Below are 115,343 nucleotides of genomic sequence, written 5' to 3' on the forward strand. Positions count from 1 at the left end.
GCGTCCAGGGCCTGCTCCAGGGCGGCACGCGCGTCGAGGAGCCGGCCCTCGCCCGCCGCGAGGCCGATGGCCGTGCACAGCAGCGGCAGGGAGTGCTGGGGCATCGGGTCATGGGTGCCGAAGTGGCTTTGGGCGGAGGCCAGTTGGCGTCCCGCCTCGATGAGGTCGCCGCGGGCGAGGGCGACGGGCGCGAGGCGGGCCGCGCCCACGCCGGAGGCCTTGCCGCTGAGTCCGATGCCCAGGGCGTTGCGCGCGGCCTCGGCGGCTTCGTCCCACCGGCCGAGCGCGAACAGCGATTCGGAGAGGTTCCCCCAGATCCAGGCCTGAGTGTCCAACAGCCCGTTCCTACAGGCGAGTTCGATGCCTTCGCGGAGGATCGTGACGGCCTCGCGGGAGCGGCCGACCGATTCCAGATGGGAGGGCAGGTTGATGTGCAGACGGCCCACGACATAGGCGGCGCCCTGCCGGTTCGCCCGTTCCCTGACCCGGTACATCTCCGCGAGCCCCGCCTCGACGTCCCCCGCGTCGACCATCAGGCCGCCGAGGGTGAGCCGGGCGTTCAGTTCCGTGTCCCGGGCGCCCACCATGTGCGCGTACTCCACGGCCCGTTCGGCCGCCGAGAGGGCGCCGTGGCCCGGTTCGTGGAGCATGCACCAGGCGGCGACCATGGACAGCACCTCGGCGTGCACCTCGGACGGCGGGAGACCGCGCACCAGGTCCTGGGCGGTGGCGAGTTCCTTCCAGCCGTCGCCGCGGACCTGCGCCTGGACGAGCCGGGAGCGCTGGATCCAGAACCACGCGGAGCGCAGCGGGTCGCCCTCGCCCTCCAGGAGGTGCAGCGCCCGCTTGGTCGTCTTCAGGGCACGCTCGCGCTCACCGCACAGCCGGCCGGCGACCGCGGCCTCGGCCATCAGGTCGAGGTAGCGCAGGGGTGTGGTCGCGGGGTCGCAGCCGCAGGGAGGGTAGGCCTCCACGTAGTCGATGGGGCGCAGTTCGGCCCGTACGGCGTCGGGGGCCACCTCCCACAGCTCCATCGCCCGCTCCAGGAGCCGCAGTTGCTCGGAATGGGCGTGCCTTCGGCGGGCCTCCACGGAGGCGTCGAGGACGGCGGGCAGGGCCTTGGCGGCGTCATGGGCCTGGTACCAGTAGCTGGCCAGGCGGGTGACGCGCTCGTCGGCCGGTACGAGTGCCGGGTCGGCCTCCAGGGCTTCGGCGTAGCGGCGGTTGAAGCGGGAGCGTTCGCCGGGCAGCAGGTCGTCGCTGACGGCCTCGCGCACGAGGGAGTGGCGGAAGCGGTAGCCGTCGCCGCCGGGCGAGGCGATCAGGATGTTGGCGCCGACGCAGGCGCGCAGGGCCTCGATGAGGTCGTCCTCGGCGAGCCGTGCCACGGCGGCCAGCAGGGGGTACTCGACGACGCAGCCGCCCTCGGCGACGATCCGGGCGATCCGCTGGGAGCTCTCCGGCAGTCCTTCGACCCGGACGAGGAGCAGATCGCGCAGGGAGTCCGTGAGCCGCGTACGGCAGCCCTCGTGGGCGGCGACGGTGAGTTCCTCGACGAAGAACGCGTTGCCGTCGGAACGGGCGAAGATCTCGTCGATCTGGGCGGGGTCGGGTTCGCGGGCCAGGATTCCGGCGATCTGGCGGCCGGCCTCGGCGCGGCTGAAGCGGCCCAGTTCGATGCGGCGGACCGTGCGGAGCCGGTCGAGTTCGGCGAGCAGGGGGCGCAGCGGGTGGCGGCGGTGGATGTCGTCGGCGCGGTAGGTGGCGATCACGACGAGGCGGCCGTTGCGCAGCGTGCGGAAGAGGTAGGCGAGCAGATGGCGGGTGGAGGCGTCGGCCCAGTGCAGGTCTTCGAGGACGAGAACGACCGTGCGGTCCGCGGCGACGCGTTCCAGGAGGCGGGCGGTGAGCTCGAAGAGGCGGGCCGTGCCGTCCTCCTCGTACTGCCGTCCGCGGGTCGCCCGGGCGAGCTCGGGGAGCAGCCGGGCGAGTTCGTCCTCCTGTCCGGCGGCCGCGGCGGCGAGCTCGTCGGGCAGGGCGCGGCGCAGGGCCCGCAGGGCGCTGGAGAACGGGGCGAAGGGGAGGCCGTCGGCGCCGATCTCGACGCAGCCGCCACCGGCCACGACGGCGCCCTCGCGGGCGGCGGCGGCGCCGAACTCCTCCAGGAGACGGGTCTTGCCGACACCCGCCTCGCCGCCGAGCAGCAACGCCTGCGGCTCTCCCGCGGCGGCGCGGGAGAGCGCGTCGTTCAACACACCCAGTTCGTCGGCGCGTCCGACGAACACCGGGCTGACGGACCTGGTCTCCACGGGCCCGAGCATGGCACAGGCATCCGGCGCGGCGGCACCGGTTATCCGCAGGGCGATCAGTGCCCCGCCGGCCGGCCCGCCGCCGCCCGGCGGGAGGCGGCCGACCCCTGTACGGCCGCCGTCCCGCGCACCCCCCGGACGGCCGGACGGCGTGCGGCCGTCCACGGGTGCCCCGGCGCTCACGCGGCGCGGGCGAAACGGTGCCGGCGGGGACGGTCGCCGGGGGACCGCCCCTCCGCGTCACCCTGTGCGGTCCGGCGGGCCGCGGCGCGGCGGGCGGCCCGGCGGCCGCTCAGGGCCTCCTTGGCGAGCCGGTAGCTCCGGGCCTCGCGGATCAGTTCCGCGGACCGGATCTGCTGGAGTTCGTACTCGAACATGTCGTACCCCTGGTGATGAGTCGGTTTCGGTCTCGCTTGTTCGCGATGCCTCAACCCTCGTCTCCCAGGGGGGTGCGCCACATCGGGAGAGTTCCGCATCTTGGACGCACGAAGGGCCTTAGGGCGGCGGCCGATTGCTCGCGCCGGCCCTAAGGCCCCTCAGAGTGGTCGGGATGTCAGCTGGTGGAGGGCAGTCCGAGGAGGACGTCGGAGTACTTGGCGACCGCGAGCACCAGCCCGACGACGCCGAGCGAGACGCCCGCCCAGGCGACGGACTTGATCCAGGCGGCCTGCGGCTTGCCGGGGGCGCCGAACGCGGGCCGGACGAGCACGACGACGCCGACGATCAGCGCGGCCAGCGCGAAGAGGCCGCCGATGAGCGCGGTGGTCGCCCAGGCATCGCCGTAGACCTCCTTGACCTGCGTGGCGACGCTGGCGGTCGACGAGGTCCGGAGCTGGCCGACCAGGGTCTCGCGGGCGGCGGCCACGGTGGCGACCCAGCTACCGGTCAGCGACACGACGCCGAGTCCGGCGGAGACCACGGCCGCGGCACCCTGGCCGACACCGGTGTCCCGCGCCGTACCGGCGGAGTCGTCGCCGTTCCCCAGGACGTCATCGGCCTCGTCGGCCTCGTCCTGCTCCGCGGTCTCGTCCTCGGCCGCGGTCCCGTCGTCCGCGGCCGCCTCGGCGGCCTGGTCGGACTTGGTGACGTCCACGGTCTGCTCGTCGCGCTGTGCCTCGGTACCGGTCTCGGCCCCGGTCTCGTCAACTGTCTTGGTTCCCATGAAGCGCACCGTACGGACGCTGTCTGAGAAGTTCCTTAATGATCCCTGTGAGAGGCGTTCTCTCGTGCGGCACGCCACTCGGGCGCCAGGAGGGACCACACCTCCAGGTCGTGCCGGACACCGCGATGGGCGCGCTTCTCCCGCAGGACGCCGTCCCGGCTCATGCCGAGCCGCCGGGCCACGTTCAGGCTCGGGACGTTGCCCGCCGCGGCGACCCACTCGACCCGGTGGATTCCCCGCTCCTCGACCGCCCAGTCGATGAGGATCCGCATCGCGCGGGTGACCAGACCCCGCCCGGAGGCGGCGGGTTCCAGCCAGCAGCCGACCTCGCAGGTGCCGCCGTCGGCGTCGAAGTTCAGGAAGAGCACCCCACCCACGAGCTTCCCGTCCAGCCACAGCCCGTGCAGGGAGCGGGTGCCGGCGGCGCGCAGGTCGGCCCACTTCTGGAGCTCCGCCCGCGCGGACGGTACGTCCGTGGACTCGGACCCGAAGGGGATGAACCGGCCGATGAACTCGCGCCCCCGGTCCAGGTGGGCGAGGAACTCCTCGGCATGCCAGGGCTCCAGGGGCCGCAGTTCCGCGCCGTCGTCACCCAGGGATATCGCGTACATCCCGCGACCGCTCCTTCGTCAGTACGTCCGTCACCGCGGCGTCCGCCGCCGCGCGGCCCAGTACGTCCGCCGCCTCGGCGTCCGTCGCCTCGGCCAGCCTCTCATGCGCGGCACGGCACTCCGGAGGCTCGATGCTGATGCGCGGCAGCCACCGGTCGAGGCGGCGGGGCAGCCACCAGTTGGCGTCGCCGAGCAGGTGCATGAGGGCGGGCACGAGGAGCGTCCGCAGGATGAAGGCGTCCAGGGCGACGGCGGCGGCCAGGGCGATGCCGAACATCGCGATGACGCGGTCGCCGCTGAGCACGAAGGCGAGGAAGACCGAGATCATGATGACGGCGGCGGAGTTGATCACCCGGCTGGTCTCGGCGAGGCCGACCCGGACGGCGCGCCGGTTGTCCCCGGTCTCCAGCCACTCCTCGTACATCCGGCTGACCAGGAAGACCTGGTAGTCCATGGAGAGCCCGAAGAGCACCGACACCATGATCACCGGCAGGAACGGCTCGATGGGACCGGCGGCGCCGAGGCCGAGCAGTTCGCTCCCCCAGCCCCACTGGAAGATCGCGACGACGACGCCGAAGGAGGAGGCGACGGCGGCGATGTTCATCACCGCGGCCTTGAGGGGGATGCCGATCGAACGGAACGCGAGCAGCAGCAGGACACAGCCGAGGCTGATCACGACGCCGACGAAGAGCGGGAGCTTGCCGACGATGACGTCCGCGAAGTCGTCGTAGCTCGCCGTCACACCGCCGACCTGGACATCGAGGGTGGTGCCCGACTCGGCGCGCGGCAGGACGTCGTCGCGCAGCCGGTCGACGAGGTCGCTGGTCTTCTGGGACTGCGGCGCGGAGGCCGGGACGACGGTGAGGAAGGCGGTGTCGCCGGTGCCGTTGTACGTCACCGGGGTCGCCGAGGCGACACCCTCGGTGGCGCGCAGCGTGGCGTCCAGGTTGTCCAGGGCGAGCCTGTCCTCGGCGCCGCCGACCTTGGTGACGAGGGTCAGGGGGCCGTTCACGCCGGGGCCGAAGCCGTGCCCGATGAGGTCGTACGCCTGCCGGGTGGTCGCCGTCCTCGGGTCGTTGCCCTGGTCGGAGGTGCCCAGGTGGAGCGAGAACGTGGGCAGGGCGAGCAGGGCCATCACGACGACGGCCACGGCACCGAGCAGCTTGGGGTGGCGTTCCACGAAGGCGGACCAGCGGGCGGCGAACCCGGTGGCCATCTCCGGCTCGGGCCCGTGCTCCTCCAGTCGCCGTCGCTCGCGGCGGCTGAGCGCCCGCGGGCCGATGAAGGAGAGCAGCGCGGGCAGCAGGGTCACGGAGGCCGCGACGGTGAGGACGACGGTCAGGGAGGCGGCGATCGCGACGCCGTTGAGGAAGCCGAGCCGCAGGATGAGCATGCCGAGCAGGGCGATGCAGACGGTGGCGCCGGCGAAGACGACCGCGCGTCCGGTGGTGGCGACGGCGTTCTGGGCCGCCTCGGCCACCGTCAGGCCGCGTTTGAGGCCTCGCCGGTGTCTGGTCACGATGAACAGCGCGTAGTCGATCCCGACGCCGAGGCCCACGAGCATGCCGAGCATGGGGGCGAAGTCGGCGACGGTCATGGCGTGCCCGAGGAGCACGATGCCGAAGTACGCCGTGCCGACGCCCACCAGGGCGGTGGCGATGGGCAGCATCGAGGCGGCGAGCGAGCCGAAGGCGAGGAAGAGGACCACGGCGGCGACGGCCACGCCGACGATCTCGGCCAGGTGCCCGCCGGACGGTTTGGTGAGGGCGATCGCGGTGCCGCCCAGCTCCACGTCGAGCCCCTTGGACTCGGCGGCCTTGGCGGTGCTCACGACGGCCTGGACCTCGCCCTTGTCCAGGTTCTCGGCCCGGTCGGCGAAGGTGACGGTCGCGTACGCCGTCCGGCCGTCCGCGCTGATCCGGCCGGCCGAGTCGCTCCGGCCCGGTCCCTGGTGCGTGTACGGGCTGCCGACGGAGGCCACTCCGGGGAGTTTCTCGATCTTGTCCAGCGCTCGGGTCATCGACTGTTCGACGCCGGCGGAACGCACGGTGCCGGAGTCGGTGTGCCAGACGACCGTGTCGCTGTCACCGCCGAGGCCCGGGAATCCCTTGTTCAGGAGCTGTGTGGCGTGGCCCGATTCGGTGCCGGGGGCCTCGTAGTCGTTCGAGTAGGCGGAGCCCGTCACGGCGGCGGCGGCAGTCACACCGCCGAAGGCCGCGAGCCAGAGCAGAACGGCGACGAGACGATGCTGGACACACCACCGTGCGAGGGCTGCCACGAACGAGCTCCCTGGGGGATTTGTGGATCTTTATCGGGAACTGCCCGCAAAGAACGCATGACTAATGCGTCATCACTCTTACAGCCTGAAATGATCCTTTGTCGCGTTCGTGGGCTTACTCACAGGACTGCGCCTACGTCACAGGACATTCCCGTGGGCTCTGTCACCCCACCCGTCGCCCCTCAGTCGAACTGGTCACCCACAGCCATGACCATCACGCCGACGATCATCAGCCACAGCGCCCGCCGTGTGCGGCCCCTGGCCCCCAGTACCGACGCCCCTGCGCAGAGGGCGGCCCCCGAGGCATAGGAAAGGGGTATGAGGGCGGCCTCGGAACCGGTGGATCGCATGGCCGACGCGGCGAGCCCGGCGACGGTCAGCAGCGCCCCCGTCCCGACGGCCGTCCAACGGGCCCGACGCGCCTCCGGGTACGGACCGTCGTCGTCCTGGTCTTTGTCGCCCTTGTCCTCGGGGTCGCGCGCGTCGCGGTCCAGATCCTCGCGGTCCTGACCCTCACGGGCCCGGTCCCCGGGGTCACGCGTCTCTTGGCCCTGATCATCACGGGGCTGATCCCCGTGGTCACGCGTCTCGCGGTCGAGCGTCGTACGGGCGTGCGTCTCGGAGTCGGTGCTTCCACTCATGGCGCGGGAGCGTAGCGCGTTGACCTGAGCACGCCGACACAGACCCCAGGGGGTGCGCCGGTCTCGACGCACCCCCTGGGATGTGGGAAAACCCGGATCTCAGCCTTCGCTGACGCCCAGCTTCTCCAGGATGAGCTCCTTGACGCGCGCCGCGTCGGCCTGCCCGCGGGTGGCCTTCATGACCGCGCCGACGAGCGCGCCGACGGCCTGCAGCTTGCCGCCGCGGATCTTGTCGGCGATGCCCGGGTTCCCGGCGATGGCCTCGTCGACGGCGGCGGTCAGCGCGCCCTCGTCCGAGACGACCTTCAGGCCGCGCTTGTCGACGACCTCGTCCGGGGTGCCCTCGCCGGCGAGGACGCCTTCGATGACCTGACGGGCGAGCTTGTCGTTCAGATCACCGGAGGTGACCAGCTCGGCCACCCGGGCGACCTGCGCCGGGGTGATCGGCAGGTCCTCAAGCGCCTTGCCCGACTCGTTGGCGCTGCGCGCCAGCTCGCCCATCCACCACTTGCGGGCGGAGGCGGAGTCGGCACCGGCCTCGATCGTCGCGACGATCGAGTCGATCGCGCCGGCGTTGAGCATCGACTGCATGTCGTGGGCGTTCACGCCCCACTCCTCGCGCAGCCGGTTGCGGCGGGCCAGCGGCTGCTCGGGCAGTCCGGCGCGCAGCTCCTCGACCCAGTCACGGGACGGGGCGACGGGGACGAGGTCGGGCTCCGGGAAGTACCGGTAGTCCTCGGCCTCCTCCTTCACGCGGCCCGAGGTCGTGGACCCGGTGTCCTCGTGGAAGTGGCGGGTCTCCTGGATGATCGTGCCGCCGGAGTTCAGCACCGCGGCGTGGCGCTGGATCTCGAAGCGGGCGGCACGCTCGACGGAACGCAGGGAGTTGACGTTCTTCGTCTCGGAGCGCGTGCCGAACTTCTCGCGGCCGTGCGGGCGCAGCGACAGGTTCACGTCGCAGCGCATCTGGCCCTGCTCCATACGGGCCTCGGAGACACCGAGCGCCTTGATGAGCTCGCGCAGCTCGGCGACGTACGCCTTGGCGACCTCGGGGGCCCGCTCGCCCGCGCCCTCGATCGGCTTGGTGACGATCTCGATGAGCGGGATGCCTGCCCGGTTGTAGTCGAGCAGCGAGTGGGACGCGCCGTGGATACGGCCGGTGGCGCCGCCGACGTGCAGCGACTTGCCGGTGTCCTCCTCCATGTGGGCGCGCTCGATCTGCACGCGGAAGATCTCGCCGTCCTCCAGCTGGACGTCCAGATAGCCGTTGAAGGCGATCGGCTCGTCGTACTGGGAGGTCTGGAAGTTCTTCGGCATGTCCGGATAGAAGTAGTTCTTCCGGGCGAAGCGGCACCACTCGGCGATCTCGCAGTGCAGCGCGAGGCCGATCTTGATGGCGGACTCGACACCGGTCGCGTTGACGACCGGAAGGGCGCCGGGCATGCCGAGGCAGGTCGGGCAGGTCTGCGAGTTGGGCTCCGCGCCCAGCTCGGTCGAACAGCCGCAGAACATCTTCGTCTTGGTGCCGAGTTCGACATGGACTTCGAGGCCCATGACGGGGTCGTACGTAGCGAGTGCGTCCTCGTACGACACCAGGTCGGTCGTGGTGGTCACGGTGAAAACTTCCCTCTCAGCCGAGCAGGACGTCGTCGTCGCCCAGGCGCTTGAGCTCCCGGTAGAGGATGGCGAGGCCGGTGACGATGGCGGCGGCGGACACGGCCGCGTCGATGAGGCGCAGCGTGTCGTGTTCGTTGCGGGCCTTCTTGACCTGCTTCGCGACACCGAAGGCACCGAACGCCGTGCCGGCGATGGACAGATACGTGCCGGACTTGGACTTCTTGAAACCCTTGGCCTTGGACATTGCCTTGCTCACAGCGACGGAGCCTCCTCAAGCAGCGGGTGCCCCCACTTTTCCACGAAGGCGGCCTCGACGGCGGCGCCGACCTTGTAAAGGCGGTCGTCCTTCAGCGCCGGGGCGATGATCTGCAGACCGACCGGGAGGTTGTCCTCGGGCGCGAGACCGCAGGGCAGCGACATGGCGGAGTTGCCGGCCAGGTTGGTCGGGATGGTGCACAGGTCCGCGAGGTACATCGCCATCGGGTCGTCGGCGCGCTCGCCGATCGGGAAGGCGGTGGTGGGCGTGGTCGGGGAGACGATCACGTCGACCTGCTCGAACGCCTTCTCGAAGTCGCGCGTGATGAGCGTACGGACCTTCTGGGCGCTGCCGTAGTACGCGTCGTAGTAGCCGGAGCTGAGCGCGTACGTGCCGAGCATGATGCGGCGCTTGACCTCGGGGCCGAAGCCGGCCTCACGGGTGAGGGCGGTGACCTCCTCGGCGGAGTGCGTGCCGTCGTCGCCGACGCGCGCGCCGTAGCGCAGGCCGTCGAAGCGGGCGAGGTTGCTCGAACACTCGGACGGGGCGATCAGGTAGTACGCGGAGAGCGCCAGGTCGAAGGACGGGCAGTCCAGCTCGACGATCTCGGCGCCCAGCTCCTTGAGCATCGCGACGGCCTCGTCGAAGCGCTGCACGACACCGGCCTGGTAGCCCTCGCCGCGGAACTGCTTGACGACACCGACGCGCATGCCCGTCACGCTGCCGTTGCGGGCGGCCTCGACGACCGGCGGGACCGGGGCGTCGATGGAGGTCGAGTCGAGCGGGTCGTGCCCGGCGATGACCTCGTGGAGCAGGGCCGCGTCCAGGACCGTACGGGCGCAGGGGCCGCCCTGGTCGAGGGAGCTGGAGAACGCCACCATGCCGAAGCGGGAGACCGCGCCGTACGTCGGCTTGACGCCGACCGTGCCGGTGACGGCGGCCGGCTGGCGGATGGAGCCGCCGGTGTCGGTGCCGATCGCGAGGGGCGCCTGGTAGGAGGCGAGGGCCGCGGAGGAGCCGCCGCCGGAGCCGCCGGGGATCCGGGTGAGGTCCCAGGGGTTGCCGGTCGGCCCGTACGCGCTGTTCTCGGTGGAGGACCCCATGGCGAACTCGTCCATGTTGGTCTTGCCGAGGATGACGACGTCGGCGGCCTTCAGCTTCTTGGTGAGGGTCGCGTCGTACGGCGGGATCCAGCCTTCGAGGATCTTGGAGCCGACGGTGGTCGGGATCCCCTCGGTGGTGAAGATGTCCTTGAGCGCGAGCGGCACACCGGCGAGCGGGCCGAGCTTCTCGCCGGCCGCGCGCTTGGCGTCCACGGCACGGGCCTGGGCGAGGGCGCCCTCGCGGTCGACGTGCAGGAAGGCGTGCACCTTCTCGTCGACGGCCTCGATCCGGGCGAGGTGGGCCTCGGTGACCTCGACGGCGGTGAGCTCGCCGGCCGCGATCTTCCCGGCGATCTCGGCCGCGGTGAGCTTGATGATGTTGACGTTGGTGTCCGTCATGGTGATTAGTCCTCCCCCAGGATCTGCGGCACCTTGAAACGCCGCTGCTCCTGGGCCGGGGCGCCGGAGAGCGCCTGCTCGGGGGTGAGCGACGGACGGACCTCGTCCGCGCGCATGACGTTCGTCAGCGGCAGCGGATGAGAGGTCGGCGGTACGTCTTGGTCGGCGACCTCGCTGACGCGGGCGACCGCGCCGATGATGTCGTCGAGCTGGCCTGCGAAGTGGTCGAGCTCTTCGCCCTTCAGCTCCAGACGCGCCAGCCGTGCGAGGTGGGCGACCTCCTCGCGCGTGATGCCAGGCATGCAGCGATCCTCTGGGGTGAGTGCGGTGTGTTTTGGCCCAATCCTATGGGGCTCGGGCCGATGCCCGCGCCCGGGTTTGCCGCGGCACGCCCGCGCTCCGGCCGGAGGCCGGAACGGCACCCCCGGAAAGGGGGACTACTCCGCCGCGGGCAACGCGGCGCGGGGCCGCTGCCAGCCGCGGGAACCGCGGGCCAGCAGCCACGCCGTGGCCTCCTCCGGAGGCATCGCCGCGGCGACCAGCCAGCCCTGCACGGCGTCGCAGCCGAGGTCCCGCAGCCGCTCCCACGTCTCGTCGTCCTCGACGCCCTCCGCCACGACGAGGAGACCCAGTGAATGCGCGAGGTCGACGGTGCAGCGCACGATCTCGGCGTCCTCGGTGTCCACGGCGAGCCGTGCGACGAACGAGCGGTCGATCTTCAGCTCGCTGACCGGGAGCCGGCGCAGGTGGACCAGGGAGGAGTAACCGGTACCGAAGTCGTCCAGCGACATCTTCACGCCGTGCCCGGTGAGGGCCGCCAGGGTGTCGGCGGCCCGCTGCGGATCCTCCAGGAGCACGTGCTCCGTTATCTCCAGTTGGAGCGCTCCCGGGGGGACTCCGTGCCGGGCGAGTCGCGCGGCGACGGCTCCGGCGAAGCCCGGCGTGTGGACGTCGCGCGGCGACACGTTCACCGCGACCGGAACGTACAGGCCCTGGGCCCGCCAGCGCGCGACCTGCCCGAGCGCCGTCTCCAGGACGTACTCGGTGAGGTGGGGCATCAGCCCGGACGACTCGGCGATGGCGATGAACTCGTCCGGCGGTACCTTCCCGCGCTCGGGATGCACCCAGCGGACCAGTGCCTCCAGTCCGGCCACCTGCCCGTCGAAGCGGACCTTGGGCTGGTAGTGCAGTTCGACGTCACCGGTGTCCAGGGCCCGGCGCAGATCGCCCAGCAGGCCCAGCCGGTCGGGGGTGTTGGAGTCCCGCTTGGACTCGTACACCTCCACGCCCGTACGGTCCCGCTTCGCCTGGTACATCGCGATGTCCGCGCGGCGCAGCAGGCCCTCCGCGTCGAGCGCGTGGTCGGGGAAGACGGCGAGCCCGGCGCTGGCCTCCAGGACGAGGGTGAGTCCGTCGAGGTCGAGCGGCGAGCCGAGGGCGGCGACCAGACCGCGGGCGACCCGCGTGGCCGACGTGGTGGAGTCCGCGACCGGCAGTAAGACGGCGAACTCGTCACCGCCGAGCCGCGCGGCCTCCGCCCCGCGCGGCAGTGCGAGCCGCAGTCTGTCGGCTATCTGGAGGAGCAGCCGGTCGCCGGCGAGGTGCCCCAGCGTGTCGTTCACCGAACGGAACCGGTCCAGGTCGATCAGCATGAGGGCGGAGCGTGCGCCGATGCGCTCGGCGTCGTCCAGCGCCGTCCAGGTGCGCTCCAGCAGCCACTGACGGTTGGGCAGCCCGGTGAGCGGGTCGCGCAGTTGCTCCTCGGCCCGCGCGCGGGCTATCCACAGGGTGGAGTCGAGGGCTATCAGCGGGATCGAGAACAGCGGCAGCAGCATCGGCTGGGCCACCGCGACGACCCAGATCAGCGGCGCGATGCCGAGCAGGGCCACGGCGACGAGTCCCTGTCTCACCAGGGCCGTACGGGCGACGGTGGGCAGGCCGCCGCCGCGCGGGGCGTTCAGGTACCAGAGCAGGGCGCGGGTGACGGCGAGGTAGGCGCCGGCGACCAGCACCACCTGGGGTACGGCGTACAACGTCCAGGTCCCCGGGTCCCAGGGCGTCTCGACGCTGGGGAACCGCCCGAACGAGGCGAGGACCAGGGCTCCGGCGCCGATGCCGAGGATGTCGACCGCGCCGTGCAGCACACCCTGGCGCCAGCGGTTGCGCCGGGCCGTGCCGACCAGGACGACGACGGTCAGGCTGACCATGCCGGCGGGGACCCAGCCGTAGAGCAGCAGGACCGCGAGGGTGAGGGCCGCGCCGGAGCCGGTGCCTCCCCACCAGCGGGCCCGGCCGAGGGCGACCAGGTGGCCGACGATGACGCCGGTCAGCAGGGCCAGCGACCAGCCGACGGCGCCGCACGGGAAGAGCGCGTGGTGGCCGCTGAACGCCCGGTAGAAACCGGCGCCCAGGACGATCGCGGCGGTGGCCACGACCGCGGACGGCAGCGCGGGCCAGGACATGGGGCGTTCGGGATCGTGGCCGTGCGGACCGGTGCCGTGCTCGGCGGTGAGGTGGCCGAGGGCGGCGGGAGCGGCGAGCGGTGCGGCGCCGAGCCCGCTCGGGGCGGGGTGCTCCGAAGGCCGTCCCGTCCGCAGGCCGGCCAGCCACGCGCCGGTCATCCTGCGCAGGCGCAGCCGTGAGTCGGGAGCGGCGCTCTCGGTCGGTTCCATTCCCGTCCCTCTCACTGCCGGCGGTGCCCACGCCACGCGGTCCGTTGCCGGCGACAACGGCCAACGGTGCCGCGTCCGAAAACCCTTCCCCCGGCTCGTGCGGAGCAGGGGATGCGCCAACCGCAGCCGGGCACGGCAGGCGCACACCTCAACAGTAGGCCGCGGAAGGCTTCCACGGGCAGCGGTCGTCGACGGTTGCCCGAATGCGACCCAGCCACCCGTATGCAACTGATATGCGCCGAACAGGTGGTCTTCAACCGCTATTCCTCGGCCGGAAGCGCGACGTCCGCCGCCGCGTCCGGTCCTTGTCCGAGCAGGACGGCGAAGCCCTCCTCGTTCAGGACCGGAACCTTCAGCTGCATCGCCTTGTCGTACTTCGAGCCAGGATTGTCACCCACCACGACGAAGGATGTCTTCTTCGAGACAGAACCGGTCACTTTTGCTCCACGGCTCTGGAGTTCCTCCTTCGCCCCGTCCCGCGTGTGGTGTTCGAGCGTGCCCGTGACCACGACGATCAGGCCTTCGAGCGGGCGGGGTCCTTCGTCCTCGCCCGCGCCCTCGTCCTCCATCCGGACGCCGGCGGCCCTCCACTTGCGGATGATCTCGCGGTGCCACTCCTCCGCGAACCACTCCTTGAGCGAGGCGGCGATGATCGGCCCGACACCGGCGGTGGTGGCGAGCTCCTCCTCGGTCGCCCCCTCGATGCGGTCCAGGGAGCGGAACTCCCGGGCCAGCGCCTCGGCGGCGACCGGTCCGACATGACGGATCGACAGCCCGGTGAGGAAGCGCGCGAGCGGCCGCTCCTTGGCCGCCGCGATGTTCTCCAGCATGGCAAGCGCGTTCTTCTTGGGCTCGCCCTGCTGGTTGGCGAAGACCGTGGCGATCTTCTCCTCGCCGGTCTTCGGGTCGCGCTTGGGCAGCCCGCTGTCCTGGTCGAGGACGTACGCCTTGATGGGCAGCAACTGCTCGATGGTGAGGTCGAAGAGGTCGCTCTCGTCGCTCAGCGGCGGCTCGGACGGCTCCAGCGGCTTGGTGAGGGCCGCCGCGGCGACGTACCCGAAGTGCTCGATGTCCAAAGCCTGGCGCCCCGCGAGGTAGTTGACCCGCTCGCGCAGCTGCGCCGGGCAGGCCCGCGCGTTCGGGCAGCGCAGGTCGACGTCGCCCTCCTTCCTGGGCCGTAGCGCCGTCCCGCACTCGGGGCACTCGGCCGGCATCACGAACTCCCGCTCGGTGCCGTCCCGCAGGTCGACGACCGGGCCGAGGATCTCCGGGATGACGTCACCGGCCTTGCGCAGCACCACCGTGTCCCCGATGAGGACACCCTTGGCCTTCACCACGTCCTGGTTGTGCAGGGTGGCGAACTCGACCTCGGAGCCGGCGACCGTGACCGGCTCGACCTGCGCGTACGGGGTGACCCGGCCCGTACGGCCCACGCCGACGCGGATGTTGACGAGCTTGGTGTTGACCTCCTCGGGCGCGTACTTCCAGGCGATCGCCCAGCGCGGTGCGCGCGCGGTGGAACCGAGCCGGCCCTGGAGGGGGATCTCGTCGAGCTTGACGACCACGCCGTCGATCTCGTGCTCCACGGCGTGGCGGTTCTCGCCGTAGTACGCGATGAACTCCCTTACGCCGTCGAGGTCGTCGACCACCTTGGCGTACCGCGTGGTCGGCAGTCCCCAGGAGTGCAGCAGGCCGTAGGCCTCGGAGAGCCGGCCCAGGCCCTCGAACCCCTCCAGGGCGCCGATGCCGTGGACCACCATGTGGAGCGGCAGCGTCGCCGTGACCTTGGGGTCCTTCTGGCGCAGTGAACCCGCGGCGGAGTTCCGGGGGTTGGCGTACGGCTTCTCACCGGCCGCCACACGACGTGCGTTGAGGCCCTCGAACGCGTCCATCGGGAAGTAGACCTCGCCGCGGATCTCGACGAGCCCGGGGACGTGGTCGCCCTTCAGACGGTGCGGGATCTCCGCGATCGTCATGACGTTGGGTGTGATGTCCTCGCCGGTCCGGCCTGTGCCCCGGGTGGCCGCGCGGGTGAGTCTGCCGTCCTCGTACGTCAGGTTCACGGCGAGGCCGTCGACCTTGAGCTCGCACAGGAAGTGGTAGCCGGTCGAGCCCACGTCCTTGGCCACCCGGGCGGCCCAGGCGGCGAGCCCCGGGTCGTCGAAGACGTTGTCGAGGGAGAGCATGCGCTCGCGGTGCTCGACCTCGTCGAGGTCGGTCTCGTACTCGACGGCGACCTTCTGGGTCGGTGAGTCCGGTGTGCGCAGCTCGGGGTACTCGTCCTCCAGCGCCTCCAGGGAGCGCAGGAGCGTGTCGAACTCCGCGTCGCTGACGACGGGAGCGTCCTTCACGTAGTACCGGAAGCGGTGCTCCTCGATCTGCTCGGCGAGCTGCGCGTGCCTCTCCCGTGCCTCGGCGGGTACCGATGTGGGCTCTGCGTGCTTTTCGCCGGCCACCGTTGTGTCCTCCCGTTACTCTGGGTTGTCCGCGAGGGATCTCGCCGCCCGGACGCAGTGGGCCAGCGCCCTGCGCGCGAAGTCGGGGGAGGCCCCCGCGAGCCCGCACGACGGAGTGAGCGTGACCGCCTCCGCGAGAAGACCCGGCCGCAGCCCCAGCCTGCGCCACAGCGTCCTGACACCCATGACGCTACCGGCCGGGTCCGACAATGGGACGTCCACGCCGGGGATGACACCGGCGAGGAGTCGGGTACCGCCCTCGACCGCTTCCCCGATCGCGTCGTCGTCACGCTCGGTGAGGAGCGAGAAGTCGAAGGAGATCCCCGCCACGCCCGCCCGGCGCAGCAGGGCGAAGGGGACGTCCGGCGCGCAGGTGTGGACCACGACGGGGCCGCCGCCGTTCACCCCGACGACGTCCCGGAGGGTGGCCTCGGCGATCTGGCGGTCGACGGCACGGTGGGTGCGGTAGCCGCTGGCGGTCGGCACCTGGCCGCGGAGCACGGCGACGAGGGAGGGTTCGTCGAGCTGGAGAACGATCTGCGCCCCGGGAATCCGCCGTCGTACGTCGTCGAGGTGGACGCGCAGTCCCTCGGCGAGCGATCCCGCCAGGTCGCGGCGGGCGCCCTGGTCGGAGAGGACGGACTCGCCGTTCCTCAGCTCCAGTGCGGCGGCGAGGGTCCAGGGACCGACGGCCTGCACCTTCAGCGGGCCCTCGTATCCCTGGGTGAACTCCTCCAGGGCGTCGAGGTCCTCCCCCAGCCACGACGTCGCCCGCCTGGTGTCCCGGCCGGGCCGGTCGCCCAACCGCCAGCCGCTGGGCTCCACGCGCGCGTACAGCTCGACGAGCATCCCGGCCGTCCGGCCGATCATGTCGGCCCCGGGCCCCCGCGCGGGCAGTTCGGCGAGGAACGGGAAGTCGTCGAGGGAACCGACGACGGTCTTCGCGGCCTCCCGCGCGTCACCGCCCGGCATGGACCCGACCCCGGTGGCGGAACCGAACCTGAACTCGCTGTTTTCGCTCACCCCGGAAGCGTACGTAATCCCCGGGGGCGGATCAGCCGCCCGGTGTCCCCGGGAACGGTCAGCCGCCCGGCCGCACCGTCAGGTCGTTGACCTCGGCGTCCCGGGGCAGGTCGAGAGCCATCAGGATCGTGGTGGCCACCGACTCGGGGTCGATCCACTTCGCCGCGTCGTACTCCTTGCCCTCCTGCTGGTGGACCTTGGCCTGCATGGGGCTGGCGGTGCGACCGGGGTAGACGGAGGTCACCCGGACGCCGGCCGCGTGCTCCTCGTGGCGCAGGGAGTCGGCCAGTGCCTTCAGTCCGTGCTTGGAGGCGGCGTAGGCGGACCAGTCGGCGTGGGCGTTCAGGCCGGCGCCGGAGTTCACGAAGAGCACGTGTCCCTGGGCGAGGCGGAGCTGGGGCAGGAAGTGGCGGGTCAGCTCGGCGGGGGCGATCAGGTTGACGTTGAGCTGGTGGCGCCAGGACTTCGGGGTCAGTTCACCGACCGGGCCGAGGTCGACCACGCCCGCGATGTGCATTAGGGAGTCGACCTGGCCGGGGAGCGTCTGGTGCGAGAACGCCCAGGAGAGCTTGTCGGGGTCCGCCAGATCGCCGACCAGGGTCTTCGCCCCGGGGAAGGCGGCGGCCAGTTCCTTGGCGCGGCCGGCGTCGCGCGCGTGGAGCACGAGTTCGTCCCCGCGCGCGTGCAGACGGCGGGCGACGGCCGCGCCGATGCCGGAACCGGCCCCGGTGATCACATGTGTAGCCATGGACGCCATGCTCGCATCACCGGGAACCGGCCTCGAACCGGGTTCCGGGCCGCCACCGATTCCGGGCCGTCACCGGGTGCCGGACGGTCACCGGGTGCCGACGCTCTCCTCCAGGTAGGCCAGCGCCCCCACCGGCTCCTCGGCGAAGAACACCAGGTCGGTGAGCGGGCGCGGCAGGAAGCCCTCGGCGTCCATGCGGCGGAACTGTTCCTTGAGGCCGTCGTAGAAGCCGGCCGTGTTGAGCAGGACCACCGGCTTCTCGGTCTTCCCGTGCTTCTTCAGTTCGAGGATCTCGGTCGCCTCGTCGAGGGTCCCCGTGCCGCCGACCATGACGACGACCGCGTCGGCCTTCGCCAGCAGCAGTGCCTTGCGCTCGGCCAGATCCCGGGCGACGACCATCTCGTCGGCGCCCGCGCGGGCCTTGGCGGCCAGGAAGTCCACGGAGACGCCCACCAGCCGCCCGCCGGCCTGCTGCACCCCGTCCGCGACCACCTTCATGAGCCCGACGTCGGAGCCTCCCCACACCAGGGTGTGGCCGCCCTTGCCGAGGAGTTCGGCGAACTCCCGTGCGGGGCGTGTGTAGCGGTCGTCGAGGTCGGCGGCGGAGAGGAAGACGCAGATGTTCATGATTTCACCGTACGCGGGAACGATTCGGGGCTCGCGAGCGCTTTCCCGGTATGGCTGAAGGACACACGATCACCATCGAACAGGGCGCACAGCACGTCCGCGTCGTGCACGGCGGCCAGGTCCTGGCGGAGAGCGACCGCCCCCTGGTGCTGCGCGAGACCGGCTGTCCGGTGCGCTACTACCTCCCGCCCGAGGACGTCCGCCTGGATCTGCTGACGCCCTCCGACACCCGCACGCACTGCCCCTTCAAGGGCGACGCGTCCTACTGGTCGCGCCCTGACGCGGCCGACCTCGTCTGGAGCTACCCCGACCCCAAGCCCGACGTCTCCGAGATCAAGGACCACCTCTGCTTCTACGAGGCGGACGTGTCCTGAGTTCCGGCCGGACGCGGGCGTGGTGCACGATGAGTTCCCGCTCGCCCGGCAGTCTCTACAGGTATGGACAAGAAGACCATCTCGCGCGACGGGACCCCCATCGCGTACGAACGCCACGGTGACGGCCCGACGGTCGTCCTGGTCGGTGGCGCCATGTGCACGGGTGCCACGCTGGCGCCCCTCGCCGAGGCCCTCTCGGACCGCTTCGGTGCCATCACCTACGACCGGCGGGGCCGCGGCGGCAGCGGCGACACCGCGCCCTTCGCGGTGGCCCGGGAGGTCGAGGACATCGCGGCGCTGATCGAGGCCTCCGGGGGCAGCGCGGCGCTCTACGGCATCTCGTCGGGCGGCGCGCTGGCCCTGGAGGCGGCTTCGAGCGGGCTGCCCGTCCGCGAAGTCGCCGTCTACGAGACGCCGTTCGCCGTCGACGAGGGCGCGGCCGGGCAGCGCGCCGCGTACACCGAGCGGCTGACCGAGCTGCTCGGCGAGGACCGGCGGGGGGACGCGGTCGAACTGTTCCTGTCCCTGGTCGGCACACCGCCGGAGATGATCGCCGGGGTGCGCATGTCCCACGCCTGGCCCGGCATGGAGGCCATCGCACCGACCCTGGCGTACGACAACGCCGCGATGGGCGAGAGCGGGGTGCCCCGTGAGCGGCTGGCCGCCCTCTCCCTGCCGCTGCTGTCGATCGCGGGCGACGCGAGCCCGGCCTGGATGCGCGAGGCGGCACGGAGCGTCGCGGAGGCGGCACCGAACGGGTCGTACCGCACCCTGGAGGGGCAGACCCACATGGTGGATCCGCAGGTGCTCGCGCCGGTGCTGGCGCAGTTCTTCAGGGCGAACGGTTAGACGCGGGACGGCGCGGGGACGGGCCGGTCGAGGGCAGACGGCTCCGGACGTCCGCCGCCGCGGGGGAACCGGACGTCCGCGGACGTCCGCCGTCGCGCCGGAACTAGACGTCCGCCGTCGCGCGCGTGGTTGTCGCGATCGTCGCCGAGCCCACCACCCGCGTGCCCTCGTACAGCACGACCGCCTGGCCGGGGGCCACACCGCGGACCGGCTCGGTGAAGCGGACCTCCAGGGTGCCGTCGACCAGTTCCGCGCTCACCTCGGTCTCGCCGCCGTGGGCGCGGAGCTGGGCGGTGTAGGTGCCGGGACCGACCGGGGCGGCGCCGCACCAGCGGGGCTTGATCGCGGTCAGCGCGGACACGTCCAGGGAGGCGGCCGGGCCGACCGTGACCGTGTTGTCCACCGGCGAGATGTCGAGGACGTAGCGCGGCTTGCCGTCGGCGGCCGGGGTGCCGATGCGCAGCCCCTTGCGCTGGCCGATCGTGAAGCCGAACGCGCCCTCGTGGGTGCCGACCTTGGCGCCGGACTCGTCGACGATGTCGCCCTCGGCCTTGCCGAGCCGGCCCGCGAGGAAGCCCTGGGTGTCTCCGTCGGCGATGAAGCAGATGTCGTGCGAGTCCGGCTTCTTGGCGACGGCCAGACCCCGGCGCTCGGCCTCGGCACGGATCTCGTCCTTGGTGGTGACCGTGTCGCCGAGGGGGAACACCGCGTGGGCGAGCTGGCGGTCGTCGAGGACACCGAGGACGTACGACTGGTCCTTGGCCATGTCGGAGGCGCGGTGCAGCTCGCGCGTGCCGTCCTCCCGGACGATCACCTGCGCGTAGTGGCCGGTGCAGACGGCGTCGAAGCCGAGCGCGAGCGCCTTGTCGAGCAGGGCGGCGAACTTGATCTTCTCGTTGCACCGCAGGCACGGGTTCGGGGTGCGGCCCGCCTCGTACTCGGCGACGAAGTCCTCGACCACGTCCTCGCGGAAGCGCTCGGCGAGGTCCCAGACGTAGAACGGGATGCCGATGACGTCGGCCGCCCGGCGGGCGTCACGCGAGTCCTCGATGGTGCAACAGCCGCGCGCGCCGGTCCGGAACGATTGCGGGTTCGCGGAGAGGGCGAGGTGCACGCCCGTCACATCGTGCCCGGCCTCGGCGGCACGGGCGGCGGCTACGGCGGAGTCCACTCCGCCCGACATGGCGGCGAGGACGCGGAGGGGGCGCTGCGAGGTGTCAGTCATAACCCCTCCAGGGTACGGGGCCGCGGGAACCGGAGCCCGCGAGTATCCGTTGAAGATCGCATGGGGGCGAAAAAGGGGAAGCCGGGGACGTCGCGGAGCAGCAGAACCGGGGCGGCGGGCAAGGACGCGGACCAGCCGGTCGGGCGCCGGGTGGTGCTCATCGGCGGTGTGCTGGCCGCCATGAGCGCGGCCGGGATCGCGCGGGAGAAGCTGTCGCGGCTGTGGTGGCGGATGCCGGGCGTGGAGAAGGCGAGGGTCGCGGGGGCGGTGGACTTCCGGGGCGCGCAGTGGGTGGCGGCCTCGACGGCGAACTGGCGCCGGGCCGACCGTCCGGACGACTACGCGATCGACCGGGTGGTCATTCATGTCACCCAGGGCAGCTTCGCGAGCGCGGTGGAGGTCTTCCAGGACCCGAGGCACCGGGCGGCCGCGCACTACGTCGTCCGCAAGGACGGTCACGTCACGCAGATGATCCGCGAACTGGACGTGGCGTTCCACGCGGGCAACCGCGCGTACAACGAACGCAGCGTCGGCATCGAGCACGAGGGTTTCGTCGCCCACGCCTCCTCGTTCACGGACGCGATGTACGAGGCCTCGGCACGGCTGACCGCCGGGATATGCGGGCGGTACGGCATACCCGTCGACCGCGAGCACATCATCGGGCACGCCGAGGTACCGGGCACCGACCACACGGATCCCGGACCGTACTGGGACTGGACCCGGTACATGCGGCTCGTGCGGCGGGCGCGCACAACGCACGCCTAGGCGCGGCAGGCCGCACGCGCAGCACGGGCACAGGCGGTGGCGCGGCGGGGCCGGAGCACCGGACCGAAATGCTGTGAGGAACGTCCGGGAGCCGCGTGTCCGTTGCGTCCCACCCGGCCGCCCTGACCAGTGAGGCACCAACTCCCCTTTCCCTCATGGGAGTTGATCATGAACTTCACATCACCGGCTTTCACAGCGGAGAAGGCGTTCTCCTAAGTCGGCCTCATTCCCCGCACAGTCCTCGGGTCGAGAGTCCACGGCCATGACGCACTCCACGCAGCCCGCTTCCGGCGCGGGCAACGACAAGGGCCGGTCCAAGGCCAAGGGCAAGGGCATGCACCGCCGCACGTTCCTCGGCAGGATGGCGGGGGCCGGTCTCGCGGCGGCGACCGCCGGCGGGACCGCCGTCGCCGTGCTGACGAACGCGACGCAGAACAAGGCGCACGCGGCGGGCACCACGCTGACCATCCCCGACCTTCTGGAGGGGACCGCCTCGGGCGGCACCACGACGTACACCCTGGAGGCGAAGACGGGCACCAGCGAGGTGCTCAGCGGAGTGACCAGCACGACCGCGGGCTACAACCAGTCCTTCCTCGGCCCCACCATGAAGTGGACCTCCGGCGACACCGTCCTGCTGAACATCACCAACAGCCTCACCGAGGACACCACGGTCCACTTCCACGGCGCGCACGTTCCGCCGAGCATGGACGGCGGCCCGCAGAACGCCTTCGCCGCCGGGAAGACCTGGTCCCCCACCTTCACGGTCAAGGACGAGGCCAAGACGCTCTGGTACCACCCGCACGCCCTGGGCACCACGGCCGAGCAGGCCACCCACGGGCTGGCCGGCATGATCATCGTCGAGGACGACTCCGCCGCGTCCGCGGCCCTGCCCAGCACCTACGGGACCGACGACATCCCGATCATCCTGCAGTGTCTGGCCGCCGACAGTGCCGGGGAGATCAAGTACAACCTGACCGGCTACCTCGCCAACGGCCTGAGCTTCCCGCTCCTGTGCAACGGCACGAACGTCGACGCCACCACGCTCTCCTTCACCGCCACCAAGAAGCGCACCCGCTTCCGGCTGCTCAACGCCTCGCCGTCGGACATCATCACCGTCCAGCGCGGCGACGGCGGGACCCTCACCCAGATCGCCACCGACCAGGGGTATCTGACCGAGGCCACCGAGGTGAAGTCGATCCGGCTGGTGGCGGGCGCGCGCGCCGAGTTCGTGATGAAGCTCAGCGACGCGGTCACCCTGGAGGCCGTGGTGACCACGGGCTGGGTGCGCGGCGGCAGCGGCACCTACGAGTTCCTGACCGTCACCCCGGACGCCTCGGACACTCCGGCGGACCTGCCGGCCCTCAACACCATCACCCGGTACGACACCACGGACTTCACCGCCCGGACGATCACGCTCGGCCAGAGCGGCACCTCGATGACGATCAACGGCTCCGTGGGGACGAGCATGTCCTCGATGGCGATGATCAGCACCACGCTGGGCGCCGAGGAGGTCTGGACCGTCAAGAACGGCACGCAACTGGAGCACTCGTTCCATCTGCACGATGTGCCGTTCCAGTTGATCTCCGTCAACGGGGCGGATCCGACGGGCGTCCAGTTGGGCTGGTACGACACGTTCGAGGTGGTCGGCGGCGGCACCATCAAGATCGCCATGAAGTTCACCGACTTCACGGACGACACCTACATGTACATGCTCCATTGCCATCTGCTGCAGCACGAGGACGAGGGCATGATGGCCGGCCTCATGGTGACGGACGGCTAGCCCCTCCCCCGTAAGGCGAGGGGCGGCTCGGTGGTGTCAGGTGAGGCCGGCCATCCGGGCCCGCTCCACCGCCGGGCCGATCGCCCGCGACACGGCCGCGACGTCCGCCGCCGTGGAGGTGTGGCCGAGCGAGAAGCGCAGGGTGCCCCGGGCGAGGTCCGGGTCGGTGCCGGTGGCCAGGAGGACATGGCTCGGCTGGGCCACGCCCGCCGTGCACGCCGAGCCCGTGGAGCACTCGATGCCCTGCGCGTCGAGCAGCAGGAGCAGCGAGTCGCCCTCGCAGCCCGGGAACGTGAAGTGCGCGTTGGCGGGCAGTCTGCCGCCGGGTGCCGGGTCGCCGCCGAGGATCGCGTCGGGTACGGCCTTGAGGACGGCGTCGACCAGGTCGTCGCGCAGGGCGCCGATCTCGCGGGCGAACCACTCCGTCCGCTCGGCGGCCAGCCGCCCGGCGACCGCGAAGGAGGCGATCGCGGGCACGTCGAGCGTGCCGGAGCGGACATGGCGTTCCTGGCCGCCGCCGTGCAGCACGGGTACGGGGCTGTACTGGCGGCCGAGCAGCAGCGCGCCGATCCCGTAGGGGCCGCCGATCTTGTGGCCGGACACCGTCATCGCGGCGAGGCCCGAGGCGGCGAAGTCGACGGGGATCTGCCCGAAGGCCTGGACTGCGTCGGCGTGCACCGGGATTCCGAACTCGGCGGCGACGTCGACCAGTTCACGGACCGGCATGACGGTGCCGATCTCGTTGTTGGCCCACATGACCGTGACGAGGGCGACGTCGTCGGGGTTGCGGAGGACGGCCTCGCGCAGGGAGCCGGGGTGGACACGGCCGTACGCGTCGACGGGCAGGTACTCGACCGTGGCGCCTTCGTGCTCGCCCAGCCAGTGGACCGCGTCGAGGACGGCGTGGTGCTCGACGGGGCTCGCGAGAACGCGGGTACGGGCCGGGTCGGCGTCTCTGCGGGACCAGTACAGGCCCTTCACCGCGAGGTTGTCGGCCTCGGTGCCGCCGGAGGTGAAGACCACCTCGCTGGGGCGCGCGCCGAGGGCGTCCGCCAGGGTCTCGCGGGCTTCCTCGACGGTCCGCCGGGCAGCGCGGCCGGCGGCGTGGAGGGAGGAGGCGTTGCCCGTGACGCCCAGTCGGTCGGTCAGGGCCTCTACTGCCTCGGGGAGCATGGGGGTGGTCGCGGCGTGGTCGAGGTAAGCCATGGTGGGCTCGATTCTACGGGCCCGTTCCCTCCCCGCCTCGGCCCCCACCGGTGTGGCCGCCCGCCCCGGCCCGCGCACGGGGTGGTGGCGCGCTCCCCGGCGCCGCACCCGAGCCTCGCGCGGCACGCCGGCGCCCGCCGCGGGCGCACTGGAGCCCCGGCCGGCGCGACCGGCTCAGAAGCTCCAGGACACGGTGTTGTCGAACTGCATGAAGGCGGCCAGGACGACCAGGTCGGCGATGCCCAGACCGAGGCCGAGGAACGCGCGGCCCCGGCGGGCCGTGCCGCGCCAGAGGGCGACGGAGGCGAGGGCGATGGCGATGGGGCCCAGGAAGACGTTCAGCACCAGGAGGCCGAGGAGGCCGAGGATGAAGGAGGCCACGGCCATGCCGTCCGCGTCCTGGACGCCGGTCCGGCGCGTGGCACCGGCGGTCTCGGCGGTACGGGTGGCGCGGGCGGCGTCGGTGGTGCGATCGGTTCCGGAGGTGCGGGTCGTGCCGGTGGCGTGCGTGGTGAGTTCCATGACGTGAGTCAGCTCCCAACGGTCAGTCGGTGAAGGGGTGGGACCAACGGCCGGTCGGCAAAGACGCCCAGCCGAAGGTCAGTTGGTGGAGGGGTGGCGTCGGCGGGCGCCGCGCTCACGCAGCGCGAAGACGACCAGCCAGACGCCGATGACGGCCGCGGCGACGAGGGTCACGGGCAGCGGCGCGTGCGCCACGGAGCCCATGACGACGCCGAGCAGCAGGAGTGCGGCCACGAGGAACAGCATGGGATGCCTCTCGAAGAAGTCTCGAAGTCCGGTCCCGGACCGTCCGGGACCTCAACGGTGAGGCCCCGATGTTTCCGGGACTTGACGACTCGGTGAACGGTTGTAGTAACACTTGTTCACTGACTCTTGAGTCTAGCGTGCCCCACCGCTTTAAAATTCCGGAGAACAGTTGTTAACTGCATGGCATGAGTCACACTCTCGGCATCCGCCAGGCGCAGAAGCAGAAGACCCGGCAGGCGCTGCTGGACGCGGCGTTGGGGCTTCTGGAGGACCAGAGCCTGAGCAGCCTGGGGCTGCGCGAGGTCACCCGCGCCGTCGGGGTCGCCCCGACGGCCTTCTACCGGCATTTCCGCTCGACGGCGGATCTCGGCGTGGCGCTGGTCGAGGAGGCGCTCGGCAGCCTGCACCCGATGATCGAGGACACGGTGTCCGCGGCGGGTGACACCGACGAACGCATCGCCCGTGCCGTGGAACTGATCGCCCACCACGTCGGGACGCACCCGGCGCACGTCCGTTTCATCGCGCGCGAGCGGCACGGCGGGGTCCAGCCGGTGCGGGACGCGATCCGCGAGCAACTGGCCCGGTTCGCCGAGGAGGTGAAGGACGCGCTGGCCGAGCATCCCGAGTCACGGGGGTGGAGCGACGACGATCTGCTGATGCTCGCGGGTCTGTACGTCGACCACATGCTGATGGCGGCCTCGGCGTTCCTGGAGGCGCTGGAGGGTTCCGAGGCGGAGCGCGAGCGGGTCGCCCGGGTGGCGAGCCGTCAGATGCGGCTGATCAGTATCGGCCGCCACCACTGGCTCGGCTGACCGCCCCGGCGGGCCGACGGACGGCCGCGCGCCGCACGCGGCACCGCCGTACGCCGTACGAGGGCGGGCCCTCCGGTCCGTCAGCCCTGGGCGGCGGCCGACCGGCCCTGCCCCTGACCCATCCGCCCACCGCCGGGGCCGCCTCCGCAGCCGCCCTGGCCGCCTCCCATGCCGCCGCCGGGAGCGCCGCTCGGCCTGCCCGAGGGGTTGCCGGAGGGAGCCTTCCCGGTGGGCATGCCCGAGGGGAAGGCGGACCCGGACGGCATGCCGGAGGGCGCGCCGCCGGGGCGTCCGGAGGCGCCGGTCGGCATCCCGGAGGGGCGCGCGCACTTCTGCCCCCCGGAGGTCTTGCCGTCCGAGGACGAGGCGTCACCGGAGCCGCACGCCGCCAGCAGGGGCGAGAGCGCGAGGAGGGCGACGACGGGAACGAGTCGTGCACGACGGTTCATGGGGTAACTCCCAGTCAAGTCACGTGGGCCGGGCGGCGAGAGCCGGACGAGCGGGAGCCAGCGGACCAGATCCACGTAGGGCCGCGCTGTGCCGAAGCTGTGCCTTGCTGTGCGCCGGGTGCCCGGCGCCGGGCTCAACCCCCCTCGTACACCGCGCTGATGGCGGCGGCCGTCGCGGCCAGCTCGTCCCGCGCCTCGGCCGGCGCAAGGACCTCCAGCGCGTCTCCGAAGGCCAGCAGCGTGCGGGTTTCCCGCACCGAGCCGAGGGTGAGACGCGCGGTCACCCACTCGCCCTCGACGTCGTCCTCGGGCAGTTCCGCGAGGGAGGCCGCGTTGAGGCGTACGAACATGTCGAGGCGGGAACGCCGTACCCGAACCGTGACATCGACACCCCCCGGCCGCTCCTCGACCTGGCGGCGCAACACCTCCCAGACGTCGGCGAGTTCGACGCCCGGACGGCGCCGCACCGGGTCCGGCAGCAGGGTGGCCACGCGGACCCGGTCGGCACGGAACAGCCGTGGACCGCCGCGCCGGTCGGCGACCAGGTACCAGACACCGGCCTTGGACACGAGTCCGTACGGGTCGACGGTGTAGGTGCGCGGTTCGGTGTCCCCGCCGTGCTTGTAGCGCAGCCGCAGCCGGCGGTCGGTGAAGACCGCGTCCTGCAGCACGTCCAGATCCACGGCCCGTCGGGGACCGCCCTTCCAGCGGGTGGCGTCGACGAGGACCCGTCGGCTGGTGACCTCGGCGGCCGGCCGGAAGGGTGCGGGCAGTGCGGCCATCACCTTGCGCAGCGCCGAACCGAGCGCCGCGTCGAGGCCGAGCGCGGCGTGCGCGCCCTGCGCCGCGAGGATGAACAGCGAGCGGGACTCGTCGGCGGTCAGTCCCGTGACGTCCGTACGGAATCCGGCGAGCAGCTCGATGCCGCCGTGCCGCCCGCGTTCGGCGTAGACCGGGACGCCCGAGGCGGACAGCGCCTCGACGTCCCGGTAGATGGTGCGTACCGACACCTCCAGCCGGTCGGCGAGTTCGTGCGCCGGGACGCGGCCGCGGGTCTGGAGCAGCAGCAGGATCGAGAGCAGGCGGTCGGACTTCACGCGCCCAGGATCGCGCCCGCCGGAGGCCGTCCGCAAATGTTGCCGGAAACTGTCAGGTTATGCGGCGAGGGTGAGGGCACACCGACACACGGAAGAGGTAGTCATGAACGCCATGGACCCACGCCCCCTGTACACCCGCGCCGCCGAGCAGATCGCCTCGCTGGTCGCGACCGTCCGGCCGGAGCAGTTGGACGGCGCCACGCCGTGCACCGGGTTCGACGTACGTCTGCTGCTGTCGCACATGGTCGGCGGCACCCGCCGGATCGCCGTGATCGGGGCGGGCGGGGACGGGCTCGCGGTGCGGCCGTTCGCCGACGGCGTGCCGGACGACGGCTGGAGCGCCGCCTACGACGAGGCCAGGGCGGAGGTGCGCGCGGGATGGGCGGACGACGCCCGGCTGGACGCGCTGGTGCGGGTCCCGTGGGGCGAGGCCCCCGGGCGCATCGCCCTCGCCGGGTACGTCATGGAGGCGGTCACGCACACCTGGGACCTGTCCGAGGCGTTGGGCCGGCCGCTCGGACTCGATCCGGAACTCGGCGAGTTCGCGCTGACGATCGCCGGCCGCGTGCTGCCCGACGAGGGGCGCGAGGACCCCGAGCTGCCCTTCGGCCCGGTGGTGCCGGCCCCCGAGGGCGCCGACGCCTACGAGCGTTTGGCGGCCTGGACGGGCCGCCGCCCCCTGGTGGCCTCCTGACGGCACGAGCACCCGCCGAGGAGGCCCGAACGGGGGCACCCCTCGCCGGGTGCCCCGAGGTCGCGCCGGCGGCTCAGGCGGCCGGTGGCGCCGCGCACCGGACCGGTGCACGGGCGGTCGTCCGGGGTGTCAGCGGTGTCCGGGATGGGCCGGGAAGTCCGCGGCTGTCAGCGGAGGCGGGCGCGGGCGAGTTGCCGGGACTGGGCGACCAGCCGGTCCGCGCTGTCCCAGACCTCCGCGTCCTCCTCAAGGAAGCCCCCGGCGAGGTTGCGGGTGGTGATCGACACCCGCAACGGGCCGGGCGCCGGACGGCACCGCACGTGCACGGTCAGCTCGACGGTCGGCACCCAGCCGGACAGGCCGATCTCGAAGGCCGTCGGCGGCAGCGCGTCGACCGCGAGGAGCAGCGAGAGCGGGTCCGCGTCGCGGCCGTCGGCGAGTCCGAACCAGGCCCGCATCTCGCCCTTCCCGGAGGGCGCGCCCAGCGCCCAGCCCAGGGTGGCGGGGTCGAGCTTGAGGAACAGCCGGTCGGTGATCGCCGAGCTGCCGGGGATGGGGGCGGGCGCGTCCTGCGGGCCGAAGCACTGGTCCACGGGCGGGATCGCGGGCGGCGTCGCGGTCGTGCGGACGTCGTCCGGCAGGGCGTCGAGATCGCCGTACGAGGCGAGCACACGGATGCGCTCGGTCTCGCGGCCCTCGTCGTCGTACTGGAAGAGGGACGCCTGTCCGGTCGACAGCGTCCGGCCGGTGCGTACGACGTCCGTGCGGATGACCGCGGGGCCCGGCTGGGACGCGGTCAGATAGTGCGCGGAGATCGTGAACGGGTCGGAGTGCGGGAGGGCGTCGGCGAGCGCGCGGCCGAGGACGGCCAGCAGGTAGCCGCCGTTGACGGCGGTGATGATCGTCCACCCGGCGGAGAGGTCCGCGTCGTAGACGCCGGCCTCACGTCGTGTGACGGCGGTGTCCCGGTCGAACTCACTGTCGCCGATCGTGGCCCGTACGGCCTGTACCGAAGCTGCTTCTGGCATACGTGAACGGTACAACAGGTAATTACTAAGCGGTAGCTTTCACTCTTCGCGGAGTAAGAGCACCCCCGCCGTCCCGCCATTCAGGTGAGGATTCGGCATTTTCTTGTCAAGTGTCCGCAATCACCCGTGACCAATCGGTGCGGCATCTCCTCTGAAGGGGCATGAGCCTCACCGGGACACCCTTCCTCATGACCTCGTTCGCGCTGTGCGCCGTCGCCCTCCTGCTGCCGCTGGTCCTGTGGTCGCGCACGCCCGGACCGGCGCCGGTGCGCGGTGCGGCCCGGCTCCTGATGCTGCTCTTCGCCCAGGGAACGGCGATCAGCCTGGTGTTCGTCCTCGTGAACAACGCCAACAACCTGTACGACAACTGGGCGGACCTCCTCGGCACCGGCAACCACGTCCAGCGGGCCGCCGACCTCGGCGTGGACGGCACCGGAGGTATCTCGCTGAAGAGCCTGCCCCGGATGCGGCAGACCTTCCGGCCGGCCGACGGGCCGCGGATGCGCGAGGCCGGAGGGGTGCGCGTCACCGACCTGAGGGGGCGGGTGTCGGGGGTGAACGCGGAGGTCTACGTCTGGCTGCCGCCGCAGTACCGCGAACCCGCCTACCGGCACCGGAAGTTCCCCGTCGTGGAACTGCTGCCGGGCTATCCGGGCTCAGCGAAGGCGTGGTTCGGGTCGCTCCGGGTGCACCAGCAACTGCTCCCGATGATGCTCGACGGACGGGTCGCGCCGTTCATCCTGGTGGCGCCCCGCACCAACCTGCTGGCCCGGGCCGACACGGGCTGCGCGAACATCCCGGGCACGGTGAACGCGGAGAGCTGGCTCAGCATCGACGTACCGAGGATGGTCATGGACAACTTCCGCGCCGAGTCCGCCCCGAGCGGCTGGGCCGCGGCCGGATACTCGGCCGGAGCGCACTGCGCCACCAAGCTGGCCGTCGCCCACCCCGACCGCTACCGGGCGGCGGTGAGCATGTCCGGCTACAACGACCCCAAGGGCGAACGCGGTTCACTCGCCGGACGGAACCCGGAACTGCGCCGGCGGAACAATCCCTATCTGCTGCTGCGCGCCGACCGCGTCCCGCCCCGGATCGCGCTCTACTTCTCCGGCGAGTCCGGTGACGGCTACCAGGCGGGCGCGGCGATCCAGGCGCTCGCGAAGCCGCCGACGAGCGTGGACGTGGTACTGCTGCCGCGCAGCGCGGGCGGCCACGACATGGGACTGTGGCGGCCTCAACTGCCGGAGGTGTTCCGCTGGCTGACCGAGCAGTTCGACAGAGGCACGCCGGGCACTCCGGGTACGGCGGGCACGGTGGCAGGAACGGCGGGCACCGGCGGCACGGCCGGCACCGGCGGCACTCCCGGGACGGGTGGTACGGGCGGTACGGGCAGCCCCGGTGGCGCGGCAGGCGGCGCGGTCGGCGCCGACCGGGTCAGGGAGTCCCTTCCTCCCGCACCGTCGAGCGGCGGTTCCACGCGCGCGGAGCTCGCCAGTGGTACCGCATCGCGAACAGGCGCAGCACGAAGGCCGTGACGATGGCGAGGCCGCTGGTGAACGGGGTGAGCGCGTCGTAGCGGATGCAGAGCACCACCATCGTGGCGCCGACGATCGCCGGGACCGCGTAGAGGTCACGGTCCCAGCGCAGCAGGGAGGGGACCTCGTTGGCGAGGACGTCCCGCAGCACACCGCCGCCCACGGCGGTCGCGAGGCCGAGGGCGGCGGAGGCGGTCAGGCCGAGCCCGTAGTCGTACGCCTTCACGGTGCCGGTGACACAGAACAGGCCCAGCCCGGCCGCGTCGAAGACGTTCACGCCGACCTGGATGCGCTCCACCTGCGGATGCAGGAAGAACACGAGCAGGGCGGCGACGAGCGGTGTGGTGAAGTACCCCAGGTCGGTGAAGGCCGCCGGGGGTACCGCACCGATGATCACATCGCGCAGCAGCCCTCCGCCCAGCGCGGTGATCTCCGCGAGGACGGCGATACCGAAGACGTCGAAGTTCTTGCGGACGGCCAGCAGAGCGCCGGAGATCGCGAAGACGAAGATGCCGATCAGGTCGAGCGTGTGCTGGACGGAGGGGTTGAACAGATGCTGGAACACCCCCACATTCTGCCCTGTCGCGGGGTGTGCGCCTTACAATGGAAGGTCTAGACGGCAGGCTTGCCTGTGGTGAACAGCCAGGTCTGGAAGAGATCGTCGAGCTGCTGCCCGGAGACCTTCTCGGCCAGGGCGATGAAGTCGGCGGTGCTCGCGTTGCCGTACCTGTGCAGCTTCGTCCAGGCGGGGAGCAGTTTGAAGAAGGCGGTGTCGCCGATGCGCTCGCGCAGCATCTGCAGTGTCATCGCACCCCGCTGGTAGACCGCCGAGGCGAACATCGTGTCCCGCTGCGGATCGGCGACCTCGGTCTGCCAGAACGAGGAGTCGGCCGGCCGCTGGTCGTACCCGGCGACGAACGAGTCGTGCGCGGAGCGGATGCCCTTGTGCTCGGCCCACAGCCACTGGGCGTAGGTCGCGAAGCCCTCGTTCAGCCAGACGTCCTTCCAGTGCGCGACCGAGACGGAGTCGCCGAACCACTGGTGGGCCAGTTCGTGCACGATCGTGGTCTCCGAGCGCACGGCCGAGTACGCGGGCTTCGACTGCACCTCCAGCGAGAAGCCCGCCTCGGGCATGTCGTCGACGATCGCGCCGGTCTCCTCGAACGGGTACGGACCGAAGACCTGCGACCAGTAGTCGGTCGCCTCGGCGGTGACGGCGTACACGTCGACGCTGTTGCTGTTGGCGAGCACCGGGTCGATGGCGACGTAGATCGGTGTCCCGGCCGGGGTCTTCCCGGTCCGCACGTCGAACTTCCCGATGGTCGCCGTCGCGAGGTAGGTGGCCATGGGCCGGCTCTCGCGCCAGTGGGTGACCGTCTCGGCGCCCTTGTCGTGGGTCGATATCAGGCGCCCGTTGGAGACCCCCGTCAGGCCCTTGGGCGCCGTGATGCGGATGTCGTAGGTCGCCTTGTCGGACGGGTGGTCGCTGGAGGGGAACCAGGTGGAGGCGGCGTTGGGCTCGCAGGCGACGAAGACGCCGTCGGCGGTCTTCATCCACCCGTAGTCGGAGCCGAAGACGATCGGGCCGTTGAGGGCTTCGGGGATTCCGCCGTACGTGACGGTCACCGTGAACGTCTTGCCCTTGGCCAGCGGGCCGCGCGGGGTGATGTGGATCTCGTCGCCGTCCCGCGTGAAGTGGGCCGCTCTGCCGTTCACTTCGATCCTCGTGACGTCCAGCTTCTGGAGGTCGAGGTCGAAGGCGGAGAGGTTCTGGGTGGCGCGGGCGGTGAGGGTCGTACGACCGTCGAGGCGGTCGGTGTCGGGGTTGTACGCCACGTCCAGGGCGTAGTGGCGGGCGTCGAACCCGCCGTTGCCGAGCTGGGGGAAGTAGGAGTCACCGATGCCGTCGGCGCCCGGGGTGGGGGCGGAGGAGGCGGCGACAAGAAGGAAAGAGGCCGTCGCGGTCGCGAGAGCCCCTAAACGTGCCGAACGGGAGAGTGCCATCAGCGTCCCTTTCGTACGTGTTCCGATCATTTCTGATCAGACGGACACGCAGGACTCTGCACTCTCCCGTTCGAGCATGTTCATGACTTTGCCAAGTCGTCACGGCCTACTCGCCGGTTGACTACTGACGATCGCCTTCCGCGGCCTGGACGTCCGACGCGGAGCCGGCCGCCTCGGCGGGGGCGGCGACCTCGGCCGGAGCCGTACCGGACACCTCGGCGGAGTCCACCGCGGAGACCAACTGCACCGCTTCGCGAGCAGCCGACAGCAGGACGACGTCCTGCGGCGCCTGGTCCGCGGCGTTCTCCGGGTGGTGGCAGGCGACCTGCTGGCCGGGCTTCAGCTCGATGAGCGGCGGCTCGGTCGTCTTGCAGACCTGCGTGGCCTTCCAGCACCGGGTGTGGAAGCGGCAGCCGCTCGGCGGGGCGATCGGCGAGGGCACGTCACCCTTGAGCAGGATGCGCTCGCTCTTGGCGCCCCGGCGCTTGGGGTCCGGCACCGGCACGGCCGACATCAGGGCCTTGGTGTACGGGTGCATCGGCGCCTCGTACAGCGAGGAGCGGTCGGCGAGCTCGACGATCTTGCCGAGGTACATCACCGCGATGCGGTCCGAGACATGGCGCACGACGGAGAGGTCGTGGGCGATGATCACGTACGTCAGACCGAGCTCGGACTGCAGGTCGTCCATCAGGTTCACGACCTGCGCCTGGATCGACACGTCGAGGGCCGAGACCGGCTCGTCCGCCACGACGAGCTTCGGCTTCAGGGCGAGCGCGCGGGCGATGCCGATGCGCTGGCGCTGACCGCCGGAGAACTCGTGCGGGTAGCGGTTGTAGTGCTCGGGGCTCAGACCCACCAGCTCCAGGAGCCGCTGGACCTCCTTCTTCACACCGCCCTGGGGCTCCACGCCCTGGAGCCGGAACGGCGCCGAGACGATCGAGCCGATGGTGTGACGGGGGTTCAGCGACCCGTACGGGTCCTGGAAGATCATCTGGATGTCGCGGCGCAGCGGACGCATCTTCGAGGCGCTGAGCCGGGTGATGTCCTGGCCCTCGAACTCGATGCTGCCGCCGGTCGGGTCCTGGAGACGGGTGATGACCCGGCCCATGGTCGACTTGCCGCAGCCGGACTCGCCGACGACGCCGAGCGTCTCGCCCTTGCGGACCTCGAAGTCGATGCCGTCGACCGCCTTGACCGCGCCGACCTGACGCTGGAGAACGCCCTTCCTGATGGGGAAGTGCTTCTGCAGCCCCTGGACCCGGAGCAGGACCTCACGGTTCTCCGTGGACTTCGCGCGGTGCTCGGGAGCCGCAGCCTGCTGCGGGATCACCGCGCCTCCGCCGTCCGTCTTGTTCGTCTCACTCACAGCTTCGGCGCAATCTCTTCGGTCCAGATCCGCGTGCGGTCCTCCTGCGAGAGGTGGCAGGCCGTGTAGTGGCCGGTGCCGACGAGCTGCAGTTCGGGCCGCACGGTGCGGGTGACATCGCCCTTGGGCAGGTCCGCGTACGGGCAGCGCGGGTGGAAGGCGCAGCCCGAGGGGACGTTGATGAGGCTCGGCGGCTGGCCCTTGACCGGGATGAGCCGGTCGGACGTCTCGCGGTCGATGCGGGGCATCGAGCCGAGCAGACCCCAGGTGTAGGGGTGCTGCGGCTGCTCGAAGACCCGCTCGACGGAGCCGCGCTCGACGCAGCGGCCGCCGTACATCACCAGTACCTCGTCGGCGATCTCGGCCACCACACCCAGGTCGTGGGTGATGAGGACGACGGCGGAGCCGAACTCCTTCTGCAGATCGCGGATGAGGTCGAGGATCTGCGCCTGGACGGTGACGTCGAGGGCGGTCGTCGGCTCGTCGGCGATGAGCAGCTCGGGGTTGTTGACGAGCGCCATGGCGATCATCGCGCGCTGCCGCATACCGCCCGAGAACTCGTGCGGGTAGCTGTCGGCGCGCTTGGCCGGCTCCGGGATACCGACGCGGTCGAGCATCTCGATCGCCCGCTTGCGGGCGGTCTTCTTGTCGACCTTGTGGTGCGTGCGGTACGCCTCCACGATCTGGTTGCCGATCGTGTAGTACGGGTGCATCGCGGACAGCGGGTCCTGGAAGATCATCGCCATCTCGCGGCCGCGGAGCTTGCGCACCTCGTCCGGGTCGGCGCCGACCAGTTCCTTGCCGTCGAGCCAGATCTCGCCCGACATCTGGACGTTCTTGCCGCGCGCGCCGAGCCGGTGCAGGCCCATGACCGCCAGCGAGGTGACGGACTTGCCGGAGCCCGACTCACCCACGATGCAGAGGGTCTTGCCCTTCTCCACCGAGAAGGTGAGCCCGTCGACGGACTTGACCAGACCGTCGTCGGTCGGGAAGTGCACCTTGAGGTCGCGCACTTCGAGGAAGGAGCGCGGAGCGTTCGAGGGCGAGGAGACGGGCTCGCCGACCGCGGCGCCGGTCTTGGACAGTTCGGTCATGAGAGCCTCACCCGCGGGTCGGCGGCCGCGTACAGCATGTCCACCAGAAGATTTGCGATGACGACGAAGAACGCGGCGAGGAGGGTCACGCCGAGAATCTGCGGCAGGTCGTTGTCGGTGATGCCGTCCACCGCGTACTCGCCGACGCCGTGCAGAGAGAACACGCTCTCGGTGATCACGGCACCGCCGAGCAGCAGACCGAGGTCCATGCCGAAGACGGTGATGATCGGGGTGAGAGCGGCGCGCAGTCCGTGCCGGACCACGACCTTGCTCTCGCGCAGGCCCTTGGCGCGGGCCGTGCGGATGAAGTCCTCGTTCATCGTCTCCAGCATGCCCGAGCGGGTGAGCCGCGCGTAGATGGCGGAGTACAGGAGCGCGAGGGAGCACCACGCGGGGAAGAGCGTGTTGGCCCACTGCGCGGGGTTCTCGGTGAACGGGACGTAGGTGCGGCCGAAGATCGGCCAGGTGTAGGTGAAGAGCAGCAGCGCCAGGTTGCCCGTGAAGAACATGGGCAGCGAGACACCGGCGAGCGCGACGCCCATGAAGGTGCGGTCGAAGAACGAGCGCGGCTTGAGCGCGGAGATCACGCCGACGGCCACACCGGACACCAGCCACATCACCGCGGCACCCGCGGCGAGCGAAAGGGTCACCGGGAGGCGGGAGGTGAGCTGCGGCCAGACGGCCTGGTGGGTCTTGAAGGAGTACCCGAAGCACGGCGCGTCGCAGTGCGCCGTGGTGGGACCCAGGTCATAGGTCGCGCCGCTGACGATCCCCTTGATGAAGTGCCAGTACTGGACGTAGACGGGCTGGTCCAGACCGAGGTTGTGCTTGACCGCGATGATGTCGGCCTTCGTCGGGCTCTTCCCGATGTACTGCTGCGCGAGCTGGTCGGCGGTCTGGCCGGCCAGTCTGGGCAGCAGGAAGAAGATGGCGAAGGTGACCGCGGAGACGACCAGGAGCAGGATCGCTGCCGCTGCCGTCCGACGGAGGATGTACGAGATCACGGGGATCGGCGCTGGTGCCCGCGGGCCGCTAAGCCCGCGGGCACCAATGCCTTCACCTGCCTTCCGGGGCTGCTACTTCTTCGTGGTGCCGATGTTGAGGTAGTCGTACTGACCGCTGAAGGCCGCCGTGGAGACCAGGTTGGTCGCGTACTGCGGGCGGGCCAGCAGAACCTTGAAGTAGGTCAGCGGCACGAGGACGGCGTCGTCCATGGTCTTCTTGTCGATCTCGGTGTACAGGGCGTTGCGCGCGGCGTCGTCCTGCGTACCGATGGCCTTCTCAAGAAGGGAGTTGACGTCCTTGTTGTCGTACTGCGACAGGTTGGTGTTACCCGACGCGCCGATCGCGGAGCCGTTCAGGATCTGCTGCAGGAAGCCGTAGCCGGAGGGCCAGTCGGCACCCCACTGCATCATGATCAGGCCGATGTTCTGCTTCTCGGTGAACTTCGGGACACCCGCGTAGTCGGTGAAGTACTTGCCCGACGGGTACTGCTTCAGGGTGGCGTTGATGCCAGCCTTCTTCAGCGAGGCGATGATCGCGGTGGCCGCGTCGATCTCCTGCGGGCGGTCGCTGCGCGCGGTGATGTTGGTGCTGATGGTCGACTTGCCACAGGCCTTGAGCTGGTCCTTGGCCTTGGCCGCGTCACCCTTGCTGCCGGCGGACGCGTAGACGTCCGACTTGGCGTAGCCCGGGATGTCCGGCGGGAGGACCGTGGAGGCGATGTCGCCGCGGATCGGGCCGCCCTCGGCGGTCTGCACCGAGACCTTGTCGATCGCGAACTGCACGGCCTTGCGGCACGCGACGTTGTCGAACGGCTTCACCTTGGTGTTGATCGCCATGTAGACCAGACGGCCACCGTAGGTGTTGTCCGTGTTGGCCTTCTTGGCGGCGTCGGTGAGCACCTGCGCCTGGGTCGCGGCCTGGACACCGCCACCACCGAGGTCGATCGCGTCGCCCGCGAGGACGTCCTTGTCGATCGTCTCGGCGTTGACCTTCAGGTTGACGACGATCTTGTCCGGGTACTGCTTGCGCAGCGGGTCGGTCTTCGCGTCCCAGTTCTCGTTGCGCACGAGGACGGCCTGCTTGCCGTCGGAGTAGCTCTGGAACTTGTACGAGCCCGAGGACACGATGTTCTTGACGTAGTCGACGCCGTTGTCCTTGGCCTGCGGGACCGGCGCCGTCTGCGGCGAGGCGACCAGGTAGTCGAACTCCTGGAAGGCGGTCTTCAGGTGGAACACGACGGTCGAGTCGTCGGGGGTCGCGATCGAGTCGAGGCCCTTGCCGCTCTTGTCCTTGTAGGGACCCTTGTACTTGTCGCCGCCCACGAGGAACTGCTGGAAGTAGTTCGGACCGAGGGAGAGCACGTCACGCGCGAAGTTGGAGCGCTCGACCGCGTACTTGACGTCCTTGGACGTGATCGCGGTGCCGTCCTGGTACTTCAGACCCGTACGCAGCTTGTACGTCCAGGTCTTGCCGCCGTCGCTCGGGACACCCTTGCCGGCCGCGAGGTCCGGGACGAGGGTGTTGCCCTTCTGGCCGGCGCCGGGCGCGAACGTCATCAGCGGGCGGGCGTACAACCGGCTGAGGTTGTACATGTACGCGTAGTACGTGTTGCCCGGGTCGAAGGAGTCCGGGACATCGGAGTACTCGTACGTAACCGTGCCCCCCTTCTTCGCGGAGACGTTGACGAAGTCCTGTGTAGCTGCGTTGGCCCCAGCTGATTTGGCGGTGCCGTCGTTCTTGTTGTCATCGGCCTTGCTGCAGCCTGCAACGAGCAGACTCGCGGAGCCGATGGCCGCTATAGCGGCCAGCGCTGACCTTCGCATGATGGGCGGGTTCCCCTCCATTGTCGGAAACTTGATGTTCTCTCGGTATGCGGCAGGCATCAGCGGCTGCGCGGGTCGAGAGCGTCGCGGAGACCGTCGCCGAGCAGGTTGAAGGCGAGGACGGTCACGAAGATGGCGAGGCCGGGCACGATCATGAACTGCGGGTCGACCTGGTAGTAGGTGACCGCTTCCCTGAGCATGCCGCCCCAGGATGCCTGCGGGGGCTGGATGCCGACCCCGAGGAAGCTCAGGGACGCCTCGAAGAGGATGTTGGTCGGGATGAGCAGCGTCGAGTAGACGATGATCGGGCCGACCAGGTTGGGCAGCAGCTCCCGGAAGACGATGTACGGGCCCCTGGCGCCCATGCCCCGGGAGGCGTCCACGAATTCCCGCTCACGCAGGGCGAGCGTCTGGCCTCGGACGATCCGGCCCAGGTAGGGCCAGTTGAAGAAGCCGATCACGAAGATCAGGACGCTCAGGTGGAGCGGGAGCCCTTCGAGGCCGAACGCGCCGCCCTGCAGGGTGGCGGAGATGGCGATCGCGAAGAGCAGGAGGGGGAAAGCGAGGAAGGTGTCCATCAGGCGGCTGATGATCGAGTCGACCCGCCCGCCGTAGAAGCCCGCGACGACGCCCAGGATCGCGCCGATCACGTTCGACAGGATGGTGGCTCCGAAGGCGACCACCAGCGACACCCAGGAGCCCTCCAGGACCCGGGTGGCCAGGTCACGCCCGAACTTCGGGTCGACACCGAGCGGGTGATCCGCGCTCATGCCACCCGAACCGCCCTTGGGGAGCGAGGTGTTGGCGTCGATCAGGTCCTGGTGGAAGGCGTTCGGGTCCAGCCCCAGCATCGACTGGATGGGCCGGGCGAGGATAGCCATCAGGATGAGCAGCACGACGATGGCGCCGCCGGCGACCGCCACCTTGTCGCGCTTGAAGCGCGTCCAGGCGATCTGTCCCAGGGAACGGCCCTCGATCTGCCCCTTGCCGACTCCGGCAAGCACAGCCTCTGGCTGCGCTTCCGTTGCCGCCGCGGTGGTCTCGATCGGTGCGGTCACAGTGACCCGACCCCTCTCGCCGGTGGTGACCGGCCTACGCCTGCCGCTGTCTGCGGCTTGGTTCACTTGCTCGCCGGGATGTTGACCGCAGATGGTGCGGTCCGGTGACCCGGCTGATGATTCGATGTTTCGACTTGCACTCGCTCACAGGATCGATGACCCCGTGTCTGATGGGCGAGTCTTCAGTGCCGCCACGATCAGGTGCCAGGCCCCATGGAGAAACTATGCGCAACCGTGATGCTTGTTGGGGGATTCCGTTATCCGAACAGTGGGTAACGGCAGTCGGACGTCTGATATTTGACCGCGAAAGGTCCATCAGCGCCCTTTAGGTCGGAAGTTGCACCAAATTAGGACAACTGGTGCATACGTCCGCTTCCCCGCAGGTCAGCAGCACGACACGCACGACACCGGAGGCTCGTGCGCAGCTTCATGATGCCAGCCGAACTCGCACTGACTTACGACAGGTCCGCGATTCGGGACGCTCTCAGTAGCCGCCGCGGGCCGGCGGATAGCCGTAGCCGCCCGCCATCGGAGCCTGCGCGGGGGCCGCGTGCGCCTCACGGTCGTAGAACGGCCGGGCATGGGCGCGCAGCCACATCGCCACGGGGTCGAACTCGTCCGACATCGCGACGGTCGAGACGGGCAGGCCGTCCGGGACCGCGCCGATGGACTGCTGCATCATCGCCCGCACCGAGTCCACGGCGGGCGGCGAAGTGTCGTACACATCAAGGCCGATGGCGAGATACGGCGACCCGAGCGCGGGCTGGACCCAGGCGCGGCGCAACGAGCGCACGGCCGGGGTCAGATGCGCGTTCTGCGTCAACAGGGCGTAGAACTGCGGGATTTCGATGCCGGGCTCGGAGAGCCGGAGCGGACCGGCGGGCTGCCGTTCCAGGCCGGTGGCGATCCGGCGCAGATCCAGCCAGGGGATTCCGAGGCCGCCGCCGGGGGCGTGCGGGTTGAGCCAGAGGCCGAACTGGTCGGGGTACAGGGTGCGGGCGACGTCCAGCCCGTCCACGACCTCGTACGAGCGGTTCCAGCCGCTGGCCGAGAGTTCCTGGGCCGAGGTCACGCAGGGCGCGTACCCGAAGCCTTCCACCTGCATGTTTCCGTACTGGGCGTCCGGTGAGCCGGCCTGGCCGTGCCAGAGCAGCATCCAGACCTGGCCGGACGACGGGGTCGCGAGCGCGCGAAGGAGCGCCTCGTAGGCGTCATAACGCCCGGGTGTGACCTGGCGCAGCATGTGCTCGACCTGCCCGGCCGCGGCCGTGCCCGACGCGCTCACCCTCAACCGCCCCTTCGCGAACAATTCACGACGACTCATCCCTTGTGCCCGAGGCCCCGGCCGCGAACATGCGTCAACACCTCGACCAGGCCATGAAACCAGCTTATGCGGCGATCGCGCTCCGCCGGGGGAAGCAGTCGAGAGCCGGGGCCCACCGCGCGAGGTCGTCCGAAAGGCCGTGCGGGGCCGGGCGCACGGCCTTTCGGACGCTCTCGGGGCGGGCGCCGTTCAGTGACCGTGCTGGTAGAAGGGGCGCACCTGGGCCCGCATCCAGTCGGCGACCGGGTCCTGCGTCACGTCGAGGAGGACCAGGTTCACCGGAATGTTCATCGGGACGCGGCCGAGGGCGCGGCCCAGGGCGTCCAGCGGCAGGGTGCGGGCCTCGCCCTCCCACAGCGAGAGTTCGACGCCGATGAACATGACCGGATCGTCGCCCTCGATGCTGGCCAGGCAGCGGCGGGCGCTCAGCACCACGCCGGTCCCGGCGAACTCGGCCGAGGCCGCGGCCAGGAAGTCCATCGGGTCGTCCTGCCAGTCGGGCTCGAAGAGCCGCACCCGGCCACCGCTGGCCGAGCCGTCCAGCGGGGTCCGGCCGGACCGGCACAGCTCGGCGACGGCGGGCGGCGGCAGCGGTACGCCGACCACGCCGTCCGGGTTGACCAGGATGCCGACCTGCGGCGGAAGTCCTCGGGCGAACTCGACGGCAGGCGCGATCGTGTACGACATGTGGCCACCGGTGACCTGCCGGAACTGCTCCTCGGAGCTGAACACGGGGACGTACACCTGCCCCCCGACGTCGATCGTGGGCAGATCGAGCGGGCCGCTCTGCGGGCCGCCGCCGTTGGGCAGCGGCACCCAGAGGAAACTGCGGCCGAGCACCTCGACGATACGAGCGCCCCCCGAAGGCCCCGAGGGCATGCCGAAGGAGGCGGACAACACCTCCTCCAGCTCGTTGCCGGGCCAACCGCCGTGCGGATGGGGGTGCGCCTGTGCAGGAAAGTCCATCTGTCTACCGCCCGCTTCGAACCACTGTTCCGGCTGGAAAGATTAATGCGCCACCGTGACCGGTCAGTGGCCGAAGTCGATCCTGCCCAGCACGTCCGCCGCGTCCCGGTCGATGAGCACCGCCGAACCGCACCCCGCGGGCAGGTCGCCCCGCTCGACGGAACGCAGCAGCCGGGCGGCCGCGCCGCGATGGCGGGCGAAGGCGTAGCGCGAGACGCCGCGGCCGCGCTCGCGCTGGCCGTCCAGCGCGGTGCCCGGCGGGACGTCGAGCAGCAGCAGGTGCAGCGCGCCGCCCCGGCGCCGGGCCTCGCGGGCGAGCCAGCGGCGCACCCAGGCCTGCGTGCCGCAGTCGTGCACGACGAGTGGGCCGCCCCCGCGCAGCGCGCGGCGCAGCCCGGCGTAGTGCGCGAGGCGGACGAGCGGGCGGTAGACCACGTACGGCAGCAGGCGGGCCGCCCGGCCCTCCCAGCGGTCGCGGGTGTCCTGCGAGTCGACCCGCGTGCCCCGCACGGCCCGCCGCATCAGCGTCGACTTGCCGCTGCCGGGCAGCCCGGTGACCACGACGAGGTCGCGCGCCCCGAAGCGCAGACCGTGCGGGCTGCGTCCGGCCCGGTCGCGGAGGTCCCGGACGACGGCCGCCGGAAGCGGGCCGCGCACCTCCCGGGCCGGTGCGCCGGGCTGCTCGGGCAGCGCGAGACCCGAGGCCGTCGCGTACGCCGTGGTCCTGTTCACCGTGACCGTCCTCCCCTTGGGTGTGGAGTCCCATCCCCGTCGACTGTAAAGAGAAGGTAATGCCCGGCGCCTCCCCTTTTCATGCGCGGACTGCCACAGCCCGGTTACAGATGCCGGGCTGCCGGGATCGGACGGCGCGTGCGATGATGGCCGCGCCAACTGCATACCGGCCGCTTGAATCCGCGCGGGAGAGTCCTGGGTACGTGTACCCGGGCGCCGAAGGAGCAAGTCCCTCCCTTGAATCTCTCAGGCCCCGTTACCGCGCGGGCGAGGCACATCTGAAAAGCGGGCCGCTCACCGGTGGCTCCACCCAAGGTGCAAGTCAGGACCACCATTTCGTGGGGTCTTGATGAACCTCTCAGGTTCCGATGACAGATGGGGAGGAACGACCTCGCCGTCATGCCTTGGGAGCCAGACCGATGAGCAGCACCGCACCCCGTCACACCGCGCTCGATGCCCTGCATCGCTCACTCGGCGCGACGATGACCGACTTCGCAGGCTGGGACATGCCCCTGCGCTACGGCTCCGAGCGCGACGAGCACCTCGCCGTCCGCACGAAGGCCGGCCTCTTCGACCTCTCCCACATGGGCGAGATCACCGTCACCGGCCCCCAGGCCGCGGCGCTCCTGAACCACGCGCTGGTCGGCAACATCGCCACCGTCGGCGTCGGCCGCGCCCGCTACACCATGATCTGCCAGGAGGACGGCGGCATCCTGGACGACCTGATCGTCTACCGGCTCGCCGACGACGAGTACATGGTGGTCGCGAACGCCTCCAACGCCCAGGTGGTGCTGGACGCGCTGACCGGGCGCGCAACCGGTTTCGACGCCGTGGTGCGCGACGACCGTGACGCGTACGCGCTGATCGCCGTGCAGGGACCCGAGTCCCCCGGCATCCTCAAGTCGGTCACCGACGCGGACCTGGACGGCCTGAAGTACTACGCGGGCCTGCCGGGCACGGTGGCCGGGGTTCCGGCCCTGATCGCCCGCACCGGCTACACCGGCGAGGACGGCTTCGAGCTGTTCGTCGCTCCCGCCGACGCCGAGAAGGTGTGGCAGGCGCTGACCGACGCGGGCACCCCGGCCGGGCTGGTCCCCTGCGGTCTGTCGTGCCGCGACACGCTGCGCCTGGAGGCCGGCATGCCGCTGTACGGGCACGAGCTGACCACCGCGCTGACCCCCTTCGACGCCGGTCTCGGCCGGGTCGTGAAGTTCGAGAAGGAGGGGGACTTTGTGGGGCGCCAGGCCCTGACCGAAGCCGCCGAGCGCGCCGCTTCCGAGCCGCCGCGCGTCCTCGTCGGCCTGATCGCCGAGGGCCGTCGCGTGCCGCGCGCCGGGTTCCCGGTCGTCTCCGACGGCCAGGTGATCGGCGAGGTCACCTCCGGCGCCCCGTCCCCGACCCTGGGCAAGCCGATCGCCATGGCGTACGTCGACGCCGCGCACGCCGCGCCGGGCACCGCCGGTGTCGGTGTGGACATCCGGGGCAGCCACGAGCCGTACGAGGTCGTGGCGCTGCCGTTCTACAAGCGCCAGAAGTGACACCGGTCCGGCCGGGCCGGACATGACACGGCGGTCCGCCGGGCGCCTGCGCCGACGTGCGGCCCCGTCGGACGTCGCACGTGATGCCGGGCACATCCGCCCGGATCACCCATGCTTCCCTCCATCAGCACTCCCACGCGTACAGGAGAATTCAGGCCATGAGCAACCCCCAGCAGCTGCGCTACAGCAAGGAGCACGAGTGGCTGTCCGTCGCCGAGGACGGCGTCGCGACGGTCGGCATCACCGAGTTCGCGGCCAACGCGCTCGGCGATGTCGTCTACGCCCAGCTCCCGGAGGTCGGTGACACGGTGACCGCGGGCGAGTCCTGCGGCGAGCTGGAGTCGACCAAGTCGGTCAGCGACCTGTACTCCCCGGTCGGCGGCGAGGTCGTCGAGGCCAACCAGGACGTCGTGGACGACCCGTCGCTCGTGAACTCCGCTCCCTTCGAGGGCGGTTGGCTGTTCAAGGTGCGCGTCGCGGACCAGCCCGAGGACCTGATGTCCGCCGACGAGTACACCGCATCCACCGCCGGCTGAGGAGTCACCGCATGTCGCTTCTGAACACCCCCCTTCACGAGCTGGACCCGGACGTCGCGGCCGCCGTCGACGCCGAACTGCACCGCCAGCAGTCCACCCTGGAGATGATCGCCTCGGAGAACTTCGCTCCGGTCGCGGTCATGGAGGCCCAGGGCTCGGTCCTGACCAACAAGTACGCCGAGGGCTACCCCGGCCGCCGCTACTACGGCGGCTGCGAGCACGTCGACGTGGTCGAGCAGATCGCCATCGACCGTGTGAAGGCGCTCTTCGGCGCCGAGCACGCGAACGTGCAGCCGCACTCGGGCGCCCAGGCCAACGCGGCCGCGATGTTCGCGCTGCTCAAGCCCGGCGACACGATCATGGGTCTGAACCTCGCGCACGGCGGGCACCTCACCCACGGCATGAAGATCAACTTCTCCGGCAAGCTCTACAACGTGGTCCCGTACCACGTGAGCGACGAGACCGGCCAGGTCGACATGGCCGAGGTCGAGCGCCTCGCCAAGGAATCCCGGCCGAAGCTGATCGTGGCCGGCTGGTCGGCCTACCCGCGGCAGCTCGACTTCGCCGAGTTCCGCCGCATCGCCGACGAGGTCGGCGCGTACCTCATGGTCGACATGGCGCACTTCGCCGGCCTGGTGGCCGCGGGTCTGCACCCGAACCCGGTGCCGCACGCCCACGTCGTCACGACGACCACCCACAAGACCCTCGGCGGCCCGCGCGGCGGCGTGATCCTCTCGACGGCCGAGCTGGCCAAGAAGATCAACTCCGCGGTCTTCCCCGGTCAGCAGGGCGGTCCGCTGGAGCACGTGATCGCCGCCAAGGCCGTCTCCTTCAAGGTCGCCGCCACCGACGACTTCAAGGAGCGCCAGCAGCGCACGCTGGACGGCGCGCGCATCCTGGCCGAGCGTCTGGTCCAGGACGACGTGAAGGCCGTCGGCGTGGACGTCCTGTCCGGGGGCACGGACGTGCACCTGGTCCTGGTCGACCTGCGTAACTCCGAGCTGGACGGGCAGCAGGCCGAGGACCGACTCCACGAGGTCGGCATCACGGTCAACCGCAACGCCATCCCGAACGACCCCCGCCCGCCGATGGTCACCTCGGGCCTGCGCATCGGCACGCCCGCCCTCGCCACCCGCGGCTTCACGGCCGAGGACTTCACCGAGGTCGCGGACATCATCGCCGAGGCGCTGAAGCCGTCCTACGACGCGGACGGCCTGAAGGTCCGCGTGTCCGCTCTGGCCGACAAGCACCCGTTGTACCCCGGCCTGAAGTAGTTCCGTAGGCTTTCCGTCATACGTTGTATTCACCCGTACGGTTCATTTCGTACGGATATCCGGGGCACCGCGCACACTGGAAGCAGAGCGCGGTGCCCCGTTCCATGCGGTCCCGCACCACCTCCGCCGGACAACGGCGTCCGGCGAAACCACCAAGGAGTTCCCGTGGCCATCTCGGTCTTCGACCTGTTCTCGATCGGCATCGGCCCGTCCAGCTCCCACACGGTGGGCCCGATGCGCGCCGCGCGCATGTTCGCGCGGCGGCTGCGCAACGAAGAGCTGCTCGCCCCCGTCACCGCGATACGCGCCGAGCTCTACGGCTCCCTGGGCGCGACCGGCCACGGCCACGGCACCCCCAAGGCGGTGCTGCTCGGTCTGGAGGGCGCCTCGCCCCGGACGGTGGACGTCGAGGGCGCCGACGAGCGGGTCGAGCAGATCAAGACCTCGGGCCGGCTCAACCTGCTCGGCGAGCACGAGATCGGCTTCTCCTTCGACGACGACCTGGTCCTGCACCGCCGCAAGGCCCTGCCGTACCACGCGAACGGCATGACGATCTTCGCGTACGACGCCTCGGGCGAGCTCGTCCTGGAGAAGACGTACTACTCGGTCGGCGGCGGATTCGTGGTCGACGAGGACGCGGTCGGCGAGGACCGCATCAAGCTCGACGACACGATCCTGAAGTACCCGTTCCGCACGGGCGACGAACTGCTGCGGCTCACGAAGGAGACCGGGCTGTCGATCTCCGCCCTGATGCTGGAGAACGAGCGGGCCTGGCGCACCGAGGAGGAGATCCGCGAGGGACTCCTCGCCATCTGGCGCGTGATGCAGGCGTGCGTCTCGCGCGGCATGGCCCGCGAGGGCATCCTGCCGGGCGGCCTCAGGGTCCGCCGCCGCGCCGCGCACTCGGCCCGCCAGTTGCGCGCCGAGGGCGATCCGCTGGCCCACGCGATGGAGTGGATCACCCTCTACGCGATGGCGGTCAACGAGGAGAACGCGGCGGGCGGCCGGGTGGTCACCGCCCCCACCAACGGCGCGGCGGGCATCATCCCGGCGGTGCTGCACTACTACATCAACTTCGTGCCCGGCGCCGACGACGAGGGCGTCGTACGGTTCCTGCTCGCCGCCGGGGCGATCGGCATGCTGTTCAAGGAGAACGCCTCCATCTCGGGCGCCGAGGTGGGCTGCCAGGGCGAGGTCGGCTCGGCCTGCTCGATGGCGGCCGGCGCGCTCGCCGAGGTGCTCGGGGGCAGCCCCGAACAGGTCGAGAACGCCGCCGAGATCGGCATGGAGCACAACCTCGGCCTGACCTGCGACCCGGTCGGCGGTCTGGTCCAGATCCCCTGCATCGAGCGCAACGGCATGGCCGCGGTGAAGGCCGTCACGGCGGCCCGCATGGCCATGCGCGGCGACGGCTCCCACCTGGTCTCCCTCGACAAGGTCATCAAGACCATGAAGGAGACCGGCGCCGACATGAGCGTCAAGTACAAGGAGACGGCCCGGGGCGGGCTTGCGGTGAACATCATCGAGTGCTGAGGTAACAGACCCTGACCAGCGCGTTCATGTATTTCTGCGACAGGGAACGGACTGCCCCTCACACAAGCATGGCCCGCACGGCGTACTGCGGGATCCGCTTGTCCCGCGTCACCAGGGTCATCCCTTCGATCTGCGCCTGGGCGACCAGTATCCGGTCGAAGGGGTCCCGGTGATGCGCCGGAAGTCGGCCTGCCCGCACCCCGTGCCCCAGCGGTGACGGGCAGGCCGGAGGGCCCCGCGTCCGCTCCGTCGGCCGGGATGCGCGACGGGGACCTGCCCGGCCGCACGGCGCGGCTCGACGCACTCACGCCGAGACCGTGACGGCTCGGGCGGGCCGGTGCGAGCGGAGGGATGCGGGTGCCCCGGTCACGCGTGCGAGCGTGGAGGGGCCGAAGTGGGGGAACTCCAAAGGCAGTTGTCCCCACCGACTGTCCCCCACGGACAGGCACTCGTCCCCACGGTCAGCGGGCGTCGGCCCGCGCGACCGGTCCCCCCATGCACGGAGGCTCCACCTATGCTGCGAGGCATCGACGTCAGCGCCTACCAGTCGTCCGCGTACAGCACCGCCGGCCTCTCCTTCGTCTTCGTCAAGGCGACGGAAGGCCGCTCGTACGTCAATCCGAAGCTCACCGCGCAGACGAAGACCGCCCGCGACGCGGACTGTGTCGTGGGCTTCTACCACTTCCTGTGGCCGGGCAACATCACCGCCCAGGCCGCGTACTTCGTGAGCAAGGCCCCCGAGAAGGCGGGCGATCTGCTCGCCGTCGACTGGGAGACCACCGGCGACGGCACCCACGCGAGCAACGCGGAGAAGGACCGCTTCATCCGCAAGGTGAAGGAACTCCGCCCGGACAACCGCGTGGTGCTCTACACCGGCCGGGACTTCTGGCTGAACGTCGACACCACCTCGTACACGGGCGACGGCCTCTGGATCGCCGACTACGTGACCGCCGGCGAACCCCGTATCAAGGCGAAGTGGCGCTTCCACCAGTACACCGCCGAGCCGGTGGACAGGGATGTCGCGGACTTCACGAGCAAGGCCGCGCTGCGCACGTGGGCGGGCAGCGCCTGACCCTCGGCATGGGCGGTCCGCCGGCCGCCCGTGACCGGGCCCGGAGCACGCGGTCCGCCGGGCTCCCGTGGCCGGGGCGCGGTGATCCGCGGGACTTTCCCGCACCCGGAAACACGCAGTCGCCCTCCCCCGGCTCAAACGAGCGGTGGGCCGTCGGTGGCCGGGACCGGAGTACGGTGGCGATACCGAGCGCATTTCGCACGCCGCCATCCATCGCGGCGTCGCCCTCGGGGAACGGCAAGGCCGGAGCACATCGCGTCCGGCCGGAAATGAGCCGCCCCACATGAGTCCGATGAGCCTCGGAGTACTCGCCTCCTCCCGCAAGGAGAACGAGTTCCGCCTGCCGCTGCACCCCAGCCACCTCGAACGCATCGCCCCTGACCTGCGCCGGAGGATCTTCCTCGAACAGGGCTACGGCCTGCGGTTCGGCGTCGCGGACGACGCGCTGCGCCCGCTCGTCGCCGGCCTGCGCTCCCGTGAGCAGCTCGTCGCCGAGTGCGACGTCATCCTGCTGCCCAAGCCCACGCACGACGACGTCGCCGAGCTGCGCGACGGCCAGGTGCTGTGGGGATGGCCGCACTGCGTGCAGGACGAGAAGATGACCCAGCTCGCCATCGACCGGCGGCTGACGCTGATCGCGTGGGAGGCCATGAACCACTGGACCTCCACGGGCGCCTTCAGCGTGCATGTGTTCCACAAGAACAACGAGCTCGCGGGCTACTGCTCGGTGCTGCACGCCCTGCAGCTCGGCGGGCTGACCGGCAGCTACGGGCGCCGCATGCGCGCGGTGGTCATCAGCTTCGGCGCCACGGCCCGCGGAGCCGTCACGGGCCTGGGCGCCATGGGGGTCTCCGACGTCACGGTGCTCACCCAGCGCGCCGCCGCGGCGGTCGCCTCGCCGATGCCCTCGGTCGTGATGGGCCACTTCGAGGAGCGGGCGGACGACCCGACACGCCTGCAGGCCGCCACCCCGGCCGGGCCGGTGCCGCTCGCGGAGTACCTGGCCGGGTTCGACATCATCGTCAACTGTGTCCTGCAGGACACCGACGCGCCGCTCACCTTCGTCACCGAAGAGGAACTGGCCCTGTTCCGGCCGGGGACCTTCTTCGTCGATGTCGCCTGCGACGAGGGCATGGGCTTCGACTGGGCCCGTCCGACCACCTTCGGCGATCCCATGCCCACCGTGGGAGCGGGCTGCCACTACTACGCGGTCGATCACAGCCCGTCCCACCTGTGGAACTCCGCCACCTGGGAAATCAGCGAGGCGCTGCTGCCCTATCTGCGCAAGGTCATGAGCGGCCCGGCGGCATGGGACGACGACGTCACGCTCAGGAAGGCCATCGAGATCCGCGACGGCGTCGTCCAGAACCCGAAGATCCTCTCCTTCCAGCACCGGTCGGCCGACTACCCGCACACTCCGATGATCCCGGCGGCCGCGCTGAGCCCAGCGGTCCGATGATCGTGCGGAGCGGGTGGGCCGGCTACCCGCGGAAGTCCGCCGGACGCTCCGGAGACGCCTCCGCCAGTGCCTTCGTCACCGCGTCGACGCCTTCCTGGAGGCCGTAGACGGGCGTGCCGGGCTGCTGGCGCCAGGAGTCGTCCAGGCCGCCGGCGTCGACGGTGTCGAAGCCGATCTCGTCGATCAGGTCGCGCACGCGCCGCTTCGCCGCCCCGTCGTCGCCTGCCACCGGGAGGGCCATGCGGTCGGGGGCGCCGGCCGGGCGCGCGCGGTCCAGGATGTCCTGCGCGAAGGTGCCGTTGAAGGCCTTCACGACCGGGTGGCCGAGCTGCCGGGCCGTCCAGCGGCTCTCGGTGAGGCCGTCGTCCTCGATCCCGGCGATCCGGCCGTCGCGCTGCTGGGGGTAGTAGTTGCCGGTGTCGATCACGGCGACGCCCTCGGCGGCTCCGTCCAGGATGCCGTCCGGCAGGTTCGGCACCGCCTTGAGCGGAATCGTGACGATCACCACGTCGGCGTCCTGTGCCGCCCGCTCGACCGTGACGGGGGTCGCCCCGGTCTCCTCGGCGAGCGCGCCGAGCGTGTGGGGACCGCGTGAGTTGGCGACGGACACCTCGTGTCCGACGGCGGTGAGCCGCCGGGTGAGGTTGCCGCCGATGTTGCCCGCGCCGATGATGCCGATTTTCATGAGAGTCAGACCCTTCCGGATTTGGTGCTCCTGATGGGCATGACCAACTCCGGAGGCGGATGCCCTATTCCGGGCGTACGGCGTCCGGGTGAGCCGAAGGGGCGCCCGCCGGTCTTCCGGCGGGCGCCCCTTCGGAGAGCGTCACTTGCTCAGGTGGGTCCAGAACTCGTCGAACGAGAGGACCTTGTCGCCGTTGAGGTCGCGGGTGGCGATGACGGCCTCCGCCACCGACTCGGTGACGTTCCAGTCGCCGCCCTGGGCGAGAGCGGTCTTGAACTCGGCCGCGGTGATGAACCCGTCGCCGTCCGTATCGATCCGCTCGAACTGCTTGCGTGCTTCCTCGATGTCGGCCACCGATCCGCCCCTTCGTCGTGCATCACTGCATGCGTTACTGCCTTGTGTACGGAGGTCAGATTAACGGTCCGCGAGAGCGCGCGGTGCGGCGACCACCCAGGTGACGCCGTCACGGCGCGCAGACGGCGGTTCCCTGCCGCGGACCGGTGCGCTCGACTCCCGGGAGCGGGCCCTCTCCGCGGGCACCGCGGATCGGATACACGCCCGGACGGCGCCCCGGACGGTGCAGCCGAGCGGTCCGCGAAGCACCGCGTCCGCCTCCGGCGACCCGAGTCCGGCCCCCCGCTCCGGCGCCTCGCCCACCGACCGCACCCGTCGCACCCGTCGCACCCGCCGGCTCATGAACCGCACGCGCGTGCCCGGCCCGGCCCCGGAGTCCTCCGTGAAGTCGTCCATGGTGCACCCGCGTTCGGCGGCCGAGAGCCGCTCCGGCCTCTTCCAGTGCCGTCTCCGGCGCGGTCGACCCGCGTCGCGCCACGGTCGACAGCACCGCCCGGGTCACCTTCAGCGACCTGATCTGCTCGTCCAGCGCGGCCACATGGGCGGCCGCCACCTCCGCCACCGTCGTCTCGCCCGCCAGCACCCCGCGCACCTCCCCGAGACCGAGACCGAGTTCGCGCAGGGTCCGGATGAGCTCCAGGCGGGCCACGGACCCCGCGTCGTACAGGCGGTAGCCGCCCGCGGACCGGGCGACCGGGGGCAGCACGCCCTCGTCCGACCAGAAGCGGATGGTCCGGACGGTGAGGCCGGTGCTGCGGGTCAGTTCGCCGATGGTGAAAAGGCCGGTGCCGTCGTCGATCATGTCTGCGAGTGTGGGCCTTCCAGTGGGTGGAGACTCAAGCGTCGGGGGGACAATCATGCCCGGTACTCTGCGCGGCATTCTCGACGCGGCGGCCCGCGGGGTCCTGCCGGCTCCGGACGGCGCCACCACGGTCGTACGCCAGCACTCGCCCCGCGACGCCGGGGTCCTCGCCTTCACCGCGCACTCCGTCGTCTTCACCGACGAGGACGAGGCGTGGGTGCGCGAGGCGCTGGGGGCCGTCGACTGCGACCCGCTCGCCGCGACCCTCAATCCCCGGTTCCTGACCGCCTTCATGGAGCGGACGGGGCGGTCGAACGACACGATCGACCTGCTGTCCGTCGCCGCCCCGCTCCCCGGTCCCGCGGCCCTCGCGCTCACGAAGACCGACGGCCTCGCCCACCCCCGGGCCGCAGGGTCCCTCAGGCGGCGCGACGACGTGCGGGTGTGGGCCGCGGACGGCGGTGTCCTCGTCCTCGGGCGCGGGATCGGAGGGCGCCTGGAGATCGCGGTCGAGGTGGACGAGGACGTACGGCACCGGGGGCTGGGCCGGGCGCTCGCCACGGCGGCGCGGCACCTCGCGGGGGAGCCGGTCTGGGCGCAGGTGGCGACGGGGAACGCCCGCAGTCTGCGGGCGTTCCAGGCGGCCGGTTACCGTCCCGTCGGCGCGGAGGCGCTGCTCAGCGTCCGCTGAACGGGTCGACAGGTGGACAGGTCGAGAGGTCAACGGGCGTGGGGCTAGCGGAAGATGCCGGTGTGGCCGAGCGAGTACCGGCCGGGCTGGGGGTAGACGGCGAGGCCGTGCGGACCGCTGCCGACCTTGATGCGGGCGAGCTGGACGCCGGTGCGGGTGTCGATGGCGTACACCTCGGAGTTGTAGCGGCCGGAGAGCCACAGGACCTTGCCGTCCGCCGACACCCCGCCCATGTCGGGGCTGCCGCCGTCGGGCAGGCGCCACTTCTTGGTGAGCCGGTCCTGGGTGAAGTCGAAGATGGAGATGGTGCCTTCACCCCGGTTGGAGATGTACATCTCGCGCGAGTCCCGGCTCACGTACAGGCCGTGCGCGCCCTTGCCGGTGTGCAGCAGCCTGGGCTCGGTGAACTTGTCGCCGTCCAGGACCCACACGCCGTCGGCCATCATGTCGGCGATGTAGAACTTCTTGCCGTCCGGGGAGATCTTCACGTCCTGGGGCATCGCCCCGTGGAACGGGAGTTTCTGCTGGCCGATCACCTTCATCCGCTCGGTGTCGACCTTCAGGAGTTCGCCGCTGAACTCGCAGGACACGATGAAGTAGCGGCCGTCCGGGGAGAAGTCCGCGTGGTTGACGCCGTAGCAGCTCACGGGCACCGTCTTGACGGTCTTCATGGTGTGCGCGTCACGGAAGACCAGTTCACGGTCGAGTGAGGCCATCACGATCGCGTACTTGCCGTTGGGCGTGAAGTACAGGTTGTACGGGTCGTGCACGTCGACCGGCTTGCCCGCCTTGCCGGTCTTCGGGTCGATGGGGGTGAGGGTGTTGCCCCGGTCGTTGTTGACCCACAGGGTCTTCAGGTCCCAGGAGGGGACGACGTGCTGGGGCTGGACGCCGACCGGGATCGTGTCGATGACCTCGTACGTCTTCGGGTCGATGACCGAGACCGTGTTGGAGTTGGTGTTGGGCACGTAGACGCGGGACGGGAAGTCCTTGACGACCGGGGAGAACCGGTTCGCGCGGTCGGCGGCGTAGACGTCCGTCGGGTCCAGCAGGGGCGGCATGCCGGGCAGCCCCTGGACCGTGCGCACCTTCGGCTGGGCGGGCATGACGGCGGCCTTGGTGCCGAGGGCCTCGTCGGAGTGGCCCCTGGACGGGCCGCCGCAGCCCGCGAGGGCCGCGAGCGCGGTCAGGGCGGTGCCGACGATCAGGACACGGTGCAGGGGGGAGGGTGGCGTCAGCATCAGCTCAGCAGCTCCGTGGTGGTGACCGCGCGCAGGCCGCGCCGGTCGAGTTCGTGCAGGAGGGCGGGGAGGGCGGCGACCGTGTCGGCGTATCCGAAGTGCATGCTCACGACGGAGCCGGGGCGGACTTCGGCGAGGACCTTGCGGGTGACCGCGGCGGCTCCCGGCGAGGTGTAGTCGAGGGAGTCGACGTCGTAGGAGAGCGTGTGCGGGTAGCCCGCGTCGCGGGCGAGGCGTTGGACCAGGGGGGAGGCCCGCGGGCTCCGGGAGGGCCGGAACCAGGTGCCGATCGAGCCGGTGAGCCGCTTGAGGCGGTCCGCGCAGCCCCGGATCTCCGCGGCCGCCTCCGTCGGTGACATGGCGTTGATGTCGAGGTGGCGCAGGGTGTGATTGCCGAGGTCGTGGCCGCCGTCGAGGATGCGGCGGGCGAGGCCGGGGTGCTCGTCGAGCCAGCTTCCGACGGCCAGGACGGTGACGTGGGCGCCGGCCTTCTCCGCCTCGCCGAGAAGCGATTCGGCGACGGCGGGGTCGCCCTGGCCGTGGAAGGTGAGGGCCACCCTGGACGGCTGGGTGCGCGGGCCGTGGGTGATCTCGGAGGGCTGGGCGGGATAGCGGCGGGGGGCGGTGGCGGGTACGGGGGCTCCGTGGGTCGCCGTGGCGGGGGGTGCGCTGGGTGCGGCCGGGGGTGTCGTGAGGGCGTGGGGGTGGGTGGCTCGCGTGCTGGAACAGCCTGCGGTGACTCCGGCGGCGAGGGTTCCTGCGGTGAGCGCGAGTCCCGTGAGCAGGGCCGCGCGCCGGGGCGGGGTGGCGGCTGCGTGGTCTTCGGCGGGCGTGGTCACCGGACCATTTAAGGGTGAATCGGCCGAAAAACCGGCGATTGGTCTGGCCGGGTGGTGGTGCGGGTCGCTCTGCGGCTTCTGGATACGGGGGTGGCAGGCCCGCGAAACGGAGCGGGATCCCCTGCTTTTGGATCAGTCGGCGGGGTCTGCGATAGTCGGCGATGCGACCTCCACCCATTGACCCGGGCCACGGTTGTCGCCGGCGGCGCGGTTCACACCCCATTCCGTTCCGCGACGCCCCTCAAGCCCCGGCTGCCACGCGGCCGGGGCTTCTGCGTACCGGGTTTCCGCGTGCCGGGCTTCCGCGGACAGGACCTCCGCGGACAGGACCTGGGTGAACCCGGGCTCACGCGAACGGGGTCCACGCCTCGGGGCTCGCGCGCGGGGGCGGGCAGGCGCAGGGGCGGGGTCGGACACAGGGGTCGGATCAGCGGTCGGCGACGCGCATCTCGAACCAGGTGGTCTTGCCCCGGGGCAGCAGATCGACGCCCCAGCGGTCGGAGAGCTTGTCGACGAGGAACAGGCCCCGCCCGCTCAGATCCATCTCCTGGACCGGCATGAGACAGGGAAGGCCGCGGGAGGGGTCACGGACCTCGATACGGATCCAGCCGCGGCGGCGGCGCATACGGAGTCCGAAGACGCGGGCGCCGGTATGACGTACGGCGTTGCCCACGAGTTCGGAGACGAGTAAGACCGCGTCCTCGGTCATCTTCGGGGACAGACCCCAGTGCCGCAGCACCACGACCTGGGTGAGCCGCCGCGCGGTGGCGGCGGACTCCGGACGGGACGGCAACGGCACCTCGCCCTCGGTGGGATTGCCGAACAACTCCAGCGCTTTGAGCGCCCGTTCGTCCTCGACCGCAGGCGTCCAGCGCGCCGCGGTCGCACTGACGTGCCGCCGCGGCTGTTCGATACCCTCCAGCCCCGCCATGCCCCCCATCATGGCCGCCCAGAACCCCCTTCGGGGCCGTTCCACAGGAATACGCCCCCCGGAACGCGACATTCCACACCATCCGATCGGCATATGCCGGAGGCACTTCAGGGTCGGCGGGGGTCCGTCCGACCTGCCGGAACGAGCCCGTCCGGGGCAATGGCCGACGCTCCCCGACAAGACGCGCTTAAGGTTGCCTTAAGCCTGGGATAAACCGTCCCATCGGGGGACGCCGGATAAGACATGGCGTCAACTGCAAGTGGATCAGCAGAAATGACGCGAGGAAAATCCGCCGTCGAGGCGGCCGTCGGCCCGCCGCAGGGGGACACCGGGAAGCCGTGTCCCCCTCCGGCGCGACGGAGGACTCAGAGGAACTTCGCCTTGCCGGGGCCCTCTTCGACGAAGCTGCGCATTCCCCGCTCGCGGTCCTCCGTCGCGAACAGGCCCGCGAACCAGTTCCGCTCGATGGCCAGTCCGGTCTCGATGTCCGTCTCCAGGCCCGCGTCGATCGACTCCTTCGCGGCGCGCAGCGCGATGGCCGGCCCCTGCGCGAGCCGGGCGGCCCAGGCGTGCGCGGCACTGTGGACCTCGTCGGCGGGGACGACGCGGTCGACCAGGCCGAGCGCGAGCGCCTCGTCGGCCTTGACCATCCGGCCGGTGAAGATGAGGTCCTTGGCCTTGGAGGGGCCGATCAGCCGGGACAGCCGCTGGGTGCCGCCGGCGCCGGGGATCAGGCCGAGCAGGATCTCGGGCTGGCCCAGCTTGGCGTTGTCCCCGGCGATGCGGTAGTCGGCGCAGAGGGCGAGTTCGCAGCCACCGCCGAGCGCGTACCCGGTGACGGCGGCGACGACCGGCTTGGGGATGCGGGCGACGGCGGTGAAGGAGTCCTGCAGGGCCCGGGACCGCACGACCATCGCGGCGTGGTCCATGGCCTGCATCTCCTTGATGTCCGCGCCCGCCGCGAACACCTTCTCCCCGCCGTACAGCACCACCGCGCGGACGTCGGGCCGGACCGCGGCCTCCTCGGCCAGTTCCTTGAGGCGGTCCTGCGTCGCGATGTCCAGGGCGTTCATGGGAGGGCGGTCCAGGCGGATGGTCCCCACGCCTTCGGCCACTTCGAGATGCACAGTCATGGAAGCAGGTTAGTGGCCGTTAACGGCAACGGGCCCGGTGTGCTGGGTCACAGCACACCGGGTCCGTCGAGCAGCGGTGGTCCGGTCCGGTCCGGCGCGATGGGCCGGACCGGACCGGCGCGATGGGCCGGACCTCTCGGGAGCGGCTACTTGGTCCAGTCCGACCAGGACATGTTCCAGCCGTTGAGGCCGTTGTCCGGGGCGACCGTCCTGTCGTGGGAGTGCTTCACGATCACCACGTCGCCGATCATCGAGCTGTTGTAGAACCAGGCCGACGGCACCTTGCTGTCGTAGCCGCCGCGCACGTCACGCAGACCGACGCAGCCGTGGCTGGCGTTGTAGTTGCCGAAGGCGCCGCCACCCCAGTAGTTGCCGTGGATGAAGGTTCCCGAGTTGGTCAGGCGCTGGGCGTGCGGCACGTCCTTGATGTCGTACTCGCCGCCGTAACCGACCGTCTCGCCGTTCATGCGGGTCACCTCAAGGCGCTCGCTGATGACCATCTGGCCGTTCCAGGTCTCGTAGCCCAGCTTGCCCGTGGTGATCGGGAGCGTCCTGAGGACCTTGCCGTCCCGCCTGACGACCATCTTGTGCGTCTTGGCGTCGACGGTGCTGACCTGGCTGCGGCCGATCGTGAACTTCACGGTCCTGGCCTGCTTGCCGTAGACACCGGGGCGGCCCTCGACACCGTCGAGGTTGAAGTGGACGGTGACCTTCGTCCCGGCCGCCCAGTAGTGCTCGGGACGGAAGTCGAGACGGTCGTTGCCGAACCAGTGGCCCTCGACGTCGACCGCCGGCTCGGTCGTGAAGGTGATGGCCTTCCTGACGTCGTCGGGGTGCGTGATGCCCCGGGTGAAGTGGATCGAGAAGGGCATCCCGACGCCCACCTTCGAGCCGTCCTCCGGCGTGTAGATGCCGACGAACGTGTTCTTCGGGGTCAGCGTGGTGAACGCGGCCTCCTCGGCCGCCTCACGGCCCCCGGCGTCCTTGGCCACCGCGTGGACCTTGTACTTGGTGGCCGCGGCGAGGTGGGTCGAGGGCGTCCAGGTGGCGCCCCCGTCCGTGATGCTGCCCTTGACAGCGTTGCCCTTGGTGTCCTCGACGGCGACCTCGGTCAACTTGCCCTTGACCGCGGTCACCTTGAGGGCGCCACTGGTCTTCACGTCGGCGGCGCCGTCCTTCGGGGCGATGGTCACCACGGCCTGCGAGGCCTTGGTGTCCGCGGTGCCGCTGGAGCTCTTGCCCTTGCCGTCACCGGAGCCGGACCCCTGGTCCGAACTCCCTCCCCCGCCGCAGGCGGTCACGGCGAGCAGCAGAACTCCCAGCAGCAGCGCCAGGATTCCCTTGCTCTTGTGTGTCCGCGCGCCAACCGACGCCCCCGATATCGGTCGCCCGTTCAAAATTGTCTCTCCCCTCGCACGGCCTGTGAGCAGGCCCGCACTCCAGCGCGTCCCACGCGCGTATCGCGCTAATTAATCACACGACCAGGAGCGATGGATCCCCGGGGAGGTCACCGTTCAGTCCCAACTTCGGCCGTGCGGGGCGCGGCTGGAGCCCACCGTGCGCATACCCTTATATCGGGTTACTTCACCGCCCCACCCCTTTTCCACGCCTTCCATCCCATGTTCCAGCCGCCGAGTCCGTTGTCGGGGGCCACCTTCTTGTCCTTGCTGTGCACGACCTCGATGACGTCCCCGATGAGGCTGCGGTCGAAGAACCAGCCCGCCGGGGTGTCCGAGCTGCCGCCCTTCACGTCCCGCAGACCGACGCAGCCATGACTCACGTTGGTGTTGCCGAAGGCGTCCGGTGCCCAGTAGTTGCCGTGCAGGAAGGTCCCGGAGTCGGTCAGGCGCATCGCGTGCGGAACGTCGGGGATGTTGTACTCGCCGCCGAAGCCGACGGTCCGGCTGTTCATCCGGGTCACTTCGAGCATCTCCGTGACGACCATCTTCCCGTTGTACGTCGTCGACTTCGGCGCGCCCGCCGTGATCGGGACCGTGGCGATGAGGTCACCGTCGCGGCGCACCTCCATGGTGTGCGCGCTCGCGTCGACGAGCGAGGTCTGGCTGCGGCCGACGGTGAACGAGAAGGTCCTGGACTGGAGTCCGTACACCCCCGGTGCCCCTTCGACGTCACGCAGCCGCAGCGACACGGTGACCTTCGTGCCCGGCCTCCAGTACCGCTCGGGGCGGAAGTCGAGGCGGCCGTCGCCGAACCAGTGGGCGCGGATGTCCACCGCCGGCACGGCCCGCACCCGGATGGCGCGCTCGACGGCGGCCCGGTTCTCGATCTCCCGGTTGAACTGGAGGGAGACGATCATTCCGGTGCCCACCACGGACCGGTCCTCCGGGGTGACGTATCCGATGAACCGCTGGCCGGGGACGGCCGTGGTGAACGTGGTGTGCCGTGCCGAGCGGTGCCCGCTCCCGTCCAGGGCCACCGCGTCGACGGTGTACTTGGCGGCCAGCGCGAGCCGCGTCCCGTCCGGTCTCCAGGACAGGCCGTCGTCGCTGATGCGCCCCGGCACCGGGGACTCCTCGGCGTCCTGGGACCTGACGACCTTCACGGACTCCAGGCGCCCGCCGGGCACCCGCACCACCAGCGGCTCCTGGGGGCGTACGCCCTTGGTGTTGTCGTCGGGGGAGACATGGATGGCGTCCTCGGGCGAGCGTGGTTTGCCGAACGCCTCGCCGATCCCCTTCGAGATCCCGCCGGAGGAGCAGCCGGAGGCTCCGGCCAGCAGGCCGGCCCAGGTCAGTACGGCGGCCAGCGCGGCCCCTGCGCGCCGCGCGCGCGTCTGTACGTGCTTCACAAGGGACCCAACGACGCCGCCCCTCCGGGGAAACGTGAGTGCGAGCCACGCTCTGGGCAGAACAGTGGGGAGGACGACGCGACAAGGAGCTGCGGCCGGGACGCCGTGCACCCTTTTTCGAGCCGTCACACGAGCCGTGGGAGGCTGACCGGTGTCGAGCGCACCCGAGCAGGAGGCGGTCCACGAGGGACGTGCCGCGGGCGGCGGGCTGCCCGCGCAGACCGTCACGGACCCGTTGGGGCAGTCCACCGCCGCACCGCCCGCCACGGAGCCCGCCGCTCCCGCGGTGAACGGCTCTAGGCGCCCCGCGGCGCCACCCGTGTCCGTGTGGCCGGGTGCCCCGACTCCGCTCGGGGCACGCTTCCGGACCGGGCCCGACGGCACCACGGGCACCAACTTCGCGCTGTGGGCGGGCGGGGCGGAGGCCGTCGACCTGTGCCTCTTCGACGAGGAGGGCGCCGAGACCTGCGTACCGCTGACCGAACTCACCCACGAGATCTGGCACGGCTTCGTCCCCGGCGTGTTCCCGGGGCGCCGCTACGGCTTCCGGGTGCACGGCCGTTGGGACCCGTGGACCGGCGCCCGCTGGAACCCGGCGAAGCTGCTCCTCGACCCGTACGCCCGTGCCGTGGACGGCGACTTCAGCCTGCCCCCGGAGGTGTACGGGCACGTCCGGGACTGGCCCCAGCAGCAGGTCGCCGACACCGTGCGCGACGACCGCGACTCGGCGCCCTTCGTCCCCAAGGGTGTCGTCGTCCAGGACGACGACGACTGGTCGGACGACCACCGCCCTAAGACCCCGTGGGCGGACTCGGTGATCTACGAACTGCACGTGCGCGGATTCACCCGTCTGCACCCCGGGATCCCCGAGGAACTCCGCGGCACGTACGCGGGACTGGCGCACCCGGCGGCGATCGAGCACCTGGTGAACCTCGGGGTGACGGCGGTCGAGCTGCTGCCGGTCCACCAGTTCGCGCACGAGGACCACCTGCTGCGCCGGGGCCTGAAGAACTACTGGGGCTACAACTCGATCGGCTACTTCGCCCCGCACGCGGCCTACGCGGCCTCCGGCACGGGCGGGCGGCAGGTCGGCGAGTTCAAGCGGATGGTGCGGGCGCTGCACGCGGCCGGGATCGAGGTCATCCTCGACGTGGTCTACAACCACACCGCGGAGGCGGGCGAACTGGGCCCGACGCTGTCGCTGCGCGGCATCGACAACCGCGGCTACTACCGGCTCCAGTCCGACGCCCGCCGCTACGCGGACTACACCGGCTGCGGCAACACCCTGCACGTGGTGCAGCCCCAGGTGCTGCGGCTGATCACGGACTCGCTGCGGTACTGGGTGACCGAGATGGGCGTCGACGGCTTCCGCTTCGACCTGGCGGCGGCCCTGGCCCGGTCCATGCACGACGTCGACATGCTGTCGCCGTTCCTCGCGGTGATCGCGCAGGACCCCGTGCTGCGCCGGGTCAAGCTGATCGCCGAACCGTGGGACGTGGGCTCGGGCGGCTACCAGGTGGGCGCCTTCCCGCCCCTGTGGACGGAGTGGAACGACCGCTACCGCAACGCCGTCCGGGACTTCTGGCGCGGGGCCCTGCCCGACGTGCGGGATCTGGGCTACCGGCTGTCCGGGTCGAGCGACCTGTACGCCTGGGGCGGACGCCGTCCCTACGCCTCCGTCAACTTCGTGACCGCGCACGACGGTTTCACCCTGCGCGACCTCGTGTCCTACGAACGCAAGCACAACGAGGCCAACGGCGAGGGCAACCGGGACGGCACGGACGACAACAGGGCCTGGAACGGCGGCGCGGAGGGCGAGAGCGAGGACGAGCGCGTACAGGCGTTGCGGCGAAGGCAGCTGAGGAACCTGCTGACCACGCTGCTGCTGTCGACCGGGGTGCCGATGCTGGTCGCCGGGGACGAGTTCGGACGCACCCAGCGGGGCAACAACAACGCCTACTGCCAGGACAACGAGATCAGCTGGGTCGACTGGTCGCAGCTCGAAGTCCCCGGCTGGCGGGCGCTGTTCGAGCTGACGTCCCGGCTGATCGCACTGCGGCACGAGCATCCCGTGCTGCGCCGCCGGGCGTTCTTCTCCGGGCGGGCCCATTCCGTCGACGGGCTGCGGGACCTCGCCTGGTTCACCGCCCGGGGCACCGAGATGACGGAACGGGACTGGTACGCGCCCGCCGCGACCCTCGGGATGTACCTGTCCGGCCGGGACATCCCCGGCCGGGACGCGCGGGGCACCCCGGTCGTCGACGACAGCTTCCTCGCCGTGCTGCACGCCGGGGACCGGCCGGAGAGCTTCGACCTGCCGGGGGCGCCCTGGGCCGCGCGCTACGAGGTGGTCGTGGACACCTCGCGCGAGGAACAGGGCGAGGCGCCCGGGGTCGTGCACCGGGCGGGGACGGCGATCACGGTGCCGGCGCGGTCCGTGCTGCTGCTGAAGGTCTGCTGAGGGCGGGGCCCGGTCAGCCGAGGATTCCGCGGTCGTACGCCGTCGCCACCGCCGCCGCGCGGTCCTTGACGCCCAACTTGGCGTACAGGTGCGTGAGATGGGTCTTGACCGTGGCCTCGCTGATGAACAGGACGCGGGCGATCTCCCGGTTGGAGGTGCCCTTGGCGACCAGCCCCAGCACCTCGCGCTCGCGGGCCGAGAGCGACTCGGCGGCGGGCGCCCGTACGGCCGAGACCAGCCGGGAGGCGACCGCCGGGGACAGCACCGTACGGCCCTCGGCGGCCGCGCGGACCGCCGTGAACAGTTCGTCGCGGGGCGCGTCCTTGAGCAGGTAGCCGGTGGCGCCCGCCTCGATCGCGGGCAGGGTGTCGGAGTCGGTGTCGTACGTCGTCAGCACGAGGACCTTGGCCCGGGCGCCCCGGCGGGCGAGTTCGGCTATGGCGTCGACGCCGTTGCCGCCGGGCATCCGCAGATCCATCAGCACGACGTCCGGGTCGAGGTCCGCCGCGAGCGACACCGCCTCCACTCCGTCGGCGGCCTCCCCGAGGACCGCGAAACCGGGCGCGGACTCGAACATGCCCCGCAGACCGTCCCGTACGACGGGATGGTCGTCGACGATCAGCAGGGAGATCCGGGGGTCATCGGCCATGGCGCACCAACGGTACGCGAGCCGACAGCGCCGTGCCGTGGCCGGGTTCGGTCTCCACGGTCAGGGAGCCGGCGATCCGTTCGGCGCGGGCGCGCATTCCGTCGAGGCCGAAGCCGCCGGCGCCGGTGCGGGCGGGGAGCGCGAGCGGGTCGAAGCCGCGGCCGTCGTCGCGCACGTCGAGGGTCACCTCGTCGCCCATGAAGCTCAGTGTCACCCCGACACGGCCGGCGCGGGCATGCCGGGAGGCGTTCGAGAGAGCCTCCTGGGCGATGCGCAGGAGGGTGGCGGCGACCTCGATGTGAAGCTGCTCGCTGGTGCCGGTGACAGTGAACTCGGCGCGTATGCCGGTGCGTTCACCCCATTCCGCGACGGTCTTCTTCAGTGCCTCGGGCAGCCCGTCGTCCGCCAGGGCCGCGGGTGCGAGGTTCTGGACGGAGCGGCGGGCCTCACCGAGGCTGTGCCGGGCGAGGTCGGCGGCGCGCGCGAGACGGTCGCGGGCGGCGGCCGGATCGGGGGTGTTCGCCGCGACCTGGAGCTGGGCGATGATGCCGGTCAGGCCCTGGGCGATGGTGTCGTGGATCTCGGCCGCGAGGCGCCGGCGTTCGTCGGCGACGCCCGCCTCCCGGGCCTGGACGAGGAGTTGGGCGTGAAGGGCGGCGTTCTCTTCGAGGGCCCGCTGCAACGCGGCGTTGGTGCGGCCGAGTTCGGCGATGGTCTCGGCCTGGGTACGGGCGTGCGCCTGCTCCTGCACGTTGAACCGGTTGAAGAGGGCCACCAGTCCGAGGTTGGCGCCGAACACCACGAGGAAGCCGAGCCACCACAGCAGGCCGCGCGGCGGCATACCGCCGATCTCGCTGCCCGCCATGGTGAGGGCGGTCAGGAAGAGTCCCGGCAGCATCAGCCGGCGGGTCAGCTGGCGGGCGGCGCTGTAGTAGCCGGTGACGGCGTAGAAGGCGAAGAAGGGGTTGAGCCAGGTGAGCGCGAACCCGAGCGCCCAGCGGGTGAAGTACAGCGTCGCGCTCCCGCGGCCGGGCCCCGACCACCCGCGGGCCGCCCGCCCCCAGAACAGCTGGAGCAGCAGGGACGCGGCCACCAGCACACCGGCGGCCCGTATCGCGGCCGGTGTCATCCCGACCGCGCGGGCCGAACCGGCCGCCGTCAACACGCCCACCGCGAGCAGCGCGTAGGGCCCCCAGAGATCGAAGAAGGCCCTGCGCTCCGGTTGTTCGGCCTGGGTCATGCAGCCAGTGTCCGACACGGCCGGCTCACTCCCACCGGAACCAGCGCGCCGCGCCCGCCGTCAGCAGCACCGCCCAGAGCGCGAGCACCCCCAGGTGGTCCCAGCCGGGCCAGTGCCCCGCGGCGGCCTGGTCCAGGGCACGGGCCGCCGCGCCGAACGGGGTCAGCCGGACCACCCGGGCCAGCGTGTCCGGCATCGCCCGCACCGGGATCCACACGCCCGCGCAGAACATCATCGGGAAGAACACCGCCGAGCCGATCGCACCCGCGATCTTCGTGGTGCGCGACAGCGCCGAGACGACCGCGCCGAGGGCGAGGGCCGCCGCGGCCGCGAGCAGCAGCGCCAGCAGGTATCCGGCGGGCTGTCCGGGCAGCCGTACGCCGAAGGCGAGCCGGCCGACGGCGAGCGCGAGCAGCGCCGAGCCCAGCGCGACCGCGCCCTGCACGGCCATCTGCGCGGACAGCAGGGCGGCGGGCCGCACGGGGGTGAGCCGCATCCGGCGCAGGATGCCGCGCTCCCGGTAGCCGGTCAGTGCCTGGGGCAGGGTCTGCACCCCGGACATGATCAGGGCGATCAGTACGGCGATGGGCACATAGGCGTCGACCGGCCGCAGCCCGCCCAGGGAGTCGTCGGCGTCCCGGAACGACGGGATCGAACCGAGGATCACCAGGAGCAGGGTCGGGAACAGGAAGACCCAGAAGACGGCGCCGGGTTCGCGGCGGAACAGCCGGAACTCGGTGCGCAGGACCGCGGTGTTCATAGCGCCTTCTCCTCCGTGAGATCAAGGAACGCGTCGTCGAGCGTGGCGTCGGAGACGCGGAGCTGGTGGGCGGTGACGCGGGCCCTGGCGAGCAGGGTGATGACCGCGTTGACGGTCTCGTCGGTGCCGGACAGCGTGATGCGGCCGTCCTTGCGCTCGACGGACGCGAGCGCGGGGAGCGCGTTCAGGTCACGGTCGTCCAGCGGGGCGGACGGGGTGAAGCTGACGACGGTGGAACCCGCGGAGCGCCGGATCAGACCGGCCGGGGTGTCCAGGGCGGCGACCCGTCCCTTGTCGATGACCGCGATCCGGTCGCACAGCCGCTGGGCCTCCTCCATGAAATGGGTGACCAGCAGGACGGTGACCCCTTGCGCGCGGACGTCCTCGATGAGCTGCCAGGTGTCGCGGCGGGCGCGCGGATCGAGGCCGGTGGTCAGTTCGTCGAGGACGACGACCCGCGGGGCGCCGATGAGGGCGAGCGCGATGAACAGGCGCTGCTTCTGGCCTCCGGAGAGCCTGCCGAAGCGGGTGCCGAGCCGGTCGGCCAGGCCGAGGCGCTCGGCGAGGGGCCGCCAGTCGGCGGGGTTCGGATAGAAGGACGCGTACAGCTCCAGCGCCTCGCGGACGGTGAGCTTGGCCTGGAGTTCGCTCTCCTGGAGCTGGGCGCCGAGGACCCGGGCGACCCGCTCGTGGTCGGCGACCGGGTCGAGGCCGGTGACCCGGACCCGGCCCGCGTCGGGCACCCGCAGGCCCTCGACGCATTCGACGGTGGTGGTCTTGCCGGCGCCGTTCGGGCCGAGGATCCCGAAGATCTCGCCCTCCTCGACGGTGAAGGAGACACCGTCGACGACGTCCCTGCCGCTGTAGGACTTGCGCAGTCCGCTCACTTCGATGACCGACATGCTCCGAGCGTCCCAGCGGGGCCCGCGCCGGGGCATCGGCCATCACGCTCGAAGCCGCATCAGCCGATCGGTTGATGCGGCGGTACGACCCGTCGGACGCCCGGCTCCGGCGATGCCCGCGTGCGGTCCTGCGGACACTTCGAACGATTCAGGTACGCCGAAAACTCGGTGGGCACTGTCAGTGGTGAAACGTAGGCTCGCCGGTGATGCCCACATCAGACGCCGCCCCGGACCACCCCGCCCGTTCGACCGTACGCAGCCTGCTGCGCCTGTGGCCGTATGTACGGCCGGTGCGGGCGCGGCTGTTCGGCGCGGCGTTCGTCGCGGTGCTCGCGTCCTGTCTGGCCCTCGTGTTCCCGCTGATCCTGAAGTGGATGGTGGACGGTCCGGTCACCGGTCACGATCCGGCGGGTGTCTGGCTCGGGGCGCTGTACCTGCTGCTGCTCGGCATCGCCGAGGCCGGTCTGTTCGGGCTGCGCCGGTGGCTGGTGGCACGGCCGCTGGCCGGGGTCGAGGCGTCGATGCGGGCCGATCTGTACCGGCATCTGCAACGGCTGCCGGTCGCCTTCCACGACCGCTGGGCGTCGGGTCAGCTCCTGTCCCGGGCGACCACCGATCTGATGCTGGTCCGCATGTTCCTGGCGTTCCCGCTGACCTTCCTGCTGGTGAACGCCGTGACGATCACCGCGGGTATCGCCATCATGCTGGCCCAGGAATGGACCCTCGGGCTGGTGCTCCTCGCCCCCGCCGTCCCGGTCATGATCGTCTGCTGGCTCTTCGAGCGGCGCTACTCGCAGGTGGCGCGGCGGGCGCAGGACCAGGTCGGCGACCTCACCACGGTGGTCGAGGAGAGCGTGCTCGGCATCCGGATCATCAAGGGGTTCGGACGCCATCGCAGCCAGGCCCACGCGTTCCGCGAGCTGTCCCGGACGCTGCGCGGCACGGAACTGGTCAAGGCCCGTCTGCTCGCCTCCATCTGGGGCGTCATCGTCACGCTGCCCGAGTTCGCCATCGGCGCCGCCCTCGTCCTCGGTACCGTCCAGGTCGCCGAAGGCCGTCTCTCCGCGGGCACCCTGGTCGCGTTCCTGTCGACCGCGCTCGCGCTGCGCTGGCCCGTCGACTCGATCGGCTTCCTCCTCGCGATGAGCCAGGAGGCGGGGACGGCGACGGAGCGGTACTTCGAGGTCATGCGCTCGGCGCCGGAGTCGGACGTCACGCCGGCCCCGGCCGGGCGGGACGAAGCCGGAACGGCGGGACGGGACTCCCGCGGAGCCGGCGCCGATGGTGGACTGCGGTTCCACGGCGTGGAGTTCAGGTATCCCGACGCCCCCGCGGACACGCCGCCCGTCCTGGTCCACATCGACCTGCACGTCCGCCCCGGCGAGAGCATGGCCCTCGTCGGCGCCACCGGCACCGGCAAGACCACCCTCACCGCGCTCGTCCCCCGGCTCCACGAGGTGACGTCCGGCCGGATCACCCTGGACGGCCGGGACATCACCGAGATGCCCCGCGAGGAACTGCGCGAACTGGTCGCCGTCGCCTTCGAGGAACCCACCCTCTTCTCGGCCACCGTCGGCGAGAACGTCCTGATGGGCGCCACGGAGAACGCCGGCCGGGCGGAACTCGACCGGGCCCTCGCCGTCGCGCAGGCCGACTTCGCGCACACACTGCCCCAGGGCACGGCGACGCAGGTCGGCGAGCAGGGCCTCAGTCTCTCCGGCGGGCAGCGGCAGCGGCTCGCACTGGCCCGTGCGGTGGTCGGGCGGCCCCGCTTCCTGGTGCTCGACGACCCCCTGTCGGCGCTGGACGTGCACACGGAGGCGGCCGTCGAGGCCGCGCTGCGCCGGGTGCTGGCGGAGACGACCGCGCTGATCGTGGCGCACCGCCCGTCCACGGTCCTGCTGGCCGACCGGGTGGCCCTGCTCTCCGAGGGCCGGGTCGCGGCGGTCGGCACCCACCACGAACTGCTGCGCACGCACGCCGAGTACGCCCACCTGATGTCGGGTGCAGAGGAGGACGGCCGATGACGGCGCAACCCACGGCCACCGCGCGGGACAGGGAACCGGACGAGGGTCCGGGCGAAGGGCCGGACGGCGGACGGCAGAAGGGGCGCGCCGCCCCGGAACCCGGGCCGTACCAGGACCCGTTCGACCGCGACACCCTCCCGACTCCCCCGGGCGCGACCGCGACGCTGCTGCGCTCGCTGCTCGCCCCGCTGCGGACCCGGGTGGTCGTGACCACGGTTCTGCTGCTGCTCCAGCAGGCCGCGGTGCAGGCCGGACCGCTGCTGGTCGCGTACGCGATCGACCGGGCCGTACCGGCGTTCCGGCGGGACGACCACGGGCCGCTGATCGCGGTCGGTGTCGTCTACCTGCTCTGTTCGGCGGCCTCCGGCGCACTCCAGTACGCCTTCATCATCGCCTCGGCCCGGGTCAACCAGGACGTACTGCTCGATCTGCGCGGCCGGATCTTCCGGCACGCCCAGGCGCTCAGCATCGACTTCCACGAGCGCTACACCTCGGGCCGGCTGATCTCCCGCTCCACGACGGATGTCGAGTCGCTGCGCGAACTGCTCAGCGAGGGCCTCCAGGAGCTCGTGACGGTCATCCTGTCCTTCGTCTACATCTCGGCCATGCTGCTCTGGCTGGACGTCGGTCTGGGCGCGGTCGCGGTGGTCTCGTTCGTGCCGCTGTATCTGCTCATCCGCCGCTACCAGCGCCGCGCGGGCCGGATCTTCGCGATCCGCTCGACGACGATCGCCGCGGTGATCGTGAAGTTCGCGGAGACGATGAACGGCATCCGGCCGGTGCGCGCGTTCCGCCGGGAGGCCGCCAACGAGGCCGAGTTCGGGGTGCTCAACGGGCGGCACGAGAAGACGAACGGCGACGCCCTGCTGGAGATGGCCCGCTATGTCGTCGGCTCCCGTCTCGTCGCGGGCACGGCGGTCGCGGGCATCGTGCTGTGGGGCGCCTACCGGGTGGCGTCGGGTTCGCTGGCGCTCGGTGTGCTCGCCGCGGCGGTCCTCTATCTGCGCCGGCTGTACGACCCGATCGACCGGCTCGGCATGTTCCTGAACTCCTACCAGTCCGCGGCGGCCTCGATGGAGAAGATCGCCGGTCTGCTGGCCCAGACGCCGTCCGTACCGGAGCCGTCCGTACCGCGCCGGCTGCCGGAGCTCGCCTCCGAACACCCCGGCCGCGAGGTCGTCTTCGAGGAGGTCCGCTTCGCGTACCGCACCGGCGGGGAGGTCCTGCCCGCCTTCTCGCTCACGCTGCCCGCCGGGCAGACGGTGGCCGTGGTCGGCTCGACCGGCGCGGGCAAGTCGACGCTGGCGAAGCTGCTGGCCCGGTTCTACGACCCGTCCGACGGGCGGGTCCTGCTCGACGGCGTCGATCTGCGCGAACTGCCGGTGCCCGAACTGCGGCGCGGAGTGGTGATGGTGACCCAGGAGGCGTTCCTGTTCTCGGGCACGGTCGCCGAGAACATCGCGATCGGCCGTCCCGAGGCGTCCCGCGAGGACATCGAGCAGGCCGCGAAGGCGATCGGCGCGCACGACTTCATCAGCGCCCTGCCCGACGGCTACGACACGGACGTACGCAAGCGCGGCGGCCGGATCTCCGCGGGCCAGCGCCAACTCGTCGCCTTCGCGCGGGCCTTGCTCGCCGACCCGGCCGTCCTGATCCTCGACGAGGCGACCAGTTCCCTGGACATCCCGGGCGAACGGGCCGTGCAGCGCGCCATGTCGACGGTTCTGCGGGGCCGTACGGCGGTGGTCATCGCGCACCGCCTGTCGACCGTGGCGATCGCCGACCGGGTGCTCGTCATGGAGCACGGGCGGATCGTCGAGGACGGCACACCCGGCGAACTCGTCGCGGGCACCGGCCGGTTCGCGGATCTGCACCGGGCATGGCGCGACAGCCTCGTATGAAGGCCGCCCGGCGGACCCGCGGCCACGGGCGCGAGGACGGGGACGGGACGGCCACGGGCGTCGACGCGAAGAGCCGAAGGGGCGCAGGGACGGCAGGGCGCCAGGGTGGCAGGGGCACAGGGGCACAGGGGCGGCAGGATGCACGGGCGAAGGAGCGAAGAAGGCTGATGATCGACGCGTACGCGGATCCGGGGACCCCTGACCGCCGGAGCGGCCGGCGCTTCCTGTGGTGGCTGGTCACCCGGCAGACGGGCCGGTCGGTCACCGGCGCGGTGGTCGCCAGCGTATGGATGGGGCTCACGGCGCTGACGCCGTACCTGCTGTCCCGGGCGATCGACGACGGTCTGGAGCCCGGCGACGGTCCGGCCCTGGTCGGCTGGACGACCGCCGTGCTGGGCACCGGGGTGTTCAACGCCTGGCTGGGGGTCGTGCGGCACCGCACGATGACCCAGGTCCGGATGGACGCCAACTTCCGTACGGTCAAGGTCGTCGTCGAGCACGCGACCCGGCTCGGCGCGGCCCTCTCGCGGCAGGTCGGGACGGGGGAGGTCGTCACGGTCGGCGTCCGCGACGTGGACACCATCAGCCGATCGCTGACCGTCGTCGGGCCAGGACTGGCCGCGGTCCTCACCTACGGTCTGGTGGCCGCCCTGCTGCTGCCGGTCTCGGTCCAGCTTTCCGTGGTGATCGTGCTCGGGGTGCCGCTGATCGCCGTCCTCGTCGGGCCGTTGATGAGCCGGCTCCAGGGGACCGAGACGGACTACCGCGCGGGGCAGTCCGTGCTGACGGCGCGGATCGGCGATCTCGCGGGCGGGCTGCGCGTCCTCAACGGCCTCGGCGGCAAGGGGCTGTTCGCGGACGCGTTCCGCCGCGACTCGCAGAAGCTGCGCGAACAGGGCTACCGGGTCGGCGGGGTGACCAGCTGGATCCAGGCGCTGAGCATGGGACTGCCGTCCGTCTTCCTCGCCGCGGTGACCTGGATCGCCGCCCGGCTGGCCGCCCAAGGGGCCATCACCATCGGCGAGTTGGTGTCCGTGTACGGCTATGCCGCGGTCCTCGTGCTGCCGGTGTACTTCTTCATCGAGTGCGGGTACGAACTCTCCCGGGGCGTGGTCGCCGCCCGGCGCGTCGTGCGGTTCCTGTCCCTGGAACCCGTCGCCTCTCCCCCGGACGCACCGGACGCCCCGGGGTCACCCGCCGTGCTGCACGACCCGGAGTCCGGGGTGCGGGTGGTCCCGGGCAGGCTGACCGCGCTGGCGGGCGCCCGCCCGGCGGAGTCCGAGGCCGTGGTCGACCGGCTCGGCCGGTACGCCGCGTCGGACGTGACCTGGGGCGACGTACGGCTCGACGAGGTCGCCCTGCCCCAGGTACGGGAGCGGATCCTGGTCGCCGAGCACGGGGCCGACCTGTTCGCGGGCACCCTGCGCGAACTGGTCCGGGGACGCCGGGAGCCCGGCGAGGAGACCATCGCCGGGGCCGTGCACACGGCCGCCGCCGACGACATCGTCCTCGGCCTGCCGGACGGTCTCGAGTCGGCCGTCACGGCGCAGGGCCGGAACCTGTCCGGCGGGCAGCGGCAGCGGGTGCGGCTCGTCCGCGCGCTCCTGGCCGATCCGGAGGTGCTGCTCGCCGTCGAGCCGACCTCCGCGCTCGACGCCCACACCGAGGCGGCCGTCGCGACCCGGCTGCGTACCGCGCGCTCGGGCCGTACGACGGTCGTGACCAGCACCTCGCCGCTCGTCCTGGACCGCGCGGACACCGTGTGCTTCCTGGTCGACGGCAAGGCGGCGGCCATGGGCACCCACCGCGAACTGCTCGGATCGGAGCCGGGATACCGGGCGCTGGTGGCCCGCGACCTGGAGCCGGACGGGGATACGGAGACGAGCGTGGACGGGGAGGTCGTGCGATGAGCGGCCGGCTGCCGGTCGCGGGGAGAGCCGACGTACGGCGGGCGGCCGTTCGGCTGATCCGGGCGGACGGACGGGTGTTCGCCGCGGTGCTCGGCCTCAACGTGCTGGCCGCCGCGGCCGGTCTGGTCGGCCCCTGGCTGCTCGGACGCATGATCGACGACGTGCGGGCCGGCGGCGGGGTGGAGGCGGTGGACGGGCCGGCGCTCGTCATCCTCGGCTCCGCGATCGTGCAGGTACTGCTGGCCCGCTGGGCCGGGTACGTGGGGTACCGCTTCGGGGAGCGGACGCTGGCACGGGTGCGGGAGGAGTTCGTGGAGCGGACGCTGACACTGCCCGCGTCGGTGGTGGAGCGGGCGGGCACCGGCGATCTGATGGCGCGCGGCACCGTGGACGTCACGGCGGTGGGCAACACGCTGCGCGACACGGGACCCCAACTGCTGATCTCCGGCGCGCAGGCGCTGTTCGTCCTCGTCGCCGTCTTCGCCATCGACCCGCTGCTCGGCGGCTGCGGTGTACTGGGGCTGGCCGGCATCGGGGGCGCGCTGCGCTGGTATCTGCGCCGGGCGCGCACCGCCTATCTCGCCGAGGGCGCCGCCACCTCGGAGGTCGCCGAGGTCCTTTCGGCCACCGCGTCCGGCGCGCGCACGGTGGAGGCGTTCGGGCTGCGCGGACGCCGGATCCGGGCGAGCCGGGACGCGCTGGAGACCTCCCGGGTGACGCGGATGCGGACGCTCTTCCTGCGCAGTGTGTTCTTCCCGGCCGTGGAGATCTCGTACGTCGTCCCGGTGGTCGCCGTGCTCCTGGTGGGCGGCGCCCTGCACGCCCGGGGCACGCTGAGTCTCGGCACGGTGGTCGCCGCGACGCTCTATCTGCACCGGCTCGCCGAGCCGCTCGACCAGATCCTGAACCAGGTCGAGCAACTGCAGAGCAGCGGCGCCTCGTTCGCCCGCGTGGAGGGCCTGGCGCGGGCGCCGCGCGCCGAACCGGCGGGCTCGCCCGTACCGGTGGACGACCGGATCGACGTCACCGGTGTGCGCTACGCGTACGACCGCGGCGGTGAGGTGCTGCGCGGGGTCGACCTCTCGGTACGGCCCGGCGAACGACTGGCCGTGGTGGGCCCCTCCGGGGCCGGGAAGACCACGCTGAGCAGACTGCTGGCGGGCGTCGACGCGCCGGGCAGCGGGACGGTGACGGTCGGGCGGGTTCCGGTGGTCGCTCTCGACCCCGAGCAACTGCGGCGGCACGTCGTCCTGGTCACCCAGGAGCACCACGTGTTCCTCGGCACGGTCCGCGACAACCTGCTCATCGCCGAACCGTCGGCGGGGGACGCCGAGTTGTGGGCGGCGCTCGCGGCGGTCGGCGCCGACGACTGGGCCGGGGAGCTCCCGGACGGGCTGGACACCGAGCTGGGGCCCGAGGCCCTGCGCGTCGACGGCTCACGGGCCCAGCAACTGGCGCTGGCCCGGGTGGTGCTCGCCGACCCGCACACCCTGGTCCTCGACGAGGCCACGGCGCTCCTCGACCCGGCGACGGCCCGGCACACGGAGCGCGCGCTGGCCGCCGTCCTCGAAGGCCGGACCGTCATCGCCATCGCCCACCGGCTGCACACCGCCCACGACGCGGACCGGGTGGCGGTGATGGAGGACGGCCGGCTGACCGAACTGGGCACCCACGACGAACTGGTGGCGGCCGAGGGTCCGTACGCAGCGCTGTGGCACTCGTGGCACGGTGAACGATCCCCCGGAGACGACTGAGCGGGGGCGGGGAACGGCGAGCAGCGCCCGGCAAGCGGCGCACCGCCGAGGGCCGAACGGTGCGCGGCGGGTCGCGGGGACCGGCGCCGTCGCGGATCGTCGGTCACGGTTCGTCGGTCAGCGGATCGTCGGCCCGACCGCGAAGCAGTGCGCGGAGAACCTCGCGGCCCTGCGGGAACTCGTCGGAGCTGGGGAGATCTCCCCGGTCGCCGACCGTACGCGGGTGTCCCTGAGCGAGGTGCCGGAGGCCGTCCGCCACCCGGAACTGGAGCACACCCGGGCCGAGGCCGTCGTCACGGAGCGAGGCGCGACGGGGTTCGGGCTACGCGGGACCGTCCCGTCCGGCGGTCTCCTCGCCGGGCCCCTCCCGGGGGCTCTCCCCGGCCTCCTCGCGCGCTCTGCGGCTCAGCTCGTCGAGGGCCCGTTCCAGTTCCTCGTCGGCCTGCCGCTGCAGGGCCTCGGGGTCGCGTCCCGGGCCGGTCGGTTCTCCGGGCGCGGGTTCCGTGGCGGGCGGCGGCTCGGCGGTGAGCCGGCCGTAGATCCATCGGCAGGCCTCCTCCTCGTCGGTGAACCGCTCGAAGACCTGGTCCGTCCCCCGCTCGTGGACACCCACCGTCCAGTCCCCGGCGTGTCCTTGGAGGAAGTAGCGGTCGTCCGCGCGGTGGCCGCCGGGGCAGTCCGCGATCTCGTAGGAGGCGGCGGGCACCCCGGCCGCTTCGAGGGCCCGGCACAGCGCGAACCGGTCCATGCCCTCAGCCTTCCGCCGGGGGCGGAAGCCGGCCCGGCCGCAACCGGGGCCGGCTTCCGCACGGAGTCGTGCGCCACCCCGCGAGCGGGCGGGATCAGTGGTCGATCCGCACCAGCGTGCCGTTGCTCACCAGGTCACCCACCGTGGTGCGGGGGATGTCCGGGCAGAACTTGCTCGACGTCACGTACTGGGTGCCGAAGCCCGGCTGCTCGAACCCCGGGGCGGTCTTGCCCGCGCAGACCGTCACGTCCTTGACCAGCCGGTAGACGTGGTAGTTGTACGGGTAGCGCGGGTCCATGGTGTTGAGGCTCGACGGCGGGATGGAACGCTTGCCGTACTTGGTGCCCGCCGGGGCGAGGAAGCGGCCCGACTCGCCGCCGACGCGGTCGAGCTTCAGGCCGGCGTGGAGCACCAGAGGGGCGGCGAGCACCGTCTGGTTCCGGTGGGTGAAGCCGTCGTCCGGCGGGTAGCGCCAGTCGCCCTGGCCCGAGTCGAGGGTGGGGTCCCACCACTTGTCCAGGAACTTCACGGCGGTGAGGTGGCCGAGCCGGTTGTACCCTTCGAGGATCCTCCCCACCGGGCCGCGGGTCGGCAGCCGCCGCGGGCCAAGACGCCAGTCACCGCAGAAGAAGAGGCGCTCCAGCCTCGGCGGAATGGGATCCGTCTCCAGCCCCTTGCACACCCGCGGCTGTTCGTAACGGCCGTGCTCGTCCCAGGGCTTGCCGTGCACGTCGCCCGGCTTCCCGTGCCCGACCACGGGCTTCCCGTGCACATCCGCGGGCTTGCCCTGCACGTCCGCCGGCTTGCCTTGCACGTCCGCGGGCTTGCCTTGCACGTCCGCGGGCTTGCCATGGTCGTCCGCGGGCTTGCCATGGTCGTCCGCGGGCTTCCCTTGCACGTCCGCGGGCTTGCCCTGCACGTCCGCGGGTTTGCCCTGCTCGTCCCCCGGCTTCACATGCCCGACGGCCGGCTTCGGCACCGGCGTGGCGGACAGTGCGTGGACGACGCCGCTCGTACGGCCTCCGTCCGGTTGCGCGGGCGCCGCGGACGAGATGGACGCACCGAGCACCAGGGAGCCGGTCAGACCTCCCAGAGCCGCCAGGCTCGCGCACCAATGTGACCTTCTCACCAAACCTCCTGCGGGAATACGTGTCCGGTTCGCGCCGCCTCGCGCTGATGAGCCGTCGGGAGCGGGCCGGAATGTCGGGGATCACTCAAACCGCAGCGGGTGGAGGCAGGCGAGCGGACGTGCCGGAACACCTCCGAAAGGGTCAGGGCTTCATTCCGTTGCTGCCGATAAACCGGTCATCTGGCCGTATGCACACCCGGCCGGTGCCGCGCGCCGGGCGCGTCCCGCCGCGGCCGCGTCCCGGCGCCCCCCGTCGGTTCACGTCCGGGCGAACAGCCGAAGGACAGTCCGCATACCGAACATGACTAACCGGACAACGAACCGTTTCCGGCCAATTTAGTGACGCGGTCCTGACAGAAAGGGTTATCTCCTGCCACTCTTCCCACGGCTACTTCACAGCAACCTCACAGCTACGTCCGCCGTGTTGTGCCGTACGACCCCATGCACCTGGTTCCGCGTAACGCCCAGTTCTGCCCGGACGGGTCACTCATCGTCCGGTCTCCCCTGGCCGCGCGACCCGCGGCCATGCAGAAGGAGTCAGTGTTGAGCAGCAGTTCTCCCCACAGACGCACCTCCCACATCACCAAGCGCCGTGTCACCGGTGTCGCCCTCGTCGGCGTCTCCGCCCTGCTGGCCGCGGCCGTCCAGTCGGGTGCCGCCAGCGCCGCTCCGGGGCAGGCTCCCCGGGCGGGCAAGGTCAACCCCGGCGCCGTCACCCTGAAGCTCACCGCGTCACAGCGCGCCGAGCTGATACGTGACGCCGATGCGGCCAAGGCCACCACCGCCAGGGACCTCGGTCTCGGGGCCGGCGAGAGCCTCGTCGCCCGTGACGTCATGAAGGACGCCGACGGCACCGTCCACACCCGCTACGAGCGCACGTACGAGGGGCTGCCGGTCCTCGGCGGCGACCTGGTCGTCGACACCGCCAGGTCCGGGAGGACCGGGCACGTCTACAAGGCGACGAAGGCGTCCCTCAAGGTCGCCACCCTCAAGCCCGCGGTCGCCGCCGGCACCGCGGAGAAGCAGGCCCTGTCCGCCGCGAGGACCGCCGGTTCGAAGAGCACCACCGCCGACCGCGCGCCCCGCAAGGTGATCTGGGCCGCCACCGGCAGACCGACCCTCGCCTACGAGACCGTCATCGGCGGCCTCCAGGACGACGGCACCCCCAACCAGTTGCACGTCATCACCGACGCCGCCACCGGCAAGAAGCTCTACGAGTACCAGGGCATCGAGACCGGCGTCGGCAACACCCAGTACAGCGGGCAGGTGACCCTGACGACCACGCAGTCGGGCTCCAACTTCACGCTGAACGACAGTGCGCGCGGCGCCCACAAGACGTACAACCTGAACCACGGGACGTCGGGCACCGGCACGCTGTTCTCGCAGACCAGCGACACCTGGGGCAACGGCACCACGTCGAACGCCGCGACAGCCGGCGCCGACGCGCACTACGGCGCCGCGGTGACCTGGGACTTCTACAAGAACACCTTCGGGCGCAGCGGCATCAAGAACAACGGCGTGGGCGCCTACTCGCGTGTGCACTACGGCAACTCGTACGTGAACGCGTTCTGGGACGACAGCTGCTTCTGCATGACCTACGGCGACGGGTCCGGGAACAACGACCCGCTGACCGCGCTCGACGTGGCCGGCCACGAGATGAGCCACGGTGTCACCTCCAACACCGCGGGCCTCAACTACTCGGGCGAGTCCGGCGGTCTGAACGAGGCGACCTCCGACATCTTCGGCACCGGCGTGGAGTTCTACGCGGCGAACTCGACCGACGTGGGCGACTACCTCATCGGCGAGAAGATCGACATCAACGGCGACGGCACACCGCTGCGCTACATGGACAAGCCGAGCAAGGACGGCGGTTCCGCGGACAGTTGGTACTCCGGGGTCGGCAACCTCGACGTGCACTACTCGTCGGGTGTCGCCAACCACTTCTTCTACCTGCTGAGCGAGGGCAGCGGCGCCAAGGTCATCAACGGCGTCAGCTACAACTCGCCCACCTCCGACGGGCTTCCGGTCACCGGCATCGGCCGCGACAAGGCGCTGCAGATCTGGTACCGCGCGCTCACCACCAAGTTCACCTCGACCACCAACTACGCGTCGGCCCGCACCGGCACGCTCGCGGCGGCGGGGGAGCTGTACGGCACGACGAGCGCCGAGTACACGGCGGTGCAGAACGCCTGGGCGGCCGTGAACGTCGGTTCGCGTCCCGGCGGTGGCGGTGGTGGCGGCGGCACGTCGTTCGAGAACACGACCGACGTATCGATTCCGGACAACGGTCCGGCGGTCACCTCGTCGATCGCGGTCACCGGCCGCACCGGAAACGCCCCGTCGAACCTCGCGGTCGCCGTGGACATCGTGCACACCTGGCGCGGTGACCTGGTGATCGATCTGGTCGCCCCCGACGGTTCGACGTACCGCCTGAAGAACTTCAGCTCGTCCGACTCGGCGGACAACGTGAACACGACCTACACGGTCAACGCGTCCTCCGAAGTCGCCAACGGCACCTGGAAACTGAAGGTCCAGGACCAGGCGGCACAGGACACCGGCTACATCAACAGCTGGAAACTGACCTTCCCGTAGACCGCGGCGGACGTCCGCGCGAGGACAGGATGCCAGGGCGCCGTCCCGGAGGTTCGACTCCTCCGGGGCGGCGCCCTCCTTTGCCCGGAGGGGAGTTTGGGTTGACCCGCCCTTGGCGGCGGCCGGCCCGGCGCCCGGTACCCCAACTGTTCACCTGATCGACGATTTTCAGCCAAGGTCCTTATGGGCTCCTGACATGTACGCGTCTGGGATGGCACGCTTCCACCGCACGGCTCACCCGCACCGCAACTTCACAACCGTCCGTCCGGCCACCCCACGCCGTTCGGGCGCCCCCACAAGAAGGAGCTTGCGTGACCCCCCTCTACGCGCGTCACAAGCGCACCACTCTGGCCATCGCCACCGCTGTTGCCGCCGGAGCCCTGCTCGCCACCGGTCTGACCACCGGTGCCGCCGCCCAAACCGCGGCACTCCCCGCCGGCAAGACCACCCCCCTCGCCGGTTCGCAGGTCCTGCTGTCCAACTCCGCGCGCACCGCGCTCATCAAGAAGGCCGACGCCACCACGGTGGAGACGGCCCGGCAGATAGGCCTCGGCGCCAAGGAGAAGCTGGTCGTCAAGGACGTCGTCAAGGACGCCGACGGCACCGTCCACACCCGTTACGCACGCACGTACAACGGACTTCCGGTCCTCGGCGGCGACCTCGTCGTCCACGAGTCCAAGGCCGGCAAGACCGAGGGCGTGACGAAGGCGACCAAGACGTCCATCAAGGTCGCCTCGCTCAAGCCGCTGGTCACGACCGCCAAGGCCGAGAAGCAGGCGCTCACCGCGGCCAAGACCGCCGGCTCCGCCAAGACCGCCGCCGACCAGGCGCCCCGCAAGGTGATCTGGGCCGCCACCGGCAAGCCGACCCTCGCCTACGAGACCGTCGTCGGCGGCCTCCAGGACGACGGCACCCCCAACGAACTTCACGTCATCACCGACGCTGCCACCGGCAAGAAGCTGTACGAGTACCAGGGCATCGAGACCGGTACCGGCAAGACCCTCTACTCGGGCACGGTCACCCTCAACACGACCCTGTCGGGCTCGACGTACAGCCTGACCGACAGCACCCGCGGCAGCCACAAGACGTACAACAAGTCGCACACCACGACCTCCTCCGCGGGCACGCTGTTCACCGACGCGGACGACGTCTGGGGCACCGGCGCGGCCTCCAGCTCCACCACCGACCAGACCGCGGCCGCCGACGCCGCGTACGGCGCGCAGGAGACGTGGGACTTCTACAAGAACACCTTCGGCCGCAGCGGCATCAAGAACAACGGCGTCGGAGCGTACTCGCGCGTCCACTACGGCAGCTCGTACGAGAACGCGTTCTGGGACGACAGCTGCTTCTGCATGACGTACGGCGACGGCGCCAGCAACACGCACCCGCTGACCTCGCTGGACGTGGCCGGCCACGAGATGAGCCACGGCGTCACCGCCAACACGGCGGGCCTGAACTACTCGGGCGAGTCCGGCGGTCTCAACGAGGCGACCTCCGACATCTTCGGCACCGGTGTCGAGTTCTACGCGGGGAACTCCTCCGACGTGGGCGACTACCTCATCGGCGAGAAGATCAACCTCAACGGCGACGGCACACCGCTGCGCTACATGGACCAGCCCAGCAAGGACGGCGGCTCCGCCAACTACTGGTCCTCCAGCGTCGGCAACCTGGACGTGCACTACTCGTCCGGCGTCGCGAACCACTTCTTCTACCTCCTCTCGGAGGGCAGTGGCGCGAAGACGATCAACGGAGTCAGCTACAACTCCCCGACCTACAGTGGCACGACGGTCACCGGCATCGGCCGGGCCGCGGCGCTGCAGATCTGGTACAAGGCGCTGACCACGTACTTCACGTCCACCACCAACTACAAGTCGGCCCGCACGGGCACCTTGTCGGCGGCGGCCGCGCTGTACGGCTCCGGCAGCACCCAGTACAACGCGGTGGCGGCGGCCTGGACCGCGGTCAACGTCAGCTAGTGCGAACGTAATCGAACCGAGGCGGCACCCGGGCACGGACAGCCCCGGGTGCCGCCTTACTCTTGCCCCCATGCCCTACACGTACGAGGACGTGGGCGCGACCCGCGAGGACCGCTGCCCCCCGGGCTTCCACCGCCTGCATGTCCGCTCCCGGATCGGCGAGGGCGAGGCCGTGTTCCAGCGCGCCTCCGAGGCCCTGATGACCTGGGAACTCCACCGCGCCGCGGGGATCCGCATGATCTCCGACGCCGACAAGGCGGCGCCCGGCGTGGCCGTCACGGTCGGTCTCGGCCCGATCAAGGCCCCCTGCCGTGTCGTCTGGACCGCCGAGGAACCCCGGCGCACCGCCTGGGCCTACGGAACGCTTTCCGGCCATCCCGAGTGCGGCGAGGAAGCCTTCGTCGTCTCCCGTACCGGCGACGGCACCGTCTGGCTGACGATCACCGCCTTCAGCCGCGCCGCCAAGTGGTACGCCCGCATGGGCGGCGCCGCGACCCGGGGCCTGCAACACACCTACGCCCAGCGGTGCGGCAAGGTGATGCGGCGGCTGTGCGCGGGGCTCGACAGCTGAGTCCGCCCGCGTGCCGGGCCGGAGGGCGTACCGGAGACCGGTGACGACCGCGCAGGGGGCGGGCCATGGCGCATGGCCCGCCCCCTGCGGTCGTGCCCGCGCGCCTCAGCGCATCAGCACGCCCGCTCCCTCCCCCATCTCCTCCGAAGGCACCGCCACCAGTCCGAGTTCCGCCCCGGAAGCGAGCAGGCGGTGGGTCGGCAGGATGCGGACCGTGTAACCGAAGGAGCCGGTGCGGTCCAGGGACAGCGGGCCCTCGTACACCCAGCGGCCCTCCAGGTCGGGGCCGCCGGTCGGTTTCAGCGGGACACAGACCGCGTCCGCGATGCGGTCGTCGGTGTCGACGCGGCCCGCGACCGCCTGCACCTCCACGTCGTCGGGTGCGAGATCGCCGAGGCCGACGCGCACGCGCAGCGACAGGGTGGTGCCGAGTTCGGCCGTCGTGGTGGCCGAGGACGCCTCGACGTGGTCGACGGTGATCCGCGGCCAGGCGGCACGGACCCGCGCCTTCCAGGTCGCCAGTTCCCGGGCCGCCTCGGCGGTGAGGGAGCGGTGGGCGTGGGCCGCGGGCGTGTACAGACGCTCCACGTACTCGCGCACCATCCGGCCGGCCAGGACCTTGGGTCCTAGGTGGGTCAGGGTCCGGCGGACCATCTCGATCCAGCGGTCGGGCAGACCCTCCTGACCGCGCTCGTAGAAGCGCGGCGCCACCCGCTGTTCCAGGAGGTCGTACAGAGCCCCGGCCTCCAGCTCGTCCCGGCGGTCGTCGTCGGTCGCGGTGCCGTCCGCGGTCGGGATCGCCCAGCCGAAGTCGGGCTGGAACCACTCGTCCCACCAGCCGTCCAGCACCGAGAGGTTGAGGCAGCCGTTGAGCGCCGCCTTCATCCCGCTCGTGCCGCACGCCTCCAGCGGGCGCAGCGGGTTGTTGAGCCAGATGTCGCAGCCCGGGTAGAGCTTCTGCGCCATCGCCATGCCGTAGTCGGGCAGGAAGACGATCCGGTGACGCACCCGGGGGTCGTCCGCGAACCGGACCAGTTCCTGGATCAGCCGCTTCCCGCCGTCGTCGGCGGGGTGCGCCTTGCCCGCCACGACGATCTGGACCGGCCGCTCGGAGTGCAGCAGCAGGTCCATCAGCCGGTCGCGGTCGCGCAGCATCAGGGTCAGCCGTTTGTACGAGGGGACCCGGCGCGCGAAGCCGATGGTGAGGACGTCGGGGTCAAGGACCCCGTCGATCCAGCCGAGTTCGGCCGTACCGGCGCCGCGCTGGCGCCAGGACGCCCGGAGCCGGTCCCGTACCTCCAGCACCAGTTGTTCGCGCAGCACCCTGCGCAGGTCCCAGATCTCCTGGTCGTCGATCTCGGCCACCGCGTCCCACCGGTCCGAGCCGCCGACGGTCAGCGCGTCCTCGGTGCGCTGCGCGCCGATCTGCCGGGCGCCGAGGCGGAAGACCTCGGGCGCCACCCAGGTCGGCGCGTGGACGCCGTTGGTGACCGAGGTGATCGGCACTTCCTCGGGGTCGAAGCCCGGCCAGAGCCCGGAGAACATCTCCCGGCTGACCTGGCCGTGCAGCAGCGAGACACCGTTCGCCCGCTGTCCGAGGCGCAGGCCCATCACGGCCATGTTGAAGAGGTTCGGCTCGCCTCCGGGGTAGGTCTCCATGCCGAGGGCGAGGACGCGCTCCACGTCGATGCGCGGTAGTTCGGCGTCGGCTCCGAAGTGGCGGGCGACCACCTCGCGGTCGAAGCGGTCGATGCCGGCGGGCACCGGGGTGTGGGTGGTGAAGACCGTGCCGGCCCGGACCGCCTCCAGCGCGGAGTCGAAGTCCAGTCCCTGGTCGCCGAGTTCGGCGATCCGCTCCAGGCCGAGGAAGCCCGCGTGCCCCTCGTTGGTGTGGAACACCTCGGGCTGCGGGTGCCCGGTCAGCCGGCAGTACGTCCGGACCGCCCGCACCCCTCCTATGCCGAGGAGCATCTCCTGCAGCAGCCGGTGTTCGCTGCCTCCGCCGTACAGCCGGTCGGTGACCCCGCGTTCGCCGAGGTCGTTCTCCTCGACGTCGGAGTCGAGCATGAGCAGCGGGACGCGGCCGACCTGGGCCAGCCAGATCCTGGCGCGCAGCGCGCGGCCGCCGGGCAGGGCGAGGGAGACCTGGGCGGGCGTGCCGTCGTCCTCGCGCAGCGGCACCACGGGCAGTTCGTTGGGGTCGAGGACCGGATACTGCTCCTGCTGCCAGCCCTCGCGGGACAGCGACTGGCGGAAGTAGCCGTGCCGGTAGAGCAGGCCCACGCCGATCAGCGGGGCGCCGAGGTCGCTGGCGGCCTTGAGATGGTCGCCCGCGAGGATGCCGAGGCCCCCGGAGTACTGGGGCAGCGCGGCGGTGATGCCGAACTCGGGTGAGAAGTAGGCGATGGCGGCGGGCAGGTCGGAGGTCTGCGTCTGGTACCAGCGCTCGCCGGTCATGTACTCGCGCAGATCGTCGGAGACCGCGGCGAGACGGCGCAGGAAGCGGCTGTCCCCGGTGAGTTCCGCGAGCCGTCCGGCCGACACGCTGCCGAGCAGTCGTACGGGGTCGCCGCCGCTCGCGGCCCAGCGTTCGGGGTCGACGGACTGGAAGAGGTCGCGGGTCTCGGCATGCCAGGACCAGCGGAGGTTGCGGGCCAGGTCACTGAGCGGGTGAAGGGCTTCGGGGAGAACGGGTCGGACGGTGAATCTGCGGATCGCCTTCACGAGTTCCACCTTCACACAGGACGTACGCGGCAGAGGGACGCACGGCGTTGTGCGGCCTTCGTCACCCACGACGTTAGCGGCGAGGGTGCCTTCGCGACACGGCGCATCGCGGCACGGCCCCGGATGGGGCCGACCGTGTGACATCGGCGAGAACTCGACGCAACCTTCACGGACACCTCGTGGACGGGTGTGGCGGTTCCCCCCTCATGGCCGATTCCCCCCTCATGGGCGGCCTTGTGGTGCTTCGCACCGCACGAGAGGCTCACCGGGTGGCGTACGGCCGGGCCCTGCCCAGAGCGGTCGGCTCCGGTCCTGCTACGTCGATTCGAGGAGGGGAACTCAAGTCATGGCACGGACGAGGAAGTGGCGTCTGCGCTGGGCGGCGGGCCTCACCGCGGTCACGACGGCCGCGGTGCTTTCGGCCATCGCCCCACCCGCGCAGGCGGCCCCCGAGGGACGGATACGCGGAGCGGGTGACCCCGGCTCCGTCAGCGGGAGCTACATCGTGACGCTCAAGGGGGGTACGCGGGCTCCGTCACCGGCGGGCACGGACATCGCCGAGCAGTACGGAGCGAGAATCAGCCACACCTACGGCACGGTCCTCAACGGCTTCGCCGTGCGGGCCGACGAGAGACGGGCCCGGCGACTCGCGGCGGACCCCCGCGTGGCCTCGGTCGTCCAGGACACCCGGGTGACGTTCGACCGCGTCCAGGGGAACCCGCCCTCCTGGGGCCTGGACCGGATCGACCAGCGGAGCCGGCCGCTGGACAAGCGCTACACGGCGCCCGGATCCGAGGGTTCGGGGGTGACCGTATACGTCATCGACACCGGAATCCGCATCACGCACAAGGACTTCGGGGGCCGGGCGGACTACGGCTGGGACTTCGTCGACAACGACGGGACGGCGCGGGACGGCAACGGCCACGGCACCCATGTCGCGGGAACCGTCGCCGGAACCGCGTACGGCGTCGCCAAGAAGGCCCGGGTCGTCGCCGTCCGCGTCCTCGACGACAAGGGTGCCGGTTCCACCGCCCAGGTCATCGCGGGCATCGACTGGGTCACCCGGCACGCGCGGAAGCCGGCCGTGGCCAATCTCAGCCTGGGCGGGTACGCCAACGACCGGTTGGACGCGGCCGTCCGCAGCTCCATCGCCTCCGGCGTGACCTACACGGTCGCGGCGGGCAACGCCGGGCAGCCGGCCTCGCTCTACTCCCCGGCCCGGGTCGCGCAGGCCCTCACGGTCGGCGCGAGCGACCGCGCCGACGCGCGGGCCCCCTTCTCGGACACCGGACCGTCGCTCGACCTCTTCGCACCGGGGGTGGACATCACGTCGGATTCGTACACGGGCGATACGGCCACGGCGACGTACTCCGGTACGTCGATGGCGAGCCCGCACGCCGCGGGCGCGGCCGCGCTGTATCTGGCGGGCCATCCGGGGGCCGCACCGGCCCAGGTGGTGAAGGCGCTGGTGAAGCGGGCCGTCACGGGGAAGATGTCGGACGTCGGCCCGGGTTCACCGAACAGGCTCCTGCACGTCGGCTGACCCTGGCGTCACGCTGGTACGACCAGGGTGATTCGGCCACACCGCACCGGCCTCGCCTGCCCGGGACGAGGCCGGTCTTGTGTGTAGACATACGCGTGAGTAGTTAACAAAGTGCCGGAATGCTCACCCGCATAGGGTGGGAAGGCTCCTCCGGTACACCCGCAGGCCCCACCTCCCCACACCCCCATCCGCCCACCCACGTTGACGCGGACAGGAGCGGTCATGCCCGCCACGCACCACACGTCGCCACCCACGACGACCACCCCCGAGACACCCAGAACACGCAAGGCCGAAGCCGGTCCCCGTACCCCTGAGAAACCTTCGGCCGCCGTCGGCGGCCCGGCCGCCCCCGGCGCGACCGACTCCACCGCGCGCTCCACGACCGCCCGTTCCACGACCGCAGGCTCCACGACCGCAGGCTCCACGACCGCAGGCGCCACGAGCGCAAGCTCCACGACCGGCGGCTCCGCGGTCCCGGGCCCCGACGCCCCCGTCGTCCCCGTCGCCGGTCCGTCCGTGGGCGGCACGCCCGTCCCCGGCACGCCCGTCACGGGCACCTCGGTCGCCGTCACCCCGGCCCCGGACGCGCCCGCTCCCGTCACCTCCGCCCCGGACGCGCCCGCTCCCGTCACCTCCGCCCCGGACGCGCCCGCTTCCCGCAGCGCCGCGCCCAAGTCCAAGCCGGCGAGGTCTAGTCCCGGCGGGACCAAGGCCGCCCCCAAGGCGGCCAAGTCCACTCCCAGGACGGGCAAGGCGGCTCCTGGCACCGGCAGAACCGCCGCCAGGGCGGTCAAGGCCGCCGTCCCCGCCACCCGCGCCCCCGACGGCCCCGTCGCCCCCGTCACGCCGGCGACGGCCGTCGGGCGCATCCCGGTCCTCGACGTCCGCCCGGTCGTGCAGCACGGGCGCCGTCCGGCGAAGGCGGTGGTGGACGAGGAGTTCGAGGTCTCGGCCACGGTCTTCCGCGAGGGCCATGACGCGGTCGCCGCGAACGTCGTCCTGCGCGACCCGGACGGCCGCGCGGGACCCTGGGCGCCGATGCGCGAACTGGCGCCCGGCACCGACCGCTGGGGGGCCCGGGTGAGCGCCGGCGCCGAGGGCCGCTGGACGTACACGGTGGAGGCCTGGGGAGACCCGGTCACCACCTGGCGGCACCACGCGGGCATCAAGATCCCGGCCGGGATGGACACGGAACTGGTGCTGGAGGAGGGCGCCCTGCTGTACGAGCGGGCGGTCGCCGCCCTGCCGAAGGGGCCCAAGGGCAAGCGCGCCAGGGACACGCTCCTCGGGGCCGTCGGCGCGCTGCGCGACACCGGCCGTCCGGTCGCCTCCCGCCTCGCCGCCGCCCTCACTCCCGAGGTGGACGAGGTGCTGGCCCGGCATCCGCTGCGCGAGCTGGTGACGTCGTCCGAGCCCTTGCCGCTGCTGGTGGAGCGGGAGCGGGCGTTGTTCGGTTCCTGGTACGAGTTCTTCCCCCGCTCGGAGAACGGCGGGCTCGGTCCGTCGGCACACGGCACGTTCCGTACGGCCGCCGAACGCCTGCCCGCCATCGCGGAGATGGGCTTCGACGTCGTCTACCTCCCGCCGATCCACCCCATCGGCACCACCTTCCGCAAGGGCCCCGACAACACGCTGTCCGCCGGCCCCCAGGACGTCGGCGTGCCCTGGGCCATCGGCTCCCCCGAGGGCGGCCACGACGCGGTCCACCCCGATCTGGGCACCCTGGAGGACTTCGACGCCTTCGTCCGCCGGGCCGCCTCCCTCGGCCTGGAGATCGCCCTCGACTTCGCGCTCCAGTGCTCCCCGGACCACCCCTGGGTGGAGAAGCACCCCGAGTGGTTCCACCACCGCCCGGACGGCACGATCGCCTACGCGGAGAACCCGCCGAAGAAGTACCAGGACATCTACCCGATCGCCTTCGACCAGGACATGCCGGGCCTGGTCCGCGAGACCGTACGGGTGCTGCGCTTCTGGATGGACCACGGCGTACGGATCTTCCGCGTCGACAACCCGCACACCAAACCCGTCGTGTTCTGGGAGCAGGTGATCGCGGAGATCAACAGCGCCGACCCCGACGTCATCTTCCTCGCCGAGGCCTTCACCCGCCCCGCGATGATGCGGACCCTGGGGGCCGTCGGTTTCCAGCAGTCGTACACCTACTTCACCTGGCGCAACACCAAGCAGGAGCTGACGGAGTACCTCACCGAGCTGTCCGGCGAGACGGCCGCCTGCCTGCGGCCCAACTTCTTCGTCAACACCCCCGACATCCTGCACGAGTTCCTCCAGCAGGGCGGCCGGCCCGCCTTCGAACTGCGCGCCGTCCTCGCCGCCACCCTCTCCCCCACCTGGGGCGTCTACAGCGGCTTCGAGCTCTGCGAGAACGTCCCGCTGCGCGTGGGCGGCGAGGAGTACCTGCACTCCGAGAAGTACCAACTGCGCCCACGGGACTGGGAGTCGGCGGAGCGGGACGGCCTCAGCATCGCGCCGTTGGTGAGCGAGCTCAACGCGATCAGGCGACGCAGTCCCGCACTGCGCCAACTGCGGGATCTGCACTTCCACCACGCCGACCAGGAGGCGGTGATCGCCTACTCCAAGTCCGTGACGGACGCGCGCGGTTCGAACACGGTCGTGGTGGTGGTCAACCTCGACCCCCACCACACCCAGGAGGCCACGGTCTCGTTGGACATGCCGCAACTCGGCCTGGAATGGCACGAGTCCGTGCCGGTGCGCGACGAGCTCACCGGCGAGACCTACACCTGGGGCAGGACCAACTATGTGCGCCTGGAGCCGGGAACCCGGCCCGCGCACATCCTCACCGTCCTGCGACCGTCCTCACCGCTGATCGGAGGGTCACCCACCACATGATCGTCAATGAGCCCGTCCCGGATACGTTCGAGGACACCCCGGCCAAGGACCGCGATCCCGAGTGGTTCAAACGCGCCGTCTTCTACGAGGTCCTGGTCCGCTCCTTCCAGGACAGCAACGGCGACGGCGTCGGCGACCTCAAGGGCCTGACCGCGAAACTCGACTACCTGCAATGGCTGGGCGTCGACTGCCTGTGGCTGCCCCCGTTCTTCAAGTCCCCGCTCCGCGACGGCGGCTACGACGTCTCCGACTACACCGCCGTCCTCCCCGAGTTCGGCGACCTCGCCGACTTCGTCGAGTTCGTCGACGCCGCCCACCAGCGCGGCATGCGCGTCATCATCGACTTCGTCATGAACCACACCAGCGACCAGCACCCGTGGTTCCAGGAGTCCCGCGCCAACCCCGACGGCCCCTACGGCGACTACTACGTCTGGGCCGACGACGACAAGCAGTACCAGGACGCCCGCATCATCTTCGTCGACACCGAAGCCTCCAACTGGACCTTCGACCCCGTCCGCAAGCAGTACTACTGGCACCGCTTCTTCTCCCACCAGCCCGACCTCAACTACGAGAACCCGACGGTGCAGGAGGAGATCATCTCCGCGCTGCGGTTCTGGCTGGACCTGGGGATCGACGGCTTCCGGCTGGACGCGGTGCCGTATCTGTACCAGGTCGAGGGCACCAACTGCGAGAACCTTCCGGCGACGCACGAGTTCCTCAAGCGGGTCCGCAAGGAGATCGACACGCACTATCCGGACACGGTGCTGCTGGCCGAGGCGAACCAGTGGCCCGAGGACGTCGTCGACTACTTCGGCGACTTCCCCTCCGGCGGCGACGAATGCCACATGGCGTTCCACTTCCCCGTCATGCCCCGCATCTTCATGGCCGTCCGCCGCGAGTCCCGCTACCCCGTCTCGGAGATCCTCGCCAAGACCCCCGCGATCCCGTCCAGCTGCCAGTGGGGCATCTTCCTGCGCAACCACGACGAGCTCACCCTCGAAATGGTCACCGACGAAGAACGCGACTACATGTACGCGGAATACGCCAAAGACCCCCGCATGCGCGCCAACATCGGCATCCGCCGCCGCCTCGCCCCCCTCCTCGACAACGACCGCAACCAGATCGAACTCTTCACCGCCCTGCTGCTCTCCCTCCCCGGCTCGCCGATCCTCTACTACGGCGACGAGATCGGCATGGGCGACAACATCTGGCTCGGCGACCGCGACGCCGTCCGCACCCCCATGCAGTGGACCCCCGACCGCAACGCCGGATTCTCCTCCAGCGACCCCGGCCGCCTCTTCCTCCCCACGATCATGGACCCCGTCTACGGCTACCAGGTCACCAACGTCGAAGCATCGATGTCGTCACCGTCCTCGCTGCTCCACTGGACCCGCCGCATGATCGAGATCCGCAAACAGAACAAGGCCTTCGGACTCGGCTCCTACACCGAACTCCCCTCCTCCAACCCCGCCGTCCTCGCCTTCCTGCGCGAAGCGCCGTCGACCGAGGGCGAGGGGGACGACGACCTCGTGCTGTGCGTGCACAACTTCTCCCGCTTCGCCCAGCCCACCGAACTCGACCTGCGCGAGTTCAACGGCAGACACCCCGTCGAGCTGATCGGCGGCGTGCGATTCCCGGCCATCGGCGAACTGCCGTACTTGCTGACCCTCGCGGGTCACGGCTTCTACTGGTTCCGGCTCCGGAAGGACGCCGCCTAGAACCCGGGTGGCGGGGCGGTTTCTCCCGCCCCGCCCTGGGAACGCATGACTCACACCTCGCCCGGTATCCGGGGCCCCCGGGTCACTGGGGAAAGGACGCGACGCCATGTCGGAAGCCGTAACCCACTCTGCCCCGGCCCCGGTCGCCCGCCCCGAGTTGCTCGCGTCGCTCGATCCGCTGCTGCGGGAATGGCTGCCCCGGCAACGCTGGTTCGCGGGCAAAGGGCGTCCGGTGACCGGGTTCTCCCTGGTGGCCGCGGTGGAACTGCTGCCGCTCGGGGACCGGTTGGGCCTGATCCAGTTGCTCGTACGCGCCCATCAGCCGCGCACTCCCGCGCAGGGCGCCACCTCGCATCCCGGGGACTGCTACCAGTTACTGATCGGGGTGCGCGAGGCGCTGCCGCCACGGCTCGCGCCGGCCCTGATCGGCCATCTGGAGGAGGGACCGCTGGCCGGCCGCACGGTGTACGAGGCGCTGCACGACCCGCGCCCCGCCGGTGTCCTCCTGGAAGCCCTGCGCACCGGAGCCCGTATCGGTGACCTGCGTTTCGAGCGCGACGGGCGCCAGGAGATACGAAAGGACCTGGTGCCCCGCCTGGTGACGGCGGAGCAGTCCAACTCGTCGATCGTCTACGGAGATACGTTCATCCTGAAGGTGCTTCGCCGGATCGTTCCCGGGGTCAACCCGGATCTGGAACTGCCGCTGGTGCTGGCCCGGGAGGGCTGCGCGCGGGTCCCGGCGCCCGCGGCCTGGATGCTCGCCGACCTCGACGCGGAGACGTACGTGCTCGGCGTGCTCCAGCCGTTCGTGCAGGGCGCGGCCGACGGCTGGGAACTGGCGCTGCGGGAACTGGCCAAGGGCGAGGACTTCACCGCCGAGGCGCGGGCGCTGGGCCGGGCCACCGCCGAGGTGCACACCGCGCTCGCCCGGTCGCTGCCCACGGTCACCCTCGGCCACACGCGGATGCGGCCGCTCATCGACGCCATGACCGAGCGACTGGACGCCGCCGCGCAGGCGGTGCCCGCGCTCCGGCCCCACGCGCCCGGTCTGCGGACCGCGTTCGAGGCACTGGCCGATCTGTCCGCCGAGGGCCACACCTGGACGGCTCAGCGCATCCACGGCGATCTTCATCTCGGCCAGTGCCTGCGCTCCCCCGACGGGGAGTGGTCGCTCATCGACTTCGAGGGCGAGCCGTCGAAACCGCTCGCCGAGCGCCGTATGCCGCAGCCCCCGGCACGCGACATCGCGGGCATGCTCCGCTCCTTCGACTACGCGGCCCACTCCGTCCCGCAGGCCCCCGGCGCCTCGGGGACGCCTCTGGCATCCGGCTGGGCCGACGCCTGCCGGGCCGCCTACTGCACCGGATACGCCGAGGTCAGCGGCCTCGACCCGCGCATGGACCCCGTCCTGCTGCGCGCTTTCGAGACGGACAAGGCGGTGTACGAGGTCGTGTACGAGGCCCGGCACCGCCCGGACTGGCTGCCGGTTCCGATGGCGGCGGTACGGCGGCTGGCCGCGCCCCTCTGATCCCCCCGCTTTCCCCAGCTCACCCTCCCGAGGAGGCCCCGCCCGTGACGCCCCGCCCCCCGTCCGATGAGAGTCCGAAGAAGAACGGCGCGAAGAAACCGGCCGCCGCCGAGAACGACACCACCGAGAGGCCGGCCAAGAACACGGAGGCCAAGAAGGCAGAGGTCAAGAAGGCGGCCAGGAGAGCGGCCGAGGGGAAACCGGCGGGCAGGAGGTCCGCCGCCGGCAGGAAGGCCGGCTCGAAGAAGGACGCGGTCACCGGGAAGCCGTCCGTGACCGGGACGTCCGCACCGTCCAGGACGACCGTCTCCGCCCAGCGGACCGCCGGGAGCGCCGCCACGCAGGCCGTGGGGAAGCTTCCGAGAAAGGGCGCGACAGCCGTGGCGAAGATCCCGGAACCCACGGCGGACGAGATCGGGCCCGGACCCGCCGCGACCCGTCCCGGATTCGCCGGTGTCGGCCCGGAGGACCGGCGGCGACTGCTCGACGGTACGCACCACGATCCGCACGGGGTGCTGGGCGCCCATCCGATACCGGACGGTGTCGCCTTCCGGGTCTTCCGCCCGTACGCGCTCGGGGTCACCGTCGTCACCGGCGACCTGCGCGCCGAACTGCGCGACGACGGGGACGGTTTCTTCTCCGGGGCGCTGCCGCTGCGCGCGGTCCCTGACGCGTACCGGCTGCTCGTGGCCTACGAGGGGTCGGTGCTGGAGACCGAGGATCCGTACCGGTTCCTGCCGACGCTCGGCGAGCTGGACCTGCATCTGCTCGGCGAGGGCCGGCACGAGGAACTGTGGCGGGCACTCGGCGCCGAACCGATGGAGCGACAGGGCGTCGCCGGAACCCGCTTCACCGTGTGGGCGCCGAACGCGCTCGGTGTCCGGCTGGCCGGCGGCTTCAACTTCTGGGACGGCACCGGGTATCCGATGCGCTCGCTCGGCTCGTCCGGAGTGTGGGAGCTGTTCGTGCCGGGCACGGGCGAGGGCGAGCTCTACAAGTTCGACATCACGCGCCCCGACGGTTCCCGCACCCTGCGCGCGGACCCGATGGCCCGCCGAACCGAGGCCCCGCCCCACACGTCCTCGATCGTCCACGCGTCCCACCATGTGTGGCAGGACGCGGAATGGATGGCCCGACGGGCCGCCAGGCCCGCTCACGAGGCGCCGTTCTCCGTCTACGAGATACATCTGCCGTCCTGGCGACCGGGTCTGACCTACCGTCAACTGGCCGACCAGCTCCCGGCCTACGTCTCGGACCTCGGCTTCACCCATGTCGAGCTGATGCCCGTCGCCGAGCACCCCTTCGGCGGCTCGTGGGGCTATCAGGTCACCGGGTTCTACGCCCCCACCGCCCGCCTGGGCACCCCCGACGACTTCAAGCACCTCGTCGACGCCCTGCACCGGGCCGGCATCGGCGTCCTCATGGACTGGGTCCCCGCCCACTTCCCCCGCGACGACTGGGCACTGGCCGAATTCGACGGACGCCCGCTCTACGAACACGCCGACCCGCTCCGCGCCGACCACCCCGACTGGGGCACCCTGGAGTTCGACTACGGCCGCCGCGAGGTCCGCAACTTCCTCGTCGCCAACGCCACCTACTGGTGCGAGGAGTTCCACGTCGACGGCCTGCGCGTCGACGCCGTCGCCTCCATGCTCTACCTCGACTACTCCCGCGAACCCGGCCGGTGGACCCCCAACGAACACGGCGGCCGGGAGAACCTCGACGCCGTCGCCTTCCTTCAGGAGATGAACGCCACCGTCTACCGCCGCAACCCCGGCGTCGTCACCATCGCCGAGGAGTCCACCGCCTGGGACGGCGTCACCCGGGCCACCCACCACATCGGCCCCGGAGGCTTCGGCGGCCTGGGGTTCGGGCTGAAGTGGAACATGGGCTGGATGCACGACTCGCTGGACTACATGTCCCACGAGCCGGTCCACCGCAAGTACCACCACGACGAGATGACCTTCTCGATGGTGTACGCGTACAGCGAGAACTACGTCCTGCCGATCTCCCACGACGAGGTCGTGCACGGCAAACGCTCACTCGTCTCCAAGATGCCCGGCGACTGGTGGCAGCAGCGCGCCAACCTGCGCGCCTATCTCGCCTTCATGTGGGCCCACCCGGGCAAACAGCTCCTCTTCATGGGGCAGGAGTTCGCCCAGGGCGCCGAGTGGTCCGAAGCCCACGGCCCCGACTGGTGGCTCCTCGACCCCGCGTACGGCGCCGAACCCGACCACCGCGGCGTCCGCGACCTGGTCCGCGACCTCAACACCGCCTACCGGCAGCAGCCGGCGCTGTGGGAGCGCGACACCGATCCCTCCGGCTTCACCTGGATCACCGGGGACTCCGCCGACGACAACGTGTTCGCGTTCCTGCGCCACGCCGCCGACGGCACTCCGCTGCTCGCCGTCTCCCACTTCTCCCCCGCCGTCCGGCACGGCTACCGCCTCGGCGTCCCCGAGGACATCCCCGCCTGGCACGAGGTCCTCAACACCGACGCCCTTCGCTACGGCGGAAGCGACGTCACCAACCCGGACCCCGTCAAACCGGAACCCCAGGGCTGGCACGGCCGTCCGGCCAGCATCCAGCTCACGCTGCCGCCCCTCGCGACGGTGTGGCTGCGGCCCGCCTAGGGCGTGTGCCGTACTCCTCGGCCGTCCCCGCCGGCTTGGCGGGCGGGGACGGCCGAGGTCATGGAGGGGCGGGCCCCCGGCGTCGCGTCACTCCAGGCCGGTGCCCCTCAGCGACGCGGGCAGTTCCCCGGTGTGCAGGACGCCCAGGGTCTGGGTGGCCCGGGTCAGCGCCACGTACAGGTCGCTCGTCCCGTACGACGCGGGCTCCACCACCAGTACGGAGTCGAACTCCAGCCCCTTGGCCTGCCGGGGGTCGAGGAGCACCACCGCGCGGGTCAGGTCCGGCTCCTGCCCCACCGTCACCCCGTCCAGCCGGCCGGCGAGCGCGGCGTGCAGGGCACGCGGCGCGATCACCGCGAGCCGCCCCTCGGCCGGGGTCAGCTCGGCGACGGCCTTGGCGACCGCGCCGGGCAGATCGTCCCCGGCGTCCCGGGCCCAGGGCCGTATTCCCGTGGAACGGACGGAGCGCGGCGGCTCGAACCCGGGGCGCTCGGCCCGCACCACACCGGCGGCGACGTCCATGATCTCGGACGGGGTGCGGTAGTTGACGCCGAGCCGCGTGTGCTCCCAGCGGTCGTCGACGTACGGGGAGAGGATCTCCTCCCACGAGCCGACCCCCGCCGCCTCCGCCGTCTGCGCGGGGTCGCCGACGAGCGTCATCGACCGGGTGGGGCTGCGCCGCATCAGCAGCCGCCACGCCATGGGCGACAACTCCTGCGCCTCGTCGACGATGATGTGGCCGAAGGCCCAGGTCCGGTCGGCGGCGGCGCGTTCCGCCGCGCTGCGGTGGTCGTCCTCCTCGTGCCGTTCGGCCATCCGCTCGGCGTCGATGATGTTGTGCGCCGACAGGATCTCGGAGTCCTCCTCGTCCTTGTCGTCGAACTCGTAGGTCCGCGAGGCGTAGGAGACGTCCAGCACGCCCTGCGCGTAGGCGACCTGGGTACGGCGCTCCTGGTCGGCCTGCGCCCGGGCGACCCGGTCGTCCTCGCCGAGGAGTTCGGCCGCCTCGTCCAGCAGCGGGACGTCCGCGGCGGTCCAGTCGGCGGGACCGGTCAGCGGGCGGTGGATCGCCGCCGCGTCCTCGTCACGGACATGGCCGTACGGGTCGGCCAGGAAGTCGGCGACCAGTCGGCGCGGGGTCAGCCTCGGCCACAACTGATCGACGGCCGCCCAGACTTCGGGGTTCTCGGCGAGTTCGTCGCGGATCTGGGTGATGTCGCTCGGGTCGAGGAGGTTGGAGCCGTCGAAGGGGTCCGTACCGATGCGCTCGGCCAGCATGTCGGTGAGCGAGTTGAGGATGTGGCCCTCGAAGTGCTCGCGGGCCACGTTGTGGGGCAGGTCGGCCGCGCGGGTGCGCTCCCGGGCCACCTGGACCAGACCCGCGTCGAGCATCAGGACGTCCCGGTCGTGCTCGATCGCGATGACCGGGTCGGGGAGGGCCTGGCGGTCCCGGACGACCCCGGCGAGGACGTCGGCCATCTCGGCGCGGCCCTTCACGGCGGCCGCCTCGGGGGTGTCGACGGCTGTGGCGTGGACTCCGGGGAAGAGTTCGCCCACGGTCGACAGGAGTACGCCGGTCTCGCCGAGCGAGGGCAGCACCTCGCCGATGTAGCCGAGGAAGGCCGGGTTCGGGCCGACGATCAGGACGGCCCGCTTGGCGAGCAGCTCGCGGTGTTCGTACAGCAGGTACGCGGCGCGGTGCAGGGCGACGGCCGTCTTGCCGGTGCCGGGGCCGCCCTCGACGACCATGATGCCCCGGTGCGGCGCGCGGATGATCCGGTCCTGTTCGGCCTGGATGGTCTGCACGATGTCGCTCATCCGGCCGGTGCGGGCCGAGTTGAGCGCGGCGAGGAGCACGGCGTCGCCGGTCGGGTCCTCGTGGCCGGTGCGTACGCGGTCGCCGAGGTCGAGGATCTCGTCGTGCAGGTCGGTGACGTGCCGGCCCTCGGTGCCGATGTGCCGGCGGCGGCGCAGGCCCATCGGGGTGTGACCGGTGGCCAGGTAGAAGGGACGGGCGACCGGGGCCCGCCAGTCGACGAGGATCGGAGTGCGCTCGATGTCGTCGGCGCGGATGCCGATCCGGCCGATGTGGTGGCTGACGCCCGCGGAGGGCTCCTCTTCCCCTGCTCCCCCTGCGGACTCCACAGGGGTCAGGTCGATGCGGCCGAAGCAGAGCGAACCGTCCACGGCGTTCAGCGCCGCCAGCAGCCCCGATCGTTCGGCGACCAGGACATCCCTTTCGAGCCGGGCCTGCATGGGCGTGTTGCCCTGGGCGAGCGCGTCCTCGACGGAGGCTTCCGTGAACCCGCGCAAGGCGTCCACACGCGCGTACAACCCGTCGATGAATTCCTGCTCGCTTCGCAGTTCATCATCGGGGAATTCTGTCTGCGATCCCTTGTTTGACAATTCCGCTCCCACCCAGATATACTGCGCCTACTGAACTTCTTCGCGACTTCTCACTTCGAAGTCGCGAATCATCGAATATACGCAGCGAAATCCCCCGGGCGCAATTGCCCAGGGGATTTTTTGTCTGCCGGGTCGTCTGCCGGGTGCGATCAGATCACGTCGGACAGCTCCTGGAGCAGCCGGCGCTTCGCCCGGGCGCCGACCATCGACTTCACGGGCTCACCACCCCGGAAGACCATGAACGTCGGCATCGACAGCACGCCGTACGCCAACGTCGTCTCCGGATTGGTGTCCACGTCGAGCTGGACCACCTTGAACCGGTCGCCCTCCTCGAAGGCCAGCTCGCTGAGCACCGGTCCCATCTGCCGGCACGGCGGACACCAGTCGGCCGTGAACTCCACCAGCACGGGCAGATCCGACCCGATCACCTCCGTCCGGAAGTCCGCGTCCGTCACCTCGGCCACGCCTGCCGCCCTGATCATCGCGTCCGCCCTCCCAGTTCACACACGGGTTCCGGACCGCCCGGAACCTCCGCGTCGGCCGCCAGCTCGTCGCGCGCCCGTTCCGCCCGCGCCAGTTGCTCGCCCACCTGCGCGCGCACCGTCCGCAGCTCGTCGATCAGCCCGTCGAGCTCGCCGAGCTTGCGCCGGTAGACCTCCAGGGACGCCGGGCACGAGTCGCCCTCGGGATGCCCGGCCCGCAGACACTCCACGAAGGGCCGCGTCTCCTCCAGGTCGAACCCGAAGTCCTGCAGCGTCCTGATCTGCCGGAGCAGCCGCAGGTCGTCCTCGTCGTACGTCCGGTACCCGTTCCCGCCCCGCCGCGCGGGCAGCAGCCCGCGGGACTCGTAGTAGCGCAGAGTCCGCGTGGTCGTCCCGGCCCGCGCGGCCAGCTCGCCGATTCGCATGCCATGACGGTAATCCTTGACGCCGACGTCAAGGCAAGGGACGGCGGGCGCCTCGGCGCGGGTCCGCGCGGGTGGACGGGGCTCAGCGTGAGGTGCGCGGCAGCAGGGGCTTGCGGTCGACGGGGGACGACAGCACGATCGAGGTCGTCGTCCGCCCCAGCGCGGAGGTCTGTTCCAGGACGTCCTCCAGATGGATCGTGTCCTCCACGGCGACCTTGAGGATCCAGCAGTCCTCGCCGACGACGTGGTGCACCTCGGTGACCTCGGGACGGGCCAGCAGCTCCAGGGTCCGCGGGTGCTTGAGGGTGTACCCGCCGTGCGGATCGACCCGGATGAAGGCCTGGATGCCGTAGCCCAGACGGGACGCGGACACCCGGGCGCCGTAGCCGGTGATCGCGCCCGTCGCCTCCAGCCGGCGCATCCGTTCCGCGACCGCGGCCGGGCTCAGCCGGACCCGGCGGCCCAGCTCGCTGAGCTTGATACGGCCCTCGCTCTGGAGCAGTTCCAGGATCTGCCGGTCCAGCGTGTCGAAGCCCGCCGACGTTTCGCCGGACACAGGGCGCGGATGCCGTGTTTCTTTCGGTACGACAACCGGATCTCCCATGTCTCCCCCTTCGGGCCTGACCTTTGCGACGGGAGAATTATGACCACGGGCCGCGGCACCGCGAACGACCGGTGACGGTGACCGGTGACGGCTGCCCGGGATTCGGGTGCCCGAGTGCGTGCACGCACAGGCCACTGGTGCGGGGAAACAGAGGAGGACGACATGCGGGAGATCTGCGTCATCGGCGGAAACCGGTATTTCGGAAAGCGTCTCATAACCCGGCTGACGGCCGCGGGAGACCGGGTCACCGTCATCAATCGCGGCTCGTCGGCGCCGCCCGCCGGGGCGATTCATCTGATCGCCGACCGCGATGACGAGAACTCCCTGGAAAAGGCGCTGGGTTCGCGGACTTTCGACGTCGTCGTCGACCAGGTCTGCTACACACCGCGGCAGGCGGAGATCGCCCGCCGGGTCTTCGCGGGACGCACGCGCCGGTACGTCATGACCTCCACCGTCGAGGTGTACGAGTACGAGGACACGGCGGACCCGGTCGGCGAGGGGGCCGTGGATCCGCGTACCGTCGCCGTCGATCTCGGCCTCCCCTGGGACGACGCCGGCTTCCTCGACACGCACTACGGCGAGGGCAAGCGGCAGGCCGAGGCGGTGTTCGCGGCCGGCCCCGGCTTCCCGTACGTGGCCGTGCGCGTCGCCCATGTGCTGGGCGGGGACGACGACTTCACCGGCCGGCTGGAGCACTACGCCGACCGTATCCGTACCGGCGAGACGATCGCCGTGCCGCCCGTGAACCACCCGGCGACCTACATCCACGTCGAGGAGATCGCCGACTTCCTGTTCTGGACGGTCGGCGAGGAGTTCACCGGCCCGGTCAACGCGGCCTCCCACGGGCCGCTGACCACAAGGGAGTTGTGCGAGGCGATCACCGCTCACCTCCCGGACGGAAGGGCGGTCCTGAGGGCCGTCGAGGTGGGCGAGGTCTCCCCCTTCTCCTTCGGCCGTTCCTACGCCATGGACAACTCCCGGGCCACCCGGCTCGGTTTCCCCTTCGGCGACGCGCGGTCATGGCTGCCGCGAGCCGTGGCCGAGACCCTCGGAGAGGTCGGCTGACATGCGGTACAGGACACTTGGCGGTCTTCAGGTCAGCGCCGTCGGGCTCGGCGCGATGCCGCTGTCCATCGAGGGCCGGCCGGACGAGGCGCGGGCCCTGGCCACGGTGCACGCCGCCCTCGACGCGGGCGTCACCCTCCTCGACACGGCGGACTCGTATCACCTGCCCGGCGGCGAACCGGGCCACAACGAACGACTCGTGGCCCGCGCCCTGGCGACGTACGGCGGCGACACCGCGGACGTCCTGGTGACCACCAAGGGCGGGCGGGGCAGACCCGCCGACGGCACCTGGACGGTGAACGGCTCCCCGCGTCACCTCAAGGCGGCGGCCGAGGCCTCCCTGAAACGGCTGGACGTGGAGGCGATCGGCCTCTACCAGCTCCACAAGCCCGACCGCGCCGTCCCCTTCGAGGACTCGGTCGGCGCCCTGCGCGACCTTCTGGACGCGGGCACGATCCGGCTGGCCGGCATCTCCAACACCACCGCCGACCAGATCCGCCGGGCCCACGCGATCCTCGGCGACCGGCTGGTCTCCGTCCAGAACCAGTACTCCCCCGCGGTCCGGGACAGCGAGCCCGAACTGCTCCTCTGCGCCGGGCTGGGGCTCGCCTTCCTGCCGTGGAGCCCGCTGGGCGGCATCTCCCGGAGTTCCCTGGACGGCCCGTCCGGCAGCGGTTCCCCGGACGGCTCCCGGGAGGGGTTCGGGGCGTTCCACGCGGTGGCCCGGGAACACGGCGTGAGCCCTCAACAGGTCTGTCTCGCCTGGCTGTCGGACCGCTCGCCCACAGTGATCCCGATCCCGGGCGCGAGCCGCCCGGAGACGGCCCGGGACTCGGCGGGGGCCGCGGACCTGGTCCTGAGCACGGCGGACCTGGCCCGGCTGGAACTGGCGACGGCTCCCCGGCCGTGAGCCGGGCACGAGCCCGGGATCAGACCATGACCCCGGCCGACTCCTCCACCTCCAGCAGCGAGGCGCTCTGCCGCTCCGCCTCGAACGCCTTGTGCCCGCCGCGCAGGCCGAACAGCCTTTTGGCGAGGGCGATGTAGAGGACGGCCAGGATGTTCAGGACCAGCGTCGCGATCTTCAACCCGCTGATGTGTTCGGTGAGTTCGTAGATCTCCAGCGGGAGGAACGCGGCGGTGGCGACGACCGTGAGGTACTCCGCCCAGCGCTTGGCGTACCAGAGACCGACCGCCTCGACGAGCTCGATCAGCGCGTACGCCAGCAGCAGGACCGCGACGAGCAGCAGTGTGGAGTGCTTGTAGCCGAAGGTCTTCTGGATGGTGCCGACCACGGGCGAGTGGTCGAGGTCGTAGTGGAAGTGCCGGAAGACCGGCCTGAGGACGTCGAGGTATTCGTCGAAGAGCCGGCGCACCGCGTACTGGCTGTTGCTGAACTTCCAGACGGCGGCCGCGACCAGCACGATGAACACCCCGCGCACGGCCCGCTCGATCGCCAGGAAGCGCAGGATGAACAGATCGCGGAGCACCTTGCCGCGCGGCACGAGCGGCGCCTCGGCCGCGGGACCCGAGCCGTGCGGGGCGCCGAGCGCGAAGTCGCCGCAGCGCAGGCAGCGCCAGACCTCGCCGAGGGCGGTCTCGGCGTGCAGCCGCACCCTCAGGCGCGGGTCGTCCGGCGCGTAGGTGACGTGCCCCTTGCGCGCACACGTACGCCGGTCCCAGTCGATCTTCATGCTCGGTGTCCTCCGCAGAACGTGCCGTACCGCGCCGGTCGGTCCGGCACGGCACGGTAGTGCATGTTCTACGAGACGGCGGCCCGGGGGGTCACGGTTCCTGCCTCGGCCTCCCCCTCGCTCCCGACCTCGTCCCCGACCCGCTTCTCGACCTCGTCCGGGGTCCCGGCCTGGACCGCGGCACCGTCCGGGGTCCCGGCCTGGACCGCGGCACCGGCCGGGGTCCCGGCGTCGGCCTCGGTCTCGGCCTCGGCCCCAGCCCCGCCAACAGCATCGCCATCGGCCTCGGTGCCGACATCGGTGCCGGACACGGTTCCGGCCTCGGTCTCGGTCTCTGTCTCTGTCTCTGTCTCTGTCTCTGTCTCTGTCTCTGTCTCTGTCTCGGTGTCGGCGCCCACTTGGGCCTCCGTCCGTGCCTTGCGCGGCAGCAATACCGCCACCAGTACCGTGCCCACGCCGAGGATCACGGCTCCGACGAGGCTGGTGTGCGCCACCGCGTGCGAGAAGGACGAGCCGACCGCGTCCGTCATCTGCCGTGCACCGTCGGCGAGTTGGCCGGCCTGCGCCTTCAACTGGGCCGCCTGCGTGGCGTCCGCCGTCCGCGCGGCCTGTTCGCCGAGCGCGTGGGCCTTGTCGCCGATGCCCTGGGCGACGGCGTATCCGGCGCCCACGGAGTCCTGCGCCGTGGTCAGGGCGCCCGCCGGGAGCCCGCTGCCCGCGGTCGCGTCCGCGAGGTGCGAGGAGTACGAACCCGCCAGCACCGAGCCGAGGATGGCGATGCCGAGCGAGCCGCCGAGTTCCAGCGAGGTGTCGTTGACCGCCCCTCCGACGCCCAGTTCGGCCTCGGGGAACGCGCCCATGATGGCGTCCGTGCAGGGTGAGAGGGCCAGCCCGATGGCCAGGCCGAGCATGACGAGGGGCAGGACGAGGTCGCCGTACCCCGAGGAGGCGTCCACCCGGGTGAGCAGCGCCAGCGCCACCGTGCCGCCGACCATGCCCGCGGTGACCGTGATCTTCATGCCGACGCGCGGAGTGAGGTAACCGGTGAGCGCCGAGCCCACGAAGACGGCACCCGCGAGCGGCAGCATCCGCACGCCGGTGTCCAGCGCGTCGTAGCCGAGGACGAACTGGAGGTGCTGGGTCAGGTAGTAGAAGGCGCCGAAGACGGCCAGGAAGAAGAGGGCGACGGCGAGGTTCGAGCCGGCGAACCGGCGGTGGGCGAAGCGTCGTACGTCGATGACCGGGCGCGGATGACGCAGTTCCCACAGGACGAAGAGGACCAGTCCGGCCCCGGCGGCCACCGCGGCGGTCACGGCCTTCACGCCCCACCCGAAGTGCGGGCCCTCGATGATCATGTAGACCAGTGAGCCGATCCAGACGACGGAGAGCAGCCCGCCGACGTAGTCGATGCGGTTGTGGTGCGCGGCCCTGGACGGCGGTACGAGGACGAGGGCGCCGATGACGGCGAGAACGGCGATCGGCACGTTGATCAGGAACGTGGACGACCAGCCGTGGTGCTCCAGGAGGGCGCCCGCGACCAGCGGCCCGGCGGCGATGGCGAGTCCGGCGGTCGCGGTCCACAGGACGATCGCCTTGGCCCGCTCGGCGCGCGGGAAGGTCGCCGCGAGCAGCGAGAGCGTGGCGGGCATGATCAGCGCGGCACCGACCCCCATGACGGCGCGGGCCGCGATGACCCCGGTGGCACTGCCGACGAGCGAACCGGCGACCGCGCCGCCGCCGAAGACGACAAGCCCCAGGATGAGCGCGCCGCGCCGGCTGTACTTGTCCCCGATGGCACCGAGCAGCAGCATCAGGGCGGCGTACGGGACGGTGTAGCCGTCGATGACCCATTGCAGGTCGGCGCTGGACAGGCCGAGGTCCCGTGTCATGTCGGGAGCGGCGACGGTGAGGGCGGTGTTCGCCATCACGATGATCAGCAGGCTCAGACAGAGCACCAGCAGCGCCCACCACCGCCGGGCGTAGGGCCGGTCCATCCTCTCGACCGGTTCGTTCATGACGAGACGCATGGCTACGGTCGCCCTTCCTTCGTCGACGGGTGCGGAGATCCGTCCGCACCGGGACTCGCGCCGTGGGACGCGAACAGCGGGACTTGCACAATGGAGTGCAATTACACAACGCTGTGCAATCTACGAGATTGCACAGCCCTGTGCAAATGAAGGGGGTGGGGACCGGTGACCGCGAGACAGGGGGGCGCCCGGGGGACGGGCAGAATGGCAGCCATGACCACGGGTAACCCGAGCCGCGCCGATGTGAACCGCCGCCGCATCCTCGATGTCGCGCTCGCCGAACTGCTGCGTGACCCCGACGCGTCCATGGACCAGATCGCCCGGGCCGCGGGGGTCGTACGGCGCACGGTGTACGGGCATTTCCCCAGCCGCGAGGCGCTGGTCGGCACCCTGACCGACGAGGCCGTGGCGGCGGTCGCCGCGGCGCACGCGGCGGGCCGCGAAGGGGTCGCGGACCCGGCCGAGTCGCTGGCCCGCTCGACGCTCGCCGTCTGGGAGATCGCCGACCGCTACCGCCTGCTGGTCGCCCTCGCCCAGCGCAGCGTCACCATGCAGGGCATCCGCGAGCGCCTCACCCCGGTCCGCGAGGCATGCGCCGAGATCCTCCGACGCGGCCTGGAGCAGGGCGTGTTCGCGTCACCACTCCCCCCGTACGCACTGGCCTACGTGCACGAGCAGACCCTGTTCGCCCTCATGGAGGCGGTGAACGACGGCCTCCTGGCAGCGGAGGAGGCGGGCAGCTCCGCCACGGTCACCATGCTGACCGCGGCGGGCGTACCCGCCTCGCGCGCCACCGAACTCGTGGCCGAGCTGAGCGGCTGAACTGAGCGGCTGAGTCCTCGCGGGTGTCAGGGCCCGCGAGGACTCGGCCGCCTTCGGCGGTGCGCACCCGGGCGGCCGGACCCGTGGGGGATGCCCGGCCGCCCGGCGTCTGGGGGGGTGGGCGTCCCGGGGCCGTGCGCCCCCGAGCCGCCCCGTCCCGACGGGCGGGACATCCGGGCCGCCCGCACCCGCCCACCCGCGCGGAGCCGGAGTTCCTACGCCTCCGCCGGTTCCTTCTCGCCGCCCTGCTCCGGAACCTCCGGGTGGACGTCGGCGGAGCCGGGAGCGGAGCCGGAAGCGGGGTCGGCGGCGCCCGAACCGGAGTCGTCCAGCAGGACCGTCTCGTCGAAGGGAAGCCGTCCGGCGAGGACCTCGGCCACCCGCTCCTTGTCGATCTCCTTCGTCCAGGTGCCGATCAGGACGGTGGCCACGGCGTTGCCGGCGAAGTTCGTCAGCGCGCGTGCCTCGCTCATGAACCGGTCGATGCCGACGATGAGGCCGACGCCGTCCACCAGGGCGGGCTTGTGCGACTGGAGGCCGCCGGCCAGCGTCGCGAGGCCCGCCCCGCTGACGCCCGCGGCTCCCTTGGACGCCACGAGGAGGAAGAGAAGGAGCGGGATCTGCTCCCCGATCGCCATCGGCTTGCCCATCGCGTCGGCGATGTAGAGCGAGGCCATGGTCATGTAGATCATCGTGCCGTCGAGGTTGAAGGAGTAGCCGGTCGGGACGGTGATGCCGACCACCGACTTGCCGACGCCCAGGTGCTCCATCTTCGCGATGAGCCGCGGCAGTGCGGACTCGGAGGACGAGGTGGACAGGATGAGCAGGAACTCCCGGCCCAGGTACTTCAGGAACGTGAGGATGTTCAGGCCCGTCACCACGCGCAGCACGGCGCCGAGCACGACGAAGACGAAGAGGAGACAGGTGACGTAGAAGCCGAGCATCAGCACGGCGAGACTCTTGAGGGCGTCCAGGCCGGCGGAACCGGTGACGGCGGCGATGGCGCCGAAGGCACCGAGCGGGGCCGCCCACATGACCATGGCGAGGATGCGGAAGACGAGTCGCTGGATGTGTTCCACACCGCGCAGGACCGGCTGCCCGGCCGGCCCCATGGCCTGCAGCGCGAACCCGGTGAGCAGCGCGACGAGCAGGGTCTGCAGGACCTGGCCCTCGGTGAACGCCGAGACCATCGTGGTCGGGATGATCGAGAGCACGAAGTCGACCGGCGGCAGCGCCTCGGCCGACACCTGCCCCTGCCCGGCCTGCTTGACCGCGTCGGTCATCGCCAGGCTGCTGCCCGGCTCCAGGATGTTGCCGACGACCAGGCCGATGGCGAGCGCGACCAGCGACATGACCAGGAAGTAGCCGAGCGCGATTCCGCCGACGGCGCCGACCTTGGCGGCCTTGCGGACCGAGCCGATGCCCAGCACGATCGTGCAGAAGATGATCGGGGAGATCATCATCTTGATCAGGTTCACGAAGCCCGTACCGATGGGCTTGAGCTCGACCGCGAAGTCGGGGGCGATCAGACCGACGGCGATACCGAGGATCACGGCGCCGATCACGGCGAGATAGAGATAGTGCGTGCGGTCCCGCTTGGCGGCGGGTGCGGCAGGTGCCGTTTGCGGCGTGCTGGCCACGGCTGGCCTCCTTGACGACGTCGTCGGCATCATCCGGCGTGCGGCTCACGACCGGCGGAACCCGGCGTGCGGCTCACGTCCGGGGAAGACCGGGAGGCGTGGACTCCCGGGGGGATGAGGGGACTATCTCCCGGCGTGTGAGGGCGGTCACCCTTCCGTTCATTGAGTTCACGCGCGCCGGGGAAGTCGTCCGGCCCCCGCCGCCCGGGTGGGCACCGGTCCGGGCGAGGCACACTGAACGACATGCGTCTCCCCCGTGTCCCGCGCCCCCGCAGCCTGGCCGGCCAGCTCTTCGGCATGCAGGCCGTGCTGATCGCGGTCCTCGTCGCCGGGTACGCGCTGTTCACCTACGTCAGCGACCGCAGCCAGGCCGAGGAGGCCGCGGGCCGCCAGGCGATGGCGGTCGCGCGTTCCGTCGCGGACGCCCCGTCCGTCCACGCGGCCATCGCCACCGCGAACCCCACCGCACGGCTCCAGCCGTACTCCCTGCGGGTGCAGCGGGACACCGGCGTCGACTTCGTGACGATCATGGATCCGCGGGGCATCCGCTGGACGCACCCCGACGGGAAACTGATAGGCAAGCATTTCCTCGGGCACTTCCGGTCCGCCCTGGCGGGCAGGCCGTTCACGGAGACGTACACGGGCAGCCTCGGCGCCTCCGTGCGTGCCGTCACCGCGGTCCGGGACGGCGACCGGACCATCGGCGCGGTCAGCGCGGGCATCAGGGTCCAGGCGATCAGCGAACGCGTACAGGACCAGGTCACCGCCCTGATCGGGGTCGCGGCGGGCGCGCTGCTGCTCGGCGGCATCGGCACGTACGTCATCAACGCCCGGCTGCGCCGCTCCACGCACGGCATGAACGCGGCCGAGCTGAGCCGTATGCACGACTACCACCAGGCCGCGCTGCACGCCGTGCGCGAGGGGCTGCTGATGCTGGACGGACAGTTCCGGGTGGCGCTGATGAACGACGGCGGGCGCGAACTGCTCGGTGTGACGGACGACGTGGTCGGCCGCTCGGTGGCCGAACTGGGGCTGCCCGCGCCGCTGACGGGCGCGCTGCTGTCCGCGCGGCCCCGGGTGGACGAGGTCCATCTGACGGACGCCCGGGTCCTGGTCGTGAACACCTCCCCGGTGTCCGGCGGCGAACGCCGCGGCACCGTGGTCACCCTGCGCGATGTGACCGAACTCCAGGCACTGACGGGCGAGTTGGACTCGGAGCGCGGCTTCACCCAGGCGTTGCGCTCCCAGGCGCACGAGGCGGCGAACCGTCTGCACACGATGGTGTCGCTCATCGAACTCGGGCGGGCCGAGGAGGCCGTCGACTTCGCCACCGCCGAACTGGAACTGGCGCAGGCCCTCACCGACGAGGTGGTCTCCGCGGTCAGCGAACCGGTCCTCGCCGCGCTGCTGCTGGGCAAGGCGGCGCAGGCGAACGAGCGCGGGGTGGAGCTCGTGGTGTCCGAGGACAGCGGCATCGACGACGGGCTGCTCCCGGTCTCGCTCTCCGCGCGCGACCTGGTCACCGTCCTGGGCAATCTGATCGACAACGCGATGGACGCGTCGCAGGGCACGGTGGGCGCACGCGTCACCGTGACGGCGTTCACCGACGACTCGGTGCTGGTGCTGCGCGTCGCCGACACCGGCTCCGGGGTGGACCCCGCCGACGCCGAGCGCGTCTTCGAGCGCGGCTGGTCCACGAAGCCGGCGGGTCCCGGCGGCCGCGGCCTCGGCCTGGCCCTCGCCCGGCAGACCGTGAACCGGCACGCGGGCACCCTGGACGTACGCGAAGGGGCCGACGGCGGAGCCCAGTTCGAGGTACGGCTCCCCCTCCCCGCCCCCGCTCCCGCTCCGGCTCCGGCTCCGGCTCCGGCTCCGGCTCCGGCTCCGGCTCCGGCTCCGGCTCCGGCTCCGGCTCCGGGACCACCCAACCTCACGCCCTCGCCCCCGCCTTCGCCTTCACCTTCACCTTCACCGATGCACGCACCCTCGCCCGTGCCCGTACCGTCACCCTCGCCCTCGCCCTCGCCCTCGCCCTCGCCCTCGCCCGCACGGTCCCCGCTCCCGTCCGAGCCCGCCCTGCGTGGAGGCGGCGCATGAGCGATCCGATCCGTGTGCTCGTCGTCGAGGACGATCCCGTCGCCGCCGACGCGCACGTCATGTACGTCGGCCGGGTGCCGGGCTTCACGGCGGTCGGCAAGGCCCACACGGGTGCGCAGGCGCGCCGCGCGCTGGACCGTACGCCCGTGGACCTGCTGCTGCTCGACCTGCATCTGCCGGACACGCACGGCCTCCGGCTCGCCCGTTCCCTGCGCGCCGCCGGCCATCACGCCGACGTCATAGCGGTGACGTCGGCGCGGGACCTGGCGGTCGTGCGGGAGGGGGTGTCGCTCGGGGTCGTCCAGTACGTACTGAAGCCGTTCACGTTCGCCACCCTGCGCGACCGGCTGATCCGCTACGCGGAGTTCCGCGCGGCGGCCGGCGAGGCGAGCGGCCAGGACGAGGTGGACCGCGCGCTGGCCGCCCTGCGGGCTCCCGCCCCGGCCGCGCTGCCCAAGGGCCTGAGCGCGCCAACGCTGGAGCGGGTCACGGGGGTGCTCCGGAAGGCGTCGGAGGGACTCACGGCGGCGGGAGCGGCGGAGGTGGTGGGGATCTCCCGGATCACCGCCCGGCGGTACCTGGAGCACCTGGTGGAGGCGGCCCGGGCCGAGCGGAGTCCGCTGTACGGGCAGGTGGGCAGACCGGAGTTGGTCTACCGGTGGGTCCGAGGGGTGTCACCCGGGCCGTGAGGGAGACGGCTGTCGCCCCTGGCCGACGCCCTCGTCGAGGCCGTCAAGGGGTGAGCACCCTTTCCGGCAGGGCGAATTCAGGGCCGCGGCCGAAACCGTATGTTCCTACAATCTGTGATTGTGGCCGAACAGACCGTAGTCAGCGCTGCCCCGGGCCCATAGCTTTTGCGCGTGCACCGACCGCAAGCCCAACAGCCCACCCCGCCCTTCAACGCTCCCGCCGCCCGAAGACTGCGGGCGGCACTCGGAATGGGGCCCGAGCATGTCGCGTACGGACTGAGAGCCTCGTACGGGCTGCCGTACGTCACACCCGATCTGGTCATCGCCTGGGAACGCGGCATCACTGTGCCGAGCAGTCCCGAACTCACCGCCCTCGCGGGCGTGTTGTGGTGTTCGGCGGGTGAACTCATAGGCGCACCGCGCACCTTGCTCGAACACCGCGTCGCCCGCGATCTCGCCCCGGAGGACGTCGCCCACGCCGTCGGGATCGAACTCCTCGCCTACCAGCGGATGGAGGAGTCCGGCACCTGGCGCGGCAACGAGCGGCAGGCGACCGCGCTCGCCGAGGTGCTCGAACTGTCGCTGCCCGACTTCGTCACCGTGACGGGCCGCGACGGCCGGCTCGCCGACCTGCTGCGCAGTGCCGTGACGACCCGCTGGCAGGCCTACGCGCGTCCGGTCGGGAAGGTGGTCCCCCTGGACCGGCACCTCCTGGAGAACGTGCTGGAGGAGATGTACACCGAGTACCAGGGTCAGATGACCGCCACGCTGAACTGGGGCAGCGCTTCCGCCGCCGCCGGCTCCGGCGAATCCGGCCGGGAGTACCTCGACCGGGTCCTCGACCACTTCTGGTCGACGGTCCAGAGAATCCCGTACTGAGGTTTCCGGCCACCTGGCCGGGGCTCGGCCGTGAGCCCGAAGCCCGCGACGCCGGGCCGGGCCGCGAAGGCGCGTCCCGGCCCACCCGGCGTCGAGCCTCGTCCCGGACGTCCGGGACGAGGCCGCGTTCTCGGTCCCGAACGGACTAGAACACCGACTCCGCCTCGTCCATCCGGTCCTTCGGGACCGTCTTCAGCTCGGTGGTCGCGTCCGCGAGGGGCACCATCTCGATGTCCGTGCCGCGCAGCGCGGTCATCCTGCCGAAGTCGCCGCGGTGCGCGGCCTCGACGGCGTGCCAGCCGAAGCGGGTCGCGAGGACGCGGTCGTACGCGGTCGGGGAGCCGCCGCGCTGGACGTGGCCGAGGATGACCGGCTTGGCCTCCTTGCCGAGGCGGCGCTCCAGCTCGTAGGCGAGGGCCGTGCCGATGCCCTGGAAGCGCTCGTGGCCGAACTGGTCGATCGCGCCGTGGCCGTAGTCCATGGTGCCCTCGGCCGGGTGGGCGCCCTCGGCGACGCAGATGACGGCGAACCGCTTGCCGCGCGCGAACCGCTCCTCGACCATCGCGACGAGGTCGGCGGGGTCGAAGGGGCGCTCGGGCAGGCAGATGCCGTGGGCGCCGGCCGCCATGCCGGACTCCAGGGCGATCCAGCCCGCGTGCCGGCCCATGACCTCGACGACCATGACGCGCTGGTGCGACTCGGCCGTGGTCTTCAGGCGGTCCATGGCCTCCGTGGCCACGCCGACGGCGGTGTCGAAGCCGAAGGTGCGGTCCGTCGCGGAGATGTCGTTGTCGATCGTCTTCGGCACGCCGACCACGGGCAGGCCCGCGTCCGCCAGCATCCGGGCCGCGGTGAGCGTGCCCTCGCCGCCGATCGGGATGAGCACGTCGATGCCGAACTCGCGGGCCATGTCCTGCGCGTTGTTACAGGCCTCGCGGAGCCGGTCGCGCTGCAGTCGCGAGGAGCCGAGGATGGTGCCGCCGCGGGCGAGGATGCCGCTGACCGCGTTGAGGTCGAGGGTGCGGTAGTGGCCGTCGAGGAGCCCGGCGTAGCCGTCCTCGAAGCCGATGACCTCGTCCCCGAAGTTGGTGACCGCTCGGTGCACGACCGACCGGATCACTGCGTTCAGGCCAGGGCAGTCGCCGCCTGCGGTGAGAACTCCGATGCGCATCGTGCTGTGTCTCCTGCTCCCTGCTGGTCCGTGTGAGCCGCTTCGATTGTTTCACGCCCCGGGGTGGGCCGCCGATTCCCTCCGACGGCCCAACCGCCGGGCCGCCGGAACGCCGCTCCCGGCCGACCGGCACGCCTGCCCTGGCGGGCGCCTTAGCCAGCGCCGGAGGTATTGTCAAGAGGGTTCTGCTCACGTTGGTGGGCCCTTTTTCGAGCCCAGAAACCGCCTGGCGACGAAACGGATGGAGAGCACGCGTGACGCGCAGCGTGTACGTGACCGGGATCGACCGAGGTGACGGCCGCCAGGTCGTGGAGCTGGGGGTCATGGAGCTCCTGACCCGCCAGGTCGACCGGGTGGGGGTGTTCCGTCCGCTCGTGCACGACGGTCCGGACCGGCTCTTCGAGCTGCTGCGGGCCCGCTACCGGCTGGCACAGGACCCGGCGACGGTGTACGGCATGGACTACCACGAGGCGTCCGCGCTCCAGGCCGAGCAGGGCACCGACGAGCTGGTGTCCACACTCGTCGACCGGTTCCACCTGGTCGCCCGTGACTACGACGTCGTCCTCGTCCTCGGCACCGACTTCGCCGGAACCCAGGTCCCCGACGAACTGGCGCTCAACGCCCGTCTGGCGAACGAGTTCGCCGCGTCCGTGATCCCGGTCGTCGGCGGCCGGGGCCAGAACGCCGAGTCGGTGCGCTCCGAGACGCGCAACGCCTACCGCGCGTACGACGGGCTGGGATGCGACGTCCTCGCGATGGTGGTGAACCGGGTGGCGCCGGAGGACCGTACGGAGATCCTGGAGCGGCTCGACTCCCGTCTCCCGGTGCCCTGTTACGTCCTCCCGGACGAGCCCGCGCTCTCCGCGCCCACCGTCGCGCAGATCACCCACGCGCTCGGCGGCGAGGTGCTCCTCGGCGACGACGCGGGGCTCGCGCGTGACGCGCTCGACTTCGTCTTCGGCGGCGCGATGCTGCCGAACTTCCTGCGGGCGCTGACCCCGGGATGCCTCGTCGTCACCCCCGGGGACCGGGCCGATCTGGTGATCGGCACGCTCGCCGCGCACAGCGCCGGCACCCCGCCCATAGCCGGCATCCTGCTCACCCTGGACGAGCGGCCCAGCAGCGAGATCCTCACGCTCGCGGCCCGGCTCGCGCCCGGCACCCCGGTCGTCTCGGTGGCCGGGAACTCCTTCCCCACCGCGACCGCGCTGTTCGCCATGGAGGGCAAGCTGAACGCGGCCACGCCCCGCAAGGCGGAGACCGCCCTCGGCCTCTTCGAGCGGTACGTGGACACCACCGACCTGCTGAAGCGGGTCTCCGCGCCCAGCAGCGACCGGCTCACCCCGATGATGTTCGAGCACAAGCTGCTGGAGCAGGCCCGCTCCGACCGGCGGCGCGTCGTGCTGCCCGAGGGGACCGAGGAACGCGTCCTGCACGCCGCCGAGGTGCTGCTGCGCCGGGGGGTCTGCGATCTGACGCTGCTCGGCCCGGTCGACCAGATCCGCAAGAAGGCCGCCGACCTCGGCATCGACATCAGCGCCACCCAGCTCATCGACCCGGTGACCTCGCCGCTGCGCGACTCCTTCGCCGAGAAGTACGCGGAACTGCGCGCCCACAAGGGAGTCACGGTCGAGCTGGCCCACGACGTCGTCGCGGACGTGAACTACTTCGGGACGCTCATGGTGCAGGAGGGCCTCGCCGACGGCATGGTGTCGGGGGCCGTGCACTCGACGGCCGCGACCATCCGGCCCGCGTTCGAGATCATCAAGACCCGTCCGGAGTCGAAGATCGTCTCGTCCGTCTTCTTCATGTGCCTGGCCGACAAGGTCCTGGTCTACGGCGACTGCGCGGTGAACCCCGACCCGAACGCCGAGCAGCTCTGCGACATCGCCATCTCCTCGGCCGCCACGGCGGAGCAGTTCGGCGTGGAGCCGCGGATCGCGATGCTGTCGTACTCCACGGGCACCTCGGGTTCGGGCGCGGACGTCGACAAGGTGCGCGAGGCGACCGAGCTGGTGCGGCAGCGCCGCGGTGACCTGCGGATCGAGGGGCCGATCCAGTACGACGCCGCGGTCGAGCCGTCGGTCGCGGCGACCAAGCTGCCGGACTCGGAGGTCGCCGGACAGGCGTCCGTGCTGATCTTCCCCGACCTCAACACCGGCAACAACACCTACAAGGCCGTGCAGCGTTCGGCCGGCGCGATCGCCGTCGGACCGGTGCTCCAGGGTCTGCGCAAGCCCGTCAACGACCTGTCCCGCGGCGCGCTCGTCCAGGACATCGTCAACACGGTCGCCATCACGGCGATCCAGTCCCAGGCCCCCGACCAGAAGGCTGCCCAGCAGTGAGCGCCCAACCGTCCCCCGCCGCCGCCGTCACCGGCGAGCCCGCCGCCCCGTCGGCCACCCGTGTCCTCGTCCTCAACTCCGGCTCCTCGTCGGTGAAGTACCAGCTCCTCGACATGCGCGACAGCTCTCGGCTCGCCGTCGGCCTGGTCGAACGCATCGGCGAGGGGACCTCCCTGCTCCGGCACACCGTGCTGACGACGGGTGAGACCCGCGAGAGGACCGACGAGTTCGCCGGTCACGAGGCCGCGCTGAAGGCGGTGGCGGAGGAACTGGCGGTGGACGGGCTCGGCCTGGACTCCCCCGAACTGGCCGCGATCGGCCACCGGGTGGTGCACGGCGGGCGGACCTTCACCGAACCGACGGTCATCGACGCGGCGGTCCTCGCGGAGATCGAGCGGCTGATCCCGGTCGCGCCGCTGCACAACCCGGCGAACCTCACCGGCATCCGCACCGCGATGGCGCTGCGCCCGGACCTCCCGCAGGTCGCGGTCTTCGACACCGCGTTCCACACCACGATGCCGGAGTCGGCCGCGCGCTACGCGATCGACGTGGCGACCGCCGACGAGCACCGCATCCGCCGGTACGGTTTCCACGGCACCTCGCACGCCTACGTCTCCCGGACGGCCGCCGAGCTCCTCGGCAGGGCGCCCGAGGAGGTCAACCTCATCGTGCTGCATCTGGGCAACGGGGCCTCGGCGTCGGCGGTCAGGGGCGGGCGGTGCGTGGACACCTCGATGGGGCTCACGCCGTTGGAAGGGCTGGTGATGGGAACACGCTCCGGTGACGTGGATCCGGCCGTCATCTTCCATTTGGAGCGCGTTGGCAAGATGTCCACGGACGAGATCGACACTTTGCTCAACAAGAAGAGCGGTCTGATCGGTCTGTGCGGCGACAACGACATGCGGGAGATCCGCCGCCGTGTCGACGAGGGCGACGAGCGGGCTCGGCTCGCCTTCGACATCTACATCCACCGGCTGAAGAAATACATCGGCGCCTACTACGCGGTCCTCGGCCGGGTGGACGCCGTCGTCTTCACCGCCGGGGTGGGCGAGAACGCCGCCGCGGTGCGCGAGGCCGCGATCACGGGCCTGGAGGAACTGGGGCTCGCGGTCGACGGCGACCTGAACGCGGTACGCGGCGGTGAGCCCCGGATCGTCTCACCGCCGTACGCGCGGGTCGCGGTCGCCGTGGTGCCGACGGACGAGGAACTGGAGATCGCCACACAGACGTATGCGCTGGTCGGAAAGGGCAATGCGTGAGCGGGCCGGAGAGCCACGCCTGAGCGCCCGCCCGCCCATTTGTATCTTCCGCCAGACGGAATATTCCGTAGCGAAACAAACCGATAGGATCGCCCCATGCGCCGTTCGAAAATCGTCTGTACTCTCGGCCCCGCGGTCGACTCCCACGAGAAGCTGGTCGCGCTGATCCAGGCCGGCATGAACGTGGCCCGTTTCAACTTCAGCCACGGCTCCCACGCCGAGCACCAGGGCCGCTACGACCGTGTCCGGGCCGCCTCGGCCGAGACCGGCGTCGCCATCGGCGTGCTCGCCGACCTCCAGGGCCCCAAGATCCGCCTGGAGACCTTCGCCGAAGGCCCCGTCGAGCTGGAGCGTGGCGACGAGTTCGTCATCACGGCCGAGGACGTGCCGGGTGACAAGCACATCTGCGGCACGACCTACAAGGGTCTGCCCGGTGACGTCTCCAAGGGCGACCAGATCCTCATCAACGACGGCAACGTCGAGCTGCGGGTCGTCGAGATCGACGGTCCCCGGGTCAAGACGGTCGTCATCGAGGGCGGGGTGATCTCCGACCACAAGGGCATCAACCTGCCCGGCGCGGCCGTGAACGTGCCGGCGCTGTCCGAGAAGGACATCGAGGACCTGCGCTTCGCCCTGCGGATGGGCTGCGACATGGTCGCCCTGTCCTTCGTGCGTGACGCCAACGACGTGAACGACGTCCACAAGGTGATGGACGAGGAGGGCCGCCGCGTCCCCGTCATCGCCAAGGTGGAGAAGCCGCAGGCGGTCGACAACATGGAGGGCGTCGTCGCGGCGTTCGACGCCGTCATGGTGGCCCGTGGCGACCTGGCCGTCGAGTACCCGCTGGAGCGGGTCCCGATGGTGCAGAAGCGCCTCGTGGAGCTGTGCCGCCGCAACGCCAAGCCGGTGATCGTCGCGACCCAGATGATGGAGTCGATGATCACCAACTCCCGGCCGACCCGCGCCGAGGCCTCCGACGTGGCCAACGCGATCCTGGACGGCGCGGACGCGGTCATGCTGTCGGCCGAGTCCAGCGTGGGCGCCTACCCGATCGAGACCGTGAAGACGATGTCGAAGATCGTCGTCGCGGCCGAGGAGGAGCTCCTCTCCAAGGGCCTGCAGCCGCTGGTCCCGGGCAAGAAGCCGCGCACGCAGGGCGGTTCGGTCGCCCGCGCCGCCTGCGAGATCGCCGACTTCCTCGGCGGCAAGGGCCTGGTCGCCTTCACCAAGTCCGGTGACACCGCCCGCCGGCTCTCCCGCTACCGCGCCGCCCAGCCGATCCTGGCCTTCACCACGGACGAGGGCACTCGCAACCAGCTCACGCTGAGCTGGGGCGTCGAGTCGCACGTCGTGCCGTTCGTGAACAGCACCGACGAGATGGTCGAGCTGGTCGACCGCGAGCTGCAGAAGCTCAAGCGGTTCAACGACGGCGACGTCGTCGTGATGACCGCCGGTTCGCCCCCCGGCGTCCCCGGCACCACCAACATGGTCCGGGTGCACCACCTGGGCGAGGTCGACCACGCCTGATCCTTCGACCTCCGTACGCCGCTGAGGGCGCCCCCTGTGAACAGGGGGCGCCCTCAGCGTCTGTGCGGCTCCCGGACGGGCTCTGGACGACTCAGCCGGTCGTGTACTGGTGGAGTCCGGGGACGGTCAGGGTGCCGCCGAACTGACCTGCCTGAACGACCGTCACCTTGGTGAAGTAGATCAGCGGGATGTTCAGCGGCGGAGGGTTGTCCGGGTCGAACGTGACCGGGATGAGCCCGAGCAGGTTCCCGGAGATGCTCTCCGTGTACATGATCGTCTTGCCGTCACGGATGGTGGACGTCGAGCCCTTCGCGGCCTGCACGTGGTACGTCTTGCCGCTCAGCTTGTCGTCCACCGTCTGGTGCAGGTCCCCGATGTCGGTGCCGTCGGAGATGACGTACTTCAGGACCTTCTTGATCGTGCCGTCGGCGGTCCGCACCTTGACGATGCCCTGGTAGTCGGCGCCCTTGAGGGTCAGCGAACTGGCGTTGAGGTGCCAGGGGTCGACCGGCAGGGTGACCGCGTTGTCCACACCGCCCGTGTCGTCGGTCGCGACGGGGCAGTCCGCGGCGTTCGTGGTGGCGCTCGCGGACGGGCTGGGCGACTCGGTGACCGCGTCGGCCGCCGCCTTCTTGACCGTCTCGGTGGTGTCCGAGGCGGCCTTCGACGCCGTGTCGGTGACCTTCTCGGTGGTGTCCTTGACCGTGTCGGTGACCTTGTCGGTCGTGTCCTTGACGGTGTCGGAGGCGTCCGAGCCGGCACTCGCGCTCGCCGAGGCGGACGGCGCGGGTGTGGAGCTCGCCGTCGCGTCGGGCGTGAGGATCTTCTTGATGGCGTCGCCGACGCCCAGCGGGTCGAGCGGGTTCGTGGTGCTCGCGGACGCCGAGGGGGTCGGCGTGGACGCGGCGCTGTCCGCCGCCTTGTCCGACGTGCTCGCGGAGGAGGACGCGGAGGGGGTGGGCGTGGCCTTGTCGTCGGAACCTGAATCCGACGAAGAGGTCTTGCCCGGTGCCGCGGACTCCGACGACGCGGAGGGACTCGGTGTGGCCTCGCTCGACGACGTGCTCGCGCTCGCCGAGGCGGACGGCGTCGGGGTGGCCGACGCGTCGTCGCCTGTCACGGCCTCGACGCACGCCTGGTACTCGTCCGCCGTGAGGGTCTTGGACGTGGAGTGGTCGTCGGCCTGGGCGAGCGTCGGGACGAAGCCCATTCCCATGAGGACGGCCGTCGGCATCGCCGCTATGGCTATCGCCTTGCCCGCAGGCATCTGGATCCTGGTGAGCAGCGGCTTCCTCGGGGCCGCGTGGCGCGGCCCGGTTCTCACACGGGACTCCTCCACATCAGTCCCGTGGGTCACCTCGTCAGCCGGCACTGTGCCTCCCGTCCGCCCCATTGCTCGGGCTCGTTCCTGACAGATCGTTCGGGTCGCCCGCACCGTCGGCCGCCGCGAGCTCGACAGGCTCGGCCGCCGCGCTGTCCGGCAGGCCCTCCTTGCCGAGGGACCGCTGCGCGGAGTACCTCTCGTCGGGTTCGCCGGGAACCCAGGAGACCGCCATGGCGCCGCCGATGAGGGCGAACAGGAAGCCGATGAGGAAGCCGCCCAGGTTGGCCACCGGGAGCGACACCAGGCCGAGGAGGATCGCGGCGACACCCGCGAACGTCCGTACGTGCTTCTGGAACCAGAGGCTGATCCCGAGCACGACGAGGAGTACGCCGATGATCAGGGAGCCCGCTCCGGCGGTGGTGGACATCGCCAGCGTCAGATGGCCGACCTGCAGGTGCGCGTACGGGAAGTAGGCGATGGGGACACCGCCGAACACGATGAAC

The 115,343-nt window shown here is 71.2% G+C and carries 92 protein-coding genes, 3 pseudogenes and 2 riboswitches (2 of these 97 cut by a window edge); of the genes and pseudogenes, 36 read left to right on the forward strand and 59 right to left on the reverse strand.

Going from position 1 to position 115,343, the window contains the following annotated elements; all coding sequences use genetic code 11:
- The 15 genes from OHT01_RS12775 to OHT01_RS12845 form a co-directional block, all read right to left on the reverse strand.
- Nucleotides 1-2,321, reverse strand: the 5' portion of a protein-coding gene (locus OHT01_RS12775) for a helix-turn-helix transcriptional regulator (protein WP_328553258.1). Its footprint begins 733 nt before the window's first position; only the first 2,321 of its 3,054 coding nucleotides appear in the window; it begins with the start codon at nucleotides 2,319-2,321; its stop codon lies off the left edge, out of view.
- A gap of 167 nt (nucleotides 2,322-2,488) precedes the next feature.
- Nucleotides 2,489-2,686: a hypothetical protein gene (locus OHT01_RS12780; RefSeq protein ID WP_328553259.1), complete on the reverse strand. Its 198-nt coding sequence runs from the start codon at nucleotides 2,684-2,686 to the stop codon at nucleotides 2,489-2,491.
- Between the two features lie 176 nt (nucleotides 2,687-2,862).
- A complete protein-coding gene (locus OHT01_RS12785; protein ID WP_328553260.1) occupies nucleotides 2,863-3,471 on the reverse strand; it encodes a hypothetical protein in 609 nt (202 codons plus the stop codon).
- Between the two features lie 35 nt (nucleotides 3,472-3,506).
- A complete protein-coding gene (locus tag OHT01_RS12790) occupies nucleotides 3,507-4,082 on the reverse strand; it encodes a GNAT family N-acetyltransferase (protein WP_328553261.1) in 576 nt (191 codons plus the stop codon).
- Complete coding sequence (locus OHT01_RS12795) at nucleotides 4,060-6,360, reverse strand: MMPL family transporter (RefSeq protein WP_328553262.1); 2,301 nt, start codon at nucleotides 6,358-6,360, stop codon at nucleotides 4,060-4,062. Before OHT01_RS12795 ends, OHT01_RS12790 begins: the two co-directional genes overlap by 23 nt.
- A 182-nt stretch (nucleotides 6,361-6,542) precedes the next feature.
- The gene (locus OHT01_RS12800) at nucleotides 6,543-7,001 is read right to left on the reverse strand and encodes a hypothetical protein (RefSeq protein WP_328553263.1); all 459 of its coding nucleotides are present in this window, start codon (nucleotides 6,999-7,001) and stop codon (nucleotides 6,543-6,545) included.
- Between the two features lie 99 nt (nucleotides 7,002-7,100).
- Complete coding sequence (gene gatB / locus OHT01_RS12805) at nucleotides 7,101-8,615, reverse strand: Asp-tRNA(Asn)/Glu-tRNA(Gln) amidotransferase subunit GatB (RefSeq protein ID WP_328553264.1); 1,515 nt, start codon at nucleotides 8,613-8,615, stop codon at nucleotides 7,101-7,103.
- 16 nt (nucleotides 8,616-8,631) lie between these two features.
- Entirely contained in the window at nucleotides 8,632-8,862 is a 231-nt protein-coding gene (locus OHT01_RS12810; protein ID WP_401337522.1) for a hypothetical protein, read from the reverse strand.
- 8 nt (nucleotides 8,863-8,870) lie between these two features.
- Entirely contained in the window at nucleotides 8,871-10,376 is a 1,506-nt protein-coding gene (gatA, locus tag OHT01_RS12815; protein ID WP_328553266.1) for an Asp-tRNA(Asn)/Glu-tRNA(Gln) amidotransferase subunit GatA, read from the reverse strand.
- 5 nt (nucleotides 10,377-10,381) lie between these two features.
- Nucleotides 10,382-10,678 (reverse strand): Asp-tRNA(Asn)/Glu-tRNA(Gln) amidotransferase subunit GatC, encoded by a 297-nt coding sequence (gene gatC, locus OHT01_RS12820; protein ID WP_190154674.1) that lies wholly within the window; start codon nucleotides 10,676-10,678, stop codon nucleotides 10,382-10,384.
- A 135-nt stretch (nucleotides 10,679-10,813) separates the two neighbouring features.
- Nucleotides 10,814-13,048, reverse strand: a complete 2,235-nt coding sequence (locus tag OHT01_RS12825; protein ID WP_328553267.1) for a putative bifunctional diguanylate cyclase/phosphodiesterase — start codon at nucleotides 13,046-13,048, stop codon at nucleotides 10,814-10,816.
- Nucleotides 13,049-13,308: 260 nt separating this feature from the next.
- Nucleotides 13,309-15,504 (reverse strand): NAD-dependent DNA ligase LigA, encoded by a 2,196-nt coding sequence (ligA, locus tag OHT01_RS12830; protein WP_328553268.1) that lies wholly within the window; start codon nucleotides 15,502-15,504, stop codon nucleotides 13,309-13,311.
- A 15-nt stretch (nucleotides 15,505-15,519) separates the two neighbouring features.
- Complete coding sequence (locus tag OHT01_RS12835; protein ID WP_328553269.1) at nucleotides 15,520-16,527, reverse strand: methionine synthase; 1,008 nt, start codon at nucleotides 16,525-16,527, stop codon at nucleotides 15,520-15,522.
- Nucleotides 16,528-16,585: 58 nt separating this feature from the next.
- Nucleotides 16,586-17,284, reverse strand: coding sequence for an SDR family oxidoreductase (locus tag OHT01_RS12840; protein ID WP_328553270.1), 699 nt, complete (start codon nucleotides 17,282-17,284; stop codon nucleotides 16,586-16,588).
- 78 nt (nucleotides 17,285-17,362) lie between these two features.
- On the reverse strand, nucleotides 17,363-17,902 hold the full coding sequence (locus OHT01_RS12845) for a TIGR00730 family Rossman fold protein (RefSeq protein ID WP_328553271.1): 540 nt from the start codon (nucleotides 17,900-17,902) through the stop codon (nucleotides 17,363-17,365).
- Nucleotides 17,903-17,952: 50 nt separating this feature from the next.
- On the opposite strand from OHT01_RS12845, the gene OHT01_RS12850 reads away from it, so the two are divergent.
- Together OHT01_RS12850 and OHT01_RS12855 are read left to right on the forward strand one after the other, a co-directional pair.
- A complete protein-coding gene (locus OHT01_RS12850) occupies nucleotides 17,953-18,276 on the forward strand; it encodes a DUF427 domain-containing protein (protein ID WP_328553272.1) in 324 nt (107 codons plus the stop codon).
- 63 nt (nucleotides 18,277-18,339) lie between these two features.
- Nucleotides 18,340-19,125 carry an alpha/beta fold hydrolase gene (locus tag OHT01_RS12855; protein WP_328553273.1) on the forward strand — a complete coding sequence of 262 codons (786 nt, stop codon included), beginning with the start codon at nucleotides 18,340-18,342 and terminating at the stop codon, nucleotides 19,123-19,125.
- A 103-nt stretch (nucleotides 19,126-19,228) separates the two neighbouring features.
- Here OHT01_RS12855 and mnmA read toward each other — a convergent pair whose 3' ends face one another.
- On the reverse strand, nucleotides 19,229-20,350 hold the full coding sequence (mnmA, locus tag OHT01_RS12860; RefSeq protein WP_328553274.1) for a tRNA 2-thiouridine(34) synthase MnmA: 1,122 nt from the start codon (nucleotides 20,348-20,350) through the stop codon (nucleotides 19,229-19,231).
- Nucleotides 20,351-20,410: 60 nt separating this feature from the next.
- Here mnmA and OHT01_RS12865 point away from each other — a divergent pair, with 60 nt between their 5' ends.
- Together OHT01_RS12865 and OHT01_RS12870 are read left to right on the forward strand one after the other, a co-directional pair.
- Nucleotides 20,411-21,115 carry an N-acetylmuramoyl-L-alanine amidase gene (locus tag OHT01_RS12865; protein WP_328553275.1) on the forward strand — a complete coding sequence of 235 codons (705 nt, stop codon included), beginning with the start codon at nucleotides 20,411-20,413 and terminating at the stop codon, nucleotides 21,113-21,115.
- 262 nt (nucleotides 21,116-21,377) lie between these two features.
- Nucleotides 21,378-22,895, forward strand: a complete 1,518-nt coding sequence (locus tag OHT01_RS12870) for a multicopper oxidase family protein (protein WP_328553276.1) — start codon at nucleotides 21,378-21,380, stop codon at nucleotides 22,893-22,895.
- 36 nt (nucleotides 22,896-22,931) lie between these two features.
- On the opposite strand, the gene OHT01_RS12875 is transcribed toward OHT01_RS12870, so the two are convergent.
- From OHT01_RS12875 to OHT01_RS12885, 3 genes are all read right to left on the reverse strand, one after another.
- Nucleotides 22,932-24,101, reverse strand: a complete 1,170-nt coding sequence (locus OHT01_RS12875) for a cysteine desulfurase family protein (RefSeq protein WP_328553277.1) — start codon at nucleotides 24,099-24,101, stop codon at nucleotides 22,932-22,934.
- 174 nt (nucleotides 24,102-24,275) lie between these two features.
- Nucleotides 24,276-24,488 (reverse strand): DUF4190 domain-containing protein, encoded by a 213-nt coding sequence (locus OHT01_RS12880; RefSeq protein WP_328558102.1) that lies wholly within the window; start codon nucleotides 24,486-24,488, stop codon nucleotides 24,276-24,278.
- Nucleotides 24,489-24,701: 213 nt separating this feature from the next.
- Nucleotides 24,702-24,869 (reverse strand): hypothetical protein, encoded by a 168-nt coding sequence (locus OHT01_RS12885; protein ID WP_328553278.1) that lies wholly within the window; start codon nucleotides 24,867-24,869, stop codon nucleotides 24,702-24,704.
- A 185-nt stretch (nucleotides 24,870-25,054) separates the two neighbouring features.
- Between OHT01_RS12885 and OHT01_RS12890 the strand changes: the two genes are divergently transcribed.
- Nucleotides 25,055-25,681 (forward strand): TetR family transcriptional regulator, encoded by a 627-nt coding sequence (locus OHT01_RS12890; protein WP_328553279.1) that lies wholly within the window; start codon nucleotides 25,055-25,057, stop codon nucleotides 25,679-25,681.
- 80 nt (nucleotides 25,682-25,761) lie between these two features.
- On the opposite strand, the gene OHT01_RS12895 is transcribed toward OHT01_RS12890, so the two are convergent.
- The gene (locus tag OHT01_RS12895) at nucleotides 25,762-26,130 is read right to left on the reverse strand and encodes a hypothetical protein (protein ID WP_328553280.1); all 369 of its coding nucleotides are present in this window, start codon (nucleotides 26,128-26,130) and stop codon (nucleotides 25,762-25,764) included.
- Nucleotides 26,131-26,264: 134 nt separating this feature from the next.
- The gene (locus OHT01_RS12900; RefSeq protein ID WP_328553281.1) at nucleotides 26,265-27,227 is read right to left on the reverse strand and encodes a helix-turn-helix transcriptional regulator; all 963 of its coding nucleotides are present in this window, start codon (nucleotides 27,225-27,227) and stop codon (nucleotides 26,265-26,267) included.
- 103 nt (nucleotides 27,228-27,330) lie between these two features.
- Here OHT01_RS12900 and OHT01_RS12905 point away from each other — a divergent pair, with 103 nt between their 5' ends.
- Nucleotides 27,331-27,921 (forward strand): TIGR03086 family metal-binding protein, encoded by a 591-nt coding sequence (locus OHT01_RS12905; RefSeq protein ID WP_328553282.1) that lies wholly within the window; start codon nucleotides 27,331-27,333, stop codon nucleotides 27,919-27,921.
- 167 nt (nucleotides 27,922-28,088) lie between these two features.
- Here OHT01_RS12905 and OHT01_RS12910 read toward each other — a convergent pair whose 3' ends face one another.
- On the reverse strand, nucleotides 28,089-28,949 hold the full coding sequence (locus OHT01_RS12910) for a thioesterase family protein (RefSeq protein WP_328553283.1): 861 nt from the start codon (nucleotides 28,947-28,949) through the stop codon (nucleotides 28,089-28,091).
- Nucleotides 28,950-29,110: 161 nt separating this feature from the next.
- On the opposite strand from OHT01_RS12910, the gene OHT01_RS12915 reads away from it, so the two are divergent.
- On the forward strand, nucleotides 29,111-30,484 hold the full coding sequence (locus OHT01_RS12915; RefSeq protein ID WP_328553284.1) for an alpha/beta hydrolase: 1,374 nt from the start codon (nucleotides 29,111-29,113) through the stop codon (nucleotides 30,482-30,484).
- On the opposite strand, the gene OHT01_RS12920 is transcribed toward OHT01_RS12915, so the two are convergent.
- The 10 genes from OHT01_RS12920 to OHT01_RS12965 all read right to left on the reverse strand — a co-directional run bounded on the left by OHT01_RS12920 (nucleotide 30,384) and on the right by OHT01_RS12965 (nucleotide 41,856).
- Nucleotides 30,384-31,049, reverse strand: a complete 666-nt coding sequence (locus OHT01_RS12920; protein ID WP_328553285.1) for a trimeric intracellular cation channel family protein — start codon at nucleotides 31,047-31,049, stop codon at nucleotides 30,384-30,386. The genes OHT01_RS12915 and OHT01_RS12920 overlap by 101 nt on opposite strands.
- A 47-nt stretch (nucleotides 31,050-31,096) precedes the next feature.
- Complete coding sequence (locus tag OHT01_RS12925) at nucleotides 31,097-32,488, reverse strand: M1 family metallopeptidase (RefSeq protein WP_328553286.1); 1,392 nt, start codon at nucleotides 32,486-32,488, stop codon at nucleotides 31,097-31,099.
- 121 nt (nucleotides 32,489-32,609) lie between these two features.
- Nucleotides 32,610-33,854, reverse strand: coding sequence for an ABC transporter ATP-binding protein (locus OHT01_RS12930; protein WP_328553287.1), 1,245 nt, complete (start codon nucleotides 33,852-33,854; stop codon nucleotides 32,610-32,612).
- On the reverse strand, nucleotides 33,851-34,948 hold the full coding sequence (locus OHT01_RS12935) for an ABC transporter ATP-binding protein (protein ID WP_328553288.1): 1,098 nt from the start codon (nucleotides 34,946-34,948) through the stop codon (nucleotides 33,851-33,853). Before OHT01_RS12935 ends, OHT01_RS12930 begins: the two co-directional genes overlap by 4 nt.
- A complete protein-coding gene (locus OHT01_RS12940; protein ID WP_328553289.1) occupies nucleotides 34,945-35,952 on the reverse strand; it encodes an ABC transporter permease in 1,008 nt (335 codons plus the stop codon). The genes OHT01_RS12935 and OHT01_RS12940 overlap by 4 nt, the downstream gene beginning before the upstream one ends.
- Nucleotides 35,953-36,024: 72 nt before the next feature.
- Nucleotides 36,025-37,776 carry an ABC transporter substrate-binding protein gene (locus tag OHT01_RS12945; RefSeq protein ID WP_328553290.1) on the reverse strand — a complete coding sequence of 584 codons (1,752 nt, stop codon included), beginning with the start codon at nucleotides 37,774-37,776 and terminating at the stop codon, nucleotides 36,025-36,027.
- A gap of 59 nt (nucleotides 37,777-37,835) precedes the next feature.
- Entirely contained in the window at nucleotides 37,836-38,834 is a 999-nt protein-coding gene (locus tag OHT01_RS12950; protein WP_328553291.1) for an ABC transporter permease, read from the reverse strand.
- A 484-nt stretch (nucleotides 38,835-39,318) separates the two neighbouring features.
- Complete coding sequence (locus tag OHT01_RS12955; protein ID WP_328553292.1) at nucleotides 39,319-40,119, reverse strand: enhanced serine sensitivity protein SseB C-terminal domain-containing protein; 801 nt, start codon at nucleotides 40,117-40,119, stop codon at nucleotides 39,319-39,321.
- 228 nt (nucleotides 40,120-40,347) lie between these two features.
- Nucleotides 40,348-41,124 carry an enhanced serine sensitivity protein SseB gene (locus tag OHT01_RS12960; protein ID WP_328553293.1) on the reverse strand — a complete coding sequence of 259 codons (777 nt, stop codon included), beginning with the start codon at nucleotides 41,122-41,124 and terminating at the stop codon, nucleotides 40,348-40,350.
- 63 nt (nucleotides 41,125-41,187) lie between these two features.
- The gene (locus tag OHT01_RS12965) at nucleotides 41,188-41,856 is read right to left on the reverse strand and encodes an AAA family ATPase (RefSeq protein WP_328553294.1); all 669 of its coding nucleotides are present in this window, start codon (nucleotides 41,854-41,856) and stop codon (nucleotides 41,188-41,190) included.
- 175 nt (nucleotides 41,857-42,031) lie between these two features.
- A riboswitch (glycine riboswitch) is annotated at nucleotides 42,032-42,128 on the forward strand.
- A riboswitch (glycine riboswitch) is annotated at nucleotides 42,129-42,241 on the forward strand.
- Between the two features lie 34 nt (nucleotides 42,242-42,275).
- Here OHT01_RS12965 and gcvT point away from each other — a divergent pair.
- The 4 genes from gcvT (at nucleotide 42,276) to OHT01_RS12985 (ending at nucleotide 46,737) form a co-directional block, all read left to right on the forward strand.
- Complete coding sequence (gcvT, locus tag OHT01_RS12970) at nucleotides 42,276-43,394, forward strand: glycine cleavage system aminomethyltransferase GcvT (protein ID WP_328553295.1); 1,119 nt, start codon at nucleotides 42,276-42,278, stop codon at nucleotides 43,392-43,394.
- A gap of 158 nt (nucleotides 43,395-43,552) precedes the next feature.
- On the forward strand, nucleotides 43,553-43,930 hold the full coding sequence (gene gcvH, locus OHT01_RS12975) for a glycine cleavage system protein GcvH (RefSeq protein WP_328553296.1): 378 nt from the start codon (nucleotides 43,553-43,555) through the stop codon (nucleotides 43,928-43,930).
- A gap of 11 nt (nucleotides 43,931-43,941) precedes the next feature.
- On the forward strand, nucleotides 43,942-45,204 hold the full coding sequence (gene glyA, locus OHT01_RS12980) for a serine hydroxymethyltransferase (protein ID WP_328553297.1): 1,263 nt from the start codon (nucleotides 43,942-43,944) through the stop codon (nucleotides 45,202-45,204).
- A 165-nt stretch (nucleotides 45,205-45,369) separates the two neighbouring features.
- Nucleotides 45,370-46,737, forward strand: a complete 1,368-nt coding sequence (locus tag OHT01_RS12985) for an L-serine ammonia-lyase (protein ID WP_328553298.1) — start codon at nucleotides 45,370-45,372, stop codon at nucleotides 46,735-46,737.
- Between the two features lie 58 nt (nucleotides 46,738-46,795).
- Here the strand turns inward: OHT01_RS12985 and OHT01_RS12990 are convergent, their stop codons facing one another.
- On the reverse strand, nucleotides 46,796-46,936 hold the full coding sequence (locus OHT01_RS12990) for a type II toxin-antitoxin system VapC family toxin (protein WP_443043388.1): 141 nt from the start codon (nucleotides 46,934-46,936) through the stop codon (nucleotides 46,796-46,798).
- Between the two features lie 315 nt (nucleotides 46,937-47,251).
- On the opposite strand from OHT01_RS12990, the gene OHT01_RS12995 reads away from it, so the two are divergent.
- Both OHT01_RS12995 and OHT01_RS13000 read left to right on the forward strand, forming a co-directional pair.
- The gene (locus OHT01_RS12995; RefSeq protein ID WP_328553299.1) at nucleotides 47,252-47,809 is read left to right on the forward strand and encodes a glycoside hydrolase family 25 protein; all 558 of its coding nucleotides are present in this window, start codon (nucleotides 47,252-47,254) and stop codon (nucleotides 47,807-47,809) included.
- A 283-nt stretch (nucleotides 47,810-48,092) separates the two neighbouring features.
- Complete coding sequence (locus OHT01_RS13000; protein ID WP_328553300.1) at nucleotides 48,093-49,268, forward strand: N(5)-(carboxyethyl)ornithine synthase; 1,176 nt, start codon at nucleotides 48,093-48,095, stop codon at nucleotides 49,266-49,268.
- A gap of 22 nt (nucleotides 49,269-49,290) precedes the next feature.
- Here the strand turns inward: OHT01_RS13000 and OHT01_RS13005 are convergent.
- The 3 genes and pseudogenes from OHT01_RS13005 to OHT01_RS13015 form a co-directional block, all read right to left on the reverse strand.
- Nucleotides 49,291-49,998: pseudogene (locus tag OHT01_RS13005) on the reverse strand (NADPH-dependent F420 reductase); the annotation flags it as partial.
- Between the two features lie 96 nt (nucleotides 49,999-50,094).
- Nucleotides 50,095-50,307, reverse strand: coding sequence for an EF-hand domain-containing protein (locus OHT01_RS13010; RefSeq protein WP_328553301.1), 213 nt, complete (start codon nucleotides 50,305-50,307; stop codon nucleotides 50,095-50,097).
- A 60-nt stretch (nucleotides 50,308-50,367) separates the two neighbouring features.
- A pseudogene (locus OHT01_RS13015) lies at nucleotides 50,368-51,109 on the reverse strand (MerR family transcriptional regulator).
- A gap of 55 nt (nucleotides 51,110-51,164) precedes the next feature.
- Here OHT01_RS13015 and OHT01_RS13020 point away from each other — a divergent pair.
- Nucleotides 51,165-51,800, forward strand: a complete 636-nt coding sequence (locus tag OHT01_RS13020) for a GNAT family N-acetyltransferase (protein WP_328553302.1) — start codon at nucleotides 51,165-51,167, stop codon at nucleotides 51,798-51,800.
- Nucleotides 51,801-51,844: 44 nt separating this feature from the next.
- On the opposite strand, the gene OHT01_RS13025 is transcribed toward OHT01_RS13020, so the two are convergent.
- From OHT01_RS13025 to OHT01_RS13050, 6 genes are all read right to left on the reverse strand, one after another.
- Entirely contained in the window at nucleotides 51,845-53,041 is a 1,197-nt protein-coding gene (locus tag OHT01_RS13025; RefSeq protein WP_328553303.1) for a YVTN family beta-propeller repeat protein, read from the reverse strand.
- Complete coding sequence (locus OHT01_RS13030) at nucleotides 53,041-53,880, reverse strand: polysaccharide deacetylase family protein (protein ID WP_443043389.1); 840 nt, start codon at nucleotides 53,878-53,880, stop codon at nucleotides 53,041-53,043. The genes OHT01_RS13025 and OHT01_RS13030 overlap by 1 nt, the downstream gene beginning before the upstream one ends.
- Before the next feature lie 427 nt (nucleotides 53,881-54,307).
- Complete coding sequence (locus OHT01_RS13035; protein WP_328553304.1) at nucleotides 54,308-54,811, reverse strand: ATP-binding protein; 504 nt, start codon at nucleotides 54,809-54,811, stop codon at nucleotides 54,308-54,310.
- Between the two features lie 365 nt (nucleotides 54,812-55,176).
- Nucleotides 55,177-55,944, reverse strand: coding sequence for an enoyl-CoA hydratase/isomerase family protein (locus tag OHT01_RS13040; RefSeq protein ID WP_328553305.1), 768 nt, complete (start codon nucleotides 55,942-55,944; stop codon nucleotides 55,177-55,179).
- A gap of 146 nt (nucleotides 55,945-56,090) precedes the next feature.
- Entirely contained in the window at nucleotides 56,091-57,341 is a 1,251-nt protein-coding gene (locus tag OHT01_RS13045; RefSeq protein ID WP_328553306.1) for a L,D-transpeptidase, read from the reverse strand.
- A 182-nt stretch (nucleotides 57,342-57,523) separates the two neighbouring features.
- Nucleotides 57,524-58,753, reverse strand: coding sequence for a L,D-transpeptidase (locus OHT01_RS13050; RefSeq protein WP_328553307.1), 1,230 nt, complete (start codon nucleotides 58,751-58,753; stop codon nucleotides 57,524-57,526).
- A 151-nt stretch (nucleotides 58,754-58,904) separates the two neighbouring features.
- On the opposite strand from OHT01_RS13050, the gene glgX reads away from it, so the two are divergent.
- Nucleotides 58,905-61,214 (forward strand): glycogen debranching protein GlgX, encoded by a 2,310-nt coding sequence (gene glgX, locus OHT01_RS13055; RefSeq protein ID WP_328553308.1) that lies wholly within the window; start codon nucleotides 58,905-58,907, stop codon nucleotides 61,212-61,214.
- 13 nt (nucleotides 61,215-61,227) lie between these two features.
- On the opposite strand, the gene OHT01_RS13060 is transcribed toward glgX, so the two are convergent.
- Genes OHT01_RS13060 through OHT01_RS13075 form a run of 4 tightly spaced genes read right to left on the reverse strand, consistent with a single transcriptional unit; the run spans nucleotide 61,228 to nucleotide 64,765 of the window.
- Nucleotides 61,228-61,863, reverse strand: a complete 636-nt coding sequence (locus tag OHT01_RS13060; RefSeq protein ID WP_328553309.1) for a response regulator transcription factor — start codon at nucleotides 61,861-61,863, stop codon at nucleotides 61,228-61,230.
- A complete protein-coding gene (locus tag OHT01_RS13065; RefSeq protein WP_328553310.1) occupies nucleotides 61,853-63,103 on the reverse strand; it encodes a sensor histidine kinase in 1,251 nt (416 codons plus the stop codon). Before OHT01_RS13065 ends, OHT01_RS13060 begins: the two co-directional genes overlap by 11 nt.
- Nucleotides 63,104-63,128: 25 nt before the next feature.
- Nucleotides 63,129-63,863: an ABC transporter permease gene (locus OHT01_RS13070; protein WP_328553311.1), complete on the reverse strand. Its 735-nt coding sequence runs from the start codon at nucleotides 63,861-63,863 to the stop codon at nucleotides 63,129-63,131.
- Nucleotides 63,860-64,765: an ABC transporter ATP-binding protein gene (locus OHT01_RS13075; RefSeq protein WP_328553312.1), complete on the reverse strand. Its 906-nt coding sequence runs from the start codon at nucleotides 64,763-64,765 to the stop codon at nucleotides 63,860-63,862. Before OHT01_RS13075 ends, OHT01_RS13070 begins: the two co-directional genes overlap by 4 nt.
- A gap of 206 nt (nucleotides 64,766-64,971) precedes the next feature.
- Between OHT01_RS13075 and OHT01_RS13080 the strand changes: the two genes are divergently transcribed.
- From OHT01_RS13080 to OHT01_RS13095, 4 genes are all read left to right on the forward strand, one after another.
- The gene (locus OHT01_RS13080) at nucleotides 64,972-66,792 is read left to right on the forward strand and encodes an ABC transporter ATP-binding protein (protein WP_328553313.1); all 1,821 of its coding nucleotides are present in this window, start codon (nucleotides 64,972-64,974) and stop codon (nucleotides 66,790-66,792) included.
- Nucleotides 66,789-68,693, forward strand: coding sequence for an ABC transporter ATP-binding protein (locus OHT01_RS13085; protein WP_328553314.1), 1,905 nt, complete (start codon nucleotides 66,789-66,791; stop codon nucleotides 68,691-68,693). The genes OHT01_RS13080 and OHT01_RS13085 overlap by 4 nt, the downstream gene beginning before the upstream one ends.
- Before the next feature lie 167 nt (nucleotides 68,694-68,860).
- Nucleotides 68,861-70,603 carry an ABC transporter ATP-binding protein gene (locus OHT01_RS13090; protein ID WP_328553315.1) on the forward strand — a complete coding sequence of 581 codons (1,743 nt, stop codon included), beginning with the start codon at nucleotides 68,861-68,863 and terminating at the stop codon, nucleotides 70,601-70,603.
- On the forward strand, nucleotides 70,600-72,357 hold the full coding sequence (locus OHT01_RS13095; RefSeq protein ID WP_328553316.1) for an ABC transporter ATP-binding protein: 1,758 nt from the start codon (nucleotides 70,600-70,602) through the stop codon (nucleotides 72,355-72,357). Before OHT01_RS13090 ends, OHT01_RS13095 begins: the two co-directional genes overlap by 4 nt.
- Before the next feature lie 322 nt (nucleotides 72,358-72,679).
- Here OHT01_RS13095 and OHT01_RS13100 read toward each other — a convergent pair whose 3' ends face one another.
- Nucleotides 72,680-73,105, reverse strand: a complete 426-nt coding sequence (locus OHT01_RS13100) for a hypothetical protein (RefSeq protein ID WP_328553317.1) — start codon at nucleotides 73,103-73,105, stop codon at nucleotides 72,680-72,682.
- A gap of 94 nt (nucleotides 73,106-73,199) precedes the next feature.
- Nucleotides 73,200-74,234: a glycohydrolase toxin TNT-related protein gene (locus tag OHT01_RS13105; RefSeq protein ID WP_328553318.1), complete on the reverse strand. Its 1,035-nt coding sequence runs from the start codon at nucleotides 74,232-74,234 to the stop codon at nucleotides 73,200-73,202.
- Nucleotides 74,235-74,777: 543 nt separating this feature from the next.
- On the opposite strand from OHT01_RS13105, the gene OHT01_RS13110 reads away from it, so the two are divergent.
- The 3 genes from OHT01_RS13110 (at nucleotide 74,778) to OHT01_RS13120 (ending at nucleotide 79,373) form a co-directional block, all read left to right on the forward strand.
- Nucleotides 74,778-76,826, forward strand: coding sequence for a M4 family metallopeptidase (locus tag OHT01_RS13110; RefSeq protein ID WP_328553319.1), 2,049 nt, complete (start codon nucleotides 74,778-74,780; stop codon nucleotides 76,824-76,826).
- A gap of 311 nt (nucleotides 76,827-77,137) precedes the next feature.
- A complete protein-coding gene (locus OHT01_RS13115; RefSeq protein ID WP_328553320.1) occupies nucleotides 77,138-78,802 on the forward strand; it encodes a M4 family metallopeptidase in 1,665 nt (554 codons plus the stop codon).
- Between the two features lie 70 nt (nucleotides 78,803-78,872).
- Nucleotides 78,873-79,373 carry a DUF1990 family protein gene (locus OHT01_RS13120; RefSeq protein WP_328553321.1) on the forward strand — a complete coding sequence of 167 codons (501 nt, stop codon included), beginning with the start codon at nucleotides 78,873-78,875 and terminating at the stop codon, nucleotides 79,371-79,373.
- A gap of 105 nt (nucleotides 79,374-79,478) precedes the next feature.
- Here OHT01_RS13120 and OHT01_RS13125 read toward each other — a convergent pair whose 3' ends face one another.
- Nucleotides 79,479-82,097: a glycosyltransferase family 1 protein gene (locus tag OHT01_RS13125; protein ID WP_328558104.1), complete on the reverse strand. Its 2,619-nt coding sequence runs from the start codon at nucleotides 82,095-82,097 to the stop codon at nucleotides 79,479-79,481.
- A 346-nt stretch (nucleotides 82,098-82,443) separates the two neighbouring features.
- Between OHT01_RS13125 and OHT01_RS13130 the strand changes: the two genes are divergently transcribed.
- From OHT01_RS13130 to glgB, 5 genes are all read left to right on the forward strand, one after another.
- Nucleotides 82,444-83,640, forward strand: a complete 1,197-nt coding sequence (locus OHT01_RS13130) for a S8 family peptidase (RefSeq protein WP_328553322.1) — start codon at nucleotides 82,444-82,446, stop codon at nucleotides 83,638-83,640.
- 222 nt (nucleotides 83,641-83,862) lie between these two features.
- Nucleotides 83,863-86,505, forward strand: a complete 2,643-nt coding sequence (locus OHT01_RS13135; RefSeq protein ID WP_328553323.1) for a DUF3416 domain-containing alpha-glycosidase — start codon at nucleotides 83,863-83,865, stop codon at nucleotides 86,503-86,505.
- On the forward strand, nucleotides 86,502-88,223 hold the full coding sequence (gene treS, locus OHT01_RS13140; protein WP_328553324.1) for a maltose alpha-D-glucosyltransferase: 1,722 nt from the start codon (nucleotides 86,502-86,504) through the stop codon (nucleotides 88,221-88,223). The genes OHT01_RS13135 and treS overlap by 4 nt, the downstream gene beginning before the upstream one ends.
- Nucleotides 88,224-88,329: 106 nt before the next feature.
- Nucleotides 88,330-89,751, forward strand: a complete 1,422-nt coding sequence (locus OHT01_RS13145) for a maltokinase N-terminal cap-like domain-containing protein (protein ID WP_328553325.1) — start codon at nucleotides 88,330-88,332, stop codon at nucleotides 89,749-89,751.
- Nucleotides 89,748-92,384, forward strand: a complete 2,637-nt coding sequence (gene glgB, locus OHT01_RS13150; RefSeq protein ID WP_405918427.1) for a 1,4-alpha-glucan branching enzyme — start codon at nucleotides 89,748-89,750, stop codon at nucleotides 92,382-92,384. The genes OHT01_RS13145 and glgB overlap by 4 nt, the downstream gene beginning before the upstream one ends.
- A gap of 87 nt (nucleotides 92,385-92,471) precedes the next feature.
- Here glgB and OHT01_RS13155 read toward each other — a convergent pair whose 3' ends face one another.
- The 4 genes from OHT01_RS13155 to OHT01_RS13170 all read right to left on the reverse strand — a co-directional run bounded on the left by OHT01_RS13155 (nucleotide 92,472) and on the right by OHT01_RS13170 (nucleotide 96,301).
- The gene (locus OHT01_RS13155) at nucleotides 92,472-94,748 is read right to left on the reverse strand and encodes a HelD family protein (protein WP_328558105.1); all 2,277 of its coding nucleotides are present in this window, start codon (nucleotides 94,746-94,748) and stop codon (nucleotides 92,472-92,474) included.
- Nucleotides 94,749-94,939: 191 nt separating this feature from the next.
- Entirely contained in the window at nucleotides 94,940-95,272 is a 333-nt protein-coding gene (locus tag OHT01_RS13160) for a thioredoxin family protein (protein WP_328553327.1), read from the reverse strand.
- Nucleotides 95,269-95,697: a MerR family transcriptional regulator gene (locus OHT01_RS13165; protein ID WP_328553328.1), complete on the reverse strand. Its 429-nt coding sequence runs from the start codon at nucleotides 95,695-95,697 to the stop codon at nucleotides 95,269-95,271. Before OHT01_RS13165 ends, OHT01_RS13160 begins: the two co-directional genes overlap by 4 nt.
- Before the next feature lie 82 nt (nucleotides 95,698-95,779).
- Complete coding sequence (locus OHT01_RS13170) at nucleotides 95,780-96,301, reverse strand: Lrp/AsnC family transcriptional regulator (protein WP_328553329.1); 522 nt, start codon at nucleotides 96,299-96,301, stop codon at nucleotides 95,780-95,782.
- A 162-nt stretch (nucleotides 96,302-96,463) separates the two neighbouring features.
- On the opposite strand from OHT01_RS13170, the gene OHT01_RS13175 reads away from it, so the two are divergent.
- Together OHT01_RS13175 and OHT01_RS13180 are read left to right on the forward strand one after the other, a co-directional pair.
- Nucleotides 96,464-97,366 carry an NAD-dependent epimerase/dehydratase family protein gene (locus tag OHT01_RS13175; RefSeq protein WP_328553330.1) on the forward strand — a complete coding sequence of 301 codons (903 nt, stop codon included), beginning with the start codon at nucleotides 96,464-96,466 and terminating at the stop codon, nucleotides 97,364-97,366.
- Nucleotide 97,367: 1 nt separating this feature from the next.
- Nucleotides 97,368-98,276, forward strand: coding sequence for an aldo/keto reductase (locus OHT01_RS13180; RefSeq protein WP_328553331.1), 909 nt, complete (start codon nucleotides 97,368-97,370; stop codon nucleotides 98,274-98,276).
- A gap of 19 nt (nucleotides 98,277-98,295) precedes the next feature.
- Here the strand turns inward: OHT01_RS13180 and OHT01_RS13185 are convergent, their stop codons facing one another.
- Both OHT01_RS13185 and OHT01_RS13190 read right to left on the reverse strand, forming a co-directional pair.
- Entirely contained in the window at nucleotides 98,296-99,060 is a 765-nt protein-coding gene (locus OHT01_RS13185; protein WP_328553332.1) for a DUF2127 domain-containing protein, read from the reverse strand.
- 371 nt (nucleotides 99,061-99,431) lie between these two features.
- A pseudogene (locus OHT01_RS13190) lies at nucleotides 99,432-101,087 on the reverse strand (MFS transporter); the annotation flags it as partial.
- 204 nt (nucleotides 101,088-101,291) lie between these two features.
- On the opposite strand from OHT01_RS13190, the gene OHT01_RS13195 reads away from it, so the two are divergent.
- Entirely contained in the window at nucleotides 101,292-101,909 is a 618-nt protein-coding gene (locus OHT01_RS13195; protein ID WP_328553334.1) for a TetR/AcrR family transcriptional regulator, read from the forward strand.
- 215 nt (nucleotides 101,910-102,124) lie between these two features.
- Here OHT01_RS13195 and OHT01_RS13200 read toward each other — a convergent pair whose 3' ends face one another.
- Nucleotides 102,125-103,579, reverse strand: coding sequence for a cation:dicarboxylate symporter family transporter (locus OHT01_RS13200; RefSeq protein WP_328558106.1), 1,455 nt, complete (start codon nucleotides 103,577-103,579; stop codon nucleotides 102,125-102,127).
- A 213-nt stretch (nucleotides 103,580-103,792) separates the two neighbouring features.
- Between OHT01_RS13200 and OHT01_RS13205 the strand changes: the two genes are divergently transcribed.
- From OHT01_RS13205 to OHT01_RS13215, 3 genes are all read left to right on the forward strand, one after another.
- The gene (locus OHT01_RS13205) at nucleotides 103,793-105,646 is read left to right on the forward strand and encodes a sensor histidine kinase (protein WP_328553335.1); all 1,854 of its coding nucleotides are present in this window, start codon (nucleotides 103,793-103,795) and stop codon (nucleotides 105,644-105,646) included.
- Nucleotides 105,643-106,335, forward strand: coding sequence for a response regulator (locus OHT01_RS13210; RefSeq protein ID WP_328553336.1), 693 nt, complete (start codon nucleotides 105,643-105,645; stop codon nucleotides 106,333-106,335). Before OHT01_RS13205 ends, OHT01_RS13210 begins: the two co-directional genes overlap by 4 nt.
- A 165-nt stretch (nucleotides 106,336-106,500) precedes the next feature.
- Nucleotides 106,501-107,214 (forward strand): helix-turn-helix domain-containing protein, encoded by a 714-nt coding sequence (locus tag OHT01_RS13215; RefSeq protein WP_443043390.1) that lies wholly within the window; start codon nucleotides 106,501-106,503, stop codon nucleotides 107,212-107,214.
- 145 nt (nucleotides 107,215-107,359) lie between these two features.
- Here the strand turns inward: OHT01_RS13215 and OHT01_RS13220 are convergent, their stop codons facing one another.
- The gene (locus OHT01_RS13220) at nucleotides 107,360-108,385 is read right to left on the reverse strand and encodes an ATP-dependent 6-phosphofructokinase (RefSeq protein ID WP_328553337.1); all 1,026 of its coding nucleotides are present in this window, start codon (nucleotides 108,383-108,385) and stop codon (nucleotides 107,360-107,362) included.
- Between the two features lie 254 nt (nucleotides 108,386-108,639).
- On the opposite strand from OHT01_RS13220, the gene pta reads away from it, so the two are divergent.
- The 3 genes from pta (at nucleotide 108,640) to pyk (ending at nucleotide 113,516) form a co-directional block, all read left to right on the forward strand.
- The gene (gene pta, locus OHT01_RS13225; RefSeq protein ID WP_328553338.1) at nucleotides 108,640-110,730 is read left to right on the forward strand and encodes a phosphate acetyltransferase; all 2,091 of its coding nucleotides are present in this window, start codon (nucleotides 108,640-108,642) and stop codon (nucleotides 110,728-110,730) included.
- Nucleotides 110,727-111,989, forward strand: coding sequence for an acetate kinase (locus OHT01_RS13230; RefSeq protein ID WP_328553339.1), 1,263 nt, complete (start codon nucleotides 110,727-110,729; stop codon nucleotides 111,987-111,989). Before pta ends, OHT01_RS13230 begins: the two co-directional genes overlap by 4 nt.
- Nucleotides 111,990-112,085: 96 nt before the next feature.
- Complete coding sequence (gene pyk, locus OHT01_RS13235; protein WP_328553340.1) at nucleotides 112,086-113,516, forward strand: pyruvate kinase; 1,431 nt, start codon at nucleotides 112,086-112,088, stop codon at nucleotides 113,514-113,516.
- A gap of 91 nt (nucleotides 113,517-113,607) precedes the next feature.
- Here pyk and OHT01_RS13240 read toward each other — a convergent pair whose 3' ends face one another.
- The gene (locus OHT01_RS13240; protein WP_328553341.1) at nucleotides 113,608-114,888 is read right to left on the reverse strand and encodes a hypothetical protein; all 1,281 of its coding nucleotides are present in this window, start codon (nucleotides 114,886-114,888) and stop codon (nucleotides 113,608-113,610) included.
- On the reverse strand, nucleotides 114,878-115,343 hold the 3' portion of the coding sequence (locus OHT01_RS13245) for a DUF6114 domain-containing protein (RefSeq protein ID WP_328553342.1). The gene runs 110 nt beyond the window's last position; only the last 466 of its 576 coding nucleotides appear in the window; its start codon lies off the right edge, out of view; it ends in the stop codon at nucleotides 114,878-114,880. The genes OHT01_RS13240 and OHT01_RS13245 overlap by 11 nt, the downstream gene beginning before the upstream one ends.

The organism is Streptomyces sp. NBC_00358 (genome assembly GCF_036099295.1).
In the GTDB taxonomy this organism is placed as follows: domain Bacteria; phylum Actinomycetota; class Actinomycetes; order Streptomycetales; family Streptomycetaceae; genus Streptomyces.

Excerpts from the sequence above, each read along its gene's own strand:
- OHT01_RS12780 (WP_328553259.1), bottom strand. The coding sequence starts at position 2,686 with ATGTTCGAGTACGAACTCCAGCAGATCCGGTCCGCGGAACTGATCCGC.
- OHT01_RS12785 (WP_328553260.1), bottom strand. The coding sequence starts at position 3,471 with ATGGGAACCAAGACAGTTGACGAGACCGGGGCCGAGACCGGTACCGAG.
- OHT01_RS12790 (WP_328553261.1), bottom strand. The coding sequence starts at position 4,082 with ATGTACGCGATATCCCTGGGTGACGACGGCGCGGAACTGCGGCCCCTG.
- OHT01_RS12800 (WP_328553263.1), bottom strand. The coding sequence starts at position 7,001 with ATGAGTGGAAGCACCGACTCCGAGACGCACGCCCGTACGACGCTCGAC.
- OHT01_RS12810 (WP_401337522.1), bottom strand. The coding sequence starts at position 8,862 with ATGTCCAAGGCCAAGGGTTTCAAGAAGTCCAAGTCCGGCACGTATCTG.
- gatA (WP_328553266.1), bottom strand. The coding sequence starts at position 10,376 with ATGACGGACACCAACGTCAACATCATCAAGCTCACCGCGGCCGAGATC.
- gatC (WP_190154674.1), bottom strand. The coding sequence starts at position 10,678 with ATGCCTGGCATCACGCGCGAGGAGGTCGCCCACCTCGCACGGCTGGCG.
- OHT01_RS12825 (WP_328553267.1), bottom strand. The coding sequence starts at position 13,048 with ATGGAACCGACCGAGAGCGCCGCTCCCGACTCACGGCTGCGCCTGCGC.
- OHT01_RS12840 (WP_328553270.1), bottom strand. The coding sequence starts at position 17,284 with ATGGCGTCCATGGCTACACATGTGATCACCGGGGCCGGTTCCGGCATC.
- OHT01_RS12845 (WP_328553271.1), bottom strand. The coding sequence starts at position 17,902 with ATGAACATCTGCGTCTTCCTCTCCGCCGCCGACCTCGACGACCGCTAC.
- OHT01_RS12850 (WP_328553272.1), top strand. The coding sequence starts at position 17,953 with ATGGCTGAAGGACACACGATCACCATCGAACAGGGCGCACAGCACGTC.
- OHT01_RS12855 (WP_328553273.1), top strand. The coding sequence starts at position 18,340 with ATGGACAAGAAGACCATCTCGCGCGACGGGACCCCCATCGCGTACGAA.
- mnmA (WP_328553274.1), bottom strand. The coding sequence starts at position 20,350 with ATGACTGACACCTCGCAGCGCCCCCTCCGCGTCCTCGCCGCCATGTCG.
- OHT01_RS12865 (WP_328553275.1), top strand. The coding sequence starts at position 20,411 with ATGGGGGCGAAAAAGGGGAAGCCGGGGACGTCGCGGAGCAGCAGAACC.
- OHT01_RS12870 (WP_328553276.1), top strand. The coding sequence starts at position 21,378 with ATGACGCACTCCACGCAGCCCGCTTCCGGCGCGGGCAACGACAAGGGC.
- OHT01_RS12875 (WP_328553277.1), bottom strand. The coding sequence starts at position 24,101 with ATGGCTTACCTCGACCACGCCGCGACCACCCCCATGCTCCCCGAGGCA.
- OHT01_RS12880 (WP_328558102.1), bottom strand. The coding sequence starts at position 24,488 with ATGGCCGTGGCCTCCTTCATCCTCGGCCTCCTCGGCCTCCTGGTGCTG.
- OHT01_RS12885 (WP_328553278.1), bottom strand. The coding sequence starts at position 24,869 with ATGCTGTTCCTCGTGGCCGCACTCCTGCTGCTCGGCGTCGTCATGGGC.
- OHT01_RS12890 (WP_328553279.1), top strand. The coding sequence starts at position 25,055 with ATGAGTCACACTCTCGGCATCCGCCAGGCGCAGAAGCAGAAGACCCGG.
- OHT01_RS12895 (WP_328553280.1), bottom strand. The coding sequence starts at position 26,130 with ATGAACCGTCGTGCACGACTCGTTCCCGTCGTCGCCCTCCTCGCGCTC.
- OHT01_RS12905 (WP_328553282.1), top strand. The coding sequence starts at position 27,331 with ATGAACGCCATGGACCCACGCCCCCTGTACACCCGCGCCGCCGAGCAG.
- OHT01_RS12910 (WP_328553283.1), bottom strand. The coding sequence starts at position 28,949 with ATGCCAGAAGCAGCTTCGGTACAGGCCGTACGGGCCACGATCGGCGAC.
- OHT01_RS12915 (WP_328553284.1), top strand. The coding sequence starts at position 29,111 with ATGAGCCTCACCGGGACACCCTTCCTCATGACCTCGTTCGCGCTGTGC.
- OHT01_RS12925 (WP_328553286.1), bottom strand. The coding sequence starts at position 32,488 with ATGGCACTCTCCCGTTCGGCACGTTTAGGGGCTCTCGCGACCGCGACG.
- OHT01_RS12935 (WP_328553288.1), bottom strand. The coding sequence starts at position 34,948 with ATGACCGAACTGTCCAAGACCGGCGCCGCGGTCGGCGAGCCCGTCTCC.
- OHT01_RS12945 (WP_328553290.1), bottom strand. The coding sequence starts at position 37,776 with ATGCGAAGGTCAGCGCTGGCCGCTATAGCGGCCATCGGCTCCGCGAGT.
- OHT01_RS12960 (WP_328553293.1), bottom strand. The coding sequence starts at position 41,124 with ATGGACTTTCCTGCACAGGCGCACCCCCATCCGCACGGCGGTTGGCCC.
- gcvT (WP_328553295.1), top strand. The coding sequence starts at position 42,276 with ATGAGCAGCACCGCACCCCGTCACACCGCGCTCGATGCCCTGCATCGC.
- gcvH (WP_328553296.1), top strand. The coding sequence starts at position 43,553 with ATGAGCAACCCCCAGCAGCTGCGCTACAGCAAGGAGCACGAGTGGCTG.
- glyA (WP_328553297.1), top strand. The coding sequence starts at position 43,942 with ATGTCGCTTCTGAACACCCCCCTTCACGAGCTGGACCCGGACGTCGCG.
- OHT01_RS12995 (WP_328553299.1), top strand. The coding sequence starts at position 47,252 with ATGCTGCGAGGCATCGACGTCAGCGCCTACCAGTCGTCCGCGTACAGC.
- OHT01_RS13000 (WP_328553300.1), top strand. The coding sequence starts at position 48,093 with ATGAGTCCGATGAGCCTCGGAGTACTCGCCTCCTCCCGCAAGGAGAAC.
- OHT01_RS13020 (WP_328553302.1), top strand. The coding sequence starts at position 51,165 with ATGCCCGGTACTCTGCGCGGCATTCTCGACGCGGCGGCCCGCGGGGTC.
- OHT01_RS13025 (WP_328553303.1), bottom strand. The coding sequence starts at position 53,041 with ATGCTGACGCCACCCTCCCCCCTGCACCGTGTCCTGATCGTCGGCACC.
- OHT01_RS13035 (WP_328553304.1), bottom strand. The coding sequence starts at position 54,811 with ATGGCGGGGCTGGAGGGTATCGAACAGCCGCGGCGGCACGTCAGTGCG.
- OHT01_RS13040 (WP_328553305.1), bottom strand. The coding sequence starts at position 55,944 with ATGACTGTGCATCTCGAAGTGGCCGAAGGCGTGGGGACCATCCGCCTG.
- OHT01_RS13060 (WP_328553309.1), bottom strand. The coding sequence starts at position 61,863 with ATGGCCGATGACCCCCGGATCTCCCTGCTGATCGTCGACGACCATCCC.
- OHT01_RS13065 (WP_328553310.1), bottom strand. The coding sequence starts at position 63,103 with ATGACCCAGGCCGAACAACCGGAGCGCAGGGCCTTCTTCGATCTCTGG.
- OHT01_RS13070 (WP_328553311.1), bottom strand. The coding sequence starts at position 63,863 with ATGAACACCGCGGTCCTGCGCACCGAGTTCCGGCTGTTCCGCCGCGAA.
- OHT01_RS13075 (WP_328553312.1), bottom strand. The coding sequence starts at position 64,765 with ATGTCGGTCATCGAAGTGAGCGGACTGCGCAAGTCCTACAGCGGCAGG.
- OHT01_RS13080 (WP_328553313.1), top strand. The coding sequence starts at position 64,972 with ATGCCCACATCAGACGCCGCCCCGGACCACCCCGCCCGTTCGACCGTA.
- OHT01_RS13085 (WP_328553314.1), top strand. The coding sequence starts at position 66,789 with ATGACGGCGCAACCCACGGCCACCGCGCGGGACAGGGAACCGGACGAG.
- OHT01_RS13090 (WP_328553315.1), top strand. The coding sequence starts at position 68,861 with ATGATCGACGCGTACGCGGATCCGGGGACCCCTGACCGCCGGAGCGGC.
- OHT01_RS13095 (WP_328553316.1), top strand. The coding sequence starts at position 70,600 with ATGAGCGGCCGGCTGCCGGTCGCGGGGAGAGCCGACGTACGGCGGGCG.
- OHT01_RS13100 (WP_328553317.1), bottom strand. The coding sequence starts at position 73,105 with ATGGACCGGTTCGCGCTGTGCCGGGCCCTCGAAGCGGCCGGGGTGCCC.
- OHT01_RS13120 (WP_328553321.1), top strand. The coding sequence starts at position 78,873 with ATGCCCTACACGTACGAGGACGTGGGCGCGACCCGCGAGGACCGCTGC.
- OHT01_RS13130 (WP_328553322.1), top strand. The coding sequence starts at position 82,444 with ATGGCACGGACGAGGAAGTGGCGTCTGCGCTGGGCGGCGGGCCTCACC.
- OHT01_RS13135 (WP_328553323.1), top strand. The coding sequence starts at position 83,863 with ATGCCCGCCACGCACCACACGTCGCCACCCACGACGACCACCCCCGAG.
- treS (WP_328553324.1), top strand. The coding sequence starts at position 86,502 with ATGATCGTCAATGAGCCCGTCCCGGATACGTTCGAGGACACCCCGGCC.
- OHT01_RS13145 (WP_328553325.1), top strand. The coding sequence starts at position 88,330 with ATGTCGGAAGCCGTAACCCACTCTGCCCCGGCCCCGGTCGCCCGCCCC.
- OHT01_RS13160 (WP_328553327.1), bottom strand. The coding sequence starts at position 95,272 with ATGATCAGGGCGGCAGGCGTGGCCGAGGTGACGGACGCGGACTTCCGG.
- OHT01_RS13165 (WP_328553328.1), bottom strand. The coding sequence starts at position 95,697 with ATGCGAATCGGCGAGCTGGCCGCGCGGGCCGGGACGACCACGCGGACT.
- OHT01_RS13170 (WP_328553329.1), bottom strand. The coding sequence starts at position 96,301 with ATGGGAGATCCGGTTGTCGTACCGAAAGAAACACGGCATCCGCGCCCT.
- OHT01_RS13175 (WP_328553330.1), top strand. The coding sequence starts at position 96,464 with ATGCGGGAGATCTGCGTCATCGGCGGAAACCGGTATTTCGGAAAGCGT.
- OHT01_RS13180 (WP_328553331.1), top strand. The coding sequence starts at position 97,368 with ATGCGGTACAGGACACTTGGCGGTCTTCAGGTCAGCGCCGTCGGGCTC.
- OHT01_RS13185 (WP_328553332.1), bottom strand. The coding sequence starts at position 99,060 with ATGAAGATCGACTGGGACCGGCGTACGTGTGCGCGCAAGGGGCACGTC.
- OHT01_RS13195 (WP_328553334.1), top strand. The coding sequence starts at position 101,292 with ATGGCAGCCATGACCACGGGTAACCCGAGCCGCGCCGATGTGAACCGC.
- OHT01_RS13200 (WP_328558106.1), bottom strand. The coding sequence starts at position 103,579 with ATGCCGACGACGTCGTCAAGGAGGCCAGCCGTGGCCAGCACGCCGCAA.
- OHT01_RS13205 (WP_328553335.1), top strand. The coding sequence starts at position 103,793 with ATGCGTCTCCCCCGTGTCCCGCGCCCCCGCAGCCTGGCCGGCCAGCTC.
- OHT01_RS13210 (WP_328553336.1), top strand. The coding sequence starts at position 105,643 with ATGAGCGATCCGATCCGTGTGCTCGTCGTCGAGGACGATCCCGTCGCC.
- OHT01_RS13220 (WP_328553337.1), bottom strand. The coding sequence starts at position 108,385 with ATGCGCATCGGAGTTCTCACCGCAGGCGGCGACTGCCCTGGCCTGAAC.
- pyk (WP_328553340.1), top strand. The coding sequence starts at position 112,086 with ATGCGCCGTTCGAAAATCGTCTGTACTCTCGGCCCCGCGGTCGACTCC.